The 92,430-nt window shown below is 64.1% G+C and carries 74 protein-coding genes and 3 pseudogenes; 42 read left to right on the top strand and 35 right to left on the bottom strand.

What is annotated here, in order from left to right:
• The 6 genes from ATE64_RS18215 to ATE64_RS18240 all read left to right on the top strand — a co-directional run.
• Positions 1-1,535: ABC transporter permease subunit (locus ATE64_RS18215; RefSeq protein ID WP_058800180.1), on the top strand; the 1,535-nt coding region annotated here is incomplete at its 5' end.
• The gene (gene metC, locus ATE64_RS18220; RefSeq protein WP_058457666.1) at positions 1,525-2,772 is read left to right on the top strand and encodes a cystathionine beta-lyase; all 1,248 of its coding nucleotides are present in this window, start codon (positions 1,525-1,527) and stop codon (positions 2,770-2,772) included. The genes ATE64_RS18215 and metC, both read left to right, overlap by 11 nt.
• Positions 2,769-3,521: an amino acid ABC transporter ATP-binding protein gene (locus ATE64_RS18225; protein WP_058457667.1), complete on the top strand. Its 753-nt coding sequence runs from the start codon at positions 2,769-2,771 to the stop codon at positions 3,519-3,521. Before metC ends, ATE64_RS18225 begins: the two co-directional genes overlap by 4 nt.
• Before the next feature lie 285 nt (positions 3,522-3,806).
• A complete protein-coding gene (locus tag ATE64_RS18230) occupies positions 3,807-6,512 on the top strand; it encodes a TonB-dependent receptor (RefSeq protein WP_058457668.1) in 2,706 nt (901 codons plus the stop codon).
• A gap of 10 nt (positions 6,513-6,522) precedes the next feature.
• On the top strand, positions 6,523-7,227 hold the full coding sequence (locus ATE64_RS18235; RefSeq protein ID WP_058457669.1) for a PepSY domain-containing protein: 705 nt from the start codon (positions 6,523-6,525) through the stop codon (positions 7,225-7,227).
• Positions 7,224-7,958: a PepSY domain-containing protein gene (locus tag ATE64_RS18240; protein ID WP_058457670.1), complete on the top strand. Its 735-nt coding sequence runs from the start codon at positions 7,224-7,226 to the stop codon at positions 7,956-7,958. The genes ATE64_RS18235 and ATE64_RS18240 overlap by 4 nt, the downstream gene beginning before the upstream one ends.
• A gap of 4 nt (positions 7,959-7,962) precedes the next feature.
• Here ATE64_RS18240 and hutC read toward each other — a convergent pair whose 3' ends face one another.
• From hutC to ATE64_RS18275, 7 genes are all read right to left on the bottom strand, one after another.
• Complete coding sequence (hutC, locus tag ATE64_RS18245) at positions 7,963-8,733, bottom strand: histidine utilization repressor (RefSeq protein WP_137867054.1); 771 nt, start codon at positions 8,731-8,733, stop codon at positions 7,963-7,965.
• 204 nt (positions 8,734-8,937) lie between these two features.
• Positions 8,938-9,573 carry a protocatechuate 3,4-dioxygenase gene (locus ATE64_RS18250; protein WP_058457671.1) on the bottom strand — a complete coding sequence of 212 codons (636 nt, stop codon included), beginning with the start codon at positions 9,571-9,573 and terminating at the stop codon, positions 8,938-8,940.
• Positions 9,566-9,934, bottom strand: a complete 369-nt coding sequence (locus ATE64_RS18255; RefSeq protein ID WP_058457672.1) for a nuclear transport factor 2 family protein — start codon at positions 9,932-9,934, stop codon at positions 9,566-9,568. The genes ATE64_RS18250 and ATE64_RS18255 overlap by 8 nt, the downstream gene beginning before the upstream one ends.
• 88 nt (positions 9,935-10,022) lie before the next feature.
• Positions 10,023-10,469, bottom strand: coding sequence for a hypothetical protein (locus ATE64_RS18260; protein ID WP_197410175.1), 447 nt, complete (start codon positions 10,467-10,469; stop codon positions 10,023-10,025).
• Between the two features lie 54 nt (positions 10,470-10,523).
• A complete protein-coding gene (locus tag ATE64_RS18265) occupies positions 10,524-11,846 on the bottom strand; it encodes an MFS transporter (RefSeq protein WP_058457673.1) in 1,323 nt (440 codons plus the stop codon).
• A gap of 161 nt (positions 11,847-12,007) precedes the next feature.
• Positions 12,008-14,086 (bottom strand): hypothetical protein, encoded by a 2,079-nt coding sequence (locus ATE64_RS18270; protein WP_058801293.1) that lies wholly within the window; start codon positions 14,084-14,086, stop codon positions 12,008-12,010.
• Positions 14,087-14,334: 248 nt separating this feature from the next.
• Positions 14,335-15,360 (bottom strand): sensor domain-containing diguanylate cyclase, encoded by a 1,026-nt coding sequence (locus ATE64_RS18275; RefSeq protein WP_058457675.1) that lies wholly within the window; start codon positions 15,358-15,360, stop codon positions 14,335-14,337.
• Between the two features lie 15 nt (positions 15,361-15,375).
• Here ATE64_RS18275 and ATE64_RS18280 point away from each other — a divergent pair.
• The 3 genes and pseudogenes from ATE64_RS18280 to ATE64_RS18290 form a co-directional block, all read left to right on the top strand.
• A pseudogene (locus ATE64_RS18280) lies at positions 15,376-15,696 on the top strand (ATP-binding protein); the annotation flags it as partial.
• A gap of 222 nt (positions 15,697-15,918) precedes the next feature.
• On the top strand, positions 15,919-16,269 hold the full coding sequence (locus ATE64_RS18285; protein WP_058457711.1) for a transposase: 351 nt from the start codon (positions 15,919-15,921) through the stop codon (positions 16,267-16,269).
• Positions 16,242-17,066 carry an IS3 family transposase gene (locus ATE64_RS18290; protein WP_137868132.1) on the top strand — a complete coding sequence of 275 codons (825 nt, stop codon included), beginning with the start codon at positions 16,242-16,244 and terminating at the stop codon, positions 17,064-17,066. Before ATE64_RS18285 ends, ATE64_RS18290 begins: the two co-directional genes overlap by 28 nt.
• A gap of 292 nt (positions 17,067-17,358) precedes the next feature.
• On the opposite strand, the gene ATE64_RS22275 is transcribed toward ATE64_RS18290, so the two are convergent.
• The 5 genes from ATE64_RS22275 to ATE64_RS18320 form a co-directional block, all read right to left on the bottom strand.
• On the bottom strand, positions 17,359-17,808 hold the full coding sequence (locus ATE64_RS22275; RefSeq protein WP_058457364.1) for a helix-turn-helix domain-containing protein: 450 nt from the start codon (positions 17,806-17,808) through the stop codon (positions 17,359-17,361).
• Positions 17,809-18,444: 636 nt separating this feature from the next.
• Positions 18,445-18,999 carry a DUF4136 domain-containing protein gene (locus tag ATE64_RS18305; RefSeq protein ID WP_058457366.1) on the bottom strand — a complete coding sequence of 185 codons (555 nt, stop codon included), beginning with the start codon at positions 18,997-18,999 and terminating at the stop codon, positions 18,445-18,447.
• Positions 19,000-19,158: 159 nt separating this feature from the next.
• A complete protein-coding gene (locus ATE64_RS18310; protein WP_058457367.1) occupies positions 19,159-20,709 on the bottom strand; it encodes a DHA2 family efflux MFS transporter permease subunit in 1,551 nt (516 codons plus the stop codon).
• A 24-nt stretch (positions 20,710-20,733) separates the two neighbouring features.
• Positions 20,734-21,894 carry an HlyD family efflux transporter periplasmic adaptor subunit gene (locus ATE64_RS18315; protein ID WP_082657823.1) on the bottom strand — a complete coding sequence of 387 codons (1,161 nt, stop codon included), beginning with the start codon at positions 21,892-21,894 and terminating at the stop codon, positions 20,734-20,736.
• A gap of 24 nt (positions 21,895-21,918) precedes the next feature.
• A complete protein-coding gene (locus ATE64_RS18320; RefSeq protein WP_058457368.1) occupies positions 21,919-23,361 on the bottom strand; it encodes an efflux transporter outer membrane subunit in 1,443 nt (480 codons plus the stop codon).
• Positions 23,362-23,517: 156 nt separating this feature from the next.
• Between ATE64_RS18320 and ATE64_RS18325 the strand changes: the two genes are divergently transcribed.
• The 5 genes from ATE64_RS18325 (at position 23,518) to ATE64_RS18345 (ending at position 27,543) form a co-directional block, all read left to right on the top strand.
• Positions 23,518-24,459: a LysR family transcriptional regulator gene (locus tag ATE64_RS18325; protein WP_058457369.1), complete on the top strand. Its 942-nt coding sequence runs from the start codon at positions 23,518-23,520 to the stop codon at positions 24,457-24,459.
• Positions 24,460-24,537: 78 nt separating this feature from the next.
• The gene (locus ATE64_RS18330) at positions 24,538-25,338 is read left to right on the top strand and encodes an SDR family oxidoreductase (protein WP_058457370.1); all 801 of its coding nucleotides are present in this window, start codon (positions 24,538-24,540) and stop codon (positions 25,336-25,338) included.
• Positions 25,339-25,509: 171 nt separating this feature from the next.
• A complete protein-coding gene (locus ATE64_RS18335) occupies positions 25,510-25,908 on the top strand; it encodes a hypothetical protein (RefSeq protein WP_058457371.1) in 399 nt (132 codons plus the stop codon).
• A gap of 274 nt (positions 25,909-26,182) precedes the next feature.
• Positions 26,183-26,791, top strand: a complete 609-nt coding sequence (locus ATE64_RS18340; protein WP_231729167.1) for an outer membrane protein — start codon at positions 26,183-26,185, stop codon at positions 26,789-26,791.
• A gap of 122 nt (positions 26,792-26,913) precedes the next feature.
• Entirely contained in the window at positions 26,914-27,543 is a 630-nt protein-coding gene (locus tag ATE64_RS18345; RefSeq protein ID WP_058457372.1) for a tyrosine-type recombinase/integrase, read from the top strand.
• A gap of 296 nt (positions 27,544-27,839) precedes the next feature.
• Here ATE64_RS18345 and ATE64_RS18350 read toward each other — a convergent pair whose 3' ends face one another.
• The 10 genes from ATE64_RS18350 to ATE64_RS18395 form a co-directional block, all read right to left on the bottom strand.
• Positions 27,840-28,307, bottom strand: a complete 468-nt coding sequence (locus tag ATE64_RS18350) for a hypothetical protein (protein WP_058457373.1) — start codon at positions 28,305-28,307, stop codon at positions 27,840-27,842.
• Positions 28,307-29,536: a molybdopterin molybdotransferase MoeA gene (locus ATE64_RS18355; RefSeq protein WP_058457374.1), complete on the bottom strand. Its 1,230-nt coding sequence runs from the start codon at positions 29,534-29,536 to the stop codon at positions 28,307-28,309. The genes ATE64_RS18350 and ATE64_RS18355 overlap by 1 nt, the downstream gene beginning before the upstream one ends.
• On the bottom strand, positions 29,529-30,314 hold the full coding sequence (gene cobA / locus ATE64_RS18360) for a uroporphyrinogen-III C-methyltransferase (RefSeq protein ID WP_058457375.1): 786 nt from the start codon (positions 30,312-30,314) through the stop codon (positions 29,529-29,531). The genes ATE64_RS18355 and cobA overlap by 8 nt, the downstream gene beginning before the upstream one ends.
• Positions 30,304-32,901, bottom strand: a complete 2,598-nt coding sequence (locus ATE64_RS18365; RefSeq protein ID WP_058457376.1) for a nitrate reductase — start codon at positions 32,899-32,901, stop codon at positions 30,304-30,306. The genes cobA and ATE64_RS18365 overlap by 11 nt, the downstream gene beginning before the upstream one ends.
• A complete protein-coding gene (nirD, locus tag ATE64_RS18370) occupies positions 32,901-33,242 on the bottom strand; it encodes a nitrite reductase small subunit NirD (RefSeq protein WP_058457377.1) in 342 nt (113 codons plus the stop codon). The genes ATE64_RS18365 and nirD overlap by 1 nt, the downstream gene beginning before the upstream one ends.
• Positions 33,239-35,716, bottom strand: coding sequence for a nitrite reductase large subunit NirB (nirB, locus tag ATE64_RS18375; protein ID WP_058457378.1), 2,478 nt, complete (start codon positions 35,714-35,716; stop codon positions 33,239-33,241). The genes nirD and nirB overlap by 4 nt, the downstream gene beginning before the upstream one ends.
• Complete coding sequence (locus tag ATE64_RS18380) at positions 35,716-36,918, bottom strand: alginate export family protein (RefSeq protein WP_058457379.1); 1,203 nt, start codon at positions 36,916-36,918, stop codon at positions 35,716-35,718. Before ATE64_RS18380 ends, nirB begins: the two co-directional genes overlap by 1 nt.
• A 2-nt stretch (positions 36,919-36,920) precedes the next feature.
• Entirely contained in the window at positions 36,921-38,153 is a 1,233-nt protein-coding gene (locus tag ATE64_RS18385; protein ID WP_058457380.1) for a nitrate/nitrite transporter, read from the bottom strand.
• A gap of 249 nt (positions 38,154-38,402) precedes the next feature.
• Positions 38,403-39,614: a CmpA/NrtA family ABC transporter substrate-binding protein gene (locus ATE64_RS18390; RefSeq protein ID WP_058457381.1), complete on the bottom strand. Its 1,212-nt coding sequence runs from the start codon at positions 39,612-39,614 to the stop codon at positions 38,403-38,405.
• Complete coding sequence (locus ATE64_RS18395; RefSeq protein WP_058457382.1) at positions 39,611-40,192, bottom strand: ANTAR domain-containing protein; 582 nt, start codon at positions 40,190-40,192, stop codon at positions 39,611-39,613. Before ATE64_RS18395 ends, ATE64_RS18390 begins: the two co-directional genes overlap by 4 nt.
• A 186-nt stretch (positions 40,193-40,378) precedes the next feature.
• Here ATE64_RS18395 and ATE64_RS18400 point away from each other — a divergent pair, with 186 nt between their 5' ends.
• Both ATE64_RS18400 and ATE64_RS22365 read left to right on the top strand, forming a co-directional pair.
• Positions 40,379-41,407: an IS110 family transposase gene (locus tag ATE64_RS18400; protein WP_058457383.1), complete on the top strand. Its 1,029-nt coding sequence runs from the start codon at positions 40,379-40,381 to the stop codon at positions 41,405-41,407.
• A gap of 511 nt (positions 41,408-41,918) precedes the next feature.
• Positions 41,919-42,053: a hypothetical protein gene (locus tag ATE64_RS22365; protein ID WP_269433233.1), complete on the top strand. Its 135-nt coding sequence runs from the start codon at positions 41,919-41,921 to the stop codon at positions 42,051-42,053.
• Here the strand turns inward: ATE64_RS22365 and ATE64_RS21805 are convergent.
• The 3 genes from ATE64_RS21805 to ATE64_RS18410 all read right to left on the bottom strand — a co-directional run bounded on the left by ATE64_RS21805 (position 42,040) and on the right by ATE64_RS18410 (position 45,002).
• Positions 42,040-42,177: a hypothetical protein gene (locus ATE64_RS21805; RefSeq protein WP_156416611.1), complete on the bottom strand. Its 138-nt coding sequence runs from the start codon at positions 42,175-42,177 to the stop codon at positions 42,040-42,042. The genes ATE64_RS22365 and ATE64_RS21805 overlap by 14 nt on opposite strands.
• Positions 42,178-42,345: 168 nt before the next feature.
• Positions 42,346-43,845, bottom strand: coding sequence for an MFS transporter (locus ATE64_RS18405; protein WP_058457384.1), 1,500 nt, complete (start codon positions 43,843-43,845; stop codon positions 42,346-42,348).
• Positions 43,846-43,967: 122 nt separating this feature from the next.
• Complete coding sequence (locus tag ATE64_RS18410) at positions 43,968-45,002, bottom strand: LacI family DNA-binding transcriptional regulator (RefSeq protein ID WP_058457385.1); 1,035 nt, start codon at positions 45,000-45,002, stop codon at positions 43,968-43,970.
• A 291-nt stretch (positions 45,003-45,293) separates the two neighbouring features.
• Between ATE64_RS18410 and ATE64_RS18415 the strand changes: the two genes are divergently transcribed.
• From ATE64_RS18415 to ATE64_RS18470, 12 genes and pseudogenes are all read left to right on the top strand, one after another.
• Positions 45,294-48,155: a TonB-dependent receptor gene (locus ATE64_RS18415; RefSeq protein ID WP_058457386.1), complete on the top strand. Its 2,862-nt coding sequence runs from the start codon at positions 45,294-45,296 to the stop codon at positions 48,153-48,155.
• 84 nt (positions 48,156-48,239) lie between these two features.
• Positions 48,240-49,736, top strand: a complete 1,497-nt coding sequence (locus tag ATE64_RS18420) for a tryptophan halogenase family protein (RefSeq protein ID WP_058457387.1) — start codon at positions 48,240-48,242, stop codon at positions 49,734-49,736.
• A complete protein-coding gene (locus ATE64_RS18425) occupies positions 49,733-51,535 on the top strand; it encodes an alpha-amylase family glycosyl hydrolase (protein ID WP_197410173.1) in 1,803 nt (600 codons plus the stop codon). Before ATE64_RS18420 ends, ATE64_RS18425 begins: the two co-directional genes overlap by 4 nt.
• 12 nt (positions 51,536-51,547) lie before the next feature.
• Complete coding sequence (locus ATE64_RS18430; protein ID WP_058457388.1) at positions 51,548-53,194, top strand: alpha-amylase family glycosyl hydrolase; 1,647 nt, start codon at positions 51,548-51,550, stop codon at positions 53,192-53,194.
• Complete coding sequence (locus tag ATE64_RS18435) at positions 53,194-55,236, top strand: glycoside hydrolase family 97 protein (RefSeq protein WP_058457389.1); 2,043 nt, start codon at positions 53,194-53,196, stop codon at positions 55,234-55,236. Before ATE64_RS18430 ends, ATE64_RS18435 begins: the two co-directional genes overlap by 1 nt.
• Positions 55,233-56,150: an alpha/beta hydrolase-fold protein gene (locus ATE64_RS18440; RefSeq protein ID WP_058457390.1), complete on the top strand. Its 918-nt coding sequence runs from the start codon at positions 55,233-55,235 to the stop codon at positions 56,148-56,150. Before ATE64_RS18435 ends, ATE64_RS18440 begins: the two co-directional genes overlap by 4 nt.
• Positions 56,147-57,673: a tryptophan halogenase family protein gene (locus ATE64_RS18445; protein ID WP_058457391.1), complete on the top strand. Its 1,527-nt coding sequence runs from the start codon at positions 56,147-56,149 to the stop codon at positions 57,671-57,673. Before ATE64_RS18440 ends, ATE64_RS18445 begins: the two co-directional genes overlap by 4 nt.
• On the top strand, positions 57,670-59,034 hold the full coding sequence (locus ATE64_RS18450) for a cation:proton antiporter (protein WP_082657822.1): 1,365 nt from the start codon (positions 57,670-57,672) through the stop codon (positions 59,032-59,034). The genes ATE64_RS18445 and ATE64_RS18450 overlap by 4 nt, the downstream gene beginning before the upstream one ends.
• Positions 59,035-59,594: 560 nt before the next feature.
• Positions 59,595-59,915 (top strand): annotated as a pseudogene (locus ATE64_RS18455) (ATP-binding protein); the annotation flags it as partial.
• 222 nt (positions 59,916-60,137) lie between these two features.
• Positions 60,138-60,488, top strand: coding sequence for a transposase (locus ATE64_RS18460; protein WP_058457711.1), 351 nt, complete (start codon positions 60,138-60,140; stop codon positions 60,486-60,488).
• A complete protein-coding gene (locus tag ATE64_RS18465; RefSeq protein ID WP_137868132.1) occupies positions 60,461-61,285 on the top strand; it encodes an IS3 family transposase in 825 nt (274 codons plus the stop codon). The genes ATE64_RS18460 and ATE64_RS18465 overlap by 28 nt, the downstream gene beginning before the upstream one ends.
• 709 nt (positions 61,286-61,994) lie before the next feature.
• A pseudogene (locus ATE64_RS18470) lies at positions 61,995-62,438 on the top strand (aquaporin family protein); the annotation flags it as partial.
• A gap of 31 nt (positions 62,439-62,469) precedes the next feature.
• Here the strand turns inward: ATE64_RS18470 and ATE64_RS18475 are convergent.
• The 6 genes from ATE64_RS18475 to ATE64_RS21810 all read right to left on the bottom strand — a co-directional run bounded on the left by ATE64_RS18475 (position 62,470) and on the right by ATE64_RS21810 (position 70,934).
• Positions 62,470-63,735, bottom strand: a complete 1,266-nt coding sequence (locus ATE64_RS18475; RefSeq protein ID WP_058455314.1) for a site-specific integrase — start codon at positions 63,733-63,735, stop codon at positions 62,470-62,472.
• A gap of 408 nt (positions 63,736-64,143) precedes the next feature.
• The gene (locus ATE64_RS18480) at positions 64,144-64,740 is read right to left on the bottom strand and encodes a cation transporter (protein WP_058455313.1); all 597 of its coding nucleotides are present in this window, start codon (positions 64,738-64,740) and stop codon (positions 64,144-64,146) included.
• 117 nt (positions 64,741-64,857) lie between these two features.
• Positions 64,858-68,019 (bottom strand): CusA/CzcA family heavy metal efflux RND transporter, encoded by a 3,162-nt coding sequence (locus ATE64_RS18485; RefSeq protein ID WP_058455312.1) that lies wholly within the window; start codon positions 68,017-68,019, stop codon positions 64,858-64,860.
• A gap of 17 nt (positions 68,020-68,036) precedes the next feature.
• Positions 68,037-69,299, bottom strand: a complete 1,263-nt coding sequence (locus ATE64_RS18490) for an efflux RND transporter periplasmic adaptor subunit (protein ID WP_058455311.1) — start codon at positions 69,297-69,299, stop codon at positions 68,037-68,039.
• Positions 69,296-70,531: a TolC family protein gene (locus ATE64_RS18495; RefSeq protein ID WP_058455310.1), complete on the bottom strand. Its 1,236-nt coding sequence runs from the start codon at positions 70,529-70,531 to the stop codon at positions 69,296-69,298. The genes ATE64_RS18490 and ATE64_RS18495 overlap by 4 nt, the downstream gene beginning before the upstream one ends.
• 64 nt (positions 70,532-70,595) lie before the next feature.
• Complete coding sequence (locus tag ATE64_RS21810; protein ID WP_156416612.1) at positions 70,596-70,934, bottom strand: hypothetical protein; 339 nt, start codon at positions 70,932-70,934, stop codon at positions 70,596-70,598.
• A 564-nt stretch (positions 70,935-71,498) separates the two neighbouring features.
• Here ATE64_RS21810 and ATE64_RS18505 point away from each other — a divergent pair.
• The 12 genes from ATE64_RS18505 (at position 71,499) to ATE64_RS18560 (ending at position 86,687) form a co-directional block, all read left to right on the top strand.
• On the top strand, positions 71,499-71,861 hold the full coding sequence (locus ATE64_RS18505; protein ID WP_058455308.1) for a hypothetical protein: 363 nt from the start codon (positions 71,499-71,501) through the stop codon (positions 71,859-71,861).
• A gap of 65 nt (positions 71,862-71,926) precedes the next feature.
• Positions 71,927-73,234 carry a TolC family protein gene (locus tag ATE64_RS18510; RefSeq protein ID WP_156416613.1) on the top strand — a complete coding sequence of 436 codons (1,308 nt, stop codon included), beginning with the start codon at positions 71,927-71,929 and terminating at the stop codon, positions 73,232-73,234.
• Between the two features lie 109 nt (positions 73,235-73,343).
• A complete protein-coding gene (locus ATE64_RS18515; protein WP_058455306.1) occupies positions 73,344-74,513 on the top strand; it encodes an efflux RND transporter periplasmic adaptor subunit in 1,170 nt (389 codons plus the stop codon).
• A 3-nt stretch (positions 74,514-74,516) separates the two neighbouring features.
• Positions 74,517-77,759 (top strand): CusA/CzcA family heavy metal efflux RND transporter, encoded by a 3,243-nt coding sequence (locus ATE64_RS18520; RefSeq protein ID WP_058455305.1) that lies wholly within the window; start codon positions 74,517-74,519, stop codon positions 77,757-77,759.
• Between the two features lie 9 nt (positions 77,760-77,768).
• Positions 77,769-78,113 carry a DUF190 domain-containing protein gene (locus ATE64_RS18525; protein WP_058455304.1) on the top strand — a complete coding sequence of 115 codons (345 nt, stop codon included), beginning with the start codon at positions 77,769-77,771 and terminating at the stop codon, positions 78,111-78,113.
• Between the two features lie 81 nt (positions 78,114-78,194).
• On the top strand, positions 78,195-78,665 hold the full coding sequence (locus ATE64_RS18530) for an SRPBCC family protein (protein WP_058455303.1): 471 nt from the start codon (positions 78,195-78,197) through the stop codon (positions 78,663-78,665).
• Positions 78,666-78,855: 190 nt separating this feature from the next.
• On the top strand, positions 78,856-81,396 hold the full coding sequence (locus ATE64_RS18535; protein WP_058455302.1) for a heavy metal translocating P-type ATPase: 2,541 nt from the start codon (positions 78,856-78,858) through the stop codon (positions 81,394-81,396).
• 44 nt (positions 81,397-81,440) lie between these two features.
• On the top strand, positions 81,441-84,620 hold the full coding sequence (locus ATE64_RS18540; protein WP_058455301.1) for an efflux RND transporter permease subunit: 3,180 nt from the start codon (positions 81,441-81,443) through the stop codon (positions 84,618-84,620).
• A 13-nt stretch (positions 84,621-84,633) separates the two neighbouring features.
• On the top strand, positions 84,634-85,119 hold the full coding sequence (locus tag ATE64_RS18545; RefSeq protein WP_058455300.1) for an SRPBCC family protein: 486 nt from the start codon (positions 84,634-84,636) through the stop codon (positions 85,117-85,119).
• On the top strand, positions 85,116-85,550 hold the full coding sequence (locus ATE64_RS18550) for a disulfide bond formation protein B (RefSeq protein WP_058455299.1): 435 nt from the start codon (positions 85,116-85,118) through the stop codon (positions 85,548-85,550). Before ATE64_RS18545 ends, ATE64_RS18550 begins: the two co-directional genes overlap by 4 nt.
• The gene (locus tag ATE64_RS18555; RefSeq protein ID WP_058455298.1) at positions 85,547-86,191 is read left to right on the top strand and encodes a thioredoxin domain-containing protein; all 645 of its coding nucleotides are present in this window, start codon (positions 85,547-85,549) and stop codon (positions 86,189-86,191) included. The genes ATE64_RS18550 and ATE64_RS18555 overlap by 4 nt, the downstream gene beginning before the upstream one ends.
• 190 nt (positions 86,192-86,381) lie before the next feature.
• Entirely contained in the window at positions 86,382-86,687 is a 306-nt protein-coding gene (locus ATE64_RS18560; RefSeq protein WP_058455297.1) for a hypothetical protein, read from the top strand.
• Positions 86,688-86,712: 25 nt separating this feature from the next.
• Here ATE64_RS18560 and ATE64_RS18565 read toward each other — a convergent pair whose 3' ends face one another.
• The 4 genes from ATE64_RS18565 to ATE64_RS18580 all read right to left on the bottom strand — a co-directional run bounded on the left by ATE64_RS18565 (position 86,713) and on the right by ATE64_RS18580 (position 90,841).
• The gene (locus ATE64_RS18565) at positions 86,713-87,372 is read right to left on the bottom strand and encodes a class I SAM-dependent methyltransferase (protein ID WP_058455296.1); all 660 of its coding nucleotides are present in this window, start codon (positions 87,370-87,372) and stop codon (positions 86,713-86,715) included.
• Between the two features lie 47 nt (positions 87,373-87,419).
• Positions 87,420-87,935, bottom strand: a complete 516-nt coding sequence (locus tag ATE64_RS18570; RefSeq protein ID WP_167541781.1) for an AraC family transcriptional regulator — start codon at positions 87,933-87,935, stop codon at positions 87,420-87,422.
• A 300-nt stretch (positions 87,936-88,235) separates the two neighbouring features.
• A complete protein-coding gene (locus ATE64_RS18575; protein WP_058455294.1) occupies positions 88,236-90,182 on the bottom strand; it encodes a cytochrome c/FTR1 family iron permease in 1,947 nt (648 codons plus the stop codon).
• Between the two features lie 5 nt (positions 90,183-90,187).
• Positions 90,188-90,841 carry a cation transporter gene (locus tag ATE64_RS18580; protein ID WP_058455293.1) on the bottom strand — a complete coding sequence of 218 codons (654 nt, stop codon included), beginning with the start codon at positions 90,839-90,841 and terminating at the stop codon, positions 90,188-90,190.
• Between the two features lie 105 nt (positions 90,842-90,946).
• Here ATE64_RS18580 and ATE64_RS18585 point away from each other — a divergent pair, with 105 nt between their 5' ends.
• Complete coding sequence (locus ATE64_RS18585; protein ID WP_058455292.1) at positions 90,947-91,369, top strand: helix-turn-helix domain-containing protein; 423 nt, start codon at positions 90,947-90,949, stop codon at positions 91,367-91,369.
• 79 nt (positions 91,370-91,448) lie between these two features.
• Positions 91,449-92,258, top strand: a complete 810-nt coding sequence (locus ATE64_RS18590; protein ID WP_058455291.1) for a sulfite exporter TauE/SafE family protein — start codon at positions 91,449-91,451, stop codon at positions 92,256-92,258.
• Positions 92,259-92,430: the final 172 nt, after the last annotated feature.

A 92,430-nucleotide genomic window follows, 5' to 3' on the forward strand; every position in this document is an offset into this window, starting at 1 on the left:
GGCGCTTCGGAACCGTCGGCGGATTGTCGCTCTCCACGGAGTTTCTGACGCTGGTCGCCAGCCTTTCGGTCTATGCCTCGGCCTATCTGGCCGAGATATTCCGCGGCGCGATCCTCGCCGTTCCCGCAGGGCAGAGCGAGGCCGCCAAAGCGCTCGGCCTGTCGCCCGCGCAAACAATGGGACGGATCGTGATGCCGCAAGCGCTGCGCATCGCGATACCGCCGATGACGAGCTGGCATCTCAACACGATCAAGAACAGCTCCTTGGGCGTGGCGATCGGATATCCCGAGTTTGTTTCGGTCGTCGACACCGTCATCAGCCAGACGGGCCAGGCGATCGAGGGCGTCGGCCTGATTGTTCTGACCTTCCTCCTCCTTTCGCTGTCCTTGTCGTTCGTCACCGGCCTCTACGCGCGCCGGATGGGGTGGAGTGTTACCGGACAGCCCGGCCGGAGCATCCAGACGGCGACCCTCGAACCGTTTCCGCTGCGCTCGATCGCCGCTTGGCCGTCGTGGATCCGGCGCAACCTGTTCAGGGGAGGGCGCCAATCGATCCTGACGGTTTCGATCCTCGCCCTCGCCGCTCTGGCTGCCGGCAAGGGCCTGTCCTGGCTGTTGATCGACGCGACCTATGCCGGAGGTGCGGCCGAGTGCCGCTTGGCCAGCGGCGCTTGCTGGCCTTTCCTACGCGAAAATGCGCGCCTCATATTGTTCGGAACTTATCCCGAAGCCGAGCAATGGCGTTCCGCAGCGGCGGCAGCCATGCTGCTTTCCTGTCTCGCGCTCTCCTTCGTCCCGCGATTCTGGAGCAGCCGTCTCGGGCTGGCCTGGCTCGGTGCGATTTCGGTCGCCATGCTTCTGCTGCGTGGCGGGTTCGCGGGCCTCGCTTATGTGCCGATGGAGAAGTGGAGCGGCCTGCCGGTCACATTGCTGCTCGCGAGCATCGCAGTGGTCGCCGCTTTTCCTCTGGCCATCCTTCTCGCATTCGGCCGCCGGTCGGCGCGGCGCGGCATTCGCTGGCCGAGCGTCGCTTTCATCGAACTGGTTCGTGGCACGCCCCTGATCGGTGTGCTCTTTCTCGCTGCGGTCCTGTTCCCGCTGTTCGTGCCTTCCTACCTCTCGATCGACAGCCTGCCGCGCGTGCAACTCGCGCTCATCCTCTTCACCGCTGCCTATATGGCGGAGGTCATCCGGGGCGGCCTGCTGGCGGTTCCCGGCGGGCAGGCCGAAGCCGCGCAGGCCCTGGGTCTCGCCAAGTGGCAGGCGCGGCGCCACATCCTGTTGCCGCAGGCGCTGAAAGTGAGCGTGCCGGGTCTGGTCAATACCTCGATCAGCGAAGTGAAGAATACGACCCTGGTTCTCATCGTCGGCGTCTTCGACCTGTTGCAGACGACGCGCCTTTCCTACGTCGAGGCGCAATGGCGGCCCTATTTCGCCGAAGCCTATCTTTTCACCGGGGCAATCTTCTTCCTCCTCTGTTTCTCGCTGTCCCGGCTCAGCATGAAGATCGAACGGAAATTAAACCATGCAGGATAATCACGACCGAGAATGGCCCACCGGGCCGACGAACCCGAACGGGCGCGCCTGGCAGGATCCGACCCGTGCCGTTCATGCCGGTCCCCGGCCGCGCGATCAGCGCGGCCTCATCAATCCGCCCGTCGATCGGGCCTCGACGATCATCTACAATAGCGTCGAAGCCTATATGGACCGGCATCAGGGTCTTTATGACGAGGTCATCTACGGCCTTTATGGAACGCGCACGACCTTCGCGCTCGCCGAGGCGGTGAGCGAACTCGAAGCCGGCTATGCGACCGTCATCACGTCGTCGGGAACGAGCGCAATCGCGCTTGCCCTCACGGCGTTCGTCGGCGGGGGCGATCATCTGCTTGTCGCCGACTGCGTCTATGGACCGACGCGAAAGTTTCTGACCGATGTGCTCGCCCGCTTCGGGGTCGAAGTCGAATATTTCCGGCCCGATATCGGCTCGGACATCGCAGCGCTGTGCCGAAGCAATACCCGGCTCATCTATATGGAGACTCCGGGCTCGCAGACATTCGACATGATCGACGTGCCCGCGATCACAGCGGTCGCGCGCAGCCGCGGCATTGTGACCGCCATCGATAACACCTGGGCGACGCCGCTCTTCTTCAAGCCCCTCGCGCATGGCGTCGACGTCTCCCTCGCATCGGCGACCAAATATCTCTCGGGACACTCCGATTGCCTGCTCGGGACGATGACGGCCGCAAGCGAGACTATCTACCGCCAGCTCAAGGACGCGGCGGCGCGTTGGGGCAACTGCGCGAGTCCCGACAATTGCTATCTGGTCCACCGGGGCATCAGGACGCTCGATGCGCGCCTTGAACGCCACCAGCGCACCGCAGCGACGCTGATCGAATGGTTTCTCGACCAGCCCGAGGTAGTGGCTGTCCGCTATCCGGCCCACCCCGCCGATGCGGGCCATGCGATCTGGAAGAGAGACTTCACCGGTGCATCCGGATTGTTCGGCGTCCAGCTCGATCGCCTGACCCCGGCTGAAACGAGCAGCTTTTTCGACAATTTCTCGCTTTTCCAGCTCGGCTCCAGCTGGGGCGGCTTCGAAAGCCTCGCGGTCCCGGCATGGCCCGCGCCGATACGCGATTTTCCCAATGGCGAGGCGGAAGGCGCGCTGATCCGCATCCATGCGGGGCTGGAGGCGCCGCAGGATCTGATCGCCGACCTCGATGCGGCCTTCGGGCGCGTGCGGGCCATTCGCGGCGGACGGGGGACATCATGACGGATAGTGCGATTCCGGCGGCTGTCAGCCTTCGGAAGGTCGAGAAATATTACGGCTCCTATCACGCGCTCCGCACGATCGACCTCGAGGTTGCGCCGCGCGAACGGGTCGTGGTTTGTGGACCCTCAGGCTCGGGCAAGTCGACGCTCATCCGCTGCATGAACTTGCTCGAGGTGCCCGATTCCGGCGCGGTCCTGATCGAGGGCACCAAGGTGACAGGCGCATCGCGCGACGCGGCCGCTGCGCTCCGCTCCGTCGGCATGGTCTTTCAGCAGTTCAATCTGTTTCCGCACAAAACGGTGCTCGAAAATTGTACCCTCGCGCCCGTCCTCGTCGGCGGCGTCGCCCTTCCGGAGGCCGAGGCACGGGCCATGTCCTATCTCGAAAAGGTGAGGATTGCGGATCAGGCGAACAAATATCCGGGGCAGCTTTCGGGCGGGCAGCAGCAGCGGGCGGCCATCGCGCGCGCGCTGGCGATGGAACCCCGGATTCTTCTCTTCGACGAGCCGACATCGGCGCTTGATCCCGAGATGATCAAGGAAGTGCTCGATGTCATGACCGCGCTTGCTGGCGAAGGGCGGACGATGGTGTGCGTGACGCACGAGATGGGATTCGCGCGCGAGGCGGCCGACCGAATATTGTTCATGGACCAAGGACAGGTCATCGAGGACGCAAAGCCTGTCGATTTTTTTGCCGCTCCGAAAAGTGAGCGTGCGCGGACGTTCCTGGAACAGATACTGTCGCATTGAGCGGCTCAAGCCGGTCGCCCCCAAGCTGTGCCGACCCACTTAATCATGTCATTTCATAAGCAAGCCGAGGGAGGGGCCAGCCGGCTCCTTGCGCGAAAAGGCTCAGGCCTGAAAAAAAATTTCAAAATCGATGAGGGGTAACGCTTTGGGATGCGTATTTAATACGTGTCGTGTGCCCCCAATTTCTCTTGTAACTAATTGAGATAATTCAAGAAATTCCTATTGACCTGTATATACATTTGATGCTCTCTGAGGGGAATCAGCCAACCATCAGGGGGTTTCGCTATGATGACCAGGACAATTTTGCTCGCCAGCGCCGCAGCGGTCGCGACCTTTGCAACACCCGCGCTTGCGCAGAGCGGTGCCGCGACGCAGTCGCCCGCCGCCGAGGATGCTCCGAACGGATCGGACATCGTCGTGACCGGCTCGCGCATTCGTCGCCAGGACCTCGCGGGCGTCGGTCCCGCGACCGTCGTCTCGGCCGAGCAGATCGAAAACACCGGCCTCGTCAATATCGAGACGGTGCTGCAACGCCTCCCTGCCAACGCCGGCTTCGCGGGCAACCAGACCTCGGCTTATTGGGCGAACAACGGCTATGGCACGGCGCAGGTAAACTTGCGCGGCCTCGGCATCAAGCGCACCCTTGTGCTGCTCAACGGTCGCCGTCTCGTTGCGGGCGGGACGGGGGCGAACTCGTCGCCCGACCTCAACATGATCCCGGTCGCCGCGCTCGCGCGAACCGATGTGCTGAAGGACGGCGCATCGGCGATCTACGGCGCTGATGCGATGGCGGGCGTGGTCAATCTCGTCACCCGGACCGATTATGAAGGCCTAGGGCTGAGCGTTCGTCAGGGCATCACCGAAAAGGGCGATGGGTCGGATTTCACGGCCGACCTCCTCTGGGGAATTCGCAACGATCGCGGCGGCTTCATGGCGGCCGTCACCTATCAGAAGACAAAGGCGGTCAACATGGCGACGCGTGCGCCCTGCTCGCTCGCCGAAACGACCCCGGGCCAGCTGTCGTGCGTCAACAGCGCCTCGACGATTGGCGGCCGCGCGGTGCTGCCGAACGGGCAGCAGATCAACTTCAATCAGGTGCTGGGCGGCAACGGCAATTTCTTCGAGCCCTACAGCGCGGCGAAGCATAATTTCAATTCGAACCCGTTCCTCAACGCGGTGAGCCCGGTGGAGCGCGTCAGCACGGCCTTCTTCGCCGACTATGACATCACCGACAATATCGAGGCGTTCGGCGAGTTCCTCTATACCTTCCGCAAGTCGAACCAGATCGCGACGCCCGGAACGCTTCGCAACCTCTCGATTGCGGCGAGCAATCCTACCAATCCGACGGGGCAGAATATCGTCCTCATCCAGCGCCGCCTCGCCGAGCCCGGCCCGCGCCAGTTCTTTCAGGAGACCGATACCTGGCAGGGCACGTTCGGCCTGCGCGGCAAGCTGTCCAACAATTGGGGATGGGAAGTCGCGGGTGCGTTCGGGCGCAATACCGCGGTCGACGGCTCGACCAACATCGCCAATCTGGAGCGTGTCCGCAACACCATCGACACGACCAAGTGCAGCCTTGCGGCCGGTGCGACGATCCCCTGCGCTGACTATCTCGGCTTCGGCGACCTGACCCCGCAGGTTCTCGACTACATCCTGTTCACGTCGCGCGATCGCGGCGGCAACGAACTGGCGACGGTCACCGCCGACATCAACGGCGACCTGTTCAAGCTGCCCGCAGGACCCGTCTCCTTCGCGGCGGGCGTCGTCTATCGCAAGGAGAAGGGCTGGCGCGATCCGGATCCGCTGACCGTGCTCGGTATCGCGAATACCAACCAGCAGAGCCCGATCTCGGGAACGAGCATCGCCAAGGAAGCCTATCTCGAACTGTCGGTGCCGATCCTTGCTGACAAGCCCTTCTTCCAGTCCCTCACGCTCGACGGCGCGGTTCGCTACTCGAACTACGACCTGTTCGGCAGCGACTGGAACTACAAGGGTAGCGTCGACTGGGTCATCAACGACAGCTTCCGCCTGCGCGGAACCTATGGAACGGGTTTCCGCATTCCGAACGTCCCGGAGCTGTTCGGCGGCGTATCGGAAGGCAATCTGACGACGACCGATCCTTGCTCGCGCTATTCTACGAGCGGTAATGCAACGCTGATCGCGAATTGCCAGGCATCCGGCGTTCCCGCCAACTATGTCCAGCTTGGGACGACAATCCTGACTACGGTCGGTGGTAACGAGAATCTTCAGCCCGAAAGCTCGACCACCTGGACAGTCGGCACGGTGGTCTCGCCGAAGGGGCTGGTCCCCGGCCTGTCGCTCACCGCCGACTGGTTCGACATCAAGATCAAGGACGCGATCCGTGCGATTCCTGGGTCCACCAAGCTGTCGATCTGCTACGCGAGCCAGAATCTGTCGCATCCTTTCTGCGACGATTTCACCCGAAGCCCGCTGACTGGCGAGGTCACCTTCCTGTCCGCGCAGCCGATCAACACCGGCCGCGAGGAGATGAACGGCCTTGACCTTGGTCTGGTCTATGCGGGCGGTATCGGCAGCGTGAACATCTCGCTCGACGTCAACCTGACCTATCTGAACAAATATGTCGTCCTGCCTTTCCCTGGCGGCGCACCGATCGATTTCGACGGCTTCATCGGCGGCGGCAACGGCGGCTATTCGAAGTGGCGCGGTTATGGCGTGCTGACCGCCGAGAAGGATGGGATCAGCGCGACCTGGTCGACGCAGTGGATCGGCAAAGCGACCGACTTCAACGCGTCGCCCGGCGAAATCGGCTACAGCACGCCCAACGTGTTCTACCACAATCTCCAGGTCGCTTTCGAGATCGACGAGAAGACGCGGTTCCAGGTCGGCGTCGACAATGTCTTCGATCGCAAAGCGCCCTATATCCAGAGTTTCACCGATGCGAACACCGATACGATGACCTACGACCTGCTCGGACGGCGCTTCTACGTCGGCTTCCGCACGGCTTTCTGAGAGCAGGGGCATGGCAATCCGTTGGCCACTGTTCGTCCGGCGAACGCATAAATGGCTGGCCCTCGCGGTTGGCGTCCAGGCTCTGCTCTGGACACTGACGGGCTTTTACATGGTGGTCGTTCACATCGACACCATTCATGGCGATCATCTGGTGCGCTCCCCGGTGACCCAGCCCTTCGACCTCGACGGCCTCGCAGCGCCGTCGAAGGTCGTCGCGGCTGCGCCGGGGGTGTCCGAAATCCGTCTCCAGCGCTTTTTTGGCCAGCCGGTCTGGCGCGCCGAGACCCCTGAAGGCGCGCGCCTGTTCGACGCGCGTTCGGGTGCGCCGCTGCCTGCCCTGACCGAGTCCCAGGTCCGCGAACAGGCACGGCGCATCTTCACCGGTGACGGCAAGATCGTCTCGGTGCGACTATTGACCGAGGCACCTCAGGAAATGCAGGCGCGCAAGCCGCCCTATTGGCAGGTCGAGTTCGAAGGCTGGAGCCGTCCGACGCTCTATCTTTCGCCGACGACCGGCGAGCTCATCTCGCGCCGCCACGCACTCTGGCGCGTGTTCGACTTTGCGTGGATGCTCCACATCATGGACTATGACGAGCGGACCGACGTCAACAACCCGCTGCTGCGCGTCGCAACCTGGAGTGTCTTCGCGATGGCGCTTTCCGGTGCGTGGCTGCTGATCTGGTCCTTCAAACGCCGCAAGAGGAAGCAGGCATGAAACGCATCCGGCTGACGCCGCTCTTTTTTCGGCGCATCCACAAATGGGTGGGGCTCATCCTTGGCCTCCAGTTCCTCCTTTGGGCCTTGAGCGGCTCGGTGATGGCGTTGCTCGACAAGGACAAGGTCGGGGGACACGGCGGCGGGATGAGCCACGCGCATGCCCTGCCCGCGGGAGAGTATTTTGACGTCGCCGCCTTGCCGCGCGGTGATCCCGTAACCGGGGTGGTTTTGCGCGATCTTGGCGCTCGACCGATCTACGAGCTCCGCACCACCAAGGGCGTGCGGCTGGTCGACGCTACGAGCGGCGAGGATATTCGCGTCGATGAAGGGATGGCCCGCGAAGTCGCATCGATGATGAACGAGGCACCAATCCGCAAGGTGAGCGTGATTGCAAAGCCCAACCTCGAATCACGCGACCATGAAGGTGCGATGTGGCGCGTCGACTTTGCCGACGCCGAGAATAGCAGCGCCTATGTCTCGCTCGATACGGCGCGCTTCCTCGTGATGCGCGGCGATACCTGGCGGACCTGGGATTTCTTCTGGATGCTCCACAATATGGACTATGTGAACCGGAAGAGTTTCAACCACCCGCTGATCATCTTCGTCGCATTCGGCACGTTGTGGTTGTCCGGGACCGGATTCTATCTGCTCTTCAAAAGCTTCAGCCGCGCCGATTTCCGCTGGCTGCGCCGTCGCCGCAAGCCCATCGTTACCCGCAGCACGGCCTGAGCCGTCAGTCCCCGACCGCGAAGGCGGCTGAAAGCTCAAAGCGTGTGCCGGGATGGGAGAGCCAGGCGTGCGACACCAGTCGACCGCTACTCCAGGTCTGCCGGGTCATGCGCAGAATCGGTTCCCCCTCGTTCAGACCAAGCACGCCGCGGGTGCGCGCGTCGGGCATTTCCGCGCGGACGCGGTGCTCGACCCGCTCGAGCGGCGCAGTGCGCGTCAGATATTCGTTGGGCGTCAACTGCGTGAAATCCAGTGTGCCATAATCGGGAGCGGCGGATGCGAGCACGAACCGCTCTTCGAGCTGGATCGGGAACTCGGCCTCATGGTGGACGATGATCGAGTGGAAGATCCTCGTGCCCACCGGCACTTCCAGCAGAACGGCGGTGTCGGCGCTGGCCTTCTCCTCGACATTCTGGATGACCCTCGCCCGGTAGTCATGGCCGCGTCCCCGAATTTCCTCGGCGATATTCCGGATCTCGATCATATGACCGATCGGCTTCGGCTCGGCGATGAATGACCCGCTGCCGGCGCGGCGCACGATGATACCCGCCGATTGCAACTCGCGAAGCGCCCGGTTTGCCGTCATGCGCGAGACATCGAACTGTCCGACGAGTTCCGCCTCTGACGGCACTCGGTCGCCCGGTTTCAGACGACCGTCGCGGATGGCATCATGGATGCTCTGCTTGATCGCTGCGTAGCGCGGTGGGGCATCCGATAAAACGCCGTCGGCAGACCGCTGGGCGATGTTCGAATTCAGTCGAGGGGTAAGATCCATCACCCGTCTATACAGGTGAAACCATATAGATTCCAAGCGTTCCAGACTGTCTTGAGGTAAAACTAGGCGCCGTAATTCGAAGCCACCAAGTCGCGCTTCCGTAGGACGCCGCCCGATTCAGTCACATTTTGACGCGGATTGCCCGTGTAAGGGCGATGCCCAGGCGCATCTGAAGCCCGCCGGTCGGTGCGAGCGCCGCAGCGGTCACCGTCCGGCGTCCATCAGGACGATGTCCCAGCCATAATGGCCGGGTGCGCCGAGTCCGGCAACGGCGCGCTCGGCGCTGCCACCCAGATCCCGATACAGGGCGTCCTTGCTGTTCGACGCATCATCGTCGGAGAAATACATCTGGGTAATCAGGCGCTGGTGTCTGCCCCTCACATCGAAGTGGATGTGCGGGGTTCGGCGGCCGATCGGCGAATCATAGGCGGCGGGCTTGATCGTCGTGATCCGCCACTCGCCCCGCGCGCCCGTCCGGATCGAAGCGAAGCCCTGAAAGTCGGGATCGAGCGGGTTCGCGGCACTGTCGTTCGGATGCGCATAGCGACCGAGCGAATTGCACTGCCAGATTTCGAGCCGCGCGCCGCTGACCGGATGGCCGAAACGATCGAGCACGCGCCCCGTCACCTGAATGACATGGCCCTCCGCGCGTTTCTTGTGCCCCTTGATCCAGGTCAGGTCGGCGTCTTCCTCCGCAAGCCGCTGAACCGGATAGAAGGGACCGATCGTCTGGAACGGCGTTGGGTCAAGCTCGGCAGCTCCAGCTCTGGAAGCCGTTATCGCCGCCAGCGCGAGGACCGAGCCGCCGAAGGCCCGGCGCGAGAATTGGGTGTCAGTCATAAAAATATCGCTCCTCGGTGATCTGACCGCCGCGCACGGTGTACAGGGCGATTTCGGTGAAGGGCTGGCGTTCGCCGCTCGCGGGATCGACCAGCACCATGTCCAGAAACAGCGCGAACTGGTCGCCGGTGACGAAGGGGCCGTCGATGCCGATCTCGTCGATCCGGGCGCCACCGAAGCGGGCGCTGCGCTTGATCCGCGTCGCTTCGATCCCCGACACCGCCGTGCTGATGCCGCCGGGTAAAGCCGCGGGTTCGATGCTGGTCACGTCCGGCGACCAGTAACGGTCCCCGGCGGTTTCGAACGCACCGTCGCGCAGCAGTGCCGTAAAATCGCGGGCGATGTCGTGGATAGATGCCATCACCACCCCTTTCAAATGGCGGCGAAGCGGAGCGCGGCGGGCGGCGCGGGATTGACGCGTCGCCTGCCGTGTCTCCGCACCGGCCCACCTATTTCAGGATCAGTTCCTGATATTCGATGCTGCCGAGTTGCTCGCGCATCTTGCCGCGTTCCGCGCTGGCGGCGCCGGCGGTGCGGTCGGTCTGCGACAGCATGGCATTGACCTTCTTGTTGAAGGCTTCCTGCTGCGCGGTCGTCAGATAGTCCTTATATTCGACGATCAGGATCAAGTCGGGCTCACCGGCTCGCGCATTGTTGGTCGCAAGCACATGATAGTCCACGACAATGCCTTCGGCCTTGCCCAGTTCCTGAATCTTTTTCCAGCTGGTGGCGAGCCAGTCCATATAGTTTTCGAACTGGCCGGGCAGCACGTCGATCCGGCCTGCATTCCAAACCGTGCCCGGCCTGTAGCTCGATTCCTGCGCCATCGCGGGCGCGGCCTGCGCGGCGGCGATCAGTATCGCAGCCCCGGCGAACAATGTTTTCATCTTCGTCATCGTCTCTTCCCTCCAATCTTCCCGTCCGGGATCGGGCGGGCGTCTGCAAAAAAACTAGGCCGGCACGGCGTCGGCGGGCGCGCTGTGCCCGCGCAGCCGGTGACGCAGCACCAGGATCAGCGCCGACATCAGCAGCGCGACGACCGAAAAGACGACGAGCGCGAGCTCGAAGCTGCCCGTCGCATCCTTCGCCGCACCCCAGCCATAGGGCGCGAGGAAGGCGCCGATCTGCGACAGCGTGTTGATGGCGGCCGCCCCGACCGCGAGCTCGCGCACATGCAGCGCCTCGGCCCAGCCCGACGATGTCAGCATCGGGATCGCGAAACACACGGCCGCGAAAGCGAGATAGGCGATGCAAGTCAGCAGCGGTGACGGCGACAGCCCCATGACCAGCACCGCGGCGGCAAGGACGATCCCGCACCGGAAGGCCGCGCCCCAGCGGTCGCCGTTCCGGTCAGCATGGTTGCCAAGGACAAGGATCGCCGCGGCCCCCAAAAGACCGCCGAGCGCCACCAGATAGCCGATCGACTTGGTATCGAGCGCCGTCGCCTCTAGCAGGATCAGCGGCGCATTCAGGATGACCGTCGTGATGACGGCGATCAGCAGAAAGCCGATCGCGCCCAGCAGCAGCACGCGCGGATTGCGAAAGGCGCCCAGCACATCGTGGCGGGCGGGGGCGCCGATCCGCGCCTGTTCGCGCGCCAGCTCGGTCTCGATCCACGCCTTTTCGTCGGCTGTGAGCCAGGCGGACGTCGCCGGGGCGTCGGGCAGATAGCGCAGCACCACCAGCCCGAACACCACGGTCGGCAGGCCCTGGACCAGGAACAGCCATTGCCAGCCGTGCAGCCCGCCGGTTTCGTCGAGCGCGAGCAGCCATCCCGACATGCCCCCCATCGCGACCGACGCCAACGGCGAAGCGATGAAGAAGCGACTGACCGCGCGGCTGCGATGGCAGGGCGGAAACCAGCCGGAAAAATAGAAGATGACGCCGGGGTAGAATCCGGCCTCCGCCACGCCGAGCAGGAAGCGGAGCGCATAAAATTGCATCGGTGTCGCGACGAACATCATCGCCGCCGACAGCAGTCCCCAGGTAATCATGATCCGCGCGATCCATCGGCGCGCGCCAAAGCGCACGAGCATCAGGTTCGACGGAATTTCGAACAGCGCATAGCCGAGGAAGAACAGGCCGCCGCCCAGTCCGTAGATCGTGGCGCTGAACCGCAGATCCTCGTTCATCTGCGTCGCCGCGAAGCTGACGTTCACGCGGTCCATATAGGCGAAGAGATAGGCGATCAGGATCAGCGGCAGGATGCGCCAGAACGCCTTGCCCATTGCGGACCGTCCGATTGCCGATACGTGCCTGTGGTTCGCCGCCATGACATGCTCCCCGGCGCAGACACAGGCTTCCCGTCGCCGGAGCCGGAGTAACCGGCCCGCGCCATGCGCCTTCAAAATGTCTGTTATGCCCGCTGCGGACTTTGCATTTCCGTAGCGTCAGCCGTCAATCGGCCCATCGTCAATAAAGCGTCAAGCGCGCGTCAATTCGGCAAGAGGGGTGATGTTTCCAGACGATTGCTGGGCGCAGGGAGCAGGTCGGGCCAGCCATATTTGTCCCAAGCGGCCGCCAGGCCGATGCGCTGGGCAAAGGGAATGAATTCGGGATGCTGCCAGATCCGCCGGATCGGATCGACATCGGCCCAGATCGACAGCAGGCAGAGCGTGTTCGCGGGCGAGATTGCATGGCTAACGGCCTCGAACAGCCGTTCGGGGTAGCCCATGAAGATCGCGGGCAGGACGATCGAGGCGTCGGCGGGGTCGTGCAATTGCGTCTGCATCATGTCGAGCATCGCACAATAGGTCGCGCGATCCTCGTCGCGGCCGCTGCACACGCCTTGCGCCGCGACGTGCCAATAGGCGTCCATCATCGCGGGGGGCATCGGATCGGTCCCGGCGGGCGGGAAAATGACCTTGTTCAGTAGCATGCGGGTTTGCTGATATTGCTCGACGGCCAGATCGTGCTGCCCCGACGCGGCGGTGGCCACCGCGAGCCACATCGACGGAAAGCCGAGGTCGACCATGCGCTGTCCCGCCTCGATCGCTGCGTCGATATCCCCCAGGTTGAACCGGCCGACCGATCGCAGGTTGAACTTGCGGCCATCGACCGGGTCCTGATCGATCGCCGCCTCGACATATTGCATCGCTTCGGTAGTGCGTCCGCAATAGAGCAGGAACGAACCCAGCCGCATGCAGACCGCCGGATTGTTCGGTTCGAGCCGATAGCCCTGGAACGCCAGATCGAGCGCGCCGACGACGTCGTTCTGCGTCCACTGGTGAACGCCGAGCAGCGAATAGGCGTAGCCAAGGCCGGGGGCGAGTCCGATCGCAGTGCGCGCGCAATCGGCCATGCGTTCCGATGCTGCGCGACGATCGAGGCAGGGGGTGTAGACCGCGATCAGTTGGTGCGCCTCGGCCAGCGCGACCCAGGCCTCGGCAAACTGCGGGTCGAGCGCGACGGCCTGTTCGAGCAGATCGACGGCCGTCTCCAACAGCCCGTCGCCAAACACCCGCGCGCTCAACGACCGGCCTTGCAGAAACAGGTCATAGGCCTTTTTGCTGCCGGTCATGCCGCGTGCCGGCGGCGGCGCCATCGCGATGCCCAGGACATTGCCGACCGCATTGGTGACCGCCTGCGCCACGGTCGCCTGCAACGCGAATATCCCGTCGAGCGATCCGTCGTACCGCTGGGCCCAGCTTTCGAAACCCGTCGCCCCGTCGATCAGGTGGATATGGACGCGCAGCCTTTCGCCCTGTCGCTGGACCGAACCCTCGACAAGGTGCGAGACGCGCAGGGCTTTCGCGATGTCGGGCGGGGCCAGCGGCGAATCCCGGAAATGGAAGGACGAGGTTCGCCCGGCGACCAGCAATTGCGGCACCTGTCCCAGCGCCGTGATGAGTTCCTCGACGACGCCGTCGGCGAAATAATCGGGGGCACCGCCCCCACCGACCGATTGGAAGGGCAGCACCGCGATTCTCGTCCGTCCGCCGCCCGCCGCCGCGGCCGGGACGGGGGGCGCTTCGGGACCGCGAGCGGACCATGCGTCGCGCAGCCGCGCGGACGTGTCGCGATCCCCGGCCCGCTCCAGCGTGGCCAGTCCGGCCTCGACCGCCGCATGCAGCCGCCGCTCGGCATCGCCGCTGCGCCGCGCCAGCCACTGGTTGAAGGCGGCGCCGAAATCCATCTGGTCGAGGATCGGTTTCGTCCCGATCGCGTCGATCTGCGCGATCGCCGCAGGAAAATCCCCACTCGCCAGCGCGCGCTCCAGCGCCGCAAGATCGGTCGTGACGGCACCGGGCCGCAGCGCGACGCTGCTGCGCGAGACGTTCAATATGCCCGCTCCGTGCGGCGCAAGCAGCTTGCCCAGATCGAGCAAACATTGGCGCAGGCTGGCCCTGGCGTGGGCCTCGAAGCGGCCGGGCCACAAGAGCTTGCTCAGGAAATCGCGCTCGATCACTTCGTCGCCGACAAGGCATAATATGGCAAGCAAAGCCCGGGCGCGGCGGTTGGTAATCGAAATTTCATGGTGATCGGGCGCGCGGAGTTGAAACGGGCCGAACACAGACGCGTAAGCTGCGGACTGGCCACGACATGGAGTCCCCACCTGTTCCATTGCCCTGTTTGCGCCTCCCCACCGCCGCGCAATATTAGCGCAGGCCCGACCGGCCCGGCAATCGCAATTTCCCGCACAGCGGCTGCAGGGGATGATCGCGCCTCGCCCTGAAATCGTGACCGGCGCAAGCGCGCCGGTGGCATGAGCGGTAAGTTCCGGCCTCGGAGGCTAAACGCGGTCCTATTCAACGATCGCTATTACGCGGTCGCCGTCACCCGGTTTCGCCCGTCCCGCTTTGAGCGATAAAGTCGCCGATCCGCTTCTTCAAATACGCTGTCAATTTCTGCCAACGCATGCAGTTCTGCAATCCCGCCACTAATGGTGATATCGAACTCAAGCGATGCCGAAAGGATAGCGATCTCGCTTTGAAGCCCTCCGAAAAAACGTTGCGCTGCTGTGATGTCGCCAGCCAATAGGATCAGGAATTCGTCACCGCCCAATCGCGCCACAAGATGATCGCTACCGGAAAGACGCACAATAGCCGCGGCCAGTTCGACCAACGCGCGATCGCCAGCCTTGTGACCGAACCGGTCATTTATGCCCTTGAAATTATCTATATCGATCAAGGCAATACAGGCTGCCTCTCCCTTGATCGGAACGCGCTCAATGGCTGCATCGAAGCCGGCGCGATTAGGAATTTTGGTGAGGGGATCCGTCATTGCGAGGCGCGCGATCTCCCGCTCGCGCGCTCGCTGCGCCGTCACGTCACGGACAGTCGCAACTGTTCCGACCACTTTTTCGTCCGACATAACCGCCTTGACCGTCGCCTCGAGCGTGCGACCCTCGAGATTGGTGGGAGCGAAATCGGCGATCTGGGTTTCGGCGGGATCGGCAAGGGCGGCGCGGCATAGTTTAGCCAGGACCGGACCGATCTTCAGCGCAAGCTCGTCGATCAAGGCACCGCGGCAGGACCCAGCACTTAATCCCAGCAGCTCGTCGGTCGCTCCATCGGCCCAACGGCAACTGCCGCCATCATCGAAACTGAGGATCGCGTCGGGGGAATGGTCTAGAATCATCCGCAGCATTTCTTCCCGACGCGCTGCCTCGGCCAACGCCTCCGCGCGCGAGGCAACGAGAGCGGTCACAGGCAGTGCTGTCCCGAGCAAAATGGCGAGATAGGACTGGAAGAAGATCGCTTCGAAAACCGGGCCGCCCTGCACCAAGGCAACCGGTCCGAGATGGTAGACTGCGGCAAGCGCGCCGGAAATCCCAACGATAACCACCCCCGCTTGCGTGGCGTGGTGACACGCCTCGAAGAGGAGACCCGGATCGGCAAAGGCGGGACCCTGGCGGCGCAGCTGTCGCGGCTCGACCTGATCGTGCTCGACGAGCTCGGTTATCTGCCGTTCGCCCGCTCGGGAGGGCAGTTGCTGTTCCACCTCATCAGCAAGCTTTATGAGCGCACCAGCGTCATCATCACCACGAACCTCGCCTTCGGTGAATGGCCGACCGTGTTCGGCGATCCCAAGATGACCACGGCGCTGCTCGACCGCGTCACCCACCACTGCGATATCGTCGAGACGGGCAACGACAGCTGGCGCTTCAAAAACCGCAGCTGACAGCCACCTTCGGCGCCTTCAAAAATCTATCTTGCGCTGCGCGCGCCTCCGGTCGGGCTACGCCCGCCCTCCGCCGCACGCAGCGCAAGGCCATCTTCAACAAACCAGCATCATATCCGAAAAGGGGGTCCCTCTTCGACGCCGATCTGGAGTGGGCCCCTCGGGCCGGACAAGGAAGCATAGTTGGATTGACCGTGTAGCCGGGCTTTTGGAGAAGAGCCCATGGCAAGACACCGATCCCATAGCGTCGAGTTCAAGCGTCAGGTCGCGCAGGAGTTTCTGAGCGGCGAGACGCTTCACGCCCTTGCCAAGCGGCACGATATTTCCCGGCAGTTGATCCGCATCTGGGTGGAGAAGTACGAGGCCGGCGCCCTTGATGAAGATGCGCGAGCGGCAGATCTGATCCAGGAATATGAGGCCCGGATTGCCGCACTCGAACGCCTTGTCGGCAAACAGGCGCTGGAACTGGAGTTTTTAAAGGGGGCTCTTCGCGACGCACCGCGGCCGAGAAGCGCCAGTACATCCGTGATCACCGGCCCGGCGGGATGTCGATCGCGCGAGGATGTCGGCTGATGGGCATCGCAAGATCGACATTCTACCACGTGCCGACCGAGCGGATCGGCGATGCTGAACTCCTGACTGCTATCGCGGCGATCTGCGATGAGTTCGAAGCCTATGGCTGGCGCCGCGTGCAGGCCGCGCTTCGCCATCAGGGCGTGATCGCCAACCACAAGCGGATCAAGCGATTGATGCGCGAGCATGGCCTGCAACCGCGCCGCCGCAGGCGCTATACCGCAACCACCGACAGCGACCATGACCTGCCAGTCTTTCCGGATCACTCGAAGGACATGATCCTCGATGGCCCCGATCAGCTCTGGGTGGCGGACCTGACCTATGTCGCCATCATCGGTGGTTTTGCTTATGTCGCGATCATCCTCGACGCCTGGTCGCGCCGCGTGGTCGGCTATGCCATCGGGAGGTCGATTGACGCCCGGCTCGCCGTGGCGGCGCTGAAAGTGGCGATCGAACGACGGCGCCCGCGATCAGGATGCGTGCATCATTCTGACCGCGGGAGCCAATACGCATCCCGCATCTATCGAGCGATGCTCGCCGATCATGGGATGGTCGGCTCGATGAGCCGGCGGGGCAACCCCTATGACAATGCCAAGGCGGAAAGCTTCATGAAGACGCTCAAGGTCGAGGCGGTTTACCCCATGGCGTTCGAAACCTTCGATGATGTCGCCGGCCAGCTTCCCAGGTTCATCGACGACATCTATAATCAACGCAGATTACATTCCGCGCTCGGCTATGTCAGCCCTGCGCAGTTCGAGCAGCAACACTCCCGGCCCATGGTCAAATCAGCTGCGTGACCCTGTCCGGCCCGAGGGGCCCACTCCAATCGGGGGTCCCTTTTGAACGCCGTTTGACAGGTGACGCACCCTTCGGGAAAGGCGATCCGCATTGCAGCGATCTGGGCGTCGATGCTGGCTTCAAATTCCGGCTGTTGGGCGACGAGGTTGCGGCGCCATTCGTCAATTATGGCCGGTGACCAGCGCGCGCGGAACAGCCCTGCTTCGGCGAACCGGAGCAGGGCGTCCCTTATCCTGAACGGATAAAGCACATTCGCGTCAAGAACGACGACGAAACGGTCGGCTAGGCACCTCAATCCGCATCGAACTCCTGGCCGAGGCGCTGGAGGTCGGCGAGCGCTCCGCTCCGTTCCACATCCCGCTGCGCGCGGAACGCGAGTACGTCGCTCGCTCGAACGCGCCGATGCGATCCCACCTTGTGGAACGGTATCTTCCCTTCGCTCAGCATTGAAACGAGAAAGGGGCGAGAAACATTCAGAAGGTCGGCCGCCTCTTTCGTGGTCAATTCCGCCCCATAGGGAACGAAGGTCACCATTTCGCCGCGAGCGACATGCGTCAACACGTCGAGGACCAGCTGTCCGAGCGCCGGCGGCAAGTCTACCTCGGTCCGGTCGCCGTTTCGCTGCACGGAAAAAGGCAGACCCTTAGGCGTAAGCGCCTTCGCAAGCGCGCGCGCCGCTTCCGATGCCTGTCGCACTTCCGTCTCTGTAGGGGGCCGCTGGGAAAGCTCCTGATCGCTCATATCATTCTCCTCGCTGCCGGGCTCGGCCCTATATAAGATCAAATCCATAAATGCAATAAGTGAAATATGTGCAATAAACGTAAATGCGCATGTATGGTTGCTCAAGCGCCGAGATTCCGAGCTGTCAGGCTCGGATCGCATGCGATGATCACGCTTGCCGCTACGACGTTCGCATCCCCGCAGCGAGCTTGGCTGGATGCCCGCGAACAAATTAGTTGCGTGGGTTACAATGTGTTGCCCTGCTGCATCATGGCCACAGATTCCGTTACGGCGACCTGCTTTCCTCTGGCCAGCAGGCTAATTTCCGATATTGGCGAAGCGCGACCTGAATGGAGGGCTCCTCCATTTTTACTACGGCGGCCCTCTCGGGTCGCCGTTTTTGTTCGGCGGGTTTGCGCCTCATGCCGGCCGTTCCGACCTTCATCGGCGTCCACACAAAAGCGGGCGTTCGATCGACGCGCTGACGATGCCGCTCGCAACGATTGCCTTGGGCTCGGTTTAATGGGGCTGCGCGAAACGGGCGCATCTGTAAGCCTCATGATAATCGAATGGCGTCCTGGGTGGGAAGGTCAGACGGCCTGAAAGTCGAGCGAACGAGGGGCTTGGGGCTTGGCCCCTCGTTCGCGGCGGTGCCGCTCATTGCGTCGGCAGCGCCTTGGTCATGTCGCGCAGCAGCACCGTCAACTTGGCTTCCGACACGTCCTTGCCCGTAACGCGCTTCTTCGACGTGGCGCGCCAGACGAGGCGGCCGGTCTCGCGCTCGATCAGGTCGAGCACCAGCGTGCCCTGCGTATGCTGGCTCGCGTCCAATCGATAATCGCCCGCTGTCGGGCAGAAGGGCAAGCCGCAGTCCGCGCCATCGGCCTTCAGCTTGCCACCGGTTTCGGGCTGCATGATGACCGTGTAGGCGACCAGCAGGTCTGCTTCGGCCGGGTCTTCGGTCAGGCGATAGCCGCGCGTCTCCAGCATGGCTTCGGTCGTCGTGCGCAGCCGATCGACGGCGATCTCGTTCGTGATCGCGGGATCGGGGACGCCGGTTCCGAAGGCACGCATCGGCGCCCAGGCGAAGGTCGCGCCCTTGGCCAGCGCCGGCGACGAAGACTGGATGACCTCGACCTTGGCGGCCGCCTGCATTGTTATAGCGGCGCCTACGAAAGCGAAAGCGATTGCGAGACTTTTGACGATATTCATGAGGATTTCCTGTTCTGTTTCTTGTGTGGGGAGTGGTCGGCATCGGGCACCGACGTCGGTTTGACGATCGGGCACGATGCCGGTTCTTGTCGCCCGGCACCGGGTCTCTTGTCCCCGGGCCGGTATCCGCGGATTGTCGGGCCGCTTCGGATCGGCCGCCTAGTGCGCGCCGCTCGTGTCGATCGGCCCCTTGGGCTTGGGCACCAGCCAGATGAGCGTCGCTGCCGCCCCCAGACAAAGGGCGATCACGCCGAACATGTTGAGCGTCGCCAGCATGACGCTCTGGCCTTCGATAACATATGACAGCAGTGTCCTTGCCGTGTCGGCGGGAACGCCTTGGGCGACCATCGAGCCGACCGCCGCGTCGCCGTGCTGCATCGCATTGACGATCTCGGTGTTGTTGGCCCGCGTCGCGTTCGACCAGCCGCTCTGGATCAGCGAGGTGGCGAAAGCGCCGGCGAGCGTCCGCATGAAGTTCGACAGGCCGGCGGCATCGGCCTGTTCGTGCGGTTCGACGCTCGCCATGGCAAGCCCTGTGACGGGGACGAAGAACATGACCATGAACGTGCCGGTGAGGAGCGTCGGCCAGGCCATTTGCAGGAAGGTGACGTCGTTGCTGAAGGTCAGCATGCGCCAGACCATGATCAGGGCAAGGCCGAGGATGCCGATGCAGACGACCAACCGCGGGTCGAACTTGTCGACGGCCTTGCCCACCAGCGGAGCGCAGAGCACGGCGAGGATGCCCATGATGCCGGTCGCATAGCCCGCCCAGGTGGCGGTGTAGCCCATGTTGGACTGTAGCCAGAGCGGCAGGATCACGATGCTGGCGAAGAAGGCGCCGAATCCGACCGAGTAGGTCGTCGCCGCACCGACGAAGCCGCGGTGCCGGAAGACCTTGAGGTTGACGATCGGATTCTTCTCGGTGAGCTCCCAGATCAGGAAGGCGGCAAAGCCGATGGCGGCGATGATGCCGAGGGTCCGGATCTCGTGGCTGGCGAACCAGTCGTGGTTGCGTCCTTCGTCGAGCATGATCTGCAGCGAACCGACCCAGACGACGAGCAGCGCGAGGCCGACCTTGTCGATCGCCGCCTGGAACCTGGGATCGGCCTGGCCGCGCATCAGCATGAACAGAACGACACCCGCTGCGGCGGCAACCGGAACCTTGATGAAGAAGATCCATTCCCAGCCATAATTGTCGCAGATGATGCCGCCGAGGATCGGACCGGCGACCGGCCCGATCAGCGTCGTCATCGCCCAGATCACCGTGGCGAGCGTCGCTTTCTCCTTGGGGAAGATGCGCAGCAGCAGCATTTGCGAAAGCGGCATGATCGGCCCGCCGAACAGGCCGAGCAGCACGCGCATGCCGAGCAGCATGCCGAGCGAACCCGCGAGGCCGCACAGCAGCGAAATCGCGGCGAAAGCAAGATAACAGATGATGAAGGTGCGCTGTGCGCCGTATTTCTTGGCCAGAAAGCCGGTGAGCGGGACGGTGATCGCCTCCGCCACCGCATAGGAGGTGATCACCCAGGTGCCCTGGCTCGCGGAGACGCCGAGGGCCCCTGCGATGGTATTGACCGACACATTGGCGATCGTGGTGTCGAGCACGACGAGGAAGTTGCCGAGGCCGATCAGGATGGCCGCGGCATAGAGTTTGAGACCGGTGAGCGGAGGCGCCTCTCGCGCCTCCGCAAAGGCTTTGAATATGGACATGGCTGTGCCCCTCTTTGCCGGGCCTTACTTGGCGAGCTGGACGTCGACGTTCATCGACAGACCGACGCGCAGCGGGTGCGCTTCGAGTTCCTTCGGGTCGAGCTTGATGCGGACGGGCAAGCGCTGGACGACCTTGATCCAGTTGCCGGTCGCGTTCTGCGCGGGGACGAGTGCGAAGGCCGCGCCGGTACCGCCCGAGAAGCCGACGACCTTGCCGTGATAGACCACGTCCTCGCCATACAAATCCGAAGTCAGCTTGACCGGCTGTCCGGGGCGGACCTTCGCCAGCTCGACTTCCTTGAAATTGGCGTCGACATAGGCCGCCTGTACCGGAACGACGAGCATCAGCATCGCGCCGGGCTGGACCCGCTGCCCGACCTGGACCTGCCGCCGCGAGACGACGCCGTCGACCGGTGCCTTGATGACCGTGCGTTCGAGATCGACCCGCGCCTGGTCGAGCGCGGCGCGCGCCGCGAGCACTTCGGGGTTGTTGTCGATCGTCGTGTTGGCAATCATCGCACGATTGGCGTCGCGATCGCCGACGGCGACGTTGCGCGCCGCGGCGGCCTGGGCACGCGCCGCCTGAGCCGCGCGAAGGTTCGCCGCGGCATTGTCATAGGCGTTGCGGACCGTGGTGAGCTCGTCGCCTGACACGGCGCCCGAGGTGACCAGAGCCTTGCGGCGGTCGAGGTCGATCCGCGCCTTGTCGAAGCTCGCCCTGGCGGCGGTCACTTCGGCTTCGGCGCGCATGACATCGGCGCCGCGGGCGCTGATCTGTGCCCCGAGACCATTGTCGGTCGCCATCAAGCCCTGGACGCGGCGAATGGCGCGTTGCAGATCGGCCTCGGCGCGCGCGACCGCGATCCTAGCGTCGGTGTCGTCGAGGCGCACCAGAACGTCGCCGCGGTGCACGCGCTGCGCATCCTGGACGAGCACGGCGGCGACCGGCGCCGACACCTGCGAGGTGACCTGCGCGACATCGGCGCCGACATAGGCGTTGTCGGTGACCGCGTGCTTCGACGCCGACAGGACGTCATAGGCGGTATAGCCGCCGCCGATCAGCGCGATGCCCGCGGCAAGCGCGCCGAACAGCTGCTTGCGTTTGGTCTTCGTCCTGGCATCGGCCATTTCGTTGGGATGGACTTCTTCGATGGCACGCAAGGTGCCCGGATCTCTATCGGCCATTTTCTGTCTCCTTGGATTTTGGGGTCATGCTGCTGCGAAACCGCCGCCGAGCGCGCGGATCAGCTGAACGTCGAGGGTGAAACTACGGGTTTGAAGCTCGGCAACCTTGAGGCGCGCTGCGACAACCGATTCTTCGGCCGTGAGCACATCGAGATAGGTGGAGAGGCCCTGCTTGTAGCGGAGCTGCGCAAGGCGCAGGGCGTCCTCGTAGCCGGCGAGCGCTTCGCGCGACGACGCGAGCCGTTGAACCAGCATCTTCTGGCTCGTCACCGCATCGGCGGTTTCGCGCAGCGCCTGGACGACCTGACGGTCGTAAAGCGCGACCGCCTCGTCATACTGGCCGCGGCGGCCGCGATATTGGCCCGAGAGCGCGCCGCCGTGGAATATCGGCAGGCTGACCGCCGGGCCGAAGCTTCCGAAGTGCGAACCGTCGCGGAACAGATTGTCGACGCCGAACGACTGAAGTCCGGTCAGCGCCGACAGGCTGATGTTGGGATAGAAGGCCGCGCGCGCTTCCTTGGTCCGCTGGTCCGCCGCTTCGACCCGCGCCCGCGCGGCGGCGATGTCGGGACGGCGACCGAGAAGGTCGACCGACGCCGCGGCCGGAAGGCGCTGCGCCTGCAGTGCGGCAATCCGGGGACGGCCGATCGTCAGCGCACGATCGGGGCCGGCGCCGACCAGCGAAGCCAGCGCGTTCTTCGTCAGCGCGATCGCTTCGTCGGTGGCGGCCAGATCCGACCGGGTCTGGGGAATGCGCGCCTCCGCGAGCCGCAGCGCGCTGTCGTTGTCGAGGCCCGCGTCGACGCGCTGCTTGACGAGATTCAGCGTCTGGGTGCGGATGTCGAGCGCCGATTCAAGGCTGTCGCGCTGCGCATGGAGCGCCGCCAGATCGGCATAGGTCGCGGCGATGCCTGTCGTCAGCGCGAGCCGCGCTTCGTCGAGTTCGAGCTCGGCGGCGGTCGCATCGAGGCGCGCGGCGCGCATCGCGGCGCGATTCTTGCCCCACAGGTCGAGGTCGAGCGTCATCCCGATCCCGATGCTGCCATTGTCGTTCCACCCATCGGGGGTCGCGGCCGCGGGCATCGTACCGTTCTGGCTGAGCTTCGATGCATCGACCGACCCGAAGGCGTCGATGGTCGGCTTCAGCGCGGCGCCGGCCGCCTGGGCATAGCCCTGTGCGGTGCGCATGCGCGCCGCCGCCGCGGCGAGGTCGGGCGATCCCGCCAGCGCTTCGTCGATGAGGCCCGACAGCTGTGGGTCGCGATAGTCTTGCCACCAGCCGTCGGCGGGCCATTCGGCGCTTTCGCCGGCCAGCACCGTCGACGACGCATAGTCGCTGACCGCGCGGGGTTCGGGCTTGTCGCCCAGGTTAGGGATGGACGCGCAAGCGCCCGTAAGGAGGAGGGGGAGCAGCAATGCGGCGCGGCCAAACCGCGCGGCGCTGTGCTGGACTTTGGGAGAGGCCATGCTGATCTGTCCTGGGCTGTTCAAGCGGAAAGGAATGTCGGCAGCCGCGGACCGGGGGGACATCCAGCAGCTGCCGACGGCGGCCAAATGCACCTGTCCAAATACTTCATCAACATGGCTTGAGTTCAATCAGCATGTCCTATAGGTTCATGATCCATGGATACGTTGCTAAGTCTTCGGGTGTTCTGCACCGTCGTCGAGCTCAAGAGCTTCACCGCCGCCGCCGATCGGCACGACATGTCGCCGACTATGGCGAGCAAGCATGTCCGCGCGCTCGAAAACCGCCTCGGCACCCGCTTGCTGAACCGGACGAGCCGCCACGTCAGCATGACCGAGACCGGCGCGCTCTATTTCAACCAGGCGAAGCAGACGCTCGAATCGCTTGACGAGGTCGAGGCGGCGGTCGGCAACACCACGGTTGTTCCGAAGGGCACGTTAAGGCTGGCGGTGCCGCGATGGTTCGACAACGCCCGCTTTTCAGCGATGCTCGCCGAATTCGATGCGCTCTATCCCGACGTCCGTTTCGATATCGACCTCAGCGGAAGGGTTGTGAATCTGGTGGAGGAAGGGTTCGACCTCTTGCTCCGCGCCACTGTTCCGGGCTTGCTCGACCCTGGCCTTATTGCCCGTCCGATCGTCGACATGCCCCATCCCCTCGTGGCGTCACCCGCCTATCTCGACCGCATTGGACGGCCCGCGAACCTCGCCGACCTCAACGGCGGGCGGCTGCTTCTGTGCAAGGGCATGCACGTCGGCGCCGCGGTCCCGTTCGAGGGGGCGTTCGGCCGAGAGGTCGTCAAGTTCGAGACCGGGCTGGAGTGCGGGAGTGAAACGCTTGTCCGTTTGCTCGCCCTCGATGGCATGGGCATGGCGATATTGCCCGACCTAATCGTCGAGGAGGATGTCATCGCTGGCCGCTTGGAGATCGTGCTTCCGGGGATCGCCCAGATCGCCACCAAAATTTACGCAGTCTACCCAAGCCGCAAATTTCTCTCGGCAAAGGTTCGCACCTTTATCGACGTCTTCGTCGCGCGCGTTGCGCAGATCACTCGCGAGCATGAAGCGCGCCTTCGCGCACTGTCAGGACAGCCATCATGAACCCTCGGCCGATTGATCGCCGATAGCCCCTCGTGACATTTGCCACCCTCTTTCGATTTCTCGTTGAGGGTAGCTCGCATGACATACCGGGATTTCCCGCTTCCGGCGGTCCGTGCCGATGAAGAACGCCATCAGATACTCCAGGGCCAGACTGCGATCGTCACCGCGGCGGGCTCGGGGATCGGGCGCGCGGTCGCCATGCTGTTCGCGCAGGAAGGTGCGAATGTCGTTGTCGCGGATATGGACGGCAAGGGCGCCGAAGAAACCGCCGCGGCGATCGAGGCGGCCCGCGGCCGGGCCTGCTTCTTTCCCGGTGATCCGTCCGATCCCCAATATCATGTCGGCCTGGCGGCGTTCGCCAAGCATCGCTACGGCTGGCTCGACATCGCCGTCAACGGCATCGCCGTCCGTTCGCCGTCGACGCCGCTCGCCGGGATATCGCTCGCAACGTGGGATGCGATGACGGCGAACAATATCTCAGGCACCTTCTATGCGATGCGCGCGCAGATCCCCGTGATGCTCGAATCGGGCGGCGGCGTCATCGTCAATATTGCAAGCGTCTCCGGCGCTGCCGAGGTGGCGGGATCGGGCATCCGCCGGGCGACGATCGAGGGTCTGATTGCACTCACCAAAGCGATCGCCACCGAATATGGCGCGCAAGGCATTCGCGCCAACGCCGTCGTCCCGAGCCGCGCGGGCGCGCAAGGCGGCAACGCCGGCGTATCGAAGGCGCAAAAGCAGGACGGCCGCGGCGCGCCGATCGATCGGCTCGAAACGGTTCACGACGTCGCCGAAACCGCGCTGTTCCTCGCCAGTTCGAAATCGACCTACATCAACGGAACCTGTGTGCCGCTGAACGGCGGAATGGGGGAGCAATAAGGCCGTACGGCGTAGGCTATCGGACATGGCGGTCATTATGATTGCGCGATCATGAACCTTGGCGCCATGATCCCTGAACTGGAGCATAGTTGATCGATCCATCCCGCGATGCGAATTCCGTGACGCATCGCGGTCCACATCGAAATCGGATCGCCTATCGGGAAGCAGTCGATGTTCACGATTACAGACCATGCCCATCCCTCCGCCGGTTTTGCCGCCGCGTCCTGCGACCGTCACCCGCCGCGCGCAGCGGGCGGCTCACTCACCGGCTCCGATTGGGAAATCGTCGAAATGGCCTCGTGGGACGGCCCGCGGAGCCTGAAGCCCAAAGGATGGCTGGCGCGCCTCGAATTGGCTATTTTCGGCGATGTTCCGCTTCCGCTGGCCAATGTGCGGCTTGAATCGCTGCGGCGTTTTTCGGTCAAGCTATGGTATTGGAACCAGCTCGGCGAACGCGACATCGCGGCCGCGCTGGACGCGGGCTTTTCGCCGGGCGACCTCCGTCAGATCCTCGATCATGTGGCGAGCCGCCGCGGTTTCGCGCCTCGCATCAGGAACTGGCCTTCCTGATCGGCGCGGCGCGTAACATCGCTCATTCGCGCCAGCCATCCCCGCCATAATCTGCTCCGGCGGCATTGATCGCCGCAAACGCCGGCCCCCTGCCGTCGCCATTTCGGCGCGCGGCAGGGGGCCGGCGTTTGCGCGCGCGGGTCCACAGAAATCGTGCACCATGAAGACATGATGCTTGAACAAACGCGCAGTTGATGAACTCAAGAGAAACTCTCATCTGCCGCTCACCAGCTCCGCTGTGGAGCGGGATGATCAAGCATCAGGAGTTTATAGAATGCAGATCCTCAAGACCGTGGTCGCGTCCGCCATCATCGCTGCCGGCACCGCCGGCACGGCATCGGCACAGGAATTCGAAGGGCCGTACGTCGGTGCCCAGGCCGGATGGAGCGGCGACGATGTGCGGAATCCCGAAATGCCGCAAGGCGTGATCGCGATCGACGACAAGCAGCAGGCGCTAACCGGCGGCATTTACGCGGGCTATGATCGCCGCCTGGGTGACCGTATCGTCGTCGGCGCCGAGGGCAGCTTCGACCTCACCAACGACGACAAGTTCCGCGGCACGAGCGCCAGCGGGGCCTATCTGATCGACCCGAAATACTCGTTCGACCTGACCGCGCGCGCGGGCTATCTCGTCCAGCCCGAAACGCTCGTCTATGTGCGCGGCGGCTATAGCAATGCGCGCGTCACGACGCGGATCACCGATATTGCAGGCACCACGAGCGAAGCCGAGAACCGCGACGGCTGGCTCGTCGGCGGCGGCGTCGAGCGCCAGCTGGTCGATCATGTCTCGGCGCGCGTCGAATATCGCTATTCGGACCTCAGCGAAGGCGAGGGCAAATATGACCGCCACCGCGTACTCGCGGGGTTGACCTACCGATTCTGATCCCATTTGGTCGTGTTGGGCGGGACGGTCGGTATTCGCCCGCCCTGTCCAACCATCCCCTAGAGGCCTTTGTCCAACCTGGGCGTTGCCGGTTTGGCCATGTTGGCCTCAGGAGAACGATCATGGGAAGGTCAGAATTCGATTATTCGGCGCCTCGACCAGCGTGGAATTCCGGCAGGAAGGTTGGAACAAAGCGTCCACTGAAGCCACGTCAGATTTGGGCCATTCGCTTTCATCTCGATCGCGAGCACCGACTTCGAGACCGGGCGCTGTTCGATCTTGCGATCGACAGCAAACTGCGGGGCTGTGACCTGGTGAAGATCAAGATCGGCGACTTGGTAACAGGTGGAGAGTTGCGAACGCGGGCAATCGTAATTCAGCAGAAGACGAGCCGACCAGTTCAGTTCGAAATCATGTCGGACGCGCGCGGGAGCCTCCTGGCGTGGCTCGAGCGCCGGGGCGGATCGATCGAGGACTATGCGTTCCCCAGCCGCATCGACCACTCTGCCCATATGAGCACGCGGCAATATGCGCGTCTCGTTGACGAGTGGGTCACGGCAGTCGGCCTTCGAAGCGAAGACTATGGAACACATTCGCTTCGGAGAACGAAGGCGTCGATTATCTACAAGGCGACTGGCAATTTGCGCGCTGTTCAAATTCTTCTGGGGCACACCAAAATCGAAAATACGGTGCGATACCTCGGCGTTGATGTGGAAGATGCCCTGACGTTGGCGGAAGGCATCGAAGTCTAACGATCAATGCTCGACATCCTAGAGAGCGAGCGCTCCGGATTGCTGCGGAACGTCCGCTCTCTTCATTTGGCCGCCAAAAGCTGTCAGTCAGCTAGCGGCCAGCTCCGTCGCTTGCCATCGCTCAACGCCATGAGACTGGCTGCCGTTTTGGCGCTTTCATACAATCGAGAATCGGGACGTCGCGCTAATTGCGCTGCGCGACCCAGAAGAGCTCTTCCTCGAAAGGGGACGGAAATCTTCATCTTGCGCCCGCCGGTTTCATTCGGCGGGCGCATTTTTTAGCTGAGAGCGCAAGGTTAGCGCGCGGTTCGCTCGATCAACTTTCGTAGCAGGTCCCAGAGGTCGTGCTCCTCTTCGATAGCTGAAAACTGCCGTTTCAGCGTGGCAAGCCTCACGAGGGAGTCGGATTCGCCACGGCGGTCGCGAGGATCAATTTCGGTTCGAAAGGCGAGTTCGGTTACCAGGGATGTCACGAATGTCGCTGCGTCCGGCAGGCCCATATCTTCGAAACCGGCACGGGCGGCTGCCCAGCTGAGAACCTTGGCATTTGCGGGTGCATGATCTCCGGACCCAGGCGCCATGTAGGAGATCACCGCTGCGGTGTTCCAGATCTTGCTCTCTACCCTAGACAGTGTCTCTCCGCTGTCGCTTTCGATCTTTTGCCCAATTGCTGCGAGTGTCGCTTTGAGGCTGGCAGATTGCGCTTGCGTTGCCGGACGATCTGGAGCCTCTCGGTTGCACAATCGCTCGATCAACAGGCCCATCAGCACAGCGGCAACACCGGTACGAGATCGCCCACATTTGCCGTGGGAGCGTGGGCGGGGCGGCGAACGAGGCAATCGGCGAGACCGAGCATGGCCTGTCCCGACGCATCCTGGCGATCGCAAATGGCGGCGCCCTCGTAGGATAGCGATGCGCAGAGAAATGCCTCGCGCGGTCCATTTGGCGGGATCGGCCTTGTCGAGTGCCTGAGCTGCCAGGGCAGCGCGTCCGATATCTTTCCTCCGGACAGGCCCGCGATGAGCGGCGCGAGGAAGAGCGAGGCGACGGTAAAGGCCGCAGTCGGGTTTCCCGGCAACCCGAGAACATGCGTTTGTCTCAACCGGCCATACCAAACCGGCTTGCCGGGTTTGATGGCGACATCGGCAAAAGCGACTTCCAGTCCGAGTGATGCGAAGGCCGACCGCCCAAAATCGCGGTCGCCGCGTGAGGCGCCGCCGATGACGACGACCACGTCGGCGGAGGCCTCTTGCTGCGCTTCGGCAATCGCCTGCTCATTGTCAGGAAGTCGGAGCCTCGCGACGACATCTGCACCTGCCAAGACGCACATTTGCTCGATTGCCCCGCTGAGACTGTCCGGGATCGCATTAGGCATCCGCGATGCGCACCCCGGCGCGAGGATTTCGTCGCCGGTCGCGACCAGCAGGATACGCGGACGGCGCCATACTTCGACCTCCGAATGGTCGGCGGCGGAAGCCACGACCCGCCGCGCCGCCGTCATCCTCGTGCCCGCAGCGAGGAGCTCATCGCCCGCAACAAAATCCGAGCCGGCCTTCCGGACGTGCGGCTTGCCGAGCGGCGCAGCGTCGAGCGCCACAAGCTCGCCGCGATGCCGGCAATGTTCGATCATCACGACACGGTCGCTACCATGAGGCAGGGGTGCGCCCGTCATTACGCGCCAGGTTTCTCCCGCCGAGATTGCACCCGGCTTGGCGCCGCCCGCGTAGCTCGTGCCCCTCGAACGCAAGAATATAGTGCCGTTCTTCAGGTCGGCGTCGCGGACCGCATAGCCGTCCATGGCCGCGCAGTCGCGCCGCGGGGCGTCGATCCGCGCAAGCACCGGTGCAGCGAGATGGCGCCCGCCCGCATCGGCCAACGCGACGCTTTCCTTGCCGAGGGGACGGGCATGCGCGGCGAGGATCGCCAAGGCCCCGTCGAAATCGATGGAAGCCGCGCAAGCGCCGGATGTCAGGATGGTCGCATGCTTACCCATGCATCTGTCTCCCGTACGCTTCCGAAATCGCGAGCTCGGAGGTGCCTTGATCGACAACCTCGCCGACCAGGATCAGCGTAGGCGCGTCGGCCGCGAACGACCGGGTCGCAAGCTCGAGCAGGTCGAGCCGCGTTGCCAGTCGGCGCTCGTCCGGGCTGCTGACGTGGCAAGCGATCATCACCGGGATGTCGCCGCGCATGCCGGCGCGCGTGAGCCCGCGCATGATCTCGCCGGCGGCGTCGCGCCCCATGTAGAAGGCAAGGGTTGACCCGCCGTTGGCGAGCGAGGGCCAGTCGATATCGAGCGCTGCGCCGTGCCTGCTATGTGCGGTGACGAACCGCACATCGCGGGCGACGCCGCGGAGCGTGAGAGAGATGCCGGCAGACGCTGCGGCGGCGCACGCGGTGGTGATGCCCGGGCAGATGCGGGCAATATACCCGGCTTCGCGCAAGGCGGAGAGTTCTTCGGTCGATCGGCCGAAGATCGAGGGGTCGCCGCCTTTCAGGCGTACCACGCGCTTGCCGGCGGCCGCCGCTTCGACCAGCATCGCGTCGATCGTGCGCTGGTCTTTCGAATGGCGGCCCGATCGTTTGCCGACGCTGACCATCTCGGTCCTGGCCGGGATAAGCGCGAGCACGCCATCGCCAACCAGCGCGTCGTAAAAGACGATGTCGGCGCGCTCAATCAATCGCACCGCCTTCATCGTCAGAAGCTCCGGGTCGCCGGGGCCGGCGCCGACGAGCCACACGGTGCCGCTCGCGAAATCGTCAGGCTGCATTGCTGGTCTCCTCGGCCAGGATGCGCGCGAGCGCGGGACGGCAGGAGCCGCAGTTGGTTCCGGCACCGAGCGCGCCGCCGATCGCGGCGACGTCGGCGAGTTTCTGGTCGCGGATGGCGGCGACGATGGTCCTCAGCCCGACGTCGAAGCAGACGCAGATGATCGGGCCGCGGTCAGCTTGGGCTCCCGGGGCACGGCCCGCGAGCAGCGTTGGCGCGACCTGTGGCGCCGATAGCTGCGCGATCAGCCAGTCGCGGGAAGGCAGTTCGCCGGTCTCGGTAACGAACAGGGCGCCCGACAGACGTCCATTCGCGACGATGGCGATGCGCTTGGTGCCGCGTGCAGCATCCTGCGCCTCGATCCGCTCCCCCTTGGGAAGCAGCGCTTCGATCGCCTTGAGATCGCCATTGCCGGCCAGCTCCCACATGACGCCCGCAGGAACCGCGACTCGTGTCGCCCACAGGCAGCGCGGCGCGCTGGCCAGCTCGCGCGAGAGGAGCAGAAAGCCGCGCCACCTGGGCACCACCGCGGCGATCGACGCCGGGGTGCGCTTGAACCCCGGCTGGCCCGACACGGGATCGACGAGCGGGCGCGGGAGCAGCCCGGTGCGGCCGCCGCTTGCCGTGCGGTCGGTCCAGTGGATCGGCACGAACAATTCACCGTGGCGCTGACCGGAGTGAAAGGCGACGCGGTAGAGGCTGTCGCCCTGCGGCGTCTCGACGCGCGCGAGCCCGCCGTCGGTGAGGCCGAGGCGGGAGCCGTCGTCGGGATGGATCTCGACGAGCGGCTCCTCGCGGTGACGCGCCAGTTTCGGGGCAAGGCCTGTGCGCGTCATGGTGTGCCACTGATCGCGGTAGCGGCCCGTGTTGAGCGTCAGTGGCCATTTGGTGAGGGGGGCGGGTAGGGGTTTCTGCGTGATCGGGACGAGGCGTGCACGACCGTCCTCCGTGGAGAAGCGGCCGTCGGCGAAGGGATGATCGCCGCCCCAGCGGAAGGGTTCCATCTCGTCATAGGCGGCGGTGCCGCCCTGCGCCGCGCCGGGCAGCGCGAAGAGGCGTGCGCCGTCATTGTCGTAGGTCGAGAGGCGGCAATGCTCGCGCCAGATGTCGGCGGGGCGGTCGTAGGCGAAGGCGGTCTTCCATCCCATCCGCCGGCCGACCTCCTTGACGATCCACCAGTCGGGCATCGCTTCGCGGGGGAGCGCGAAGAGCGCGCGCTGGCGGCTGATCGTGCGGTCGCTGTTGGTGACGGTGCCGTCCTTCTCGCCCCAAGCCGCCGCGGGCAGCCGGACATGGGCGAAGGACCCGGTGTCGGTCTTTTCGATCACGTCGCTAACGACCACGAAGGGGCAGGCGGCGAGTGCCTCGCGCACCGCATTTCCGTCGGGCATCGATACGGCGGGGTTGGTCGCCATCACCCACAGCGCCTTGATCCGTCCTTCGCCAATGGCGCGAAACAGGTCGACGGCTTTGAGGCCCGGCTTTTCGGCGATCGTCGGTGCGGCCCAGAAGCGCTGGACGCGGGCGCGGTTCTCGGGCGAGAAGTCCATATGCGCGGCGAGCGTCGAGGCGAGCCCGCCGACCTCGCGTCCGCCCATCGCGTTGGGCTGACCGGTGATCGAGAAGGGCGCGGCGCCCGGCTTGCCGATGCGCCCGGTTGCGAGGTGGAGATTGGTGATCGCGTTGACCTGATCGGTGCCTGCAGTCGACTGGTTGATCCCCTGGCTGAACAAGGTGACGGTGCGCGGGTTCGCGGCGAACAGCTCGTAGAAATGCCTGAGGTCGGCGGCGGGGACATCGCAAATGCGCGCCACCGACCACAGGTCATTCCCCTCTCCAAGCTGGTCCCAATATTCTGCGGGAGCCGCGACGTGCGCGGCCAGATAATCCTCATCGACGATGCCGGTTTCGCGGCAATGCTGGAGCAGCCCGTTCATCAACGCGACATCGCTGCCGGGACGGACGGCCAAATGCAGGTCGGCCTCTTCGGCGGTCTCGGTACGGCGCGGATCGATGACGACGAGCTTGGCGCCCGCCTCGCAGCGTGCGCGGATGCGCTGATAGACGATCGGATGGCACCAGGCGGTGTTTGACCCGACGAGGACGAAGAGGTCGGCGGCGTCGAGATCGTCATAGGTCGCGGGGACGACATCTTCGCCGAACGCGCGCATATGGCCCGCGACCGCGCTCGACATGCACAGGCGCGAATTGGTGTCGATGTTCGCCGTGCCGATGAACCCCTTCATCAGCTTGTTCGCGACATAATAGTCCTCGGTCAGAAGTTGCCCCGAGACGTAAAAGGCGACGCTGCCCGGACCGTGGCGCGCGATGGTCTCCTTGAACCGCTTCGCGACGAGATCGAGCGCCTTGTCCCAACTCGCGCGCTTGGCGCCGATCGTCGGATGGAGGAGGCGGCCTTCCAATCCCACCGTTTCGCCCAGATGCGTACCCTTGGAGCAGAGGCGGCCGCGGTTAGCTGGATGGTCGGGATCGCCCGCGATCTCGACGCTCCGTTCGCCCGTTACCGTCGCGCGGATGCCGCAGCCGACGCCGCAATAGGCGCAGGTCGTGCGGACGGCCTCCGTCATCAGGCGGCGGCCTTCAGCGTGCTCGCGCGGCAGATGAGAACGCGGCCGCCATCGATCTTGACCGGCACCGTGGGTGTGCAGCCCTTGTCGTCGCCCAGCGCCTCGCCGGTCGACAGACTGATCCGCCAATTGTGCAGCGGGCAAGCGACCGCGCCGCCGTGGACGATGCCTTGGCTGAGCCGTCCATGCTTGTGCGGGCAGCGGTCGAGGAGAGCGAAGACCTTGCCTTCGGCGGTGCGGAAGACTGCGATGTCGTCGCCGCCCTCGACTTGCACCGTACGGCTGCCGCGCACGGGGATCTGGTCGACCCAGCCGATGTCGAGCCATTCGGCGGTGTTCATGCCAGTTCCTCCTGCGGGATAAAGCGCGCCATCGGCGCGTGATGTTCGGCTTCGGCACCTTCGGCGCGCTGCGCCCAGGGGTCGTCCTGGCTGAAGCTCTGCGAGAAGAGGAATCGTGCGCGGAGCGCGTCGCGGCCCAGATCGTCGTCGACGATGCGCGCCTTGATATGGTCGAGCCCGACGCGCTCGATCCATGGTGCGGTGCGTTCGAGGTAGCGCGCTTCCTCACGGTAGAGCTGGATGAAGGCGGCGCAATAATCCATCGCCTCCTGCTCGTTCGCGACCTTGCAGAGCAGGTCGGTGGCGCGCACGTGAATTCCGCCGTTGCCGCCGACGTGGAGCTCATAACCGCTGTCGACGCAGACGACGCCGAAGTCCTTGATCGTCGCCTCAGCGCAGTTACGCGGGCATCCCGACACCGCGATCTTGAACTTGTGCGGCATCCAGCTGCCCCAGCTCATCCGTTCCAGCTTGACGCCGAGCCCGGTCGAATCCTGCGTGCCGAAGCGGCACCATTCGGACCCGACGCAAGTCTTCACCGTGCGCAGCGCCTTGCCATAGGCATGGCCCGAGACCATTCCGGCGGCGTTGAGATCGGCCCAGACCGCGGGCAGATCCTCCTTCTTGATCCCGAAGATGTCGAGCCGCTGGCCGCCGGTGACCTTGACCATCGGCGCGTTGTACTTCTCGACCACATCGGCGATCGCGCGCAGCTCCCTGGGGTTGGTGAGCCCGCCCCACATGCGCGGGACGACCGAATAGGTCCCGTCCTTCTGGATATTGGCGTGGAGGCGCTCGTTGACGAAGCGGCTCTGCTGGTCGTCGACATACTCACCCGGCAGCGCACAGAGCAGATAGTAATTGAGCGCGGGGCGGCACGAGGAACAGCCGTCGGGGGTGGCCCAGTGCAATTTCTGCATCACCTCGGGGATCGAGCGCATGTCCTGCGCGACGATTTCGCGGCGGACATCGTCGTGCCCGAAGCTGGTGCATTTGCACATGGTCTTGGGGCCGCTTTGCACATCGTCGCCCAATGTCAGCGCGAGCAGGTTCTCGACGAGCCCGGTGCAGCTGCCGCAGCTGGCCGACGCCTTGCAGGTGCCGCGCACCGCGTCGAGGCTGTGTGCGCCCTTGGCGATGCACGAGACGACCTGGCCCTTAGTGACGCCGTTGCAGCCGCAAATCTCGGCATCGTCCGAGAGCGCCGCAACGGCCGCCTTAGGGTCCGCCGCGCCGCCTCCCGCGGCGAAGGCCTGGCCGAAGATCAAGAGGTCGCGGAGGTCGGAGACGTCTTTCTGCTTCTTCAGGAGATCGAAATACCAGCTGCCGTCAGCGGTGTCGCCGTAGAGCACCGCGCCGACGATGCGGTCGTCCTTGACGATCACGCGCTTGTAGACGCCGCGCGAGGCGTCGCGGAGGACGATATCCTCGCAGCCGTCGCCGCCCGAGAAATCGCCCGCCGAAAAGACGTCGATGCCCGACACCTTGAGCTTGGTTGAGGTCACCGAGCCGCGATAACCGCTGGGTTTCTCGACCAGCCCGTCGGCGAGGCTGCGGCACATGTCCCACAAGGGCGCGACGAGGCCGTAAACCTGCCCGTCATGCTCGACGCATTCGCCCACCGCGAGCACGGCGGGGTCGCTGGTGACCATATGGTCGTCGACCTGGATGCCGCGCCCGACCGCAAGGCCCGCGTCGCGCGCGAGTTGGATCGACGGGCGGATACCGACCGCCATCACGACGAGGCTGGCGGGGATCAATGTCCCGTCCTTGAGCTTCACGCCCTCGACCTTGCCGGTGCCGATGATCTCGGCGGTGTCGGCGCCGGTCAGGATCGTCTGGCCGCGCGCTTCGAGCGCATTTTTGAGCAGCCAGCCCGCGGCCTCGTCGAGCTGGCGCTCCATCAGCGTCGGCATCAGGTGGATGACGGTGACCTTCATGCCGCGCAAGCTGAGGCCATGCGCCGCCTCGAGCCCGAGCAGCCCGCCGCCGATCACCACCGCGTCGCCGCCGGCATCGGCGGCGGCGAGCATCATGTCGACATCGTCCATGTCGCGAAAGGCGATGACGCCGGGCAGGTCCTTGCCCGGAACGGGAATGATGAAGGGATCGGAGCCGGTGGCGATCAGCAGCCGGTCGTAAGTCTCGACGAGCCCGCTGCGCGCCGTCACCGTCTTCGCCGCGCGGTCGATCGCCGCAACGGGATCGCCGGCGACGAGCGCGATGCCGTTGTCGGCATACCACGCGGCGTCGTTGATCACGATATCGTCGAAGCATTTCTCTCCCGCCAGCACGGGGGAGAGCATGATGCGGTTGTAATTGACCCGCGGTTCGGCGCCGAAGATTGTGACGCGGTAGCGGCTCGGATCGCGCGCGAGCAGTTCCTCGACCGCGCGGCAGCCGGCCATGCCGTTGCCAATGACGACCAGATGCTCGCGCGTGTCGGCGTCGGGTTTGAGGGGGCGGTGTTCCATCAGAGCATCCAGTCCAGTTGCAGCCAGAATTTGTCGGTGTCGGTGGCGAAAGTGTCGGCGTCGTAGTGGGCGTAGCGCGCCGAGGCGGTGACCTTGCCGAGCTTGGCGCTGGCGAGGAGGTCGATCTCGTCGCCGTAGGCGCGGCTGGCCCGGTCACTGCGATAGTCGTGATACGCGGCCTGCAGCGTCACGGCCTTGAGCGGCCCGACCGCCTTCCAGCCCCAGCCCACGCTGCCATAAAGGTCGCGGACGCCATCGGGCGGAGTGACGAGGAATTTGTCTGCCCAACCCTGAAATTTGAACCCGGTCGCGAGCGGGGTCTGGAAACTGGTCAGGGCCAACCCGTTGTCGGCGCCGAGTATCTCATACCCGGCGCCGACCCGGGGGCCACCAAGATCGACCGCGACATCAGCAAGCCAATAGTCGGCGGAATAGTCATTGGGGTTGCGGTGCCAGTCGGACTGGCGCGCATAGCTGAGCTGATAGGCGATCTTCGCCTTGCCGAGCGGCTGGCTGCCGTCGAGCCGCACGCCATAGCTCTGGCTCGACATGCGGAAACCCTGCATGGCGGCCTCGTCCTGGTCGACGAGATAGGCGAAGGCCGCGATCTTGCCGACCGGCGTCGCGACGCTGACATTGCCGAAGAGATTGTCGCCTGACACCGCTTGTTGCCGTGCGCCGGCGCCGTCGATGCCCCAGATGGTGCGCACGCTCCACGCATAGGTGAGGTCGGCCTTGACGCCCTTGGCCGGCGTGATCTCGGCGCGCACCGCGTCGAAGCTCTGGCCGTTCTGACGAAAAGGCACGGCGCCGATGAAGCGTTCGTCATCGAGCCCGATCCGCTGGCGGCCTGCGGTTACCGCGAAGCTCGGCGAGGCGTACCGAAGCTGGGCGCGGGCCAAGGCGATATTCTCGGGATCGGCGACGAGCGGCCGCGTAGCCGGCCCGTGCAGGCCGTCGAAATAATCGTCAACAACTGCAAGGGTGCCCTGACCCTCGACGAGCGCCGACCAGCGCCCGGCTTTCGCCTCGACCCCGGCGCGGAGGCGCAGGGTCAGGGCGTCGGCATCGGCGGCGAGGCCGTCCTGATCGACCTGTTCATAGCGAAGCCGGGCTTCGCCGAGCGGCTTGAGGGTGACGTCCCGGGCGTGCGCCACCCCGGCCGGCGCGAGCGCCAGCAAGATCACAAGGGTGCGGGTCATGGTTAGATCCGCACGCCTTCGGCTGCGCCCCAGGTCGCGCGCCACTGGCCCTTGACGAAGATCAGCCCGACCAGCGCCACGACCGCAAGCCCGGCGAAGATATAGAAGCCGGGGCCGAAGCTGCCGCTCCACTGTTTCGCAAAGCCGAGCGAGGAGGCAAGGTAGAAGCCGCCGACGCCGCCCGCCATGCCGACGAGCCCGGTCATCACGCCGATCTCGGCAGAGAAGCGCTGCGGCACAAGCTGGAACACCGAGCCGTTGCCGGTGCCAAGCGCGAGCATCGCCACGACGAAGAGGCCGAGCGCGGCGGGCAAGCTATCGGCTTGCGGTACGCCCGCGAGAGCGAGCGCCGCGACGACGAACACCGCCATCAGCGCCTTGACGCCGCCGATCCGGTCCGCGAGCGCACCGCCCATCGGCCGCACCAGCGATCCGGCGAAGACGCACGCCGCGGTGCAATAGCCCGCGATCACAGGGGTCAGGTGGAACTGATCGGTGAAATACACCGGAAGCGAGGCGGCGAGCCCGACGAAGCCGCCAAACGTCACCGAATAGAAGGCCATAAGCCACCAGGCGTCGGCGGTCTTGAGCGGCTGGAAATAGTCGACAAGCTTCTTCGGCGCGGGCGCATTCGGCGCATCCTTCGCCATCGCGAGATAGATGAAGAAGGCGATCGTCAGCGGGATGCAGGCGAGGCCGAGCACTGCGTTCCAGCCGAACAACTTGGCGAGGCCGGGGGCGAAGAGCGCGGCGAGCACCGTGCCCGAATTGCCCATGCCCGCAAGGCCCATCGCCTTGCCCTGATGCTCGGGCGGATACCAGCGGCTCGCAAGCGGCAGCGCGATCGCGAAGCTTGCACCGGCGAAGCCGAGGATCACGCCGAGTGCGAGCGTGCCCGCGAAACTGTGCACGCCGAAAAACCAGGCCGCGAACAGTCCGGCGATGACGATGATCTGGCTGATCGCGCCCGAGCGCTTCGGGCCGATCCGGTCGACGAGCAGCCCGTTGACGACGCGCAGCACCGCGCCGGCCAGCGTCGGGACCGCGACCATCAGGCCTTTTTGTGCGGGTGTCAGTCCGAGGTCTTCGGAAATCGACGGCGCCAGCGGGCCAAGGATGACCCAGACCATGAAGGCAAGATCGAAATAAAGAAAGGCGGCGACCAGCGTCGGCCAGTGCCCGCTCGCCCAGAAGCTCGATTTGGGTGCCATGGCCCCCGTGTTTGCAGTCGTCATCGTCCGTCCCCTTCGTGTGACGGGCAATAAAAAAGCCGCCAGGACGGCGGCCATGCGGGCGCATCCTGACGGCTTCATTGCCTGTTGGGATTGCGGGGAATGGCTCCCCGTCCGCCTGCGGTTCGATCCCCTCGTTGGAACCGGCGCCGCCTTATCCTGCCCCGGCAACCTTGCCGAGTGCGCTAAAGCTGCCTGATTCGCAGCTTTGCTGCAAGCGGTTATTTCGCAGGTGCAGCATAAAAGGAAAAGCTATGGAAGTTTAGCGAGATAGGTCTCGATGTCGTCGGGATCGAAGGCGCGGCCGTCGAAAAAGCGGTCGCTGCCGAGCGTGAGGCGGCCCTGTGTCGAACCGGCGCCGATGGGCTCGTCGAGCCCGCCTTCGAGTTTCGAACTCGCGCCGGGCAGCGGCGCGCCCGAGCCTGCAAGCGCGGCCCGGTAGACGTCGGGACGGAAGACGTTGCCGGCCGCCGCGGCTTCGGCGTCGTCGAACGCCATATAGTCCCAGCGGACCATCTGCGAGTAGAGCCACGCAGCCTGGCTGCGCCAGGGAAAGTTGGCCGCCTCGCGATACTGGAACATGAAGTCGGGATAGTGGATCGGCTCGCCGCCTGGGACGAGCCGGATGCGGTCGGTGATTGCGCGCAATACGGCATCGCGCGGCGCGTCGAGATATTCGGGCCGCGCCAATATGTCGGCGCTTTCCTCGGCAGCGCCGGGTTCGACAAAATGTGCCGCTGCCGCGTGCAGCGCGCGGACCAGCGCTGCGACCGCTTCGCGACGCTCGTTGAGCGTAGCCTCCGGCATCGCGAGCACTTTCTCGACACCGCGGCGCCAGATCTGCGCGGTTGCGAGCGCGATGTGACCTACGCCGCGGTCGACGGCGATCGAGTTCCATGGCTCGCCGACGCAGATGCCGTCGACTTCGCCCGCGGCGAGCGCGTCGGCGGCAAAAGGCGGGCTGGTAACGACGATCTCGATATCTTGATCGGGACGAATGCCGACACCTGCGAGCCAGTAGCGCAGCATGTAATTGTGGCTCGAATAGCGATGGACGACGCCGAAGCGCAAAGCTTTGCCCGCCGCGACCCGCGCGTCCGCTACCTGCTTCAGCGCCGCGCCGATCCGGATCGGATCACCCAGCGTATCGGTCAGACCTGCTTCTTCCGCGAGCTTGGTCGAGAAGGTGACGGCATTGCCGTTGAGACCCAGAACGAACGGCACCGCGAGCGGCACTGCGGGACGATCCTTTCCAAGCGTTGTGGCGATGGCAAGCGGCGCGATCATATGCGCCGCATCGGTGTGACCATAGAGCAGCCGGTCGCGCACGGTCGCCCAGGTCATGTCGCGGACAAGGTCGATCGCGACCCCCTCGGCGGCGGCGAAGCCGATTTCGTGGGCAAGAACCGGCAACGCGGCGTCGACGAGTGGCAGGAAGCCGATACGGAAGCGCTCGCCGGTCATTCCATGTCTCCCATCAGCGCTTCGCTGGTGACGATCGCCTCGGCAATCTCCGAGATGCGACGATTGGTCCGCATCGCCTGTCCGCGGAGCAGGGCATAAGCCTCGGGCTCGTCGATCTGACGCCGCTTCATCAGGATCGCCTTCGCCTTGTCGATCACGGCCCGCTCGGCGAGTGCGTTCTTGGCGTCATCGAGTTCGCGCTGGAGCCGCGAAAAGGCCTGGAAGCGTCGGATGGCGAGGTCAACCACCGGCTTGATACGTTGCTTCGACAATCCGTCGACGACATAGGCCGAAACCCCGGCGTCGATCGCCGCGCCGGTCGCCTCGGCATCGCTCTGATCGACGAACATTGCGATCGGCCGTGCCAGCGCGCGCGACATAGCGAAGAAATCCTCGAGCAGGTCGCGGCTCGGGTTCTCGAGGTTGATAAGAACAACTTCGGGGGCAGCCGCTTCGATCTGCGCAACAAGTGGTTTGGAAGTGTCCACCAGTACGAGGTCGTCGAGACCAGCTTCGCGCAAACCGTCGGATATGACGGCCGCACGCCCTGCGCTGGTGTCGATGATCGCGATCCTCATGGTCGCGCCTTTACGCTGCAGCGCACAAATCTGCCAGAGACTTTGTCGGTCGCGACATAATCCGCGCGTCAAGTGTCCGCTTAGCGAAATAGGCTACCAACAGCGGACAGTCTCCAATTGATGACGTGGACGGCTCTCCAACTCCCCGCGGTATGATCTGCGGGATGAGCTGGAAGGAGAGCTACGATGGAGAAGATTGTAACGGTCGGGTTGGATATCGCGAAGTCGGTGTTTCAGGTCCACGGTGTTGATGCCGCAGGCGAAGTGGTGGTGCGCAAGCGCCTGAGCCGGGCCCGGGTGATTCCGTTCTTCGCGAAGCTGCCGCGCTGTCTGGTCGGCATCGAGGCCTGCAGCAACTCTCACCACTGGGCCCGCGAGCTGATCGCGCTGGGCCATGATGTTCGACTGATGCCGGCGCAATATGTGAAGCCGTATGTGAAGCGCGGCAAGAATGACGCTGCCGATGCGGAGGCGATCTGCGAGGCGGTGACGCGGCCGACGATGCGGTTCGTGACGGTGAAGACTCCGGAACAGCAGAGCGTGATGATGCTTCACCGTGTCCGCCTGATGCTCAACCGCCAGCGCACGCAGCTGTCGAACGCGACGCGGGCGCATATGTCGGAGTTCGGGATCGTGGCGCCGGTGGGGCGCATTGGGCTCGAGCGCCTGCTGGCGATAGTCGCCGACAAAGATGACGAGAGGATTCCACCTGATGCCCGGCTCTGCTTGGAGATGCTCGGGGCGCAGCTCGCGATCGTAAAGGAGCAGATCCTTGAGAACGACCGACGTATCCGTGCGAGTGCGCGCGACACAGAAGTTGGGCGGCGGCTGATGGAGATACCGGGCGTCGGGCCACTGCTCGCCAGCGCCTTTGTTGCCAGCGTCGCCGATCCGCGCCTGTTCAAGACAGGCCGCGACCTCGCCGCGTGGATAGGTTTGGTCCCGCGGCAGAACTCCAGCGGAGGGAAGGAGCGGCTCGGCGGCATATCGCGTGCGGGCAACCAGTATCTGCGTCAGATGCTCGTCGTCGGTTCGATGGCCGTCATCCGCCATGCCGAGCGGCACGGCACCAAACGGCCATGGCTCATCGAACTGATGAAGCGTCGAGCGAAGAAAGTTGCAGCTGTGGCGCTAGCTAACAAAACCGCCCGCATGGTCTGGGCGCTGATGACGAGCGGAGAGCACTACCGCGAACCGCAGGTCGCGCACGCATAGGAGATCAGGCGCCGATCATGGCGTCGCCGAGGTTGGGAAGGGCAGACAGGAGCTGATGCACAAAGCCGGTTGAAACCGCCGGATCAGGAAAACCCATTTTGGCCGGTGCACCTCGAGTGCGTCCAATTGGTCGGGACCCGATCCGCGCGAAAGGCATCATGGCCAGCGGCGCATGACAAGGCCGCATCACAGGCCGGACACATGGCTGCACCAACCAGCAGGTCGCATCATATCCAGAAACCGCTTGCCAACGGAGGGCCGTCCACACACGGCCAGTTCGAGCTGAGGACCTGTTCCCTTGGGCAATGTTGCAGCGAGGGAGCCGCGCCACAGGCGCAATAACGTTTGCCCAAATGAAATTTTGGTGCGCGATAGTGTTTGGCGCAGAAAGATGAGGTCTGTCTAAAGTTGTACCAAGACTCATGTAGACTGGAGCCGCGGTGCCATTCTTTATCAGATCAACACGCGGCAGTTCACGCGCGAAGGAACGTTTCGAGCCGCCGAGACGCAGTTGCCCCGCCCTAAAAAGCTCGGCGTCGATATCATCTGGCTGATGCCGATCCATCCGATCGGCGAGAAGAACCGCAAGGGCAGCCTCGGCTCGCCTTATTCGGTGAAGGACTATTATGGCGTCACGCGCGGATGAAACTAAGGGCATAGACATCGAGCATCGTCGGGTCGAGCGGGCGAATTGCGCTGCCGCCTGGAGAACGTTGATGCAGCACAGCGACGATGATCGGCGCCGCCAGAATGATTGCCGCCCCCAGCATTTGTCCAGACTGCATTTCGCTCGTCTCGGGATGCTTCAGCTGCGCGATGTCCGGCGCCTTCCAGTTAAAGGTTGGAGCCGGCTGCTCGGCGGCGGATGGGACGGCGCAGGCGCAAGCCGTGACGGCCGAGAGGGAGGCAAGGCGGGCGGCACGGACCCAAACGGGAGATCATCGGGCGACCCCTCCGGTGAGCGGGGTGACCCGCGTCATTGCGGCGGCCGCCAGCAGCAAGGTGCCCGACGCGAACGCCATCGTGTAGATCGGGGCGCCGGGAAAGAAGGCGGCCATGATCGACCCCATGATCGTGGCGACAAGCAGCTGCGGAACGACCACGAAGATATTGAAGAGGCCCATGTAGATGCCGAGCTTTCCCTGCGGCAGGCTGGAGGCGAGGATCGCGTAAGGCATCGCGAGAACCGAAGCCCAGAAGATGCCGATGAGGACCTCGCTCGCAACAAGATGCGTGGGGTCGCGCAGCAGGAAAAAGCTGCCATAGCCGAGCGCACCGCAGACAAGGCCGGCGATGTGCGTGCGGGCCTGCCCGATGCGCCTGGATAACCAGGGCAGGAGAGTGAGCGCGGCGACGGCGGCCACACCGTTATAGATGGCGAAGAGCGTGCCGACCCAGTTGGCGGCGGTCTGATAGGCGGCGCTCGCCGCATCGGTCGTCCCGAAATGATATTGGGCGACGATGGGCGTGGTGTTGATCCACATGATGAACAGCGCCGACCAGCTGAAGAACTGGACGAGGGCGAGCCGCTTCATGATTGGCGGCATACCGGAGAAATCGCCGACGATGCTCGACAGCATGTTGGTCTCGTTGCCACGGCGCGCGAGGGCGATGGCGATGAGGCTTGCAAGGCCGTAGGCAATCAGCAGCGCGCCGAGGAGAAGAACCTCGCGGAGCAGCGAAAATTCCTGCCGGATGGCCATTACGCCGAGACCGGCTACGATCCAGGCGGAGCAACCGGCATAGCTTCGCGACGCAAGCGCGCGAACCGCGGGCTGGGTCTCCGCTTCGGCGGGGCCGAATCCCGCCATCTCGACCGGATCATATTCGCGGGTCGTCACCACCGTCCACAAGACCGAGAGGAAGAGGGCAAGGCCGCCGAACCAGAAAGCGTAGCGGACGGTGTCGGGAATCTCGCCGGGCGGCGCGACATTGGCGACCCCCAGCAGGTCCATGAACGACGGAAAGAGCGAGCCGACGACCGCGCCCGCGCCAATAAAGGCCGTCTGGACCGCATAGCCCGCACTATGCTGGTCCTTCCGCAGCATGTCGCCGACAAAGGCGCGAAAGGGCTCCATCGAGATATTGAGCGAGGCGTCGAGGAGCCAGAGCGTCGTCGCCGCGAACCAGATCGCCGGGCTTTGCGGCATCACGAACAGCGCGATCGCGGCGAGAATGGCGCCGGCAAGAAAATAAGGCCGACGGCGGCCGAGCCGCCCCAGCCAGGTCCGGTCGCTCATATGGCCGATCACCGGCTGGATCAGCAGGCCCGTCAGCGGTGCGGCGACCCAGAGGCCGGGCAGTTTCTCGATGTCTTCGCCAAGCGATTGGAAAATCCGGCTCATATTGGCGTTCTGGAGCGCGAAGCCGATCTGGATGCCGAAAAAGCCGAAGCTGATGTTCCACAGTCCGGCGCGACTTTGCCGCGGCTTTTCCATCACGTCTCTCCCCATCGGCCGCATGGCGCGCGGCTCTTTAGCCGCGCGATCTTGCAGCAGCGCCCGGCAAGAGCAAGCGGCGGGCGGGGCGATCGGGTCAAGGTATACGAATACTTAGCCGATCAGGGCGATGTGCTTTGCCTGCGGATCAGCCGCGTCGGCAAGATGCATCGCCCTGCGGGCCGACCGTCGATGCGGCCGAGCAGCGCATCGACGAGCAATTCCCCGGCACCCTTCAAGTCCTGCATCACCGTTGTCAGCGTCGGCGACGTCAGGCTGGCCGCGGGGATGTCGTCGAACCCGATCAACGCGACGTCGCGCGGCAGTGCCAAGCCGGCTTCGACGAGCGCGCGCATGGCCCCGATCGCGATCAGGTCGCTGGCGGCAAACAGGGCGTCGAACGGAATGCCCGTGGCGAGGAGCGCGCGCGCGGCTTCATAGCCCGATTGCTCGGAAGAAACGGCAGGCTGCTGCAGCCGCGGATCTGGCGTCAGGCCCGCGGCCGTCATCGCCCGGCAAAGGCCCGCATAGCGATCCTGAAACTCTGGCGCGTGGTTGGATGCGTCGCCCAAGAAGGCGATGGATTTGCGACCTATCTCGATGAAATGCTCGCCTGCCTGAACGCCGGCACCGATATTGTCCGACCCGACCGTCAATCCGATATTGTCGTCGGCGACCGATCCCCAGCGGACAAACTTCGTGTCCATCTCCACCAGATGCTCGAGCTTGGCGCGATAAAGCTGATAGTCGCCATAGCCGAGCAGGATGATGCCGTCAGACCGGTGGCTGTCCTGATAGTCGACGTGCCAGTCGTTATTCATTTGCTGGAAGCTTATCAGAAGATCATAGCCGCGCAGGGCGCACTGCCGGGTTATCGAGCCGAGCATCGAAAGAAAGAAGGGGTTGATCATCGACTCGTCTGGGGTCGGATCCTCGAAGAAGAGGAGCGCGAGCGTGTGGGCGCGCTGCGAGCGGAGGCTCGATGCATTCTTGTCGACGGTATAGTTGAGCTCGCGCGCAATCCGCTCGATGTTGGCGCGGGTGGCGGCACTCACCGATTTGCTGCCGCGCAGCGCGCGCGATACGGTCGGCTGCGACACGCCGGCCAGATAAGCGATATCGAAACTCGTAGGCTTGGCCGTTGGCGGTCGCCCCATATCCTTCTCCCGGTTCGGTCGGCTTCAGGCCGGCCCGTCCTTGCGTCGAGACTAGCGAGCGCCGGCCGTACTGCCAATGGGTCGAGCCCATCGCGCTGTGACATTTACGCGACAGCGGCTGACGGGCGACGATATGCGTATACGTATACCCTATGGTCGCGCGGCCGATTTGGTCTCAATTGCTGGACCGACGATGGGAACACCCACGCGATGACGAGGATGCCGTGCGGCGCGATCTGCCGCTCCCGAGCCGTTGCGCGAACGACCCCCCATCGCAGCAGGGGAGCCTTTATGCGTAATTCTATCAGCCTCCGCCGCGGCGCCAGCACCGTAGCGCTCGGCTTTGCCTTGACCGCCATGCTTTCGGGCACCGCGATGGCGCAGGACGGCGCCGCCGCGCCCGCCGACGAGGCCGCGTCCGACAGCGACATCGTCGTCACCGGCTACAGCGCCAGCCTCCAGAGCGCCGTCAACGCGAAGAAGAATCGCGACCAGGTGGTCGAATCCATCTCGGCCGAGGATATCGGCAAGCTACCCGACGCGTCGATCGCCGAATCGATCGCGCGCCTGCCCGGCCTGACCTCGCAGCGTGTCTCGGGCCGTTCGAACTCGATTTCGATCCGCGGCTTTGCGCCGGACTTCTCGACGACCTTGCTCAACGGCCGCGAGCAAACCTCGACCGGCGACAATCGGGCGGTCGAGTATGACCAATATCCGTCCGAGGTCGTGAACCAGGTCCTCGTTTACAAGACGCCGATGGCCTCGATCGTCGGACAGGGGCTTTCGGGCACCGTCGACCTGCGCACCATTCGCCCGCTCGACTATGGCAAGCGGGCGATCTCGGTCGGGGTTCGCGGCACATGGGCCGACCTCGGCAAGCTGAACGCGGGTTCGAAGAAATACGGCTACCGTGTGAACGGCGTCTTCGTCGACCAGTTCGCCAACGACACGCTCGGCGTGGCGCTTTCGGCATCCTATGTCGACGAGCCCTACCAGATTCAGGAATTCAACGCCTGGGGTTATGCCGGCGGAGGCACCGCGGCGAGCCCGGTGGTGATCGGCGGCTCCAAAAGCTATGCGACCTCGACCCAGCTCACGCGCCTTGGCCTCCAAGGAACGGTGCAATGGCGGCCCACCCCCAATTTCACCTCGACGTTCGACGCCTTCTACTCGGACTTCAAGGATGACCAGATCAAGCGCGGAATCGAGCTTCCGCTCGGCTTCGACGTCAACAATGATCCCGCCAGCCCCAACGCCACCAAGCTGACGATCACCGATATCGATTCGAGCGGTCAGTTCGTGTTTGCGCGCGCCGGCCGCTTCTCGAACGTCGAGGGCGTCGTGCGCAACGACGTGTTCGAGCGCAATGCAAAGCTCTACAGCTTCGGTTGGAACAACCGCTGGGAAGGCGACGACGGCTGGAATGTCACGGCCGACATCAGCATGTCGAAAACCGACCGCAACGAACTGATCTTCGAAAGCAATGCCGGCACCGGGCGCGGCGCCGACGTCGGCGCGACCGACACGATCGGTTTCACCAGCGACCGCAACGGGACCATCTTCAGCCCCACCCTCAACTATGGCGACTATAACCTGATCCAGCTGACCAGCCCCCTGGGTTGGGGCGGGGATCAGACGGGGGTCGACGGGCGCCGGATCCGCGGCGGCCAGGACGGCTATTACAACAACCGCATCATCAAGGACGAGCTCTGGCAATACCGCGTCGAAATCGAACGCGAGCTGGAGGGCTTCCTTCGCTCGGTTCAGTTCGGGGTCAATTATACCGATCGCAAAAAGAGCCTGACCCCCGATGAAGCCTTCGTCGGCCTCGTCGCCAACACCGACGGGCTGACGAGCGTGCCGATCCCCGACCAATATCGCCTCGGCACGACCAACCTGTCGTACCTGGGGCTTGGTCCGGTGGTCAGCTACGATCCGCGCGACCTGCTCGCGGGCGGTATCTACCAGCTGGTGCCGAATCCCTACGGCGACGTCGTGGTCAAGGCCTATGACGTCTCCGAAAAGCTGATGACCACCTATCTTCAGGCGAATATCGACCATGAAATGGGGTCATCGGTGCTGACCGGCAATTTCGGCGTCCAGGCGATCTTTACCGACCAGAATTCGAACGGCGCGACGGCGTCGTTCGCGGGAACCAATCCGAACGGGTCGCCGAACATCGTCGGCATCCCGCGCCGCGAGAGCACCGATTATGTCGACGTGCTGCCCAGCCTGAACCTGTCGCTGCGCACAGCGAGCGATTTCGTGATCCGCGTCAGCGTGGCGCGCGAAATCATCCGTCCGCGCCTCGACGACCTAAAAGCCACGTTGAGCTATGGCACGACGGTCGGCGATCCGGGCAACATGGTCTGTCCGACGGGCCGCACCTGCGCCGTCGTCCGCGCCGGCGCGGGCAGCGCGGGCAATCCCGATCTCCGCCCGTGGCGCGCCAACGCCGCCGACCTGACGTTCGAGAAATATTTCGGATCGAAGGGCTATCTTGCGGTGCAGCTGTTCTACAAGGATCTGAAAAGCTACATTTACAACCAAGATACTCCGTTCGACTTCACCGGCTATCCGATCCAGGCACCGGGTAACGACGGCAACGGGCTGCCGATCATCGTCAATTACATGGGCACGATCAACGCGCCCATCAACGGCAAGGGCGGCAAACTTTACGGTGTCGAACTTGCCGGCACCTTGCCGTTCGGCGAGATCGTATCGGCGCTCGACGGGTTCGGTGTGACCGGCGGCGCCTCCTACACCAAGACCAAGATCGCGCCCACGCCCGGCGCGCCTGCGGAGGATATCCCGGGCTATTCGAAGTGGGTCGCGAACGGTACGGCCTATTTCGAGAAATGGGGATTCAACTCGCGCGTCAGCGCCCGCTACCGCTCGAGCTTCATCGGCGAGGTGTCGGGCTTCGGTGGCGCTCGCGTGCGGCGCCGCGCCCGGCCCGAGACGATTATCGACGCACAGATCGGCTATGACTTCCAGCCGGGCAGTGCGCTCGAGGGCCTCTCGATCTTCGTCCAGGGCCAGAATCTTACCGACGAGCCGTTCGTCACCGATGATCCGCGCGATAGCCGGGCGGTTATCGACTATCAGACATATGGCCGCCGGTTCCTCGCGGGCGCCTCGTTCAAATTCTGAACCCTCCCTGGGTGGGAGCGGCAGGGTCGCGCCGCTCCCATCATTTTGTTGCGCCGCCGGGGCGGCGCTGGTCAAAGGATCGCCATGCGGTTGATGATCATCGGGGGCGGGACGGCAGGCTGGATGGCGGCCGCCTGCCTGCGGCGGTTCCTGCCGCGCGACTGGTCGGTGCGGCTGGTCGAGTCCGATGAAATCGGAACGGTCGGCGTCGGCGAGGCGACGATCCCCCAAATCCGGCTTTTCAACGATGCGCTCGGCATCGACGAAGATGAATTTCTGGCGGCGACGCAGGGAACGATCAAGCTCGGGATCGAGTTTCGCGACTGGACGCGCGTCGGCCATCGCTACATGCACGCTTTCGGGGCGATAGGCCGCGGTCTGGGGCTGGTCGATTTCCACCATTATTGGCTGCGCGCGCGCGCCGCGGGACTGGCCGAAAGTCTGGACCATTATTCGCTGAACGAGCGGGCGGCGCGCGCGCGCCGGATGCAGCGGGGCGCGCCCCGCACATCGCGCTACCTCCTCGAAATGCCCTATGCCTACCACTTCGATGCAGCGCTGTACGCGGCCTTCCTCAGGCGCCGCGCCGAGGCGGGCGGCGTCGAGCGCATCGAAGGCAGGATCGGCGAGGTGCGCCTTGATCCGCAGCGCGGCGACGTCGCCGGCGTGACGCTGGACGACGGACGGCGGTTCGACGGCGATTTCTTTATCGACTGCTCTGGCTTTCGCGGATTGCTGATCGAGGGCGCGCTGGCGAGCGGGTACGAAGATTGGTCGCGCTGGCTGCTTAACGATCGCGCTGTGGCGGTGCCCTGCGCCCACGGTACGGTGCCGCAGCTTCCGTGGACCGGCGCCACGGCACGCGATGCCGGCTGGCAATGGCGCATTCCGCTCCAGCACCGCATCGGCAACGGCTATGTCTATTGCTCGGCGCATATCGGCGACGATGCTGCCCTGGATACGCTGCTCTCCGATCTCGACGGCGCGGCGCAGGCGGAGCCCAACCAGCTGCGTTTCGTCAGCGGCAAGCGACGGCGGATGTGGAACCGCAATGTCGTGGCGCTCGGCCTTGCGAGCGGTTTCATGGAACCGCTGGAATCGACGAGCATCCACCTTGTTCAGGCTGGAATTTCGCGGCTCGTCAAAATGCTCCCGTCAGGCGCCGCCGACCCTGCGGTCGCCGCGGAATTCAATCGGCAGAGCGACTTCGAATGGGAGCGTATCCGCGATTTCATCATTCTTCATTTCAAGGCGACCGAGCGGCAGGACACGCCCTATTGGCGGGACCGGGCGGAAATGGACGTTCCCGACACCCTTGCAGCCAAAATCGACCTCTTCCGCGCGCAAGGCCTGATCTTCCGCGAACATGAAGAGCTTTTCACCGAATCGGGATGGCTGCAGGTGCTGGTCGGACAAGCGGTCGAGCCCCTGCGCTGGCATCCGCTTGCCGACAGTCTCGAACCGGCCGAGCTAGCGCAATTTATAGCCGGCATCTCGCTGACGATCGAGCGCGAAGTCGCGCAGATGGAAAATTACGACGCCTTCCTTGCCGCGGCGCGTCCCGCAGGAGTTGCTGCATGATCCGTTGGTTCGTTCCGTTCGCGATGCTTGTCGCTTCGCTTCCCGCACCGGCGGCTGCGGAAGATGCGCGCTCGCGTCCCGTCTCCGACGACATCATCTATTTCGTGCTGCCCGACCGTTTCGAAAATGGCGACCGGTCGAACGATCGCGGCGGGCTGAAAGGCGATCGTCTTGCGACCGGTTATGATCCGACCGCGAAGGGATTTTATCATGGCGGCGATCTTGCCGGGCTTACGCGACGGCTCGATTATATCGAGGGTCTCGGCGCCACCGCGATCTGGTTCGCGCCGATTTTCCGCAACAAGCCGGTGCAGGGACCGAAAGGCGACGAAAGCGCTGGTTATCATGGCTATTGGGTCACCGATTTCACGAGCGTAGACCCGCATTTCGGCTCCAATGCCGAGTTCAAAGCCTTCGTCGACGCCGCTCATGCGCGCGGGATGAAGGTCTATATGGACATTATCACCAACCACACGGCCGATGTTATCCAGTATCGCGATGGCGATGCGTCGAGCTATCGTTACCGCAGCCTCGCCGACTATCCCTTTGCGCGGCGTGGAGGGGTCGACGGACCGGCGATTAATCCCGGTTTCGCAGGTGACCGCGATCCGAGCCCCGATAACTGGTCGAAGCTCGTGGACCCCTCTTTCGCCTATCAGCCGTTCGTCCCGAAGGGCGAGGAACACAGCAAGGCCCCCGCGTGGCTCAACGATCCGGTCTATTATCATAATCGTGGCAACAGCGACTGGGTCGGCGAGTCCGCCCTCTACGGTGATTTTGCAGGACTCGACGATCTGGCGACCGAGAATCCCGAAGTCATTAAGGGCTTTATCGAAATATACGGACGGTGGATCGACGAGTTCGGCATCGACGGCTTTCGCATCGATACCGCCAAGCATGTGAATCCGGAATTCTGGCAAGCCTTCGTCCCCGCGATGCAGGCGCGTGCGCGGGCCCGCGGAATTCCCAATTTCCATATCTTCGGGGAAATCTACATCGACGCGCTCGATCCCGGTGCGCTGGCGGCCTATACGCATTCCGCCGGACTTCCTGCGGTGCTCGATTTCGCCTTCGCCCGGGCCGCGATCGACGCGGCGAGCGGAACGAAGGGGACCGACCAATTTGCCCGCCTGTTCGACGGCGACATCCTCTACAAGGGCGGCGCGCGCGCCGCGCTGACATTGCCGACCTTCCTCGGCAATCATGACATGGGCCGTGTCGCGACCTTCGTGAAACAGGCAAACCCCGAAGCGGACGAGGCAGAGCTTCTGGCCCGCGTCAAGCTCGCGCACAGCATGCTACTCACCCTGCGCGGCATCCCCACCATCTACTATGGCGACGAGCAGGGCTTCCTGTCGGACGGCAACGACCAGCTCGCGCGCGAAGACATGTTCGCCTCGAAAGTCGCCGTCTACAACGATAATGATCTCGTCGGCAGCAACGCCACCACCGCGACCGCGAACTTCGACGCCAGCCATCCGCTGTATCGCCATATCGCGGCGCTCAGTGCTATTCGCCGGCACACACCGGCCCTCATGCGCGGATCCACGACGGTGCGGGCCTTCTCGGACAAGGCCGGTCTGTTAGCCGTGTCGCGCTTCGATCCCGACACCGGCCGCGAGGTCGTGCTCGCCTTCAATACGTCTGCAACGCAATTGTCCGCTAACATCGCGGTCGATATGAAAAGCCGGGCCTTCGAGGCGCTTTCAGGCAATTGTCCGGCAGCCTCCGCCGCGCCCGGCACCCTTGCCATCACCGTCCCGGCCTTCGGCACCTTGATCTGCCAGGCCGGCGAATAAGCGAAAACAACAGTGACGATAAACCAGCCCCTCGCAAAAGACCCGCATAGCTGTACCGAAGCCTCTCCGCCTTGGTGGAAGGGTGCCGTCATATATCAGGTCTATCCGCGTAGCTTCGCCGATTCGAACGGCGACGGGGTTGGGGACCTTGCCGGCATTACTGCCCGGCTCGACTATATCGCGTCCCTCGGTGTCGATGCGATCTGGCTTTCTCCCTTCTACCCTTCGCCGATGGACGACTTCGGATATGATATTTCCGACTATCGCGGCGTCGATCCGATTTTCGGGACTCTCGACGATTTCGATGCACTCATCGCCCGCGCGCACGCGCTTGGTCTGAAGGTAACCACCGACCTGGTTTTTGCCCACACGTCGGATCGCCATGCCTGGTTCGCCGAAAGCCGCACGAGCCGCGAGAATTCGAAGGCCGAATGGTATGTTTGGGCGGACGCGCGGCCCGACGGTACGCCGCCGACCAACTGGCAGTCGGTGTTCGGGGGCCCCGCCTGGACGTGGGACGCGCGCCGCGGCCAATATTATCTCCATAATTTCCTAGGCTCGCAGCCGCAGCTCAACGGGCATAACCCCGACGTGCAACAGGCCCTGCTCGACGTCGTGCAATTCTGGCTCGACCGGGGGGTCGACGGCTTTCGTATCGACGCGATCAATTTCGCGATGCACGATCCCGAACTTCGCGACAATCCGCCGGCGGCGCCCTCGAACAAGGTCCGGACGCGGCCCTTCGATTTCCAGCAAAAAATCTACAACCAGTCGCACCCCGACATCCCGTTGTTTCTCGAACGGATTCGGGCGCTTACCGATCGCTATGCCGACAGGTTCACTGTTGCGGAGGTCGGCGGCGACGACGCGGTGCGCGAGATGCGGCAGTTTACCGCCGGCGGGCACCGGCTCAACAGCGCCTATGGCTTCGATTTCCTCTATGCGGACCAGCTGACCCCGAAGCTCGTTCGCGAGGCGGCGGAGCAATGGCCCGATGCGCCCGGGACCGGCTGGCCAAGCTGGGCCTTCGAAAATCACGATGCGCCGCGAGCTCTCTCCCGCTGGACTCCGCCCGGCACCGACCGCGCGGCCTATGCGCGAATGAAGATGGCGCTGCTTTGTGCGCTGCGCGGCAACATCATCATTTACAACGGCGAGGAATTGGGACTGGACCAGGTCGACATACCTTTCGAACTGATCAAGGATCCCGAGGCTCTCAAGAATTGGCCGCTTACCTTGTCGCGCGACGGCGCGCGCACGCCGCTCCCGTGGGAGGGCGGCACGGCCCATGCGGGCTTTTCCAGCGCTGAGCCTTGGTTGCCGCTGGGCGCGGCACATGCGGCGCTCGCGGTCGACCGGCAAGAGGATGATCCGGCCTCGCTGCTGCATCTGACGCGTCGACTTGTGGCGCTGCGCGCCGGGTACCCGGCCCTCCGCGCGGGCGATAACCGGAACTGGATAACCGAGGGCGATCTGCTCGCCTTTGACCGAATTGCCAGGAACGATCACCTTCGCTGCCTCTTCAATCTTGGAAATGGAACAATCGACATTTCCGGGCACGCGGGTGTCGGCACGCCGGTCGTGGCGCTCAACGGAGCCACCATCGATTGTCTGCCGCCCTGCGGCGCGCTCTGGCTGAACGTCCAAGGAGATATGTGATGCGCCGTCTGGCTCTGGCCGCCTTTGTTTCGTTCGCCCCGGTTCCCCTCCTCGCCCAGCCGGCGCCGGCGACGCAAACCGCCACCTCGCCCGACGGCAGCATCGTTCTGACGGTGTCCACCGACGGCGACCAGCGACCGACATGGTCGCTGTCGCGGCGGGGCAAGCTGCTCATCGCGCCCTCGAAACTCGGGTTCATCCTGACGGACGGCATCGGATTGCAACGCGGCTTCTCGATCGTCGACAGCGAGCGCAAGCGTTCCGATACGCGTTGGGAGCAACCGTGGGGCGAACGCCGCTTCATCCGCGATGTGCACAACGAACTGCTGGTCCGGTTCCGGCAAGACGAGAGCTGGGGCGGCCACGCGATGAACCTTCGCTTCCGGCTTTTCGACGACGGCATCGGCTTCCGCTACGAGTTGCCCGAACAACCCGGCTTCAAGACAGCGCATATCGCCGACGAATTCACCGAGTTCGACATCGTACCCCAAGGGACGGCCTGGTGGATTACCGGCGGCGAATGGAACCGCTATGAGCAGGTCTACCAGAAAACGCCGATCGACGCCGTCGCCACGGCGCACACGCCGTTGACCATGCGCCTCGACGACGGGACGCATCTCGCCTTTCACGAGGCCGCGCTGGTCGACTATGCGGGCATGTGGCTCAAGCGCGCTGAAGGGCAGAAGTTTCGCGCCACCCTGTCGCCGTCGTCGCGCGGACCGCGCGTCACGCGCGATCTGCCCTTCGCGACGCCATGGCGGACGATCAGGATCGCGGATTCGGCGGCGGGTCTCGTCGAAAACGACCTCGAACTGAACCTGAACGAGCCGAACAAGCTCGGGGACGTCAGTTGGGTGAAGCCGATGAAATATGTCGGGATCTGGTGGGGCATGATCCGCGGGGACTGGAGCTGGGCCGAGGGGCCGAAGCACGGCGCCACGACCCAGAGGACCAAGGACTATATCGATTTTGCCGCGAAACACGGGTTCGGCGGAGTTCTGGTCGAAGGCTGGAACAAGGGCTGGGACGGAAACTGGTTCGGCCATGGCGACAAATTCAGCTTTACCCAGCCGACCGCGGACTTCGACCTCGCGGCGGTGACCGATTATGCGAAGCGCAAGGGCGTGACGCTGATCGGTCATCATGAGACGGGCGGAAACATAGCCGTTTATGAGGCGCAGCTCGAAGATGCGATGAAGCTGTATGGAAAGCTCGGCGTCAAAGCCGTGAAGACCGGTTATGTGGCCGACGCGGGCGGGATTATCGCACCCGGCGATGCGCCAGGCGAAACCCGCATGGAGTGGCACGACGGCCAGCGGCAGGTCGAACATCATCTCAAGGTCGTCGAGACGGCGGCCCGGTACAAGATCGCGGTCAACCCTCACGAACCCGTGAAGGACACCGGCCTTCGCCGCACGTACCCGAACTGGGTCGCGCGCGAAGGTGCGCGAGGCATGGAATATAACGCCTGGGGCGCCTTCGCCAACGGCCCCGATCACGAGCCGACGCTGGTGTACACGCGCATGCTATCCGGACCGATGGATTTCACCCCCGGCGTGCTCAGCCTCGAGGGCGCAAACAAGGCGCCGCTGGCCTCGACGCTTGCGAAGCAGCTTGGGCTCTACCTTGCGATATATTCTCCCATCCAGATGGCCGCGGACTTCATCGAAAACCTCGAGGCGCATCCGCGCGAACTCGACTTCATTTCCAAAGTCCCTGCCGATTGGTCCGAGAGCAAATTGATTGCCGGAGAAGTCGGCGACTATGCGATCTTTGCCCGCAAGGACCGCGCAAGCGCCGACTGGTATGTCGGCGGCGTCAACGATGCGACCGAGCGGACGCTGTCGCTGCGGTTCGACTTCCTCGATCCCGGCAAGACCTATACGGCAACCATCTACAAGGATGGCGAAGGCGCAACCTATCTCACCGACGCCCGGCACCGCATCGCCTATGACAATATCCGGGTGAAAAAGGGCGACACGTACCGCCTGTGGCTCGCTCCGGGCGGGGGAGCGGCCATGCGCCTGCATCCCGGACGATGACGATCCGGCGGCACCTGGTGGCGGCGCTGATGGCGCTGTGGGCGCTGCTCGCCCTGCCTGCCGAAGCCGCCGATCGCGGCCGTCTTCTCCAATATGATCATGTCTTCGCTGCCGGATTGCCCGAGCAACGCCTGACGATCTGGCTGCCACCCGGCTACGACAAGGGCGTCCGTCGCTATCCGGTCGTCTATATGCACGATGGCCATAATCTCTTCGATCGGGCGTCGTCGAACTTCGGGAAGATATGGGAGGCGGACCGCGCCATGCTGGCGGCCATGAAGCGAGGAGCCGAGCCGCATATCATCGTCGGTATCTGGGCGCCGGGCGTGGATCGCTATCGCCAGTATCTTCCGGCGAGCGCGTACCGGCTCGCGGCGCCCGATATTGCCGCTTCTATGGCGGCGGCGGCGGGCGGTCCGATTCTGTCGGACGCCTATCTCGACTGGCTTGCGGGGCCTCTGAAATCATGGGTCGACGCGACGCTGCGGACTCGTCCGGGGCGCAACGACACCGTGATCATGGGATCGAGCATGGGCGGCCTCATGAGCTGCTATGCCTTTCTCGAACGTCCGGCGGTCTATGGCCGCGCGGCATGCGTCAGCTCGCATTGGCCGGCGGTCGCGCCCGGCGCCGTGGGCGACGCGGACCCTCGGCTGATCGCGCTCTGGGATGGTTGGTTCGCGGCACGCCTTGGCCCACCCGACGGGCGACGTCTCTGGATGGACCATGGCACGGCCACGCTCGATGCCCACTATGCGCCATATCAGCAAGCGATCGACGCGCGCCTCGCCGCCAGCGGATGGGAGCGGGGACGGGAATGGCAAAGTCGCGTCTATGATGGCGCACCGCATGACGAAAATGCGTGGGCAGCCCGTCTCCCGGAAATTTTCCTCTTTCTCATGGCGCCGCGATGAGCCCATCCGCCGAGGAACCGCTTCATATCGTCATTCTCGGCGGGGGTAGCGCCGGGTGGATGACGGCGGCGCTGTTTGCACATCTCTGGCGTGACAGCCCGATCCGGATTTCGGTCGTCGAGTCCCCCGACATCGGAATCATCGGGGTGGGTGAGGGGTCGACACCGCAGCTCAAGGCCTTTTTCGACGGCCTTGGCATAGCCGAAGCCGAATGGATGCCCGCGTGCGACGCCACCTACAAGCTCGGGATAGCGTTCGAGGGCTGGTCGGCGGGTGGCCAGGAGTCGGGCTATTTCCACCCCTTCCCGGGAACGCTCGACGTGCATACCCAGGCCGAGTTTTTCCGCAACGCCGCGTTACGGCGGACCGGCGTCGACGTCCCGGCAAATCCGGACCGCTTTTACCTTGCCGGGCGGGTCGCCGCTCGCGGAGGGGGACCGCATGGCGGCGAATCCTTCCCGTTCGATCTCGCCTACGGCTATCATTTCGACGCCTATAAGCTCGGCGCGTTTCTCCGCGATCACGCGGTATCGCAGGGCGTGACGCATCTTGCGCGGAAGGTGGTTAGCGTCGACGTCGGGGCCGACGGCAATGTGCGATCGCTGGGGCTGGAGGGCGGCGAGGCACTGGCGGCGGATTTTTTCGTCGACTGCAGTGGTTTCGGGGGGCTGATCGCCGGACAGGCGCTCGGCGCGCGCTTTCTGCCATTTGCGGAAAATCTTTTCAACGACCGGGCCGTCGTCATGCCGACGGCGCATGACGAAAGGGGCCCGGTCGTCACGGCTACGAAGAGCATCGCGATGACGGCCGGGTGGCGCTGGGCCATCCCGCTGACCACGCGGATCGGAAACGGCTATGTCTATTCAAGCCGCTATCTTGACCGCGATCAGGCCGAACGCGAGCTCAGAATTGCGCTTGGGCTAACCGATGCGGATGGTCCGGCGAGACATCTGGAGATGAAGGTCGGACGGCTCGAACATAGTTGGACGGCCAATTGCCTTGCGATGGGTTTGGCGCAGGGTTTCATCGAGCCGCTGGAGGCGACCGCGCTCCACATCGTCATCGCGACCGCACAAGAGTTCATCACGGCCTTCGAAGGCGGAGGCTTCACCCCCAGGCACCGCGACATTTTCAACGCCCGGATCGCGGCGCGCTATGAGGGCGTTCGCGACTATATCGTTGCGCATTACCGGATGAACCAGCGCGACGCCGATCGGGGCTACTGGCGCGATGCCGCCGGACTCGAGACTTTGTCGGACAATCTTAAGGCGATGATCACGGCCTGGTTCACGGGTGCCGATATTGGCGAAGCGATCGAAGATCTCCGCATCGGCGCCTTTTACCCGAATATCAGCTGGCATTGCCTGTTCGCCGGATATGGTGTTTTCCCGTCCAATGCCGCCATGCGATCACCCGTCACGACCGACCGCCCCGCCGATCTTGCCGCAATCGACCGCTTTCTGTCCCGAGCGGAGCTAAATTTCGTCCCGCCCACTTTTCCCGTCGCGGCCCGGCGACCGTGACGCGCGAACTCGTCGAAGATTTCGCGCGCGCGATCGGCGATGCGCTTGGTGCGCACGGCCCTGCTGTGGAGGCAGCACGAAGCTACACGCCGGGGGACTACAGCATCCATTTCTTCCTGCAGATTGCGGTGATCCTGTTCGTCTGCCGGATCACCGGCTGGGCGGCGAAGAAATGGTTCGGCCAGCCGCAGGTCGTCGGCGAGATGATCGCTGGCGTGCTGCTCGGCCCCTCGCTCCTCGGGCTTTTCTTCCCCGATTTTCAGGCCGTGTTGTTCCCGAAAGAGACGCGCAACATCCTCTATGTCGTCGCGCAGTTCGGGGTCGGGTTATATATGTTCATCGTCGGGACGACGCTCCGTCTTGACCATTTTCAGTCGAAGGCGCGAAGCGCCGCGGGCGTGTCGGCCGCGGGGATCATCGTGCCCTTCCTCTTTGCCTTTGCGATCACGCCATATCTTCTGACCATTTCGGGCCTCTTTTTGCCGGGAATAGGTCCGGTGAGCGCAACGCTGTTCATGGGCGCCTGCATCGCACTCACCGCGTTTCCGATGCTCGCGCGGATCATCAACGAGCGCGGACTTGCGAACACATCGCTCGGGACGCTGTCGCTGACGGCCGGCGCGTTCGACGATGCGGTGTCGTGGTGTGTGCTCGCGATCGTGCTCGCGACCTTCGGCGGAGGACCGGGTGTCGCGCTGCTCGCGATCTTCGGGGGCGGCGCTTATGTCGCGTTCATGCTGCTCGCGGGCCGCCGCCTGTTCATGCTGTTGGGCCGCGCGGTCGAGGCGAAGGGCGAGCTGACGCACACGCTCTTTGCAGTCGTGCTGATCCTTTACGCGCTATCGGCCTTCGTCATGGACACCGCAGGCATCCACGCGGTGTTTGGCGGCTTCCTGCTTGGCGTCTGCATGCCGCGCGGGCTATTCGCGGAGGAAATCCGTCGCAAGATCGAGCCGATGACGGTCGTGCTGCTGTTGCCGATGTTTTTCACTTATTCGGGGCTCAATACGCGGCTCGACATGGTAAATGACTGGAAGTTGCTGGCGGTCGCGCTCGGTATTCTCGCGGTGTCCATCGCGGCGAAGTTCGGCGCTTGCTGGCTCGCTGCACGGCTGGCGGGCGAGAACAACCGCACCGCGCTTGGCATCGGCGCGCTGATGAATGCACGAGGGCTGATGGAGCTGATTATCATCAACATCGGGTTGCAAAAGGGTATCATCGGCCCGACGCTGTTCGCGATGATGGTGCTCATGGCAATCGCGACGACCGTGATGGCGGGGCCGCTCTTCGAACTCGTCTATGGCCGCAAGGCGCGCGAGCGCGGCGAGCTCGCCTCGCTCGGCGGAAGCACGACAGGATAAGCAGGTTGCAATCGGGGAATGCCAGCCGCGCTAGCTCGGCATAGTGCGGATGCGGTGAAACAGCCGTTCCGTGAGAGGCCGATCGCAAACGATTTATGAATTCCTTGCTACCAAATGCGGAGCGCCGCGGCTTGATACCGTGTCGATCGAGCCGCCATTGGTCGTTGCGCTGGCATCGACCGGAATGCTGGCATCTTTTGAGCTACCTCCCCCCCCACCATCTGATTAACCGACTATAATTGCCGTTGCCGTTGCCGGCCTTGGCTGTTCCAATGTCGGGTAGTTGGGCAATCACTTAAGAGGTTTCCTGGACGGCCATTTTGACCGCTTTGTCGACGTAAATGTAATTCTGGATATCCGCCTCACGAGCTAACGCAACCAAATGTCTGCTTGTCGAGATCTGCGTCCCGGAAGCGGCCTGACAGCAAACGGCCATTCTCTGATAAGTGTATGTATCGCTCATTCGCTAGTCGAGACCTTCGGATATGCGCATTGCCAGCTCCGCTCTGTCGTCTTGCCTGAGGGCGATCTGGAGGTTTCTGCCACTCGGCTCGTCATAGCTGGTGACACGCCTCGAAGAGGAGACCCGGATCGGCAAAGGCGGGACCCTGGCGGCGCGGCTGTCGCGGCTCGACCTGATCGTGCTCGACGAGCTCGGTTATCTGCCGTTCGCCCGCTCGGGAGGGCAGTTGCTGTTCCACCTCATCAGCAAGCTTTATGAGCGCACCAGCGTCATCATCACCACGAACCTCGCCTTCGGTGAATGGCCGACCGTGTTCGGCGATCCCAAGATGACCACGGCGCTGCTCGACCGCGTCACCCACCACTGCGATATCGTCGAGACGGGCAACGACAGCTGGCGCTTCAAAAACCGCAGCTGACAGCCACCTTCGGCGCCTTCAAAAATCTATCTTGCGCTGCGCGCGCCTCCGGTCGGGCTACGCCCGCCCTCCGCCGCACGCAGCGCAAGGCCATCTTCAACAAACCAGCATCATATCCGAAAAGGGGGTCCCTCTTCGACGCCGATCTGGAGTGGGCCCCTCGGGCCGGACAAGGAAGCATAGTTGGATTGACCGTGTAGCCGGGCTTTTGGAGAAGAGCCCATGGCAAGACACCGATCCCATAGCGTCGAGTTCAAGCGTCAGGTCGCGCAGGAGTTTCTGAGCGGCGAGACGCTTCACGCCCTTGCCAAGCGGCACGATATTTCCCGGCAGTTGATCCGCATCTGGGTGGAGAAGTACGAGGCCGGCGCCCTTGATGAAGATGCGCGAGCGGCAGATCTGATCCAGGAATATGAGGCCCGGATTGCCGCACTCGAACGCCTTGTCGGCAAACAGGCGCTGGAACTGGAGTTTTTAAAGGGGGCTCTTCGCGACGCACCGCGGCCGAGAAGCGCCAGTACATCCGTGATCACCGGCCCGGCGGGATGTCGATCGCGCGAGGATGTCGGCTGATGGGCATCGCAAGATCGACATTCTACCACGTGCCGACCGAGCGGATCGGCGATGCTGAACTCCTGACTGCTATCGCGGCGATCTGCGATGAGTTCGAAGCCTATGGCTGGCGCCGCGTGCAGGCCGCGCTTCGCCATCAGGGCGTGATCGCCAACCACAAGCGGATCAAGCGATTGATGCGCGAGCATGGCCTGCAACCGCGCCGCCGCAGGCGCTATACCGCAACCACCGACAGCGACCATGACCTGCCAGTCTTTCCGGATCACTCGAAGGACATGATCCTCGATGGCCCCGATCAGCTCTGGGTGGCGGACCTGACCTATGTCGCCATCATCGGTGGTTTTGCTTATGTCGCGATCATCCTCGACGCCTGGTCGCGCCGCGTGGTCGGCTATGCCATCGGGAGGTCGATTGACGCCCGGCTCGCCGTGGCGGCGCTGAAAGTGGCGATCGAACGACGGCGCCCGCGATCAGGATGCGTGCATCATTCTGACCGCGGGAGCCAATACGCATCCCGCATCTATCGAGCGATGCTCGCCGATCATGGGATGGTCGGCTCGATGAGCCGGCGGGGCAACCCCTATGACAATGCCAAGGCGGAAAGCTTCATGAAGACGCTCAAGGTCGAGGCGGTTTACCCCATGGCGTTCGAAACCTTCGATGATGTCGCCGGCCAGCTTCCCAGGTTCATCGACGACATCTATAATCAACGCAGATTACATTCCGCGCTCGGCTATGTCAGCCCTGCGCAGTTCGAGCAGCAACACTCCCGGCCCATGGTCAAATCAGCTGCGTGACCCTGTCCGGCCCGAGGGGCCCACTCCAATCGGGGGTCCCTTTTGAACGCCGTTTGACATACGTGAACATGTTTTGGCGTTTCTGTACAATCCCTGACGCTTTCGACGATCTATCTACGCGGTGCGACCCAGAAGAGCTCCTCCTCGACCGAGGGCGAATTCTTCAAAAACTGGCGCCCGTCCGGAATCGACCGGGCGGGCGCCAATTTGTTGTGACTTGCACGCTGCATTCGCACAGCATGCGCTCGGATGTGCGCACGTACAGACAGATAGGCCGCATACGTCCCTTCCGGCGCGAGAAGCTGCGCGCACCGCGGGCCAGCACCTTTGAGACGCTTCGCGACAGGAAGTAGAATCTCGGACCATGTCGGACGATCTCAGCTTCTGGTCATTGTCCAGGCCCGCCGCCAACTGGATGACATGACCAAAATAACCGAAACGCCCGCCCCGAGTGCAGACACGCTTTCGCCTGCATCCACCCTGTTCCGCGATCTCCAAAGCCTGAAACTGTCGATTGAAAAAGTCGAAGCCGAGGTGAACGCATTTATCTCACTCCAGAAGCGCACAACCGGTGTCGCATTTCGGGAAACGCTCAATCAAGCAATCGAATCCAATATGGATTTCGCGTCCTCGTCATTCCTCCCCGGCGCACCACAGCTTCATGAGGTCGCTGCGTCCGACCGTGAGGACTTGCACGCATTAGCTCGACGCCGGTGCATATGTCGTGGCTCAGCTTGCCTTCGGCATTTTCGGCGCGTGGGCCGGGCATCTGATGTTCGACCTTCCGATCTTACAGTTTTCGACAAAGGCGAGAACCGGATTGGGGCAGTGGACCCCCGAGTTCGTTGCGACCTTCGGCCTCGTACTGACGATCCTCGGTACCGCGAGATACAAGCCACAGGCCGTGGCGGCGTCGGTCGGGCTCTATATCACCGCTGCTTACTGGTTCACGTCATTGACGAGCTTTGCAAATCCGGCGATCACCGTGGTGCGCGGCCTGTCGAACACATTTGCGGGTATCGCGCCGCATGACGTTCCAATGTTTGTTGTTGCGCAATTCGCCGGGGCGATCGCGGCAACCGCAATCGCAAGCACCCTGTTCGGCGAGCCTTTTGGGCCATCGGCTATTTCTCCATACGCGCCCGAAAGCTGACTGGCGCAGCCGGCCAGCCGCGTTTGAGCACTCACTGTCGCGCCATTTCCATTTTTGCGTCAGTGCCGATGTCAAGCAATCGTGCAATCTCGTCGGACGTTCGCTGCACGGCAAGCTTTAGCGCCTCGTCGATGTGGACATAGTCTTGAGTTACATTCTGCGAGGCATGACCCAGCATTGCCCGGATCGTAAGCTCGGAGAATCCCAAATCTCCGGCAACGCTTCCGAAGGTATGGCGAAGCGTATGCGGTGTAACTCCCGTGATACCCGCCAAGCCGGAAACCCGTTTCAGGCAGTCGCTAACAGCCGTGAATGGGCCATCGCCCGCTGCGGACGGAAAGAAGTGGGAATTGCCGACTATCTCCACCTGAGCTTCCAGAATGCGGATGGCGGCCGGTCCGATCGCTCTTACTTGCGCTCCGCCCTTGGTATCCGGAAAGACAACGTATCCGCGATCGGCATGGAGCCAGGCTCGCTGCATTGCTTGCGCTTCTTGCCGCCGATAGCCGGTGAGCAATAGTCCTCGCAACACACCGAGGGCGATCGGGTTCTCCCCATTGGCTTCAGCGTAGGCGATCGCCTTTCCCATCATCATGATCTCGGCCACGCTCAAACGACGAGTCCTTTTCTTTCCCGCGAGCTTCTTTGCTCCCAGCGTCGGATGGACCTCGAGCAGGCCTTTGTGCTTCGCATGACCAATGATTGCCTGGAGCGTTCCGACGCAGCGACCCGCGACGCCGGGACCGCCGGTCGCCCTGCCACCGCGGCCTCCGGTGCGCGGCTTGGCAGTCTTTCCGTTCTTCACGTCGGTCTGCATCTGTTCGACATCGGCAATTTTCAGATGCTTCACGACACGTTTTCCGAGCAGCGGGACGATGTGCGTCTTTATGCGACTCTCGTCCATGTCGAGCGATGATGACTTTATCGGAAGGCTTTTTCGTCCGAGGATGTTCCCGGCCCGTGCTTCAGTGAGATACCAATCGCACATCTCGGCCACCGTCATGCCGTTGCGCGACTGCCGGACCTTGTCCGCTGGATCTCCGCCGACGATGACCTCCGCCAACTTCAGCCGCGCGAGATCACGCGCTTGCTCGACGGTGAGCACGCCAAAGCGGCCCAGGTTCATGCGCCGCTGAATGCCCTCGGCATTGCGGTATTGAACGATGAAGGTCTTCAGGCTCGATGGGAGAACGCGAAGTCCGAATCCCTTAATCTCGGTGTCCCAATAGATGAGTTGTTTCGCGGCGGGCGATACCACCGCGTCGATCGTACGCTTTGTCAGCTTGCTCGTCGGCATGTTGCCACTCCTCTTGCTGACAAAATCTCAGATCACGCAATTGTCAGCGCTGAACGGTACTCCAGCGGCTAGTCGAGGATAGGGCGTCGTAGAGATAATCTCAAGAAAATAAGCAATTATGGGGCAGTGGCGTAGAAAAGGAAGAAATCGAAAAGTGTCACGATCAAGTTGCCAAGGTTGGGGTCGAGGGTTCGAATCCCTTCGCCCGCTCCAGTTTTCCTAACAATTTCAGACACTTACGCCGAATGGCGGCGTAATATGCGTCGTTACGCGGGCTCGATTTTTGCCTCGCGTAATAAGGACGTAATATGATGAGAGCGAGCTGTCGGGTGCCTCTAGGGCAGGATCGGCGACGTTGTTCGCAGAGGTTCGAACATTAATCCGCCGATCCGAGACGCCTCACATGCTCTAGCCTCTCTGCTGTTTGGTCTCTTGGCGGGCGTCGCGGAGGATTTCGATCCCGCCCTTGATAGCGATCAGCGCAGTCGCAAATCCAACCAGAAGGTCCGGCCAGTTCGTACCGAGCCACCAGACGAGGACACCCGCGATCAGGATGCCGCCGTTCGAGATGAAGTCGTTGTAGCTGAAGGTTGTCGCGGCTCTGAGGTTGACGTCCGGATCCTGAATGCGTTGCAAGAGCTTCAGGCAAGCATAGTTCACCACCGCAGCGACCGCCGACATGATCATCATCGTCGGACCGATCGGTTCGCTGCCTTCGAAATGGCGGCGTCCCACATCGAACAGGACGCCGGCCGCGAAGACCAGCAGCATGACGCCCGATGCCGTGGCAGCACGGGTTTTCCATTTCAGGCCGTGGCTGAGCGCAACGAGGCTCAAGGCATAGACCGCGGCGTCGGACAGATTGTCGAGCCCATTGGCGATGAGCGCGCTCGAATCGCCGAGCCCGCCGGTCACGAGGAAGGCGATCGCGATAGCCGCGTTCAGGACGAGAACGATCTGGAGCGTTCGCTTTTCGCGTTCGCTCCCGGATGCTTTTTCATTCATTGCAAGTTCCTCAATCCTCACCATCCCTAAAAGGAGGCGGAACCCGCTTGGGTTCCGCCCCAGTCAGCACTCCCGGTTGCCGCCGACAGGGGGGAATGGCGGCCATCCGGGAGGGCCTCAGCGTGCCGGGCTGGGCACGCCGCTCGGGCGCGCCAACTCTTCCTCTTCGGCCTTCGCGGTCCGTCGATGGACCAGAAGGTAGAGCGCAGGCAGCACCAGGAGCGTCAGGATCGTCGACGAGATGATCCCGCCGATGACGACAGTCGCCAGCGGCCGCTGCACCTCGGACCCAGCCCCGACATTGAGCGCCATCGGTACGAACCCGAGCGACGCCACCAGCGCGGTCATCATCACCGGTCTGAGGCGGGTCAGGGCGCCTTCGCGGATCGCATCAACGAGGGCTTTTCCGCGTTCGCGCAAATCCTTGATGAAGGAGAGCATCACCACGCCGTTCAGCACCGCTACCCCGGACAAAGCGATGAAGCCGACGCCCGCCGAGATCGAGAGCGGAATGTCGCGCAGCGCCAGCGCCGCGACCCCTCCCGTCAGCGCCAGAGGCACGCCCGAGAAGACGATCGCCGCATCGCGCACCGTACCGAACAGCATGAACAGCAGGCCGAAGATCAGCACCAGCACCAGCGGTACGACGATCTGAAGCCGTTCGGTCGCGGACTGAAGCTGCTCGAACGTCCCGCCATATTCGATGTAGTAGCCATCGGGCAGCACGACCTCAGCTTCGACCTTTTGCGTGAGCTCGTCGATGAACGAACCCAGATCGCGCCCCCGGACATTGGCCGTGATCACCGCGCGGCGCTTGCCATTTTCGCGGCTGATCTGGTTCGGCCCCGCCGCGAGCGATATCTCCGCCAGCTCCGAAAGCGGCACGAAGCCGCCGGCCGGAAGTGCAACGGGGAGATTCCCGAGCGATGCGAGATCGGTGCGAATGGCCTCGGGAAGCCGGACGATCACGTCGAAGCGGCGGTCACCCTCGAAAAGCTCGCCGGCCTGACGGCCGCCGGTCGCTGTCGAAACCGCATCCTGCACCGTTTCCATGCTGACGCCGTAGCGCGCGAGCTTGTCGCGGTCAGGCGTCACCGAGAGCATAGGCAGGCCGGTGACCTGTTCGAGCTTCACGTCCTGCGCGCCCGCAATTCCGCCGGCGACTTCCTCGATCGCCTGCCCCGATTCGAGCAATTGATCGAGATCGTCGCCGAACAGCTTGATTGCCACGTCGGCGCGAACGCCGGCGATCAGCTCATTCATGCGCATCTTTACTGGCTGGGTGAACTCATAATTATTCCCCGGCACTTCGTTCACCGCCTTGTTGAGCTCGGCGACAAGCTGGTCGCGCGGCTTCCTTGGGTCGGGCCACTCCTTCCGGTCCTTGAGCATGATGAAATTGTCGGCGACCGATGGCGGCATCGGATCGGTCGCGACCTCGGGTGTTCCGATCTTCGCGAACACCCGCTCGACTTCGGGGAACTGCCTGATCCTCTTCTCCAGCGCCTCCTGCATCGCGATCGACTGGGTCAGGCTCGTTCCGGGAATACGCATCGCGTGCATCGCGATATCGCCTTCGTCGAGGTCCGGGATGAACTCGGACCCGAGACTGGTCGCCGCCACGCCGCTCAGCGCGACAAGCACCAAAGCACCAGCCAGTGCAGCCTTCGGCCAATTGAGGACGCGGTCGAGCATCGGGCGATAGCCCTTGCCGAGACCGCGCATCAGCCAGTTCTCCTTTTCCTCGACCTTGCCGGTCACGAACAGCGCCACCGCGGCCGGAACCAGGGTGAGCGACAGCAGAAGTGCGGCGGTAAGCGCGAGGACGACGGTGATCGCCATCGGATGGAAGGTTTTGCCCTCGATGCCTTCGAGCGCGAAGATCGGCAGATAGACCGCGGTGATGATGATGATGCCGAAGATGCTCGGCTTGATTACCTCCGCGCTGGCCGAGGCGACGAGCCCGAAGCGTTCGTCGCGATCGAGCAGGCGCCCGAGCCTGTGCTGGGCCTCGCCGAGCCGGCGGAGGCAGTTCTCGACGATGATGACGGCCCCGTCGACAATGAGGCCGAAGTCGAGCGCCCCGAGGCTCATGAGGTTCGCCGATGTCCGCGTCTGGAGCATGCCCGTCAGCGTCATCAGCATCGCGACCGGAATGACCGCCGCCGTGATCAGCGCCGCCCGGAAATTGCCGAGCAGGAGGAACAGGATCACGATGACGAGGAGCGCGCCTTCGGCCAAGTTCTTCTGCACCGTCGAGATCGTCCGCTCGACGAGCGCGGTGCGATCGTAGAGCGGCTTGGCAACGACGCCCTTCGGAAGGGCACGCGAGGCCTCGACGAGACGTTCGGCCGAGGCCTGCGCGACCACGCGCGGATTCTCGCCGATCAGCATCGAGACCGTGGCAAGGACGACTTCCTTGCCATTTTCCGTCGCGGCGCCTGTGCGGAGCCCCGAACCGATCGCGACATCGGCGACGTCGGCGATCCGGATCGGAACCCCGCCGCGAGTGGTGACGATGATCTGCGACAGGTCGCGCTCATTATTGGCCTGACCCGGCACGCGGATCAGAATCTGTTCGCCGCTGCGCTCGACATAACCGGCGCCGCGGTTGGCATTATTGGCCTCGAGTGCGGTGACGACATCGTTGAGCGAGAGATTGAGCGAGGCGAGCGAGGCCGGGTTGGGGGTCACATGATATTGGCGGGCGTAGCCGCCGATCGTGTTGATCTCGGCGACCCCCGGGATCGTGCGCATCTGCGGCCGGATGACCCAGTCGGACATCGTCCGGAGGTCTTCCGCCGTATAAGGCGAACCGTCGGGTTTTCGCGCGCCCGGTTCCGCCTCGATCGAGAACATGAAGATCTCGCCGAGACCCGTCGAGATCGGGCCCATTTCGGGCTCCATCCCGGGTGGAAGCTGGCCGCGCGCGGCCTGGAGCCGCTCGTTGACCTGCTGGCGCGCGAAATAGATGTCAGTCCCGTCCTCGAAGACAACGGTGACCTGGCTGAGCCCGTAGCGCGAGATCGATCTGGTATAGTTGAGGTTCGGGATGCCCGCGATCGCGGTCTCGATCGGATAGGTGATGCGCTGCTCGGATTCGAGCGGCGAATAGCCTTCCGCCTTTGTGTTGATCTGGACCTGGACGTTGGTGATGTCGGGAACGGCGTCGATGGGCAATTTGGTCGCGCTCCACGCGCCGATCGCGCAGAGGAGCGCGACGACCGCGAGGACGAGCCATCGTTGCCGGATCGAAAAGCCTATGGTTCTGGCTAGCATGTTATCCTGCCCCCCGATCAATGGTCGTGGCCCGCGCCGGACTTTTCGATGTCGGCGCGAACGAGGAAACTGCCCTTGGTAACATAGGCGGTGCCGGGCTTGATGCCCGACAGGACCTCGGTCCATTCGGGCGACGAACGGCCGAGCTTCAACATCCGGACCTCATAGTCCTGCCCGAAATTGGCATAGACCACCTTGAAGTCGCGGAAGGGCTGGATTGCCTCGGTGCGCACGGCGAGCGGCACGGTGACGGGGTTGACCATCACGCGGCCGCGCAAGGCCATGCCCGGGCGGAGCGTTCCCGAGCGGTTCGGGATGGTCGCGCGGATGAGCGCAGTGCCCGCCTCGACATTGCCGTCGGGCAGGAACTGCCCGAGCGGCGCGGTCGCGATTTCGGCGCCGTCCTGCGTCTCCACCGTTACCCGCATGCCCGGACGGATAATCGCGAGGTCGCGAGGGAAGATGTTGAAGACGACCGTGGTCTGCGCCGGGTCGGTGACCACATAGAGGGCGCGCCCGTCGGTGACGTCGCCGGGGTTGGCGTTGCGCTCGGCGATCACGCCGCCGACGGTCGCATATACCGGATAGACCTGGAGGCTCTCGCTCGACTCGATGCGCGCGAGAAGCTCTCCGCGCCGGACGCTGTCGCCCAACGCCTTGGTCACCGAGACGACGCGGCCGGGGAATTGGCCGCGAATTTCGGAGCGGGCGGTCGGCGACAGTTGGACGGTGCCGTAGAGTTCGCGCATCTCGCCCACCGTCGCCGGTCCGACGACCGCGGTTTCGATGCCGCCGGCCTTGGCGGCGTCGGCCGCGATCCGCGTGCGCCCTTCGGGGTTCGCATATTTCCAGACGTGCCGCTTGCCGCCCACGACCGCGACGACCTCGACATCGAAGCTGTGCGGTTCGGTGACGACACCTTGCCCTGCGAGGAATTTGCCCTGCGGACGGAAGGTGAAGCGATGGACGTCGCCGCCAAGCCGCGTGAGGGTGATGGCGAGCTGGACATCCTTCGGGTCGACCGGTTTGCCGTCCCGCGTTGCGAAAACGCGGAATTGCGGCTCCGTGCCATTCTCGAAGATCGTGACCTCGACCGCGAAATCGCCATTCTTGAGCAATTTGCCACCGTTCGGGCCTTTGGCATCTTCCTCGCCTTCGCCCTCGGCGTGGCTTTCGCCTTCTTCATGCTTGTCTTCGCCCTCGGCTCCGCCGCCGCAGGCAGCGAGAGGCACGGCAAGGAACAGCGCCGCAGCCGCGGCGGGAAATGGAAACTTCTTCATGGAATATTCTCCGCAAGGGGAGCTGCATCGAAGCGGCCGGTCAGGCGATCGATCTCCGCGAGCAAATCGCGGTAACTCGTCATGGCATCGGCCCACTGACCCTGGATTTGGATGATGACGTCGGCTGCGTCCTGTACGTCGGCGAACAGGAAACCGCCGCGGGCATAGCCTTCGCGCACCTGCGCGAGTGTCTTCACCGCCTTGGGATAGACGGTGTTCATGATGCCCTCGGCGCGCACCCGGGCTGCATCGGCATCCGCCCGAAGCGAGGCGAGACGCCGCAAGCGCTCGAGACGGTTGGCCTCGGACTGATATTCGAGCTGCCGCCGCTCCGCTTGTGCCCGCGCGATATTGCCCTGATTGCGGTCGAACCTTCCGAGCGGGATCGAGATGCCGCCGAGGACGGCGACATCATTGGTCTCTCGAAGGAAACGGGTCCCCCCCGATACCGTATAATCCTGATGCGCACGGCTCTGCTCGACGACGACCTGTGCCCGGGCGCGATCGACGGCAGCATCGAAGACTGCGGCGTCGGCTTCGGCCAGCGGCGGGTCACGCGGATCGGGCTTCTCGATCCCTTCCGCGATAACGAGGCTGTCGGGAGCGCCGCCCCAGAAGGACGTGAGCAGAGCGCGTGCCGATTGGCGTTTCGCCTGGACTTCCTTCAGGGCCAGCTCGGCTTCGAGAATGCGGGCATCGGCCCTTGTTTCGACAAACAGCGGGTCCTTGTAGCCGCGCACCCGCCGGATGGCCTCGGCGCGTATCTCCTTTTCGAGTTTGACGCGGTCTTCGGCGATCCAGACCATCTGTTCGGCGATCTGGACGTTGATGTAGGCGCGCTGGACCTGTTGGGCGATATCGAGCCGGACAATCCGCCATTGCGCTTCGGCCAGCACGACGCCGCGCTCGGCAAGCGCCATGCGCGCCTCACGCTTGCCGCCGCGTTCGAGCGGCTGCGAATAGGTGACGGTCAACTCGGACTGCCGGAACAGGCCATAGCCGCCTGTCCCGACGCCATTGTCCATATCGACCGAAACGGTCGGATTGGGACGGACACGGGCTTGCAGCTGATCGCCGCGCGCAGCGTCGACCCCCGCTTCGCCCGCTCTAAGCTCGGGCGATGCGGCGATGGCCCGCTCGACCGCCTGGTCGAGCGTTAGCGGCTGGGCCCAAACGGACCCCGCCAGCAGCGCAGCCCCGGCCAACAGGGCGGCGCGCATATGGATATGCATAAATTCTCACTCCTGAACGAGACGACTGAGCGCAGGCCGGAAAGGGCCGCGCGGCAGGCGTGGTTCAGGCGAGGGGAGGGTTCAGGGGGGGAGCAAGAGCGCGCGAAGCGAGGCGCGTCGCGGGCAGCACAAAGAGGAGGCCGCCGGAAAAACAGGACAGATCGTCATGGCCTGCGAGGGCCTGGTCGGATGCGACCGGGCAATTATGGTGACTGCCGTGGATGTCGGCATCCTGCTGACCGTTGGACGAATCCTTGCCCGAGGCATGACCCGATTCCGCATGGTGAGCGAGATGCGAATCGGTGGCATGGTGCGTCATGCCCGCCGCCGCCGGCGCAGCATTGTGGAGCCCGCTCAGAAGCAGGATAATCACAAGCAGAAGGCGTAAAGGAGCGCCGGACATCGGTGCGCCCCTAACAGCGAATGGATTGTTCCGAAAGTCCAAATCGGGCGCAACCGGTGCTGCGAGCCCATCGCATGCATGATGCACGTGGCAATGGACTTCCGCTTCGCGCTTGCGTTCAGCCCGGGCGCAGAGGACGGGGTTCCGAACCCGATTGGCGTCCATTCTGCCTGCCATCTCCTCGAACCGACTTAGCAATCTATAGTAGATATAGGATCGGCGGCTCATGTCGCAGGCCGGTACGTAGCGCGGTCCGTTCCAATCTCACGCGATGAACCAGAGTCCTGTGGAACCTATTGGTCTGCAATAGTCTCGGGCCCATGCTATGGTTTCATAGGAATATGAAGCATTCTCCCAAAAATATTCTAATTGTGACGATGATATTCGATGAGTGCTTTGATTTGGCTCGGGTTCTAATAAGTATCAAAATATTCAATACATGAATTTTGGCTTGATAATGTGATAACATTACAGATAGCGTTGGGCGGCCAGCAGGGTGTCTCGAAGTAGATTGAAAATCTTCTACTTTTCATCCTGCCGTTTCGATGCTAGGGGCCTGTTCCAATGCGACGGGTGATCCTCTTCCTGCTGACCATTCTCCTTGCATCCGGAACGGTTGCTGGGTCGCTCGCGCATGCGAGTGAGGAACGGGCCGAGACGAGCTTCCTGGTCGCCGCGATCGAAGCCGGCTGTGTCGCCGCGCCGGCAACCGAAAGCGCCGAAACCGACAAGAAGAAGTCGTCTTCTGGCGAACAGCAGCCGCTCCCGGCTGCCCCTCACGGCTGCCATGGGCATCACTCGGGTGTACCGGCGGAGACGCTGACCGCATCGACCGAAGTGCCTTGCAGCCAGTCGCACGCGCTCGTGCCCGCGGCCACGTTGCCGCCCGTCGCCTACATCGGGACATTCCGCCCTCCAATCGCCTGACGCTCTAGGTTTGCGCGCGCCCTCTGCGCGCGCCTCTCCCTGGAAACGTCAGGAGTCTCCTTTTCATGAAATCCATAGTTGTCGCCGCGACTTTCGCGGCGCTCGTTGCAGGCGCAAATGCCGCGCCCGTTGCTGCCCAATTGGCAGGAACGGAGCTCGTGGGTCCGCCTTCTTCATCCGACGAGGCGGTCCGCACCGGCCCGCTTCCCGCCCGATTGTCCCTCGCCCAGGCGATGGAGGAAGCCGACGCGCGGTCGCCGCGCGTGGTTGCCGCCCAGGCTGAAGTGGAGGCCGCGCGCGGCCGCCAGCGCCAAGCGGGCTATCGCTACAACCCGACGCTGAACGTCGACGTCGAGAATTTTGCCGGAACGGGTCCCTATTCGGGGCTCAATGGCCTCGAAACGACCGTGTCGGTCAACCAGCGGCTCGACATAGGCGGGCGCCGCCGCGCCCGCATGACGCTCGCCGACGCGGAGTTTCTGGCCGCGCAATATCGACTGGAAATTGCCCGCGCGGACCTCGCGTTCGACGTGCGCAATCAGTTCGCGACGGCGACCGCGGCCCGCGACAATCTGGCGCTTGCGCGCGAGAACGAAGCCCGAGCCCGCGAACTTGTTCGCGTCGCGCAGGCGATGGTCGACACGGGAAACGAGCCGCCGCTGCGGGCCTTCCGCGCCAATGCGGCCCTTGTGCAGGCGACCGCTGAATTGCGCACAGCCGAGGCCGAAGAGCGGACCGCACGCCGCTCGCTCGCGGCTCTCCTCGGCAGCTCGGTCCCGCCGGCCGAACTGGTTGATGGCGATTTGTGGGTGACACCGGCGACGGTGGACTCGCTCGCAACGCTCGACGTCCGACTTGCCGAAACCGAGAAGCTCATTGCCGAGGCGCGGCTCCAGGGGCAGCGGGCCGACGGCCGGCTCGACCCATCGGTCGGGTTCGGAGTGCGCCAGCTTCGCGAGACCGGCGATCGCGCGCTCGTCGCCAACGTCTCGGTACCGCTACCGGTCTTCGATCGCAATCGCGGCAACATCTCGGCTGCCAAGTCCGATGTCGCCGCCGCGATCGCTCGGCGCGAAAATGCCGTGGTCAACGCCCAGGCGGAAATCGCGAATGCGCAAGCCGAACTCGAGGCGGCCGAAGCGCGTCTCGCGGCGCTCGAAGGCAGCGGCATCGAGCAGGCGCGCGAAGGGGTCCGGCTTGCCGAGCTCAGCTACCGCGCCGGCAAGTCCTCGCTCGTCGAATATATCGACGCACAGCAGGCCTATGCGGCGACGCAGGCCGAACTGATCGCCGCGAGGCAAGCCCGGGCCGCGGCCCGTGCGATCCTTTCGCGCCAGGCGGCCGCCGATGGCGATGCGGACCATCAGCCATGAGCGCGCCGATCCTTCCAGCGGACGGAGGCGCCTTCGCCGCCGTCCTTTCAAGTCAACAGGGGTGCGCTGCCGGTCGGCGCGCGAACCGCATCATCAGCGGAGATAGAATATGATCACCAAGGACAAGCGCCTTCTCGGCACTGTCGCGGGCGCCATCGCCCTCGCCGCCGTCACCGGCTTCGGCGTCGCCCGCTGCACCGCTGATCCGGCCCCCGCGCCGGCTGCCGAAGGCGAAGCCGCAACTGAAAGCGAAGCGCTTCCAAGCAGCCTCGCTATCACACCTGAAGCGATCAAGGCCGCCGAAATCGGCGTCGAGGCAATCGGCGCCGGCGGTCTCGGCTCCGAAATCATCTCGCAGGCCACGGTCACTGCCGCGCCGAGCGGCGAGGCGATCGTCACCGCCCGCGCAGGTGGTGCGGTGACCCGCCTCTTCAAACGGCTCGGCGATCCGGTCCGCGCCGGCGAAACGATCGCGATCGTGCAAAGCCGCGACGCAGCGCAGATTGCGGCGGAACGGATTGCGGCCGATGCGCGCTCGACGCTCGCGCAGAAGAATCTCCACCGCGAGAAGACGCTGTTCGACCAGAAGGTGTCGGCACGCGTCGATTACGAGCAGGCGCAGGCCGAAGCCGCGGCTGCCGCGGCCGAAGCGCAACGTGCCCGCGCCGCAGCGAACGCGGCGCAGGTCACCCGCGATGGAAGTAGTGTGATCGTCGCGAGCCCGATCTCGGGACGGATCACGGCCGAGAGCGCGAGCCTCGGTGCCTTCGTGCAGCCCGAAACCGAATTGTTCCGGGTTGCCGATCCGAGCAAGGTGCAGATCGAGGCTGCGGTCGGTCCGGCCGACGCGCAGCGGCTGTCCCCGGGGGACCGCGCGATCATAGAACTGCCCGACGGACAGACGATCGACGCGCGTGTCCGCGCGGTGACGCCTGGCCTTTCGGGCGAAACCCGCTCGGCAACCGCCGTCCTCGATGTTCCCGGCGCGCTGCAGCCCGGCCTCGCGGTCCGGGTACGCCTGCTTCCCACCCGCGGCGCCGCGACCGGTGGTCCCGCAACGATCGTGATCGCCGACGAGGCGCTCCAGACGCTCGAGGGCCGCGACGTGGTGTTCGTGCGCACGAAGACCGGCTTCCGCGCGCAGCAGGTGACCGTCGGTCAGCGTAGCGCGGGCCGTGTCGAAATCCTCTCCGGGCTGAAGCCCGGCCAGATTGTCGCGACCAAGAACGCATTCCTGCTCAAGGCCGAACTCGGCAAGGGCGCGGGCGAGGAGGAATAGACCGTGATCGCGAAACTGATGGCGCTATCCGTCCGCGCGCGCTGGGCGGTGCTTTTCCTCTTCCTCGTGATCGCGGGCCTCGGCGTCTGGCAGCTCACCAAGCTGCCGATCGACGCCGTTCCCGACATCACCAACAAACAGGTGCAAATCAACACGATCGACCCGCGCCTTTCGCCGGTCGAAATCGAGAAACTCGTAACCTATCCGATCGAAATCTCGCTGGCCGGCATTCCGGGGCTCGAGACGACACGGTCGATCTCGCGCAACGGCTTCAGCCAGGTGACGGCCATCTTCTCCGATGAAACCGACCTCTATTTCGCGCGCCAGCAGGTGGGCGAACGGCTTCTCCAGGCGGGCGAAAATCTGCCCGATGGGGCGCAGCCGCAGATCGGTCCCGTAACGACGGGTCTCGGCGAGGTCGTGATGTACACCGTCGGCTATAAAAATCCTGACGGGAAGGGCGCCAAGAAGGTTGCGGGCCAACCGGGCTGGCAACCCGACGGCAGCTATCTGACCCCCGAGGGCGATATCCTCACCGACGAGATCGCGAAGTCGGGCTATCTTCGCACAGTCCAGGACTGGATCGTCAGCCCCCAGCTGAAGTCGGTCGGCGGCGTTGCCGGCGTCGACTCGATCGGTGGCTATGCCAAGACCTTCGTGGTCGAGCCCGATCCGACACGCCTCACCAGCTATGGCATTTCCTACAGCGAACTCGGCGAAGCGCTCGAACGCGCAAACCTCGCGGTCGGCGCCAACTATTACAACCGCGGCGGCGAGGCCTATCTCGTCCGCGTCGATGCGCGCGTTCGCTCGGTCGACGAGATCCGCAATGCCGTCGTTGCAACGCGCGGCGGGGTTCCTGTCACCGTCGGGCAGCTTGCCAATGTGAAGATTGGCGGCGACCTTCGAACGGGTGCGGGCAGCATGAACGGCAAGGAGGCGGTGATCGGCACCGTGCTCATGCTGATCGGCCAGAACAGCCGCACCGTCGCCGAGGATGTCTCGGCGAAGATCGCGCAGGTGTCGAAAACCTTGCCGCCTGGCGTCGAAGTGAAGGTGGTGCTCGACCGCGCCAAGCTCGTGAACGCGACCGTCGGCACGGTTGAAAAGAACCTGACCGAAGGCGCGCTGCTCGTCGCGGCCGCGCTCTTTTTCCTGCTCGGCAACTGGCGCGCCGCGATCATCGCGGTGCTCGTCATCCCCTTCTCCTTCCTGATGATGGCGATGGGCATGAACGCGTTCCGGGTCCCCGGTAACCTGATGAGCCTCGGCGCTCTCGACTTCGGTCTGATCGTCGACGGGGCGGTGATCATCATCGAAAACTGTCTGGCGAGACTGGCACACAGGCAGGAGCATGAAGGGAGATTGCTTAACCTTCGCGAACGTCTCGAGGAGACGATGCGGGCCAGCCAGGAGATGATCAAACCGACGGTCTTCGGCCAGGCGATCATCCTGCTCGCCTTCGCGCCGCTGCTGATGTTCACAGGCGTCGAGGGCAAGACCTTCTCGCCGATGGCCATCACCATCATGCTCGCGCTCGTCGCCGCCTTCATCCTTGCCATCACGCTGGTCCCGGCGCTCGTCGCGCTGATGATCCGCGGCAAAGTGGCCGAGAAGGAAGTCTGGGCCATCCGCAAGTCCAAGGAACGCTATCTGCCCTTGCTCGACAAGGCGATCGCGAAACCCTGGACCTTCATCGCGGGCGGCTTCGTCTTCTTCCTTCTCGCGATCCCCGCGTTTGGGCTTCTGGGTTCGGAATTCATTCCGCAGCTCGACGAGAAGAATATGGCACTCGCCTCGACGCGCGTGCCTTCGGTGAGCCTCGAACAGTCGCTGGCCATGCAACGTAATGTCGAGACGGCGATCTCGAGCCTGCCCGAAGTCGAACTGATGTTCTCGAAGACGGGTACCGCCGAGGTGGCGACCGATCCGATGCCGCCGAACATCTCGGATGGCTTCGTGATCCTGAAGCCGCAGGACCAGTGGCCGGCGGGCGTCGATAGCAAGGCCGATGTCGTCGAGCGGATCGAGAAGGCCGCTGGCGGCCAGCTCGGCCAGCTTTACGAGGTCAGCCAGCCGATCCAGCTTCGTTTCAACGAACTGATCGCGGGTGTCCGCGGCGACGTCGCCATCAAGCTCTACGGGGACGACCTCGACAAGATGTCGCTCGCCGCGAACGAGATGGTGAAGGTGCTCCAGGGCATTCCGGGTGCGGGCAGCGTCAAGGCCGACCAGGTCGGCGGCGCTCCGACGCTGGACGTGAAGCTCGATCGCAATGCGATCGCGCGTTACGGCCTGTCGGTGCAGGAAGTCGCCGACACCGTGTCGGCGGCGCTTGGCGGGCGTGAATCGGGTCTCCTTTACGAAGGCGATCGCCGGTTCGACATCACCGTGCGCGTTCCCGACGCGACCCGCGTCAATCTCGACGACATTCGCGCGCTTCCCGTGCTCCTTCCCTCGGAAGGCGGGAACCGCGGACAGATACCGCTTGCGCAAGTGGCGCAGATCCGGCTGACCGAAGGGCTCAACCAGATCAGCCGCGAGAATGGCAAGCGGCGCGTCGTCGTACAGGTGAACCTCGAAGGCCGCGATGCGGGCTCCTTCGTGGCCGAGGCGCAAGCGAAGATTGCCAATGTGAAGCTTCCGGCGGGCTATTATCTCGAATGGGGCGGGCAGTTCGAAAGCCTGCAGGCCGCCTCGAAGCGGCTTTCCATCGTGGTGCCGCTCTGCTTCGCGGGTATCTTCATCCTGCTGTACATGGCGCTTGGCACTTTCGGCCGAGCAACTGCCGTGTTCCTTGCGGTCCCGCTGGGGCTCGCAGGCGGGGTGTTCACCCTCGCGCTTACGGGCATCAACTTCTCCGTGTCCGCAGCGGTGGGCTTCATCTGTCTCGCCGGCGTCGCGGTGCTCAACGGTCTCGTCGTCATGACGGCGATCCGCGAGCGGCTCGAGAATGACGTGCCGCTCACCGAGGCGATCCGCGAGGGCATGATCGAGAAGATGCGCGCGGTGATTATGACCGGCTTCGTGCCCGCGATCGGCTTCGTGCCGATGGCGATCGCGACGGGGACAGGCGCCGAGGTGCAGAAGCCGCTCGCGACGACCGTCATCGGCGGCCTCATCGCAGCGACCATCCTGACGCTTCTCGTGCTCCCGGCCATCGCGAAGGTCGTTCTTGGCGCGAATTGGCAGCCCGGTTTCCTGAAACGCAAAACCGAGCCGGCCGAAGCGCCGGTCACGGAATAGGAGAGGACCATGCAAAAAGCATCCAAGCTATTGCGCGTTTATACCGACGAGTCTGCCTTCTTCGGCGACCAGCGCGTCTTCGAGTTCATTTCCGAACTCGCCCGCCAGCAAAAGCTGGCGGGGGTCACCGTCCTCGAAGCGGTCCTCGGTTTCGGCCGCTCGGCACATCTCCACCGCAAGCATGCGCTGGAGAATGACCGGGCGGTCGTGATCGAGATCATCGACGAGGAGCAGCGGCTCCGCGACTTTGCGGCGCAGCTGTCCGAAATACCGGACATAGGGCTCATAACGCTCGAAGCGGTCGACATCCTCGGCGGGAAATCCGCCGTGGAGCCTCCCGATGTCCAGAGCTGACCGGCAAATTGCCGGTTTCCACCGCGGCGCAGGTCCCCGGCCTGCGTCGCGGACCAGCTTGCCGGAGCGAGGGAGCTGCCGATGTTCTCGGTAGGGACCTCGCTCCGCCTGCCGGTCCCGATCGGCCGCGTCTGGCGGTTGCTCATCGACATCGAGCGCTATGCCGACTGGCATCCGACATTGCGCTTATCGGAGCATCCGGGAGATGAGGAGCGCATCGACTATGTCTATTCCCCGCGTGGGCCGCGCGGGCCGGAGCTGGCCGCCGAAGGGCGGATCACCGGTCTCGACTGGCTCAAGGGCTTTTCGTGGCGAACGGGCATGCGCGGCCTGCTCGTGATCGAGGAGAGCTATCGGCTCGAGAAGTTAGGCCAAGGCGTCGAGGTGACGCATCGGCTCGATTGCCGCGGCTTCTTCTCGTGGCTCGGCTATCCATTCCTGCGCCGCGCGTGCGCGGTGTTCCTGCGCCGCTCAAACGCTGCGCTCGAAAAGCATTTCCGCCGCACGACCGTTCAGTCCCGCTACGCGCGGCCGAGCGGACGTCGCGCATGATTGTAAATTCGAAACCTGGCCGTCGGAGGCCCCTCTCATTCGCCCCCCTCACCACGGGCAGGGATCTCCGGCGGTCGGGGAGGTGCGGGAGCCGGGTCGCATCCCGCAGAGGCTCCCGCACCTCATCCTGCCCGGCGTTTAGTGTATGTCCGGATCACAGTGCCGATGGCCAAGAGAAAAGGATGGCATCATGAGTGACCAGTTGCGGCTCGATATTCCGCTTCTCCTCCCCGAAGTCGCCGATACCGCCGACCGCTGTGTCGCGCGCCTGATGGGCGAACTCGAAGGACGCGAAGGCGTCGACAAGGTCCATGTGGTCCGCTCAAGCGATGGTTCGCCGCCGCAGCTCTGCATCCATTACCGTCCGGATATTCTCCCGCTCGAACGCGTGCGGCAGCTCGCGCGCAGCGCCGGTGCCGAGCTCACTGACCAATATCAGCATCTCTTCTGGGACGACCTCGAAGGCGTCGGCCACGCCCGGCGCGCGCGGACGATCGGACTTAAGCTTCGCGAAATGCCGGGCGTGATCGAGGCCGAAGTCGGGGCCGCCGGCACGCTGCGCGCCGAGTTCCAGCGCTCGGAGACCTCCATCGAAACGATCAGAAAGACACTGTCGGATATGGGCGTCACACAGAAATCGACTGCCGTCGCCGCGGCTACCCCGGCACAACCCCCGCACCAACATGGCGATGATGGCCATGACCATGGACCGGATCATGCGCATGGGCCTGATCACAAACATGGCCACACGGGCGAGGACAGCCACGACCATGGCCATGATCATGGCGGCATTTTCGGCGAGCGGACCGAGCTGATCTTCGCGTTGCTGTGCGGTCTCGTGCTCGGCATCGGCTTTGCCATCGAGAAGCTGGCTGCGGCGCCGGAGTGGGTACCGCTCGCATTCTACATTGCCGCTTATGGTTTCGGCGGCTGGTTTACGGTCCGCGAGGCGATCGAGAATCTGAAGCTCAAGCGCTTCGAGATCGACACGCTGATGCTCGTCGCCGCTGCGGGCGCCGCAGCGCTCGGTGCGTGGGCCGAAGGCGCGCTGCTCCTTTTCCTCTTCAGCCTCGGTCATGCGCTCGAACATTATGCTATGGGCCGGGCCAAGCGCGCGATCGAGGCGCTCGCCGAGCTGGCGCCGCAGACCGCGATCGTGAAGGGGGCCGACGGCAGCACCCGCGAAGTGTCGGTCGAGCTTCTGCAGATCGGCGACACCGTGGTGGTCAAGCCCAACGAGCGGCTGCCCGCCGACGGCTTCGTCATCGTCGGACGCTCGGCGGTCAATCAGGCTCCGGTGACGGGCGAGAGCGTTCCGGTCGACAAGGAGCCGGTACCCGATCGCGCCGCTGCCGCCGCGAAGCCCGATGTGCTCGAGGCGAAATATCGCGTCTTCGCAGGCACGATCAACGGTCATGGCGCGATCGAGATCGCTGTGACGCGCCTCGCTGCCGATACCACGCTCGCCAAGGTCGTGAAGATGGTGAGCGAGGCGGAGACGCAGAAATCGCCAACCCAGCGCTTCACCGACAAGTTCGAGCGGATTTTCGTGCCGAGCGTGCTCGCGCTGGTGTTCGTCCTGCTCTTCGCCTGGGTCGTCGTCGACGAGCCTTTCCGCGACAGCTTCTATCGGGCGATGGCGGTCCTCGTCGCGGCAAGCCCGTGCGCGCTCGCCATTGCGACGCCGAGCGCCGTCCTGTCCGGCGTTGCGCGTGCGGCGCGCGGCGGCGTGCTGGTCAAAGGCGGCGGCCCGCTCGAAAATCTCGGCTCGCTGACTGCGCTCGCTTTCGACAAGACGGGCACGCTCACCGAGGGCAAGCCGCGCATCACCGATGTTCTGCCGGCAAGCGGCGTGCCGAAGGAGGAACTGCTGCGCATCGCGGTGGCCGTCGAACGGCTGAGCGACCATCCCCTTGCCGCTGCGATCGCGCGCGATGGCGAGGCCATGCTGACATCGGCGCGCGTACCGATCGCGGACGACCTCAACAGCCTGACGGGGCGCGGCGTCACGGCGAAGGTCGAGGGCGAGACCGTTCTGATCGGCAGGGCCGAAATGTTCGGTGCCGACGGCATCGCACCGATCGGGGGCGAAGTGGCGGCGGCGATCGCAGGCCTCCGCGAACAGGGCCGCACGACGATGGTGGTCCGCATGGGCGACCGCGATCTTGGCGCGATCGGCCTGATGGACACGCCGCGCGAAGCGGCGCGCACCGCGATCGCCAAACTCCGCGAACTCGGCATCGGCCGGATGATCATGATTTCGGGCGACCACCAGAAGGTCGCGGAATCGATTGCCGCAGAAGTCGGGATCGACGAGGCCTGGGGCGACCTTATGCCCGACCAGAAAGTCGATGCCATTCGCGACCTCAAGGCGCAGCAGCCGGTCGCCATGGTCGGCGACGGCGTCAATGACGCACCGGCGATGGCGAGCGCCACCGTCGGGATCGCGATGGGCGCCGCAGGGTCCGATGTCGCCCTCGAAACCGCCGACGTCGCGCTGATGGCCGATGACCTCGCTCATCTGCCGTTCGCGATCGGGCTCAGCCGCCAGACGCGCCGCATCATCCGCCAGAATCTGGTGGTCAGCCTCGGCGTCGTCGTGGTCCTCGTGCCGGCGACGATCTTCGGGCTCGGAATTGGTGCGGCGGTCGCGGCGCACGAAGGCTCGACCCTCGTCGTCGTCGCCAACGCGCTTCGCCTGCTCGCCTATCGCGATCGCAGCATGGGCTGAGGGCGCGCAGTCGCGGCGCGATCGAACCGGAAGGGGGAGAGAGGATGAACTTCAAGAATATCTCGGCCTGGTCCATCCGGAACCCGATCCCGCCGCTCGTCATGTTCTTCGGTCTGACGGTGGCGGGCATCGTCTCCTTCCTCATGATGGGGGTCCAGAGCGATCCCGACATCGATTTTCCGGGCGCCATCGTCATCATCGCCCAGCCGGGCGCCGCGCCGACCGAACTCGAAACGCAGGTCACGCAGCGCGTCGAGGCGGCGGTGCGGACGATCGAGGGGATCGACGAGCTCAATTCGACGGTTACCGAAGGCCAGTCTCAGACCTTCGTCCAGTTCGCGATCGGCACACCGATCGACCGGGCGGTGACCGATATCCGCGACAAGATCACCCAGATCCGCAGCAACCTGCCGAACGGCATCCTCGAACCGCAGGTCATCCGCCTGTCGACCTCGGGCAACACGCTTGCCTATTGGTCGGCCTCGGCCACCGACATGACGCTCGAGGAATTGAGCTGGTATGTCGATAATGTCGTCGCGAAGCGGCTGATCGCGGTCCCCGGTATGGGCGACGCCTACCGACGGGGCGGCGTCAGCCGCGAAATCCGGGTCATCCTCAACCCCGAGCGCATGCGTGCCTATGGTCTCACCGCCGCCGCGGTGAACACCCAGCTCGTCCAGCTCAACGTCAATGCGGCCGGCGGCCGGATGGAGGTCGCAGGCTCCGAGCAGGCGGTCCGCATCCTCGGCAACGCCAGCAGCGCCAACGCCCTCGGCGAGACGCTGATCTCGGTCGGAACGAACCGGACCGTGCGCCTCGCCGATATCGCCGAGGTCAAGGATCTCTACGCCGAGCAGCGCTCGGTCTCGAAGCAGGACGGGCGGCAGGTGCTGACCTTTGGGTTCGAGCGCGCCAAGGGCGCCTCGGATGTCACCGTTTACGACGCGGCGGTCGAGGAGCTGCGCAAGCTCGAGAAGGAGAATCCCAAGGTCAAATTCACCGAGCTGTTCAGCGATATCGAATATACCAAGGGCCAATATCATTCGGCGATCAATGCGATGGTCGAAGGCGCGATCCTCGCGGTCGTCGTCGTCTTCCTTTTCTTGCGCGACTGGCGGGCGACGCTGATCTCGGCGCTTGCCATCCCGCTGTCGGCGGTACCGACCTTCCTGTTCATGGACCTCATGGGCTTCTCGCTCAACATGATGACCTTGCTCGCGCTTAGCCTCGTTGCCGGCGTGTTGGTCGACGATGCGATCGTCGAGATCGAGAATATCGTGCGCCACATGCGGATGGGCAAATCGGCCTATCAGGCCTCGATCGACGCCGCCGACGAGATCGGCCTCGCGGTGCTCGCCACGACGATGACGATCGTCGCGGTGTTTCTGCCGGTCGGGCTGATGCCGGGCGTCGCCGGGCAATATTTCAAGAATTTCGGGCTGACGGTCGTGGCCGCGGTGCTGATGAGCCTCGCGGTCGCGCGCATGATCACGCCCATGCTCGCTGCCTATTTTCTCTCTGCGCAGGGCCCGCAAAAGCATGGCGAGGGCCCGCTGATCGACACCTATATGCGCATCTTGCGCTGGAGCCTCGATACCAGCGGGGCCGCTGCCGCGCGTGCGCGCGGCGGGCGCTGGAAATGGCTCGGCTATTTAAAGGACCATCGCATCTGGGTGGTCGGCATCGGCGTGCTGGCGCTGTTCGCGACCATCTTCAGCTTCTCGCTGCTTCCCATGACCTTCCAGCCGTCGATCGATTCCGATACGAGCCGCGTCGCCATCCAGCTCGCACCGGGTGCGACGCTCGAACAGACCGAGGCGGTGGCCGACGAAGTGACCGATCTCATGAAGCGCGATCCGCTCGTCGAATCCGCCTTGTCGCGGATCGATGTCGGCACGGCGACGGTCTATCTGAAACTGCGCAAGGACCGTGAGCTCACCTCCACCGAGTTCGAAAAGGACCGCGCGCCGCGGCTGGCGCAGGTTCCCGATGCCCGCATCAACTTCCAATCGCAGCATGGCGGTGGCGGCGGGAGCAGCCGTGACATCTCGATCACGCTAGGCAGCGACGACCCGAAGAAGCTCGAAGATATCGGCAACCGGCTGCTTGCCGAAATGGCCCGTGTGAAGGAGATTCGCTCGCCGCGTGTCGAAGGCAATCTCCAAAGGCCCGAGATCGTCATTCGCCCGCGCTTCGCGCTCGCGGCGCAGCTCGGCGTCACCACCCAGGCGCTCAGCCAGTCGATCCGCGTCGCGACGCTTGGCGAGATCGACCAGAACAGCGCCAAATTCTCGCTGTCCGACCGGCAGATACCGGTGCGCGTCGCGCTAGCGGAAACCGCGCGCGAGCGGCTCGATACACTGCGCAACATGCCGGTTCCGACCCGGAACGGGGGAACGGTGCCGCTTTCTGTCGTCGCAGAGATTGGCTTCGGCGCCGGCCCCACCCAGATCAATCGGACCAACCAGGTGCGCCAGCTCACCATAGGGGCCGACCTTGCTCCGGGTCTCGTGACCGGTCAGGCGATGGAGAAAGTCGAGGCGTTGCCGGCGCTGAAGACGTTACCCGCCGGGGTCGCCCGGCTGGTGCTCGGGAGTGCCAAATGGCAGGCCGAGATGCTGCGCAACTTCGCGATCGCGGTCGTTTCGGGGATATTCCTCGTGCTGGCGGTCCTGATCCTGCTCTATCGCAAGATCATCCCACCCTTCGTCAACATGGGCTCGCTTCTGCTCGCCCCCCTCGGCGGGGCGATCGCGTTGCTGCTGACGGGCTATCCGCTCTCGCTTCCCGTGTTCATCGGCGTGCTGATGCTGCTCGGTATCGTCGGCAAGAACAGCATCTTGCTGGTCGATTTCGCGATCGAGGAAATGGCGTCCGGGGTGCCGCGCGACGAGGCGATCGTCGACGCCGGACACAAGCGCGCGCAGCCGATCCTGATGACCACGGTCGCGATGGTCGCGGGCATGATCCCGACCGCGCTATCACTGACCGGCGACGGCGCATGGCGCGCGCCGATGGCGGTCACGGTGATCGGCGGGCTTATCCTTTCGACGATGCTGACGCTGCTGATCGTGCCGGCGTCCTTCAGCCTTGCGGCGGGCTTCGAACGCAGGATGGCACCGCGCCTGCGCCGCTGGTTCACCACGGGCGGCGCGCATGCCGACCCATCGCCTGCGGGCGTCACCGACATCGGCGCGGGGCAAAGCCCGGCGGCCGATCGATAGAGGAGTGAAGCTGATGGAGTTCGAGCGGGAGCATGACCTCCCCTATAGTGCGGAACAAATATGGGCGGTCCTCGGCGATTTCGACAATCACCGGATCTGGAACCCTTATGTCCGGATCGAGCGGCTTGCCGAGGACCCGGTCGCGATCCGCTATTCGATGCGCATGGATCCGCAAAAGCCCAAGTTTCTTGAAGTTTCCGCGGCGGTGCTCTCCGCGCGCCCCGGGGAAGAGCTGATACTCGACGTAAAGCCGAGCTTCATCCTCCAGTTTGAGGAAAGCTATATCCTGACGCCGACGGCAAGCGGGACGAAGTTCGTTCACCGCTATCGCTGCCGCGGGCCTTTTGCCTGGCTCCCGCTTCCCGGCCTCCGCACCAGCTTTCAAAGAATGCTCGCCTCGATCGACGGCATCCTGCTCAGCTACCTGAAGTCCAAATACAGCAAGCCGCAATCGCCGCCGCGACGGCCCAAGTCCAAGTTCAAAGGTGGTCGGCGATGACGAGCTTTCCGCTGCTGGCACCGCACAAATGGCGTCCGCTCGGCGTAGCTTGGGCAATTGCCTTCCTGTCGAGCCTAGCCGTCCTCTTCGTCGGCGAGGTCATGGGCCAAGTGCCGTGTGATCTCTGTTGGTTCCAGCGCGCCTTCATGTTCCCGCTCTCGATCATTCTCGGCATCGCAGCGTTCAAGTCGGACCGCGCCGTTGTTCCTTATGGACTGGCGCTGGCGGCCGGCGGTGCTCTCGTCGCATTCTATCACAGCTTGCTCTATGTCGGCGTCATTCCGGCTCCGATCGTCCCCTGCACCGGCGGCCCGTCATGCTCGGGAGAGAGCATGGCAGTCGGAGGCGTGCCGCTGCCCCTCCTGTCGCTGGCCGCCTTCGCGCTCATCCTGACCCTCTTGCTCAACTTCCAAAGGAGACTGAAATCATGAACCGTCGAATCGGAGTGATGGCCACGCTTGCCCTGTCGGCGCTCGCCTTTACCGGTGGCGCGATGCTCTACAGCGGGAGCGCCGAGGGCGAACCCACCAAGAAGGTCGTGGCGGGACCCGTCGACAGCCTCATTCGCCCGCACTCGCCGATCATTGGGCCGAAAAATGCCCCGGTCACGATCGTCGAATTCTTCGACCCGTCGTGCGAGGCCTGCCGTGCCTTCTATCCGACAGTCAAGGGTATCGTCGCCAAATATCCCAAGGATGTGCGTCTCGTGATGCGCTACCTGCCGCTGCACCCCGGTTCGGCCGAGGCGATCGTGATCCTCGAAGCCGCGCGTGTCCAGGGCAAGCTCGAGCCGGTGACGGCGGCGCTGCTTGAGGCGCAGCCCGACTGGCACGACGGCAAGATGGACGGCGCCTGGGCCGCGGCCGAGAAGGCCGGCCTCAATGTCGCGAAGGCGCGCGCGATGCCAACCGCCGATGCGATGGCGTGGATGGAGCAGGACATTGCCGACGCGCGCGCGGTCGGCGTCAAGGGCACCCCGACCTTCTTCGTCAATGGCGAGATGCTCGTCCAACCCAGCCCCGAACAGGTCGAGGCCCGAGTCCAGGCCGCGGTAGCGGCAAAGGGCAAATAAGACCCGCACCCGTCCCGCTTCGTCCACGCGGGACGGGTGCCTAGCATCCGTCGCGATGCTGCCTCACTCGCCATCGGCCCGTCGCATGGAGATGCCGGGTCACCGTCGAATCGGGGAAGAAAGAGCTAATATTCACAGCGCATTCAACGACGAAGGGGGAGTTTGAACGCCACGCAAAGGAGAGACTGACATGCGAAAACTGATGACGATCGCGGCCGCGATGCTCGCCTTCGCGCTCCCCGGAACGGCGCTTGCCCAGCACCATGGCGATCGCGGCGGATATAGCCGCGGCCATGATGCGCCGCGGGGCCATGATCGCGACTATCGTTCCAACCGGCACGACCGGCCCTATTATGGCAATGACCGGGGCTATCGCGGTTACGACCCCTATTATCGCGGAAACGACCGCCGCTATGAACGCCGGGACCGCTACGAGCGGCGCTACCAGAAGCGCCGGATGCACCACCACCACCGTGGGCGTCACTGGCGCGGTTAGCGGAATCCGCGCGCTGGGCGAGAGGCTACCGCCTCGCCCGGTAGATTGAGATCGAGCCGGTCGGTGTCGGGATGACCTTCACTTCCTCGACAGCCTCGAAACCCGCGGCTGTAAGGATTTCCGGGACGCAGCCCTTCGCGTTGGGTTCGGTATATTCGAACCCGTCGAGCAGCTGGATCTGTCGAAAAAGCATGCGCATCAGCAGCGAGCGCTGCTCGCCATAATCGGCTATGAAGAGAGTCCCGCCGGGCCTCAGGAGCCTGAACATCTGCGCGGCAATCGCCTTCTTCACGTCCATTGGGCACTGGTGGAGAACGAGGCTCGATACGATCTTGTCGCATTGCCGGAGTGCGTCGATGCCGTCCAGCTCGTCCCCCATGGCCTCGAACCATTGGATCTCGGCTTCGGCAACCTTAGCCTTGGCGCGTGCGATTTCCAGTACGGCGGGATCGGGATCGACCCCGAGGACCATGCTCTCCGGCGCCGCCTGCTTAAGGGCGATTGCAAACGTCCCCGTGCCGCACCCGATATCGACGATCCGCTCGCCCGGCTGCGGTTCGGCGAAGCACAGCAAGTCGCTTCGCCATCTTTTCTCTCTGGTCATGAGGGCTATGGCGGCATCATAGCGGTCGAGCGATCCGCTCTTGCCGAGTGCCGGGACGAAGTCTCTGTGTGCGTCTGACATGACGCCCCTCTACTAGGTGCCGTCACGCACCGGCTTGAACGGAGAGGCTATGGTTCGATGAAAAGGTCGCTTGCCCGAATACCGAACATGACCTTGATCGTGCGGGCGAAATGCGCGCTGTCGCTGAACCCCGCCATATGTGCGGCCTCGGTCGCGCTGCGGCGCCTTCCCAAAACGTCGAAGGCGATGATCAAGCGTCGCCAGAGCACAAATCGCTGGAAAGGCATGCCGATCTCGGCGGCAAAGAGATGCCGGAATCGGCCGAGCGAAAGGCGGCTCTCCTCCGCCACATCCGCGAGCCGGACAGAGCCCGTGGGGATCAGGCGGTCAATCGAGGCGGCGGCGCGGGTGATGCGCGGATCGAGCGGGGGGCGGGCGCCTCGCGTGAGCCAGTTTTTCCAGAATGACTGCTGTCCCGGCATCGCGACATGAATCGGATCGGAGCAAATCAGCCGGTTTTTCAGTTCTACCGGCGGACCGAAGCCCACTGTCGGCTCGACGAACCATAGTTCGGCTGCGGGCGCGGGAAGCAGCCGGTGTGCGGCATCGGGTTCGATGAGCAAGCAGCGCCCCGAAAGGCGCGCACCAACGGCGTCGACCACCGTGAGCGGCTCGGAACAAAACACTGCTTGCGCTGCAAAATGGCGGTGCGCGGCGGCATCGCCAACCGAACCCGACCAGAGAGCATGATAGTCGCCGAGGCTAAGTCGGCCGTTCCAGTTGGACGTGTCGGGCATCGGGTTTCGATAGCAGGCCTAACTCGTGTGCGTAACGGGCGCCGGGTAATCTCTCTGGCTCGGAGGCTCTTTTCGGGGGCCCCAGCACAGCCTGGGAGGAGCGCGCCGACCCCGTGATAATTACCCTCATCGACCGGGCGCTGTCTCGATCCGGCGATGCTGCCGACTGTTGTAACGATAGCCGATCCAGAGGACTGCAAGCGCGAGAAGCTGGAGCAACAACGGTTCGAGCGAAGGAAATATTCCCATCGCCGGGAAGCGAGGAAAATGGGCGAGCGGTGTGATGCCGAGGAGGCCGGCTTCCTGTAGCGCGCCCGCGCCCTTGCCGGCCAGGACAACTGCCAGAATCGCGATCAGTACAGAGCTGTAAGCGAAAAATTTTCCGATCGGCAGGACCCGGCTGTAACGAAGCATAACCCATGCGATTGCTGCGAGGATCACCAGCGCAGTTCCGGCTCCGGCGGCGATCGCGCCGCTACTGCCTTGCGTCGCCAGCGCGGTGAAAAACAGGATGGTCTCAAAGACCTCCCGGTAGACCACGAGGAATGCGAGCCCAAACAGAAACCAGGCCGAGCGGCGCGAAAGCGCCTTGCCCATTGCGTCACGAATATAGCGCTGCCAGCTATTGGCATGCGACTTGCCATGCATCCAGATGCCGACCCAGACCAGAACCACGGCGGCGAAGAGCGAGCCAAATCCCTCGGTCAGCTCCCTGTTCGCGCCGCTGACAGAGATTGCATAGGTTGCGACGGCCCAGGTCGCGCCGCCGGCGACCAACGCTGCGATCCAGCCGCCATGGACATAGGACAGAACTTCGGGCCGCTCGGCCTTCCGCAAGAAAGCGATCATCGCCACCACGATGAGCAGAGCTTCGAGCCCCTCGCGCAGCAATATGGTCAGCGCCCCGACAAAGGTTGATGCATCGCTCGCTGCATCGGGGGATAGCGCGGCCTCGGCATCGGCGAACAGGGCTTCGACCGTGGAGGCCTTGCCCGCAACCACGTCGACCGGCAAACCGCGCGCGATGGACACGCGATAGTCGGCCATCGCGGATTCTATCCGCGCCATCAGCGCAGAATCGCGCGTCGTCAGAATCGGCTCGACAGGTTCAAAACCGTCGAGATAGGCAGAGAGCGCGAGGCGCTCTGCTTCGTCTCGTTCTCCCTTGCGGTACGCGGCGACGCTTTGCACCAATTTGTCGCGTGCAACCGCAAGCTTTGCGGGCGACGCCGCGCTCAATGCCTTGGGGTTGGATCGCAAATAGGCCGTCAATGCGTCGGCCTGCTTCGTTCCGAGCGTGCGGCCAAGTGCTTCGGGGCTGAGACTTGTGAAGGCCTGCAGGTCTGGAACCAGCTTGCGAGCGGACGGAGTCTGGTCCCAGATTTGTTGGCCGGTCGAAACATCGCGAAAGGCAAAGCCGCCGGCATAGGCAGCGACCGCCCACCGGTCGTCTGAGGGCAGCTGGGCAAAACTCGGCATGGACGTACCCTCGAGCCCTTGGCCTATGACCTGATAGAGTGCGAACAGGCTGCGTTTGCGAGCGCGACCGATATCGGTGAAATCAATGGGTGCGGGATCGAGGCCCTTCGCCTGAGGTCCCTTGCCATCGCCGCGCGAGCCGTGACAGCTGGCGCAATTTTCCAGAAACACCTGGGCCCCACGCAGCGGATCGGGGGCTTTGCGCGGGGCGAGGGGCACCGGATAGGCTGCGAGCAGGTCCGCTGCGAGTCCGCGCGCGTTGCCGGCCACTTTCCCGGGGTCGGACTTCGATGCGATCGCCGCTTCGAGTTTCCCCGCTTCGGCGACAAGGCCAGCCCGTGCGGGTGACGCCGGGAGGGTCGCGATGCCTTTGCGCACGGTGGCCGAAAACTCGGTCATCTCGGCATATTCAACCGTGCTCGCCACTTCGCCGTTCGCGACGGCGCCGCCATAATCGACGGCGAGATAATCCAGCAGGCGCCAGATGGTCTGGACTTCGTCGGCAGCGCTGCGCGCCTCTGCCGTCTGCACGGTGAAGCCGCCGATGGTGGCCAGCAGGATCAGCAGGAAGCGAAAGCGGCGAGCGGTCTGCATCGGTCCTATTGTCCGGCCACAGTCGATAACTCTCGCAACTCGACACGAGCGCTGCGCAGAATCTCATAAGCCGAATGCAGGAAGAGCGCGGCGATGATGGCTGCAACCGCGAGGTCAGGCCAGGCCTGGCCGGTCCATGCGACGAGGCCAGCCGCGATGATCACCGCCACATTGGCGACCGCATCATTGCGGCTGAACAGCCATACCGCGCGGACATTGGCGTCGCCTTCGCGAAACCGCGAGAGGACTGCGGCCGAGGTGAGATTGACGAGCAGCGCAACGATGCCGATGCCGCCCATCAGTTCGGCTTCGGGCGGAACAGCGGTCAGCGCGCGCCATAGCGCGACCCCGATCACGCCGAGCCCGAGTGTCAGAAGAAACAGCCCTTGCGCAAAGGCGATGCGGGTCCGTGCCAGTGCTGTCCAGCCGATCGCCACCAGCCCCGCGAGCGTGATCGTGCCGTCGCCGATGAAGTCGAGCGAGTCGGCCTTCAGCGCCTGGCTGTTCGCGATAAAGCCGCCAACGATTTCGATCGCGCCGAACCCCAGATTGAGAAGCACGACAATCCACAAGGCGCGACGATAGGCTGGATCCTTTTCCGCGCGAACCGGGTCGCCCGTGCAGCCGCAGCCATCGCCACTTTCAGAACCTGCTGTCATCGCGTCTTCATCCCCGTGCCGCTGTCATGGCGTTCCATTTCACGCCTTCAACTCTGGACTGGGTCGCCCTATACAACCTCCAGTCACTGGAGGATCAAGAGATTTATGGCCAAGAGGCTCGCGATCGGCGACCTTGCCCGGCAGACCGGCACCAAGGTCAACACGATCCGCTTTTACGAGGATATCGGGCTCTTGCCCGAGGCGCTGCGCACCGCCTCAGGCCGGCGCAGCTATGAAGCGTCCGACGTTCGCCGCCTCGCCTTCATTCGCCACGGTCGGCAGCTGGGTTTTTCGATCCCCGAAATCCGTTCGCTGCTTGCGCTTTCGGACCAGCCCGACCGCGATTGCGGCGAGGCGGCGGCGATTGCTCGCGCGCATCTTGCCGATATCGGCATTCGCATCGCGCGGCTTGAAACCTTGCGGTCGGCCCTCACCGAGGTTGCGACCTCCTGCGAGGGCGGCCGGGCTGCGGAATGCCGGGTGATAGAGGCGATCGCGGGCACCGAACTGGCCGGGACAGGAATATGACCACGGGGGTTTCGCATGACGGTGGCGATGGCGTCCCAGCTTGGCGGTTCGCTGCGCCCCCTTCCGAGGCTTGCCGATCATGAAAGCCGACGCGCACGTTACTCGCGGTCCGGTCCGTGCATTTGCCGCCGGTGGCGTGATCGGCGTGCTCGGCGGGCTCATCGGCCTCGGTGGCGCGGAGTTCCGGCTACCGCTGCTTGTCGGGTTGTTCCGCTTTCCGCCGCTAGAGGCGATTATCCTGAACAAGGCGATGAGCCTAATCGTTGTGGCGACAGCGCTTATCTTTCGCAGCGGCACGATATCCTTCTCCGAGATCGGCGCTCACTGGCCGATCATCGTCAATCTTCTGACCGGCAGCATCGTGGGTGCCTGGTTCGGTGCTGGCTGGGCAACCCGGATCAGCGCGGGGGCGCTGCACCGGATTATCGGCATACTCCTTGTGCTGATTGCGCTGATTCTGGCTTTCGGTCACGACCTGACCGGGGGACACCCCATTTTTGGGGACGCCATGTTGCGCATTGCGGCCGGCGTCATCGCGGGCTTCGCGATCGGTATCGTCGCCTCCTTGCTCGGCGTCGCCGGGGGCGAGCTGTTGATCCCGACGCTGATCCTGTTGTTCGGGCTCGACGTGAAGCTTGCAGGCAGCCTGTCGCTTGCGATCAGCTTGCCGACGATGATTACGGGATTCGCACGCTACAGCCGCGACCGAAGTTTCTCGGTTATCGGCAGCCATCGCAATTTTGTGCTGATTATGGCGCTTGGTTCGATCGCCGGCGGCATGATCGGCGGGCTGCTGCTTGGCATTGTGCCGGAAAGGGTGCTGCTGCCGATGCTGGCGGCGATATTGATCCTGTCCGCGATGAAGATGCTGATGGCGAAGCCGCACTAGGGTCCAGGCGGCGGCCCCCACACTCGGACAGCGCCAGCCGTCATCGCCCCGGATGGAATGCGGGCGCCGGGATCGACCGACGCCCGCCACGACGGCGCTGCTGCTTTACGGCGCCTTGTCGAGCTTGGTGATCGTCCCGGCCTTACCGTTCCAGTCGAGCTCGAACGCGACC

This window comes from Sphingopyxis sp. H073 (genome assembly GCF_001468395.1).
In the GTDB taxonomy this organism is placed as follows: Bacteria; Pseudomonadota; Alphaproteobacteria; order Sphingomonadales; family Sphingomonadaceae; genus Sphingopyxis.

Excerpts from the sequence above, each read along its gene's own strand:
- ATE64_RS18380 (WP_058457379.1), bottom strand. The coding sequence starts at position 36,918 with ATGACCCGCACCCTTGTGATCTTGCTGGCGCTCGCGCCGGCCGGGGTG.
- ATE64_RS21810 (WP_156416612.1), bottom strand. The coding sequence starts at position 70,934 with ATGTCCGGCGCTCCTTTACGCCTTCTGCTTGTGATTATCCTGCTTCTG.
- ATE64_RS18310 (WP_058457367.1), bottom strand. The coding sequence starts at position 20,709 with ATGTCCATATTCAAAGCCTTTGCGGAGGCGCGAGAGGCGCCTCCGCTC.
- ATE64_RS18460 (WP_058457711.1), top strand. The coding sequence starts at position 60,138 with ATGGCAAGACACCGATCCCATAGCGTCGAGTTCAAGCGTCAGGTCGCG.
- ATE64_RS18305 (WP_058457366.1), bottom strand. The coding sequence starts at position 18,999 with ATGAATATCGTCAAAAGTCTCGCAATCGCTTTCGCTTTCGTAGGCGCC.
- ATE64_RS18230 (WP_058457668.1), top strand. The coding sequence starts at position 3,807 with ATGATGACCAGGACAATTTTGCTCGCCAGCGCCGCAGCGGTCGCGACC.
- ATE64_RS18565 (WP_058455296.1), bottom strand. The coding sequence starts at position 87,372 with ATGTCAGACGCACACAGAGACTTCGTCCCGGCACTCGGCAAGAGCGGA.
- ATE64_RS18285 (WP_058457711.1), top strand. The coding sequence starts at position 15,919 with ATGGCAAGACACCGATCCCATAGCGTCGAGTTCAAGCGTCAGGTCGCG.
- ATE64_RS18510 (WP_156416613.1), top strand. The coding sequence starts at position 71,927 with ATGAAATCCATAGTTGTCGCCGCGACTTTCGCGGCGCTCGTTGCAGGC.
- ATE64_RS21805 (WP_156416611.1), bottom strand. The coding sequence starts at position 42,177 with ATGCTGGGGGCGGCAATCATTCTGGCGGCGCCGATCATCGTCGCTGTG.
- nirD (WP_058457377.1), bottom strand. The coding sequence starts at position 33,242 with ATGAACACCGCCGAATGGCTCGACATCGGCTGGGTCGACCAGATCCCC.
- ATE64_RS18405 (WP_058457384.1), bottom strand. The coding sequence starts at position 43,845 with ATGGAAAAGCCGCGGCAAAGTCGCGCCGGACTGTGGAACATCAGCTTC.
- ATE64_RS18340 (WP_231729167.1), top strand. The coding sequence starts at position 26,183 with ATGCAGATCCTCAAGACCGTGGTCGCGTCCGCCATCATCGCTGCCGGC.
- cobA (WP_058457375.1), bottom strand. The coding sequence starts at position 30,314 with ATGCAGCCTGACGATTTCGCGAGCGGCACCGTGTGGCTCGTCGGCGCC.
- ATE64_RS22275 (WP_058457364.1), bottom strand. The coding sequence starts at position 17,808 with ATGAGCGATCAGGAGCTTTCCCAGCGGCCCCCTACAGAGACGGAAGTG.
- ATE64_RS18585 (WP_058455292.1), top strand. The coding sequence starts at position 90,947 with ATGGCCAAGAGGCTCGCGATCGGCGACCTTGCCCGGCAGACCGGCACC.
- ATE64_RS18425 (WP_197410173.1), top strand. The coding sequence starts at position 49,733 with ATGATCCGTTGGTTCGTTCCGTTCGCGATGCTTGTCGCTTCGCTTCCC.
- ATE64_RS18490 (WP_058455311.1), bottom strand. The coding sequence starts at position 69,299 with ATGAAGAAGTTTCCATTTCCCGCCGCGGCTGCGGCGCTGTTCCTTGCC.
- ATE64_RS18400 (WP_058457383.1), top strand. The coding sequence starts at position 40,379 with ATGGAGAAGATTGTAACGGTCGGGTTGGATATCGCGAAGTCGGTGTTT.
- ATE64_RS18540 (WP_058455301.1), top strand. The coding sequence starts at position 81,441 with ATGAACTTCAAGAATATCTCGGCCTGGTCCATCCGGAACCCGATCCCG.
- ATE64_RS18330 (WP_058457370.1), top strand. The coding sequence starts at position 24,538 with ATGACATACCGGGATTTCCCGCTTCCGGCGGTCCGTGCCGATGAAGAA.
- ATE64_RS18235 (WP_058457669.1), top strand. The coding sequence starts at position 6,523 with ATGGCAATCCGTTGGCCACTGTTCGTCCGGCGAACGCATAAATGGCTG.
- ATE64_RS18435 (WP_058457389.1), top strand. The coding sequence starts at position 53,194 with ATGCGCCGTCTGGCTCTGGCCGCCTTTGTTTCGTTCGCCCCGGTTCCC.
- ATE64_RS18225 (WP_058457667.1), top strand. The coding sequence starts at position 2,769 with ATGACGGATAGTGCGATTCCGGCGGCTGTCAGCCTTCGGAAGGTCGAG.
- ATE64_RS18365 (WP_058457376.1), bottom strand. The coding sequence starts at position 32,901 with ATGACGGAGGCCGTCCGCACGACCTGCGCCTATTGCGGCGTCGGCTGC.
- ATE64_RS18410 (WP_058457385.1), bottom strand. The coding sequence starts at position 45,002 with ATGGGGCGACCGCCAACGGCCAAGCCTACGAGTTTCGATATCGCTTAT.
- nirB (WP_058457378.1), bottom strand. The coding sequence starts at position 35,716 with ATGGAACACCGCCCCCTCAAACCCGACGCCGACACGCGCGAGCATCTG.
- ATE64_RS18395 (WP_058457382.1), bottom strand. The coding sequence starts at position 40,192 with ATGAGGATCGCGATCATCGACACCAGCGCAGGGCGTGCGGCCGTCATA.
- ATE64_RS18525 (WP_058455304.1), top strand. The coding sequence starts at position 77,769 with ATGCAAAAAGCATCCAAGCTATTGCGCGTTTATACCGACGAGTCTGCC.
- ATE64_RS18550 (WP_058455299.1), top strand. The coding sequence starts at position 85,116 with ATGACGAGCTTTCCGCTGCTGGCACCGCACAAATGGCGTCCGCTCGGC.
- ATE64_RS18535 (WP_058455302.1), top strand. The coding sequence starts at position 78,856 with ATGAGTGACCAGTTGCGGCTCGATATTCCGCTTCTCCTCCCCGAAGTC.
- ATE64_RS18515 (WP_058455306.1), top strand. The coding sequence starts at position 73,344 with ATGATCACCAAGGACAAGCGCCTTCTCGGCACTGTCGCGGGCGCCATC.
- ATE64_RS18355 (WP_058457374.1), bottom strand. The coding sequence starts at position 29,536 with ATGGGTAAGCATGCGACCATCCTGACATCCGGCGCTTGCGCGGCTTCC.
- ATE64_RS18385 (WP_058457380.1), bottom strand. The coding sequence starts at position 38,153 with ATGACGACTGCAAACACGGGGGCCATGGCACCCAAATCGAGCTTCTGG.
- ATE64_RS18545 (WP_058455300.1), top strand. The coding sequence starts at position 84,634 with ATGGAGTTCGAGCGGGAGCATGACCTCCCCTATAGTGCGGAACAAATA.
- ATE64_RS18260 (WP_197410175.1), bottom strand. The coding sequence starts at position 10,469 with ATGACGAAGATGAAAACATTGTTCGCCGGGGCTGCGATACTGATCGCC.
- ATE64_RS18255 (WP_058457672.1), bottom strand. The coding sequence starts at position 9,934 with ATGGCATCTATCCACGACATCGCCCGCGATTTTACGGCACTGCTGCGC.
- ATE64_RS18265 (WP_058457673.1), bottom strand. The coding sequence starts at position 11,846 with ATGGCGGCGAACCACAGGCACGTATCGGCAATCGGACGGTCCGCAATG.
- ATE64_RS18335 (WP_058457371.1), top strand. The coding sequence starts at position 25,510 with ATGTTCACGATTACAGACCATGCCCATCCCTCCGCCGGTTTTGCCGCC.
- ATE64_RS18240 (WP_058457670.1), top strand. The coding sequence starts at position 7,224 with ATGAAACGCATCCGGCTGACGCCGCTCTTTTTTCGGCGCATCCACAAA.
- ATE64_RS18390 (WP_058457381.1), bottom strand. The coding sequence starts at position 39,614 with ATGACCGGCGAGCGCTTCCGTATCGGCTTCCTGCCACTCGTCGACGCC.
- ATE64_RS18485 (WP_058455312.1), bottom strand. The coding sequence starts at position 68,019 with ATGCTAGCCAGAACCATAGGCTTTTCGATCCGGCAACGATGGCTCGTC.
- ATE64_RS18530 (WP_058455303.1), top strand. The coding sequence starts at position 78,195 with ATGTTCTCGGTAGGGACCTCGCTCCGCCTGCCGGTCCCGATCGGCCGC.
- hutC (WP_137867054.1), bottom strand. The coding sequence starts at position 8,733 with ATGGATCTTACCCCTCGACTGAATTCGAACATCGCCCAGCGGTCTGCC.
- ATE64_RS18475 (WP_058455314.1), bottom strand. The coding sequence starts at position 63,735 with ATGCCGACGAGCAAGCTGACAAAGCGTACGATCGACGCGGTGGTATCG.
- ATE64_RS18420 (WP_058457387.1), top strand. The coding sequence starts at position 48,240 with ATGCGGTTGATGATCATCGGGGGCGGGACGGCAGGCTGGATGGCGGCC.
- ATE64_RS18480 (WP_058455313.1), bottom strand. The coding sequence starts at position 64,740 with ATGAATGAAAAAGCATCCGGGAGCGAACGCGAAAAGCGAACGCTCCAG.
- ATE64_RS18445 (WP_058457391.1), top strand. The coding sequence starts at position 56,147 with ATGAGCCCATCCGCCGAGGAACCGCTTCATATCGTCATTCTCGGCGGG.
- ATE64_RS18440 (WP_058457390.1), top strand. The coding sequence starts at position 55,233 with ATGACGATCCGGCGGCACCTGGTGGCGGCGCTGATGGCGCTGTGGGCG.
- ATE64_RS18350 (WP_058457373.1), bottom strand. The coding sequence starts at position 28,307 with ATGGGCCTGTTGATCGAGCGATTGTGCAACCGAGAGGCTCCAGATCGT.
- ATE64_RS18345 (WP_058457372.1), top strand. The coding sequence starts at position 26,914 with ATGGGAAGGTCAGAATTCGATTATTCGGCGCCTCGACCAGCGTGGAAT.
- ATE64_RS18505 (WP_058455308.1), top strand. The coding sequence starts at position 71,499 with ATGCGACGGGTGATCCTCTTCCTGCTGACCATTCTCCTTGCATCCGGA.
- ATE64_RS18320 (WP_058457368.1), bottom strand. The coding sequence starts at position 23,361 with ATGGCCTCTCCCAAAGTCCAGCACAGCGCCGCGCGGTTTGGCCGCGCC.
- ATE64_RS18290 (WP_137868132.1), top strand. The coding sequence starts at position 16,242 with ATGTCGATCGCGCGAGGATGTCGGCTGATGGGCATCGCAAGATCGACA.
- ATE64_RS18555 (WP_058455298.1), top strand. The coding sequence starts at position 85,547 with ATGAACCGTCGAATCGGAGTGATGGCCACGCTTGCCCTGTCGGCGCTC.
- ATE64_RS18465 (WP_137868132.1), top strand. The coding sequence starts at position 60,461 with ATGTCGATCGCGCGAGGATGTCGGCTGATGGGCATCGCAAGATCGACA.
- ATE64_RS18315 (WP_082657823.1), bottom strand. The coding sequence starts at position 21,894 with ATGGCCGATAGAGATCCGGGCACCTTGCGTGCCATCGAAGAAGTCCAT.
- ATE64_RS18560 (WP_058455297.1), top strand. The coding sequence starts at position 86,382 with ATGCGAAAACTGATGACGATCGCGGCCGCGATGCTCGCCTTCGCGCTC.
- ATE64_RS18575 (WP_058455294.1), bottom strand. The coding sequence starts at position 90,182 with ATGCAGACCGCTCGCCGCTTTCGCTTCCTGCTGATCCTGCTGGCCACC.
- ATE64_RS18250 (WP_058457671.1), bottom strand. The coding sequence starts at position 9,573 with ATGACTGACACCCAATTCTCGCGCCGGGCCTTCGGCGGCTCGGTCCTC.
- ATE64_RS18325 (WP_058457369.1), top strand. The coding sequence starts at position 23,518 with ATGGATACGTTGCTAAGTCTTCGGGTGTTCTGCACCGTCGTCGAGCTC.
- ATE64_RS18590 (WP_058455291.1), top strand. The coding sequence starts at position 91,449 with ATGAAAGCCGACGCGCACGTTACTCGCGGTCCGGTCCGTGCATTTGCC.
- metC (WP_058457666.1), top strand. The coding sequence starts at position 1,525 with ATGCAGGATAATCACGACCGAGAATGGCCCACCGGGCCGACGAACCCG.
- ATE64_RS18495 (WP_058455310.1), bottom strand. The coding sequence starts at position 70,531 with ATGCATATCCATATGCGCGCCGCCCTGTTGGCCGGGGCTGCGCTGCTG.
- ATE64_RS18580 (WP_058455293.1), bottom strand. The coding sequence starts at position 90,841 with ATGACAGCAGGTTCTGAAAGTGGCGATGGCTGCGGCTGCACGGGCGAC.
- ATE64_RS18415 (WP_058457386.1), top strand. The coding sequence starts at position 45,294 with ATGCGTAATTCTATCAGCCTCCGCCGCGGCGCCAGCACCGTAGCGCTC.